Origin of the sequence: Sporosarcina sp. (assembly GCF_029257255.1) — a bacterium.
Classification (GTDB): Bacteria; Bacillota; Bacilli; order Bacillales_A; family Planococcaceae; genus Sporosarcina.
The window spans coordinates 1-95764 of the sequence record NZ_JARICI010000014.1; the positions used below are offsets into that span (position 1 = coordinate 1).

At 42.3% G+C, this 95764-nt stretch carries 84 protein-coding genes, 1 other RNA gene and 2 pseudogenes; 50 read left to right on the forward strand and 37 right to left on the reverse strand.

Going from position 1 to position 95764, the window contains the following annotated elements; genetic code table 11:
• The 14 genes from Q1J64_RS03380 to Q1J64_RS03445 all read right to left on the reverse strand — a co-directional run.
• Positions 1 to 210: Rpn family recombination-promoting nuclease/putative transposase (locus Q1J64_RS03380; protein WP_301107683.1), on the reverse strand; the 210-nt coding region annotated here is incomplete at its 3' end.
• 100 nt (positions 211 to 310) lie between these two features.
• Positions 311 to 671: a transfer-messenger RNA gene (ssrA, locus tag Q1J64_RS03385) on the reverse strand.
• Between the two features lie 93 nt (positions 672 to 764).
• Positions 765 to 1232 (reverse strand): SsrA-binding protein SmpB, encoded by a 468-nt coding sequence (gene smpB, locus Q1J64_RS03390; protein ID WP_301107684.1) that lies wholly within the window; start codon positions 1230 to 1232, stop codon positions 765 to 767.
• Between the two features lie 101 nt (positions 1233 to 1333).
• Entirely contained in the window at positions 1334 to 3676 is a 2343-nt protein-coding gene (gene rnr / locus Q1J64_RS03395; RefSeq protein ID WP_301107685.1) for a ribonuclease R, read from the reverse strand.
• A gap of 48 nt (positions 3677 to 3724) precedes the next feature.
• The gene (locus Q1J64_RS03400; RefSeq protein WP_301107686.1) at positions 3725 to 4471 is read right to left on the reverse strand and encodes an alpha/beta hydrolase; all 747 of its coding nucleotides are present in this window, start codon (positions 4469 to 4471) and stop codon (positions 3725 to 3727) included.
• 61 nt (positions 4472 to 4532) lie between these two features.
• On the reverse strand, positions 4533 to 4760 hold the full coding sequence (gene secG, locus Q1J64_RS03405) for a preprotein translocase subunit SecG (RefSeq protein WP_009498255.1): 228 nt from the start codon (positions 4758 to 4760) through the stop codon (positions 4533 to 4535).
• Between the two features lie 110 nt (positions 4761 to 4870).
• A complete protein-coding gene (gene eno / locus Q1J64_RS03410) occupies positions 4871 to 6166 on the reverse strand; it encodes a phosphopyruvate hydratase (protein WP_301107687.1) in 1296 nt (431 codons plus the stop codon).
• A gap of 12 nt (positions 6167 to 6178) precedes the next feature.
• On the reverse strand, positions 6179 to 7705 hold the full coding sequence (gene gpmI, locus Q1J64_RS03415) for a 2,3-bisphosphoglycerate-independent phosphoglycerate mutase (RefSeq protein ID WP_301107688.1): 1527 nt from the start codon (positions 7703 to 7705) through the stop codon (positions 6179 to 6181).
• The gene (gene tpiA / locus Q1J64_RS03420; RefSeq protein ID WP_301107689.1) at positions 7695 to 8459 is read right to left on the reverse strand and encodes a triose-phosphate isomerase; all 765 of its coding nucleotides are present in this window, start codon (positions 8457 to 8459) and stop codon (positions 7695 to 7697) included. The genes gpmI and tpiA overlap by 11 nt, the downstream gene beginning before the upstream one ends.
• Before the next feature lie 11 nt (positions 8460 to 8470).
• Positions 8471 to 9658, reverse strand: a complete 1188-nt coding sequence (locus tag Q1J64_RS03425) for a phosphoglycerate kinase (protein ID WP_301107690.1) — start codon at positions 9656 to 9658, stop codon at positions 8471 to 8473.
• Between the two features lie 385 nt (positions 9659 to 10043).
• The gene (gap, locus tag Q1J64_RS03430) at positions 10044 to 11051 is read right to left on the reverse strand and encodes a type I glyceraldehyde-3-phosphate dehydrogenase (RefSeq protein WP_301107691.1); all 1008 of its coding nucleotides are present in this window, start codon (positions 11049 to 11051) and stop codon (positions 10044 to 10046) included.
• Between the two features lie 67 nt (positions 11052 to 11118).
• Positions 11119 to 12144 (reverse strand): sugar-binding transcriptional regulator, encoded by a 1026-nt coding sequence (locus Q1J64_RS03435; protein ID WP_301107692.1) that lies wholly within the window; start codon positions 12142 to 12144, stop codon positions 11119 to 11121.
• 130 nt (positions 12145 to 12274) lie between these two features.
• Complete coding sequence (locus Q1J64_RS03440) at positions 12275 to 12505, reverse strand: glutaredoxin family protein (protein WP_301107693.1); 231 nt, start codon at positions 12503 to 12505, stop codon at positions 12275 to 12277.
• Positions 12506 to 12961: 456 nt separating this feature from the next.
• Positions 12962 to 13378, reverse strand: a complete 417-nt coding sequence (locus Q1J64_RS03445; RefSeq protein ID WP_301107694.1) for a helix-turn-helix domain-containing protein — start codon at positions 13376 to 13378, stop codon at positions 12962 to 12964.
• Between the two features lie 1069 nt (positions 13379 to 14447).
• Between Q1J64_RS03445 and Q1J64_RS03450 the strand changes: the two genes are divergently transcribed.
• The 16 genes from Q1J64_RS03450 (at position 14448) to Q1J64_RS03525 (ending at position 40092) form a co-directional block, all read left to right on the forward strand.
• Positions 14448 to 14897 (forward strand): transcriptional regulator, encoded by a 450-nt coding sequence (locus Q1J64_RS03450; protein WP_301107695.1) that lies wholly within the window; start codon positions 14448 to 14450, stop codon positions 14895 to 14897.
• An 813-nt stretch (positions 14898 to 15710) separates the two neighbouring features.
• Positions 15711 to 16403, forward strand: coding sequence for a hypothetical protein (locus tag Q1J64_RS03455; protein ID WP_301107696.1), 693 nt, complete (start codon positions 15711 to 15713; stop codon positions 16401 to 16403).
• Positions 16404 to 18179 carry a hypothetical protein gene (locus Q1J64_RS03460; RefSeq protein ID WP_301107697.1) on the forward strand — a complete coding sequence of 592 codons (1776 nt, stop codon included), beginning with the start codon at positions 16404 to 16406 and terminating at the stop codon, positions 18177 to 18179.
• A 121-nt stretch (positions 18180 to 18300) separates the two neighbouring features.
• Entirely contained in the window at positions 18301 to 19443 is a 1143-nt protein-coding gene (locus Q1J64_RS03465; protein WP_301107698.1) for a CAP and S-layer homology domain-containing protein, read from the forward strand.
• Positions 19444 to 19530: 87 nt separating this feature from the next.
• Complete coding sequence (locus tag Q1J64_RS03470; RefSeq protein WP_301107699.1) at positions 19531 to 20712, forward strand: S41 family peptidase; 1182 nt, start codon at positions 19531 to 19533, stop codon at positions 20710 to 20712.
• Between the two features lie 75 nt (positions 20713 to 20787).
• Positions 20788 to 22080 (forward strand): nucleotide sugar dehydrogenase, encoded by a 1293-nt coding sequence (locus Q1J64_RS03475; RefSeq protein WP_301107700.1) that lies wholly within the window; start codon positions 20788 to 20790, stop codon positions 22078 to 22080.
• Positions 22077 to 22787, forward strand: a complete 711-nt coding sequence (locus Q1J64_RS03480) for a WecB/TagA/CpsF family glycosyltransferase (protein WP_301107701.1) — start codon at positions 22077 to 22079, stop codon at positions 22785 to 22787. Before Q1J64_RS03475 ends, Q1J64_RS03480 begins: the two co-directional genes overlap by 4 nt.
• A gap of 440 nt (positions 22788 to 23227) precedes the next feature.
• Positions 23228 to 27154 (forward strand): S-layer homology domain-containing protein, encoded by a 3927-nt coding sequence (locus Q1J64_RS03485; RefSeq protein ID WP_301107702.1) that lies wholly within the window; start codon positions 23228 to 23230, stop codon positions 27152 to 27154.
• A 275-nt stretch (positions 27155 to 27429) separates the two neighbouring features.
• Positions 27430 to 28650 carry an ISL3 family transposase gene (locus tag Q1J64_RS03490; RefSeq protein WP_301107703.1) on the forward strand — a complete coding sequence of 407 codons (1221 nt, stop codon included), beginning with the start codon at positions 27430 to 27432 and terminating at the stop codon, positions 28648 to 28650.
• A gap of 847 nt (positions 28651 to 29497) precedes the next feature.
• Entirely contained in the window at positions 29498 to 31324 is a 1827-nt protein-coding gene (locus Q1J64_RS03495) for a CAP and S-layer homology domain-containing protein (protein ID WP_301107704.1), read from the forward strand.
• Positions 31325 to 31733: 409 nt separating this feature from the next.
• Entirely contained in the window at positions 31734 to 33272 is a 1539-nt protein-coding gene (locus Q1J64_RS03500; protein WP_301107705.1) for a YifB family Mg chelatase-like AAA ATPase, read from the forward strand.
• 2 nt (positions 33273 to 33274) lie between these two features.
• Positions 33275 to 33877 carry a transposase gene (locus Q1J64_RS03505; protein WP_301107706.1) on the forward strand — a complete coding sequence of 201 codons (603 nt, stop codon included), beginning with the start codon at positions 33275 to 33277 and terminating at the stop codon, positions 33875 to 33877.
• Positions 33878 to 33986: 109 nt separating this feature from the next.
• The gene (locus tag Q1J64_RS03510; RefSeq protein ID WP_301107707.1) at positions 33987 to 35021 is read left to right on the forward strand and encodes an S-layer homology domain-containing protein; all 1035 of its coding nucleotides are present in this window, start codon (positions 33987 to 33989) and stop codon (positions 35019 to 35021) included.
• A 660-nt stretch (positions 35022 to 35681) separates the two neighbouring features.
• Positions 35682 to 36983 carry an S-layer homology domain-containing protein gene (locus Q1J64_RS03515; RefSeq protein WP_301107708.1) on the forward strand — a complete coding sequence of 434 codons (1302 nt, stop codon included), beginning with the start codon at positions 35682 to 35684 and terminating at the stop codon, positions 36981 to 36983.
• Positions 36984 to 37285: 302 nt separating this feature from the next.
• Positions 37286 to 37702: a hypothetical protein gene (locus tag Q1J64_RS03520; protein ID WP_301107709.1), complete on the forward strand. Its 417-nt coding sequence runs from the start codon at positions 37286 to 37288 to the stop codon at positions 37700 to 37702.
• A gap of 1112 nt (positions 37703 to 38814) precedes the next feature.
• The gene (locus Q1J64_RS03525; RefSeq protein WP_301107710.1) at positions 38815 to 40092 is read left to right on the forward strand and encodes an S-layer homology domain-containing protein; all 1278 of its coding nucleotides are present in this window, start codon (positions 38815 to 38817) and stop codon (positions 40090 to 40092) included.
• Positions 40093 to 40627: 535 nt separating this feature from the next.
• Here the strand turns inward: Q1J64_RS03525 and Q1J64_RS03530 are convergent.
• From Q1J64_RS03530 to Q1J64_RS16650, 3 genes are all read right to left on the reverse strand, one after another.
• Complete coding sequence (locus Q1J64_RS03530) at positions 40628 to 42004, reverse strand: S41 family peptidase (RefSeq protein ID WP_301107711.1); 1377 nt, start codon at positions 42002 to 42004, stop codon at positions 40628 to 40630.
• 137 nt (positions 42005 to 42141) lie between these two features.
• Positions 42142 to 42834 (reverse strand): S-layer homology domain-containing protein, encoded by a 693-nt coding sequence (locus Q1J64_RS03535; protein ID WP_301107712.1) that lies wholly within the window; start codon positions 42832 to 42834, stop codon positions 42142 to 42144.
• Positions 42835 to 43097: 263 nt separating this feature from the next.
• Entirely contained in the window at positions 43098 to 43322 is a 225-nt protein-coding gene (locus Q1J64_RS16650) for a hypothetical protein (protein ID WP_367183391.1), read from the reverse strand.
• Between the two features lie 286 nt (positions 43323 to 43608).
• Between Q1J64_RS16650 and Q1J64_RS03540 the strand changes: the two genes are divergently transcribed.
• Positions 43609 to 44058 carry a hypothetical protein gene (locus tag Q1J64_RS03540; protein WP_301107713.1) on the forward strand — a complete coding sequence of 150 codons (450 nt, stop codon included), beginning with the start codon at positions 43609 to 43611 and terminating at the stop codon, positions 44056 to 44058.
• A gap of 391 nt (positions 44059 to 44449) precedes the next feature.
• Here Q1J64_RS03540 and Q1J64_RS03545 read toward each other — a convergent pair whose 3' ends face one another.
• Positions 44450 to 45127 (reverse strand): S-layer homology domain-containing protein, encoded by a 678-nt coding sequence (locus Q1J64_RS03545; protein ID WP_301107714.1) that lies wholly within the window; start codon positions 45125 to 45127, stop codon positions 44450 to 44452.
• A gap of 228 nt (positions 45128 to 45355) precedes the next feature.
• On the opposite strand from Q1J64_RS03545, the gene Q1J64_RS03550 reads away from it, so the two are divergent.
• The 3 genes from Q1J64_RS03550 to Q1J64_RS03560 all read left to right on the forward strand — a co-directional run bounded on the left by Q1J64_RS03550 (position 45356) and on the right by Q1J64_RS03560 (position 49816).
• The gene (locus Q1J64_RS03550; protein WP_301107715.1) at positions 45356 to 48649 is read left to right on the forward strand and encodes a hypothetical protein; all 3294 of its coding nucleotides are present in this window, start codon (positions 45356 to 45358) and stop codon (positions 48647 to 48649) included.
• A gap of 15 nt (positions 48650 to 48664) precedes the next feature.
• Entirely contained in the window at positions 48665 to 49285 is a 621-nt protein-coding gene (locus Q1J64_RS03555) for an Ig-like domain-containing domain (RefSeq protein WP_301107716.1), read from the forward strand.
• A gap of 285 nt (positions 49286 to 49570) precedes the next feature.
• Positions 49571 to 49816 carry a hypothetical protein gene (locus Q1J64_RS03560; protein WP_301107717.1) on the forward strand — a complete coding sequence of 82 codons (246 nt, stop codon included), beginning with the start codon at positions 49571 to 49573 and terminating at the stop codon, positions 49814 to 49816.
• Between the two features lie 309 nt (positions 49817 to 50125).
• On the opposite strand, the pseudogene Q1J64_RS03565 reads toward Q1J64_RS03560, so the two are convergent.
• Positions 50126 to 50397 (reverse strand): annotated as a pseudogene (locus Q1J64_RS03565) (IS4 family transposase); the annotation flags it as partial.
• A 27-nt stretch (positions 50398 to 50424) separates the two neighbouring features.
• On the opposite strand from Q1J64_RS03565, the gene Q1J64_RS03570 reads away from it, so the two are divergent.
• Positions 50425 to 50649 carry a hypothetical protein gene (locus Q1J64_RS03570; protein ID WP_301107718.1) on the forward strand — a complete coding sequence of 75 codons (225 nt, stop codon included), beginning with the start codon at positions 50425 to 50427 and terminating at the stop codon, positions 50647 to 50649.
• A 68-nt stretch (positions 50650 to 50717) separates the two neighbouring features.
• Here Q1J64_RS03570 and Q1J64_RS03575 read toward each other — a convergent pair whose 3' ends face one another.
• The 4 genes from Q1J64_RS03575 to Q1J64_RS03590 form a co-directional block, all read right to left on the reverse strand.
• The gene (locus Q1J64_RS03575) at positions 50718 to 51815 is read right to left on the reverse strand and encodes an Ig-like domain-containing protein (RefSeq protein ID WP_301107719.1); all 1098 of its coding nucleotides are present in this window, start codon (positions 51813 to 51815) and stop codon (positions 50718 to 50720) included.
• A gap of 230 nt (positions 51816 to 52045) precedes the next feature.
• Positions 52046 to 52330 carry a hypothetical protein gene (locus Q1J64_RS03580; RefSeq protein WP_301107720.1) on the reverse strand — a complete coding sequence of 95 codons (285 nt, stop codon included), beginning with the start codon at positions 52328 to 52330 and terminating at the stop codon, positions 52046 to 52048.
• Positions 52331 to 52977: 647 nt separating this feature from the next.
• Entirely contained in the window at positions 52978 to 53529 is a 552-nt protein-coding gene (locus Q1J64_RS03585; protein ID WP_301107721.1) for a DUF7713 domain-containing protein, read from the reverse strand.
• A 207-nt stretch (positions 53530 to 53736) separates the two neighbouring features.
• Complete coding sequence (locus Q1J64_RS03590) at positions 53737 to 54594, reverse strand: DMT family transporter (protein ID WP_301107722.1); 858 nt, start codon at positions 54592 to 54594, stop codon at positions 53737 to 53739.
• 574 nt (positions 54595 to 55168) lie between these two features.
• On the opposite strand from Q1J64_RS03590, the gene Q1J64_RS03595 reads away from it, so the two are divergent.
• From Q1J64_RS03595 to Q1J64_RS03615, 5 genes and pseudogenes are all read left to right on the forward strand, one after another.
• Positions 55169 to 55774 (forward strand): hypothetical protein, encoded by a 606-nt coding sequence (locus tag Q1J64_RS03595; protein WP_301107723.1) that lies wholly within the window; start codon positions 55169 to 55171, stop codon positions 55772 to 55774.
• 383 nt (positions 55775 to 56157) lie between these two features.
• Positions 56158 to 57195 carry a tripartite tricarboxylate transporter substrate binding protein gene (locus Q1J64_RS03600; protein WP_301107724.1) on the forward strand — a complete coding sequence of 346 codons (1038 nt, stop codon included), beginning with the start codon at positions 56158 to 56160 and terminating at the stop codon, positions 57193 to 57195.
• Between the two features lie 109 nt (positions 57196 to 57304).
• Positions 57305 to 57763 (forward strand): tripartite tricarboxylate transporter TctB family protein, encoded by a 459-nt coding sequence (locus tag Q1J64_RS03605; protein ID WP_301107725.1) that lies wholly within the window; start codon positions 57305 to 57307, stop codon positions 57761 to 57763.
• A gap of 19 nt (positions 57764 to 57782) precedes the next feature.
• The gene (locus Q1J64_RS03610) at positions 57783 to 59288 is read left to right on the forward strand and encodes a tripartite tricarboxylate transporter permease (protein ID WP_301107726.1); all 1506 of its coding nucleotides are present in this window, start codon (positions 57783 to 57785) and stop codon (positions 59286 to 59288) included.
• 42 nt (positions 59289 to 59330) lie between these two features.
• Positions 59331 to 59531 (forward strand): annotated as a pseudogene (locus Q1J64_RS03615) (methyl-accepting chemotaxis protein); the annotation flags it as partial.
• Positions 59532 to 59571: 40 nt separating this feature from the next.
• Here Q1J64_RS03615 and Q1J64_RS03620 read toward each other — a convergent pair.
• Entirely contained in the window at positions 59572 to 60255 is a 684-nt protein-coding gene (locus Q1J64_RS03620) for a response regulator (protein ID WP_301107727.1), read from the reverse strand.
• Positions 60256 to 61866, reverse strand: a complete 1611-nt coding sequence (locus tag Q1J64_RS03625; protein ID WP_301107728.1) for an ATP-binding protein — start codon at positions 61864 to 61866, stop codon at positions 60256 to 60258. It lies immediately after the preceding gene.
• A gap of 482 nt (positions 61867 to 62348) precedes the next feature.
• Here Q1J64_RS03625 and Q1J64_RS03630 point away from each other — a divergent pair, with 482 nt between their 5' ends.
• The 7 genes from Q1J64_RS03630 to Q1J64_RS03660 all read left to right on the forward strand — a co-directional run bounded on the left by Q1J64_RS03630 (position 62349) and on the right by Q1J64_RS03660 (position 68846).
• A complete protein-coding gene (locus Q1J64_RS03630; protein ID WP_301107729.1) occupies positions 62349 to 63326 on the forward strand; it encodes a LacI family DNA-binding transcriptional regulator in 978 nt (325 codons plus the stop codon).
• On the forward strand, positions 63326 to 64213 hold the full coding sequence (gene rbsK / locus Q1J64_RS03635; RefSeq protein WP_301107730.1) for a ribokinase: 888 nt from the start codon (positions 63326 to 63328) through the stop codon (positions 64211 to 64213). Before Q1J64_RS03630 ends, rbsK begins: the two co-directional genes overlap by 1 nt.
• Complete coding sequence (gene rbsD / locus Q1J64_RS03640; protein WP_301107731.1) at positions 64210 to 64599, forward strand: D-ribose pyranase; 390 nt, start codon at positions 64210 to 64212, stop codon at positions 64597 to 64599. The genes rbsK and rbsD overlap by 4 nt, the downstream gene beginning before the upstream one ends.
• A 16-nt stretch (positions 64600 to 64615) precedes the next feature.
• Positions 64616 to 66112, forward strand: coding sequence for a sugar ABC transporter ATP-binding protein (locus Q1J64_RS03645; RefSeq protein ID WP_301107732.1), 1497 nt, complete (start codon positions 64616 to 64618; stop codon positions 66110 to 66112).
• Between the two features lies 1 nt (position 66113).
• Positions 66114 to 67040 carry a ribose ABC transporter permease gene (gene rbsC, locus Q1J64_RS03650; RefSeq protein ID WP_301107763.1) on the forward strand — a complete coding sequence of 309 codons (927 nt, stop codon included), beginning with the start codon at positions 66114 to 66116 and terminating at the stop codon, positions 67038 to 67040.
• Between the two features lie 15 nt (positions 67041 to 67055).
• Positions 67056 to 67988 carry a ribose ABC transporter substrate-binding protein RbsB gene (gene rbsB / locus Q1J64_RS03655; RefSeq protein WP_301107733.1) on the forward strand — a complete coding sequence of 311 codons (933 nt, stop codon included), beginning with the start codon at positions 67056 to 67058 and terminating at the stop codon, positions 67986 to 67988.
• Positions 67989 to 68267: 279 nt separating this feature from the next.
• A complete protein-coding gene (locus Q1J64_RS03660; protein ID WP_301107734.1) occupies positions 68268 to 68846 on the forward strand; it encodes a transposase in 579 nt (192 codons plus the stop codon).
• Positions 68847 to 68974: 128 nt separating this feature from the next.
• Here Q1J64_RS03660 and Q1J64_RS03665 read toward each other — a convergent pair whose 3' ends face one another.
• On the reverse strand, positions 68975 to 69472 hold the full coding sequence (locus tag Q1J64_RS03665) for a sigma-70 family RNA polymerase sigma factor (protein ID WP_301107735.1): 498 nt from the start codon (positions 69470 to 69472) through the stop codon (positions 68975 to 68977).
• Positions 69473 to 70067: 595 nt separating this feature from the next.
• Here Q1J64_RS03665 and Q1J64_RS03670 point away from each other — a divergent pair.
• The 7 genes from Q1J64_RS03670 (at position 70068) to Q1J64_RS03700 (ending at position 76172) form a co-directional block, all read left to right on the forward strand.
• Positions 70068 to 70625 carry a competence protein ComK gene (locus Q1J64_RS03670; RefSeq protein WP_301107736.1) on the forward strand — a complete coding sequence of 186 codons (558 nt, stop codon included), beginning with the start codon at positions 70068 to 70070 and terminating at the stop codon, positions 70623 to 70625.
• 157 nt (positions 70626 to 70782) lie between these two features.
• The gene (locus Q1J64_RS03675) at positions 70783 to 71046 is read left to right on the forward strand and encodes an excalibur calcium-binding domain-containing protein (protein WP_483315946.1); all 264 of its coding nucleotides are present in this window, start codon (positions 70783 to 70785) and stop codon (positions 71044 to 71046) included.
• Between the two features lie 161 nt (positions 71047 to 71207).
• Positions 71208 to 72881 (forward strand): N-acetylglucosaminidase, encoded by a 1674-nt coding sequence (locus Q1J64_RS03680; RefSeq protein WP_301107737.1) that lies wholly within the window; start codon positions 71208 to 71210, stop codon positions 72879 to 72881.
• 24 nt (positions 72882 to 72905) lie between these two features.
• The gene (locus tag Q1J64_RS03685) at positions 72906 to 73265 is read left to right on the forward strand and encodes a hypothetical protein (RefSeq protein WP_301107738.1); all 360 of its coding nucleotides are present in this window, start codon (positions 72906 to 72908) and stop codon (positions 73263 to 73265) included.
• A gap of 34 nt (positions 73266 to 73299) precedes the next feature.
• Positions 73300 to 73482: a hypothetical protein gene (locus Q1J64_RS03690; protein WP_301107739.1), complete on the forward strand. Its 183-nt coding sequence runs from the start codon at positions 73300 to 73302 to the stop codon at positions 73480 to 73482.
• Positions 73483 to 73836: 354 nt separating this feature from the next.
• A complete protein-coding gene (locus Q1J64_RS03695) occupies positions 73837 to 75531 on the forward strand; it encodes a methyl-accepting chemotaxis protein (RefSeq protein ID WP_301107740.1) in 1695 nt (564 codons plus the stop codon).
• A gap of 215 nt (positions 75532 to 75746) precedes the next feature.
• A complete protein-coding gene (locus Q1J64_RS03700; protein ID WP_301107741.1) occupies positions 75747 to 76172 on the forward strand; it encodes a hypothetical protein in 426 nt (141 codons plus the stop codon).
• A gap of 64 nt (positions 76173 to 76236) precedes the next feature.
• Here Q1J64_RS03700 and Q1J64_RS03705 read toward each other — a convergent pair whose 3' ends face one another.
• The 8 genes from Q1J64_RS03705 to Q1J64_RS03740 form a co-directional block, all read right to left on the reverse strand.
• Positions 76237 to 76893: a hypothetical protein gene (locus Q1J64_RS03705; RefSeq protein WP_301107742.1), complete on the reverse strand. Its 657-nt coding sequence runs from the start codon at positions 76891 to 76893 to the stop codon at positions 76237 to 76239.
• Positions 76894 to 76899: 6 nt separating this feature from the next.
• Positions 76900 to 77259, reverse strand: coding sequence for a FixH family protein (locus Q1J64_RS03710; RefSeq protein WP_301107743.1), 360 nt, complete (start codon positions 77257 to 77259; stop codon positions 76900 to 76902).
• On the reverse strand, positions 77256 to 77924 hold the full coding sequence (locus tag Q1J64_RS03715) for an ABC transporter ATP-binding protein (protein ID WP_301107744.1): 669 nt from the start codon (positions 77922 to 77924) through the stop codon (positions 77256 to 77258). The genes Q1J64_RS03710 and Q1J64_RS03715 overlap by 4 nt, the downstream gene beginning before the upstream one ends.
• Positions 77917 to 78714, reverse strand: coding sequence for an ABC transporter permease subunit (locus Q1J64_RS03720; protein WP_301107745.1), 798 nt, complete (start codon positions 78712 to 78714; stop codon positions 77917 to 77919). The genes Q1J64_RS03715 and Q1J64_RS03720 overlap by 8 nt, the downstream gene beginning before the upstream one ends.
• Positions 78714 to 80018 (reverse strand): nitrous oxide reductase family maturation protein NosD, encoded by a 1305-nt coding sequence (gene nosD / locus Q1J64_RS03725; protein WP_301107746.1) that lies wholly within the window; start codon positions 80016 to 80018, stop codon positions 78714 to 78716. The genes Q1J64_RS03720 and nosD overlap by 1 nt, the downstream gene beginning before the upstream one ends.
• Complete coding sequence (locus Q1J64_RS03730; RefSeq protein ID WP_301107747.1) at positions 80015 to 80581, reverse strand: hypothetical protein; 567 nt, start codon at positions 80579 to 80581, stop codon at positions 80015 to 80017. The genes nosD and Q1J64_RS03730 overlap by 4 nt, the downstream gene beginning before the upstream one ends.
• 76 nt (positions 80582 to 80657) lie before the next feature.
• Complete coding sequence (gene nosZ, locus Q1J64_RS03735) at positions 80658 to 82529, reverse strand: Sec-dependent nitrous-oxide reductase (RefSeq protein ID WP_301107748.1); 1872 nt, start codon at positions 82527 to 82529, stop codon at positions 80658 to 80660.
• A gap of 18 nt (positions 82530 to 82547) precedes the next feature.
• Positions 82548 to 82976, reverse strand: a complete 429-nt coding sequence (locus Q1J64_RS03740; protein ID WP_301107749.1) for a c-type cytochrome — start codon at positions 82974 to 82976, stop codon at positions 82548 to 82550.
• Between the two features lie 514 nt (positions 82977 to 83490).
• On the opposite strand from Q1J64_RS03740, the gene Q1J64_RS03745 reads away from it, so the two are divergent.
• The 5 genes from Q1J64_RS03745 to Q1J64_RS03765 are packed head-to-tail and all read left to right on the forward strand — an operon-like array spanning position 83491 to position 87203.
• Positions 83491 to 84483: an ABC transporter substrate-binding protein gene (locus Q1J64_RS03745; RefSeq protein WP_301107750.1), complete on the forward strand. Its 993-nt coding sequence runs from the start codon at positions 83491 to 83493 to the stop codon at positions 84481 to 84483.
• Positions 84484 to 84501: 18 nt separating this feature from the next.
• Entirely contained in the window at positions 84502 to 85488 is a 987-nt protein-coding gene (locus tag Q1J64_RS03750; protein WP_301107751.1) for a FecCD family ABC transporter permease, read from the forward strand.
• Complete coding sequence (locus Q1J64_RS03755; RefSeq protein WP_301107752.1) at positions 85489 to 86268, forward strand: ABC transporter ATP-binding protein; 780 nt, start codon at positions 85489 to 85491, stop codon at positions 86266 to 86268.
• 18 nt (positions 86269 to 86286) lie between these two features.
• Positions 86287 to 86802: a HugZ family pyridoxamine 5'-phosphate oxidase gene (locus tag Q1J64_RS03760; RefSeq protein WP_301107753.1), complete on the forward strand. Its 516-nt coding sequence runs from the start codon at positions 86287 to 86289 to the stop codon at positions 86800 to 86802.
• Positions 86799 to 87203 carry a DinB family protein gene (locus tag Q1J64_RS03765; RefSeq protein WP_301107754.1) on the forward strand — a complete coding sequence of 135 codons (405 nt, stop codon included), beginning with the start codon at positions 86799 to 86801 and terminating at the stop codon, positions 87201 to 87203. Before Q1J64_RS03760 ends, Q1J64_RS03765 begins: the two co-directional genes overlap by 4 nt.
• 477 nt (positions 87204 to 87680) lie before the next feature.
• Here Q1J64_RS03765 and Q1J64_RS03770 read toward each other — a convergent pair whose 3' ends face one another.
• Together Q1J64_RS03770 and Q1J64_RS03775 are read right to left on the reverse strand one after the other, a co-directional pair.
• Positions 87681 to 88607 carry a glycine betaine ABC transporter substrate-binding protein gene (locus tag Q1J64_RS03770; protein WP_301107755.1) on the reverse strand — a complete coding sequence of 309 codons (927 nt, stop codon included), beginning with the start codon at positions 88605 to 88607 and terminating at the stop codon, positions 87681 to 87683.
• A gap of 483 nt (positions 88608 to 89090) precedes the next feature.
• Positions 89091 to 90014, reverse strand: a complete 924-nt coding sequence (locus Q1J64_RS03775; RefSeq protein WP_301107756.1) for an NAD(P)/FAD-dependent oxidoreductase — start codon at positions 90012 to 90014, stop codon at positions 89091 to 89093.
• Positions 90015 to 90135: 121 nt separating this feature from the next.
• Here Q1J64_RS03775 and Q1J64_RS03780 point away from each other — a divergent pair, with 121 nt between their 5' ends.
• Positions 90136 to 90273 (forward strand): hypothetical protein, encoded by a 138-nt coding sequence (locus Q1J64_RS03780; protein WP_301107757.1) that lies wholly within the window; start codon positions 90136 to 90138, stop codon positions 90271 to 90273.
• 76 nt (positions 90274 to 90349) lie between these two features.
• Here Q1J64_RS03780 and Q1J64_RS03785 read toward each other — a convergent pair whose 3' ends face one another.
• On the reverse strand, positions 90350 to 90907 hold the full coding sequence (locus Q1J64_RS03785; protein ID WP_301107758.1) for a GbsR/MarR family transcriptional regulator: 558 nt from the start codon (positions 90905 to 90907) through the stop codon (positions 90350 to 90352).
• Positions 90908 to 91114: 207 nt separating this feature from the next.
• Here Q1J64_RS03785 and Q1J64_RS03790 point away from each other — a divergent pair, with 207 nt between their 5' ends.
• From Q1J64_RS03790 to Q1J64_RS03805, 4 genes are all read left to right on the forward strand, one after another.
• Positions 91115 to 92365, forward strand: coding sequence for a quaternary amine ABC transporter ATP-binding protein (locus Q1J64_RS03790; protein WP_301107759.1), 1251 nt, complete (start codon positions 91115 to 91117; stop codon positions 92363 to 92365).
• Positions 92358 to 93203 (forward strand): ABC transporter permease, encoded by an 846-nt coding sequence (locus Q1J64_RS03795; RefSeq protein ID WP_301107760.1) that lies wholly within the window; start codon positions 92358 to 92360, stop codon positions 93201 to 93203. Before Q1J64_RS03790 ends, Q1J64_RS03795 begins: the two co-directional genes overlap by 8 nt.
• Positions 93204 to 93500: 297 nt before the next feature.
• On the forward strand, positions 93501 to 94709 hold the full coding sequence (locus tag Q1J64_RS03800) for an acyl-CoA dehydrogenase (protein ID WP_301107761.1): 1209 nt from the start codon (positions 93501 to 93503) through the stop codon (positions 94707 to 94709).
• Between the two features lie 12 nt (positions 94710 to 94721).
• Positions 94722 to 95492, forward strand: a complete 771-nt coding sequence (locus Q1J64_RS03805; RefSeq protein ID WP_301107762.1) for an SDR family oxidoreductase — start codon at positions 94722 to 94724, stop codon at positions 95490 to 95492.
• Positions 95493 to 95764 lie beyond the last annotated feature (272 nt).

Below are 95764 nucleotides of genomic sequence, written 5' to 3' on the forward strand. Positions count from 1 at the left end.
TCTGCCGCCAATGTCAGCACTGAAAAGCAAATCTGAGAAGTTTTCTTCAAGACTTGTGTTGATAAAACTGTCTTTTTCCGGTTGCAGTGTGGCAAGTTCAATAACCCGCATCACCGACGCCGGTAAATAGTTTGCAAGAAAGTCTTTGGCAACTTCGGTATTACCCATGCTTTCTTTAAAAAACTTATCATGCGGGTTTTGAATCTTCACAAGCGTCCTCCTCTCCTGAAATTCTTAAACTAAAAAGGATACCTGATCAGCCAGTTATACAGCTAAATCAAATATCCTTTAAGAAAACACCTTAAATCTCTTATGGAGACGGTGGGAGTCGAACCCACGTCCAAAGGCTCTGCTACTTCAGCGTCTACGCGTGTAGATTGACTACTTGGTTTCGCGCAAACATTATGCCATCAATCAGGGCTTCCTGTGCGCTATTCCGGGAATCTCTTCTGACACCCTCAGAATGCAGATGTCATCGTAGCTCACTAATAAGTGAACCTTACGCCTCCACATGAGCGATGGAAACGAAAGGTAGATTCAACAGCTTACGCTGCGAATGCTAGGTTGTTGTTTGTTTTGCCAGTTATTATTAACTGTCGTTTCTGACGGAGACGATCCCTCCGACGCGCAACTCAAGCCCAGACCACCCCTGTCGAATCCGTAACGTCCCCGAAGGAAAGTCCGGAACCCGTGTACATTCGTCACTTTCGAATGAAGGGTCGTACTTGAAACTTCTTATAGTATATAATAATTCCACCTATGAATCAATCTTGTTGCCTTGATTTGAATGCACGCTGCATGTCGCGCTTATGTTCTTTTTCTTTCAGGTCCTGTCGTTTGTCGTAAAGTTTCTTCCCTTTACCAACACCGATCAGTACTTTTGCAAAGCCGTCTTTGACATACATTTTCAGTGGCACGATTGAATAGCCGTCCTGCTTGATCTGCCCTATCAGATTACTGATCTGCTTTTTGTGCAGCAGCAGTTTTCGTGAACGGATCGGATCATGGTTATGGATATTCCCCTGATCATACGGACTGATGTGCATATTGGAAATCCATGCTTCGTTATTTCGGATGAGCACAAATGCGTCACGCAGTTGCACTTTCCCTTTGCGGACGGATTTAATCTCCGTACCTTTTAAGACAATACCTGCCTCAATCGTATCTTCGATTGCATAATCATGATTGGCTTTCTTATTAACGGCTAGTACTTTACCGGATCCTTTGGCCATGTTTCATTCCTCCCTATATGATCAATCTCGCAATTGCGTGATTGCATCTGAATTCAACAGAAGCTGAATTCAGATGAAGACTGGAGCCATGATCTCCAGTCTTATTTTTTCTTAGGTCTCTTTTTTGATTTCTTTGCGACGCCTTCATAGAACTTTCTTTTCGGCTTCTCGTACTTCTTATTGCGCTTATCTCCGCTCTTGCCTTGTCCGCCAGCACCTTGTTTTCTGCCCTGGCCATTGCCTTTTCCTTTGGCACCGGACTGAATCACTTTCGGCGTCTCTCGGCGTGATCTGCGGAAGTTCTGTTTCATGCCGACGATTTCGAAATCGACTGCCTGTTCTTCCGGTTTAACTGACACGACACGCACAGTCACTTCATCGCCTATACGGAACTGCTTGCCTGTCCGTTCGCCGATCATCATCATCTGACGGTCGTCGAAACGGTAATAGTCGTCGTTCATATTCTGAACGTGAACGAGACCTTCTACTGTATTCTCAAGCTCCACGAATATACCGAAGTTCGTTACAGAAGAAACGACACCTTCAAATTCTTCCCCGATTTTATCCATCATAAACTGCGCTTTCTTCAGCGCGTTCGTATCACGCTCTGCATCCACTGCACGGCGTTCGCGTTCAGACGTGTGCTGCGCAATCTCCGGCAGACGTGCTGACCAGTGTGCGACCGTTGCCTGTGACAGATCTTTTTCAAACAGATACGTCCGGATTAAACGGTGGACGATCAAGTCAGGATAGCGGCGGATCGGCGCTGTGAAATGCGTATAGAAATCCGTCGACAAACCGAAGTGTCCTAAACTTTCGTGATGGTATTTCGCCTGTTGCATTGATCGAAGCAACATCGTCGAAATGACCGACTGCTCAGGCAATCCTTCAATCGATTCCACGATTTCTTGCAATGCACGCGGATGAACTTGGTTTCCTGATCCTTTGACGACGATACCGAAAGTGGTCAGGAACTCAAAGAAACGCTGTAATTTCTCTTCTTTTGGGTCTTCGTGAATACGGTACAAAAACGGCACTTGCAGCCAGTGGAAATGCTCTGCGACAGTTTCATTGGCAATCAGCATGAATTCTTCAATCATTTTCTCAGAAACTGTACGTTCAATGATGACAACATCCGTCGGCCATCCTTCTTCATCGACTAAGATTTTAGATTCTTTGAAATCAAAATCAATCGCGCCGCGGTCCTGTCGTTTCTGACGGAAAATCGCTGCCAGCTTCGCCATACCGTTCAGCATCGGTACGATCTCTTCATACTTTTTCGATAATTCTTCATCCTGATGATCTACAATTTCATAGACATCTGTGTACGTCATACGATAATTCGAATTAATAACACTCGGATAAATTTCATGTTCGATCACTTTGCCGTTAAGATCCACTTTCATCTCGCATGTCAGTGTCAGGCGGTCTTCCCCAGGATTCAATGAACAAATCCCGTTCGATAGACGGTGTGGAAGCATCGGTATGACTCGGTCCGTTAAGTAGACACTCGTGCCGCGGTCTGCTGCTTCTGCGTCCATCGGAGAGTTTTCCGTTACATAATAACTGACGTCAGAAATATGGACAAACAGGCGGTAGCTTCCGTCTTCATCCTTCACAAGAGAGATAGCATCGTCCAAATCTTTCGCATCTGCGCCGTCAATGGTAACCGTCAGATCATCGCGCAAATCTCTGCGATTCGCGAAGTCCTCTTCCTGCACAGTCGTTGGCACACGCATGGCGTGATCGATAACTTCTTGCGGGAATTCAACCGTAATGCCGTGCTTGTGGATGATCGATAAGATATCGACGCCCGGATCGTTTTTATGCCCCAAAATCTGCGTGATCATTCCTATTGCGGATTTTGTATCGCTTGGCCATGCGGTGATTTCGACAATCACTTTCTGACCATCCACCGCTTCAAGGGAATGTCCTTTTTCGATGTATATATCCATCGGCAGTTTCTTATCGTCCGGCATAACAAACCCGTAGCCGTCATGTTGAGTGTACGTTCCGACAACCGTTGCTGTCTTGCGGTCCACAACTTTCGTGATGACTCCTTCGCGGCGGTCACCCTGTGAATTTCCCGATACGCGCACAAGCACAGTATCTCCGTTCATCGCACTGTTGACTTCATGCGGTGGAATGAAGACATCGTCACCTTCCACTCCTTCAGGCACGACAAATCCGAACCCTTTCGCATGTCCAATAAATTTCCCCCGCAGCAAATTCATTTGTTCGGGCAATCCATATCGGTTGGTTCTTGAACGTACGATTTTACCCATTTGCTCTAGCTGTACGAGCATTTTTACTAATTCCTTAAATTCTGCTGCCTGCTCCATTCCGAACTTTTCTTGAATTTCGTGAACGGTGAGCGGCTGATAGGATTCTTCCTTTAATAAGGACAGTATCCGTTCTTGTAACTCTTTTTCAAATGTATCCAAACAATCATCTCCTCCTTCTTTTCCTACTATTTGTATCTTCCCCTATTTTTACTCCTGCCAATCAAGTGATTCTAGAAATTGCAACACATTTTCATGCAGTTGTGCTTTTTCAGGGCCGAGCGTAATGACATGGCTCGATTCTTCATACCACTGCAGTTCTTTATCCGTTGATTCAGCTTCATCGTAAATGATCTGCGCTGAATTTGGATCAATCACTTCGTCATGTCTTGCCTGGACGACGAGCAGCGGCGTATAGATCTGGCTGACTTCTTTACGCACACCTTCTACCATTGTACGCAAATCATTCAGTCCAGGCATGGTTTTCGTTTTCAGCTCGTCCATTTCTTGCTCAATTTGCTCTACTTCCAAGCCTGCAAACTTTTTATAATCGCGGGCATATTTCAAAACACCCTGATACATCAAATCCGTCGTTTTCATTGTCATTGGTGCACACATGGTCACAACGCCTTTGAGCGGAAATTCCGCCGCCAATTTCAATGAAAACACGCCGCCAAGAGAGAGTCCCGCCACTGCAATTTCCCTATAGCCTGCATCTTGAAGCTGTTGATAAGCAGCTAAGACATCTTCCCACCATTGATCCGGGTTCGTCTGGATCAATTGTTCCGGCGGTACACCATGTCCTCTGTAATGAGGCGCCAATGAAGTATAGTCATGTTTTTCAAGGAATCGGCCAAGCATCCGAACATCCGCGGATGTACCGGTGAAGCCGTGCAGTAGAAGTACCGCTCGTTTGCCATGCTCAAAGAAAAACGGTTTAGGTTGCGCAATTCGCATGTCTTTCGATCCTTTCTACGAAAAGCGCCTGACCGTTCAAACGTGGTCAGGCGCTAGCTTGTTATATTTTCATGATCGCGATTGTTAAGACAAAAAATAATACAGACAGAACGATGGTTGTTCTTTGAAGAACCAGGTCCAATCCGCGTGCTTTTTGTTTACCGAAAAGTTGTTCTGCCCCTCCGGAGATGGCTCCTGACAGTCCTGCACTTTTACCGGATTGCAATAATACGACAACGATCAATGCTATAGCTACGACTACAAGCGATGCTGTTAAAACGGCATGCATGTTTTTCCACCTCCAAAAAATAGCAAGTCACAACAGTTCTATTTTAACAAAGCAATGCCACCGACACAACCTTTAGTTGCAAATTCTGTCGGTGACAGGTGCCGAAGCGATTATTTATTTAGATTATAGAACGTTTCTTTGCCCAAGTATTGAGCTGTTTCAAACAACTGATCTTCGATGCGAAGAAGCTGATTGTACTTTGCTACGCGGTCCGTGCGCGATGGTGCGCCTGTTTTAATCTGTCCTGCATTTGTTGCAACTGCAATATCCGCAATAGTTACGTCTTCAGACTCGCCTGAACGGTGAGAGATGACAGCTGTATAGCCTGCACGCTTCGCCATTTCAATTGCATCGAAAGTTTCTGTCAATGTACCAATCTGATTCACTTTGATCAGGATCGAGTTGCCGATTCCTTCTTTGATTCCGCGTGACAGCTTGTCTGTATTCGTAACGAACAAGTCGTCTCCTACAAGCTGTACTTTGCTGCCAAGACGATCTGTTAACAGCTTATGGCCGTCCCAGTCGTTTTCATCCAGACCGTCTTCAATAGACACAATCGGATATTTTTCGCAAAGTTCTTCGTACCAGGCAACCATTTCTTCCGACGTCTTACGTACGTCTTCGCCTGCCAAGTAGTAATTCTTTTGCTCTTTATCGTAGAACTCAGAAGATGCTACGTCCATTGCCAGCAATACTTCTTCGCCTGGTTTGTAACCTGCTTTTTCGATCGCTTCAAGGATTGTTGTCAACGCTTCTTCATTGGAAGCCAGGTTCGGAGCGAATCCGCCTTCGTCGCCAACTGCCGTATTCAAACCTTTTTCATGAAGTACAGATTTCAGGCTGTGGAAAATTTCCGCACCGATACGCACTGCATGACGGAATGATTCAGCGCCTACAGGCATGATCATGAATTCTTGGATATCCACGTTATTGTCCGCGTGCTCTCCGCCGTTTAGGATATTCATCATCGGTACCGGCAATTGCTTCGCGTTGAAGCCGCCTAAATACTGATAAAGAGGAACATCCAGGTAATCTGCTGCTGCGTGTGCAACGGCCATAGATACACCAAGGATTGCGTTCGCACCGAGTTTGCCTTTATTTGAAGTGCCGTCCAGTTCAATCAATGCGCGGTCGATGACCACTTGATCAAGCACCGAATACATATCTTCAAGTTCTGAAGAGATTACTTCATTGACATGGTCAACAGCTTTCAGTACACCTTTGCCGTTATAGCGATTTTGGTCGCCGTCACGCAGTTCAACCGCTTCATATTCACCAGTGGATGCACCGGATGGAACGATCGCACGTCCAAACGCACCGCTTTCCGTGAATACTTCTACTTCTACAGTTGGATTACCTCGTGAATCCAGTACTTCTCTAGCTTGAATGTGTGTAATGATTGGCATGAAGATCTCTCCTTAGAATAATGGTTTTCCGGTCATTTCAACCGGTTGAGGAATTCCTAGCATTTTCAACATGGTCGGAGCTAGGTCGGCAAGTATACCGTCCGTGCGCAACGTCAAGTCAGACTGTGTAACGATCACAGGCACTGGATTTGTCGTATGCGCCGTCATCGGCTGTCCGCCAATTGTGATGACTTCATCGGCATTTCCGTGGTCTGCCGTAATGATAGCAGAACCACCTTTAGCAAATAAAGCATCGATGATCCGGCCAAGACATTCGTCTACCGTTTCAATTGCTTTGACAGTCGGCTCGAGCATTCCACTGTGGCCGACCATATCCGGATTGGCAAAGTTCAGAATGATTGCGTCCTGACGCTCTTCTTCTATCTCTTTTACCAATGCAGACGTCACTTCGTAAGCACTCATTTCAGGCTTCAGATCATACGTCGCGACTTTCGGCGAATTAATGAGAATCCGGGTCTCCCCTTCAAACTCTTTTTCGCGTCCGCCACTCATGAAAAATGTGACATGCGGGTACTTTTCTGTTTCCGCAATGCGCAATTGGCGTTTGCCGCGGTCTTCCAGCACTTCGCCAATCGTTTTCGTCAGGTTCACGTTATGGTACACGATATCCCCGACTACCTCATCATTATAATGCGTAAAGCCGACAAAATGAAGGTCCGAAAGTTTTTTTACACCTTTATCGAAACAGTCGAATCCAGGCTGTGTTAATGCACGTGACAGCTGGATCGCACGGTCAGGACGGAAGTTGAAGAAAACGACTGCATCGCCGTTCTCAATCGTTGCCACCGGTTTACCGTCTTTCTGCACGACAAAGGGCTCTACGAACTCATCATGTACTTCTTCGGTATAAGAAGCTCTAACTCCTTCTTCTGCAGAATCTGCCTGTTTACCGATTCCGTAAACCATTGCGTCATACGTTTTCTGTACTCGGTCCCAGCGCTTATCGCGGTCCATCGCAAAATATCTTCCGGAAACCGTAGCGATTTCACCGACACCGATATTTTTCATTTCTTCTTCTGTGCGTTTTAAATAAGGAAGTGCGGTAGTTGGACCCACATCACGCCCGTCAAGGAATGCATGCAGATAAACACGTTCGACTCCGTGTTCCTTCGCCAGTTTCAGCAAAGCGAATAAATGCTCATAGTGACTGTGGACACCGCCGTCAGATAGCAGTCCCATCACATGCAGCGCAGACTGTTTCGTTTTCACATGCTCCATCGTCTCAAGAAGTGCGGCATTTTCGAAAAAGTCGCCTTCTCGAATGGACTTATTGATTCGCGTCAGACTCTGATAGACAATACGGCCAGCACCAATATTCAGGTGTCCGACTTCCGAGTTTCCCATTTGTCCTTCAGGCAGGCCGACCGCTTCGCCGCAAGCCGTCAGCGTAGCATGCGGGAAGTTCTTCCACAGCAAATCGAAATTGGGAATGTTGGAATGTGCTACAGCATTGCCGTATTTTTCATCCCGCAAACCGAATCCATCCAAGATAATGAGCGCGACTGGATTATTCGACATGAGTCCCCGCCTCCGCGAGCTTAATGAAAGCCTCTGGATCTAGACTCGCACCGCCGACAAGTGCGCCATCAATATGCTCTTTACTCAACAGTTCTTCGATATTTTCAGGCTTAACGCTGCCCCCGTACTGAATGCGGACTGCATCTGCCACGTCTTTCGAATAGATCGTTTCAATTTTATGACGGATCGCGCCACACACTTCATTGGCATCTTCAGCTGTCGCTGTTTTGCCTGTGCCGATCGCCCAGATAGGCTCGTACGCGATGACTGCCTGCTTCGCAAGATCAGCGGACAAATCAGCAAACGCTTTTTCCACTTGTTCCGAAACAACCGAAACAGTTTCCATCGATTCACGCTGTTCCAACGTTTCCCCTACACAAATCATCGGTACCAGGTGATGCTGGAATGCCGCATGGACTTTTTTATTCACCGTTTCATCGGTTTCATTGAAATACTGACGTCGCTCAGAGTGTCCAATAATCACGTATTGTACGCCAAGATCTTCAAGCATTGCCGGGCTCACTTCGCCCGTAAACGCTCCTTCGTCTGTATCGTGCATCGTTTGCGCTCCCACTTTGACAGCGCTTGTCTCAAAACGCTGCATGAGATCGCCTAAATAGATAGCAGGCGGGCAGATCACAGCTTCCACATGTTCAGAAGTTTTGATCCGATCTTTGATTTTATCCGCAAAATCCGCAGCTTCTATAGACGTCTTGTACATTTTCCAGTTGCCTGCAATAATTCGTTTTCTCAAAAGAATCCCTCCTATTCTTTATCTTCCAATACTGCAACTCCAGGTAACTCTTTACCTTCCATGAATTCGAGTGACGCGCCACCGCCAGTGGAAACATGATCCATCTTCTCAGCTACCTCGAATTTTTCAACCGCTGCCGCCGAGTCTCCTCCGCCGATTACCGTGTAAGCTGCCGTTTCTGCCATTGCATCCGCCACCGTTTTCGTACCGTTTGCGAAAGGCTCCATCTCGAATACACCCATTGGTCCGTTCCAAATAACAAATTTAGAGTTCTTAATAATTTCTTTATATGTTTCCGCTGTTTCAGGTCCAATATCCAGACCCATCCAGCCTTCCGAAATCGTATCGACTGAAACTGTTTTCTTCTGTGCATCTGCTGAAAAAGCGTCCGCCACAACAGCATCTGTCGGCAAGTATAAGTTGACGTTTTTCTCCTTCGCCTTTTCAATGAAAGACTTCGCCAAATCCACTTTGTCTTCCTCTACCAGTGAGCTGCCAGTTTCATAGCCCTGTGCCCGTGTAAACGTGTAGGAAAGTCCGCCGCCAATCAATAAATTATCTACTTTATCCAGCAAGTTATCGATGACACCAATTTTATCTTTTACTTTTGCTCCGCCAATAATCGCCGTGAAAGGACGTTCTGGATGAGACAGTGCTTTGCCTAGTACATCCAGTTCTTTCTCTAATAAGAAGCCGAGTACACCCGGAATATATTGTGCGATTCCTGCGGTTGAAGCGTGTGCGCGGTGAGCCGTACCGAACGCATCATTGACAAATACATCTGCAAGATCCGCAAATTGTTTTGCCAGTTCCGGATCATTTTTCTCTTCGCCTGCATGGAAACGGACGTTTTCGAGAAGCATGACATCGCCGTCTTTCATATCAGCAATTGCTTTCTCCACTTCTTCTCCTGTCGAAACATCAAGTTTACGAACTGGTTTGCCAAGGAGTTCTGACAGCTTCTCTCCTGCAGATGTCAGACGCATGTCCTCTTTCACTTCACCTTTAGGACGTCCTAAGTGGCTGGCCAAGATGACTTTTGCTCCGGCTTTCACCATATACTCAATCGTTGGAACTGCAGCACGGATCCGTGTATCATCCGTTACTTTTCCCTCTTCCATTGGTACGTTGAAATCCACACGGCAAAAGACGCGCTGACCGTTCAATTCGATATCTCTGATTGTTTTTTTCATCTTCATGGATGAAAGTCCTCCTCTGCATTTTACCTGATTGTGGTCATCCAGCTGCGACGGCTAGCTCCTCGGGTCACTTCAGACTTAAAGGAAAGGCAAAGTGCGCCTTTCTTTTAAGTCCTCCAGTGCCTGTCGGAGCTGGACAGCCGTCTCCGCTTTAGAAATATCCAGCTGCTAGCGCCAGCCTCTCGGATCACTTCGGTCTTAAAGATAAAGGTAAAGAGCCACCTTTATTTTAAGCCCTCCAGTGCCTGTCGAGGCTTACGGCGCTTTTCGCTTTTGTGTATATATAAAAGAGGAACGGGTTTCTCCGTTCCTCTCACCCATATTCATTATAATCATTCACCATTAGAATGGCTACGATTTATAAAAGATTGGGCTTAATTCAAGCTTACAATCCTTGTTTTTGCATGTGACGAGCTAAGTCGATACAACGTGCAGAGTAACCTGATTCATTGTCATACCAAGAAATAACTTTCACCATATTATTCTCCATCACCATAGTGGATAATGCATCGACAGTGGAAGATGCTGTATTGCCGTTATAGTCAATAGAAACTAGTGGCAATTCGCTGAAGTACAGATACCCTTTTAATTCATTTTCAGACGCTTTTTTCAGTGCATCGTTGACTTGCTCAACTGTCACGTCTTTATCCAGTTCCGCTACGAAATCGACAAGTGATACGTTTGGAGTCGGTACACGTACCGCCATTCCATCCAGTTTTCCTTTTAATTCAGGAATAACTTTTGTTACTGCAGAAGCTGCACCCGTAGAAGTCGGAATCATGGATTCAGCAGCAGCACGCGCACGACGGTAGTCGGAGTGCGGCAAATCCAAGATACGCTGATCGTTTGTGTACGAGTGAATGGTAGTCATCATTCCACGTTTGACACCAAATGTATCGTTCAATACTTTTACTACAGGCGCTAAACAGTTAGTTGTACAAGAAGCATTAGAAACGATATTGTCATTCGCTGCGTCATAAATTTCTTCATTGACACCCATTACAAGAGTTGTCATTGCACCTTGAGCTGGAGCAGAAAGGATAACTTTCTTCGCGCCTGCATCGATGTGCTTCTGCAATGCTTCCGTTGTACGGAATACACCAGTACAGTCTATTACGATATCTACGCCAAGATCGCCCCATGGCAAGTTCGCCGGGTCTTTTTCAGCAAACACTTTAACTTTCTTACCGTCTACTATAATTGCAGATTCATCTGATTTCACTTCTGCATTCAAAACACCGTGTACAGAATCGTACTTCAATAAGTGTGCAAGCATAGCAGCGTCTGTCAAATCATTGATTGCCACCACTTCTACGTCGTTCTGCAATAAAGTTTCACGAAGCACTACTCGCCCAATACGTCCGAATCCGTTAATCGCTAATTTCAATGTCATAATAAATCTCCTCCATTATAAGTAGTTACTCTATTGTTTGCCCGTTTAGGCAGATCATAACCATTTTTCACATAAGTGACAGCATTTTATTCGCTGCCCCTTCGTCCGTAATTAACATTGTCTGGGGCGGTGCACTTGCGAGATAAGACAATAAAGCTTCCGCCTTGCTCTCTCCGCCGGCAACTGCAAACAGTAAAGGAACTTCCTGCAGCTGTTCAACCTGAATGCCGACCGTTCGGATACGGTGAACAATCTCACCTTCCCGATTAAAGTAGAAACCAAATGCCTCTCCTTTAGCTTTACGATCGATCAGGATTTGTCTTTCATCTTCCGGAGAATTTCGAAGCAGCGCCATTTTCGACGCATCGCCCACTCCGTGAATGACACATTCTGTCTTGCTGTAAAGTTCCAGCATCTCTTTTGCCGCGGGCTCATGTTGAAACACTGCATGTGCTTCTTCGCTGAGCGTATCAGGATAATAAAATGCTTTGTACGATGCATGGCAGGCTTCCGCAAAAGAAGCGGAAATCATGTTTGCCTGCAGTCCAAGCTCTTCCCCAACACCGCCTCTTGCCGCAATGAATAATAGATCAGAGAGTTCTTCATTGTGCATGAATGCAGGGATGGCAGCTACGGTACTGCCGCCAGTCACAGCTACAATTTTATGGCCATTAATATGAGACCTGAATTGCTTCGCTGTGTGCATAGCCAGTAATTTCTTCGTAAGCTCAGAATCATCCGAGTCACCTTCAGCGATATAGACTTGCTTGATCGCCAGCTGTTCTTTTAATTTGGCTGCCAGCTGCCGTCTGCCTGATCTTTCTTCGATGGAGTCATGCAATACGAACAGTACTTCTGCTCCTTTAGGTGTAATCGATACACCATCTTTTGCAATCTCCACCAACTCTTGCTCTTTCATTGATTCAAGCATGGTTCGAATTTCTCGTTCAGAGTAGCCAGACATGGAACTTAATGGTCTCCTGCCGACAGGCCCTGATAGTTTAATGAGTTTCAGCAAGTGATACCGTTGTTCAATTAACGATGAAATTTCAGGTACTAAAGCAAGCTGGGCATCGATAAATGATAAACTCAATCACATCACTCTTTTCCGATGGGTCATTTGCGTTCCCTATACTAAAATAACGTCCCACCTAGATTAAAAAAATATTATACGTTGAGTATAACATCTTTATTTTTCGAAATCAAGGAAGGAAGCGTTTTCATTATTTGATTATTTCTAAAATGTCGATATAACCGATGTTTCCGTATTTTATGACTTCCCCATTTTGCTCTAGTACGGGGATCATTAGCATGTATTTTTCGTGGATTGCTTCGTCTTCTTCTATATTAATGGTCTGCCATTCGATTGGATGGTCTTCAGCTACTAGCTTTAGCATGAGTTCCGCTTCTTCGCACAGGCTGCAGTTGGGTCTTGTGTAGAATTTGAATTTCATTGGGTTCACCTCTTGGTTTGGTTGTAGTTAATACTATAGAAGGAATAGTGATGAATCAAGATGGAATGCTATGCTTGGTAAAGTTATTGGTTGTGGGTTGTGCAAAGTTAAAGATTAGTTAGTTTCGTGGATGAGAAGTTTAGATGAAGTCTTTTACAGTTTGCGTGATAAGGGATTGTGAGTGTTAAAAATACCGTTTCCCTGCGTTCCAGGCGGACGCGTTCCGGAGGGCCCGCGGTGAGCCAACTTGGTCGCTACGCTCCCCTAAGTTGTCATCACCTGTCGGGCTGATCCTCCCGGAGTCGCCGCCTTGCACTACAATCAACTAAGTATCCCGTATACTAACAGTTTTAAAAGTCAAAGCACTTTTTCCGGAGTGAGACCGCAGAAAAAGCATTCTTTCCATTATAGCGTTTTTCGGAGTTGTTTGCCACTGCTTGAGAACGCGGGGAAGATTCAATTTTGAAGCGCGTGTAATATGCTCCGTATTCCCGATAGAAGCATTTTTCTTTCTTCATCTTCCAGACGTGCCAGAGTAGCGATCAGGCCTTTCAGATCCGGCTCGTTTTCTATTAAATCTGCGTATTGTGGCAGAAAACTGTTTGCATAGTTGCTTGTATGATCGAGCGTGTACATATCCTTAAATGAGAGCACGGTTTTCAATGGACGGTCCAAAATGATGGCGAGGAACACTTCGTCCGAAATATTGTATAGCTTTTTCATCAGCGGCAGCTGCTCGACAGGAAATTCCCGCTGGTCGGATTCGTAACGTGAAATTGTTGCGGCATTCACACCGAGATCTTCCGCCATTTGCTTCTGTGTAATTTTCAAATATTCTTCCCGATATTCCCGTAATTGCGTACCAAAACTCATTTCTATCACCCGTTTTTCTCGCAATCGTATAAGAAAGTTCAGGTTGATTCTTGATAATTGCCAATAAAGCAACATGTCATGACAAATTGGCAAATAACGTACTTTTAGATGCTGTTGTGAGAAAATTGGAATATTATATGGAAAGGCGGCGGAAGCTATCGAAAGAATGAGATTGATCTTACATATTCCTCAATTGCAGTACCATTTACAATCAGATAGGACACTGTTCAATGAGGAGGCTCCGTTTCTTCATGTGCTTGAACGATGCGCGCGCCATATGACGCATGATGTGCAACGCGATGCCTATTATTTGAAAGACCTCTTCCTCTGTCAAATGGCTTTCCAGGCGGTAGCCATTTATTACACACGCAATCAGATTGTCCTCTTATACAACTCCTCATGTACCGACATCAGCGAAATGATCACAAGCCGATTGAACCAATTTAAGATCCCGTTTAAACCGCTACAAAAATCATTTTTGGTAAAATAAAAAGTCCTGATCTATCAGCATGGCGCGTGCTTGTTATAGGCTGTTCTATGCTGGTAAGCGGAAGGATATCGTTTCCCTGCGTTCCAGGCGGACGCGTTCGGGAGGGCCCGCGGTGAGCCAACTTGGTCGCAAGCTCCCGCAAGTCGTCTCACCTGTCGGGCTGATCCTCCCCGAGTCGCCGCCTTGCACTTAGGTACACTGGATGGTGTTTCAGGACGGTTTATGTAAACAGCAGTATAAGTATTCGTCATGAGTTTCAATTCATATTCTTCAAGCTGTTGCAAATTTTTTTAATAGGTTACTTCTCAAAACATGTGCTTGACCTACCAGCCAACTGATGAATTTAGTTAAAACAGCGAATTTCTAACTTTCTCCACCCCGGCGCCGAAGTGTTGCTAAACTGCAAGACAATTCCTGCAATACTTACTGGACAAGTTGCTAGGCAAAGAATTTAGTGCAACAATAAATTCTCTTGACATATTTGATGGAACTAGACACATATCATTCACAAAACCCTTCTAATTGTGATATATTATTAATAATCGGAATATTCATTAAATATATAAGGAGGGAGACAGTATGTTGCTTATCCAGCGAATCAAGCCATTTTTCACCAGTCAGGAAGAGTTCAACTTGCGCCTTGTATTCGCCTATCAGTATTTCTCAATCAAAAAAAATGACGAGGTATTCCAGTTTGTTCCGGCGGAAGGTAAAGAGATTATTATTAATACAAAAAGTTTACAAATTGAGAACTTAGGAGAGGTATTTGTCTTTCAGCGGGGGAGTCGATTTATCAGGATCCCACTTTATCAATTATTGCTAGTTTCCGATTTGCATATGCATTTGTCGACTATACTCGAAGGAGCGATGGAAGTGGAAGGCCATCTAAAAGAGGAAAGTATGCGGGAAGCAGAAGGATTGGTAGAGCAATTGGAGAGAGAAAATTGGGAACGCATGGTAGATTATGCGCTTGAAACGAAAAACCGGCTCTTGTTTAAGGAGTTGACGGAAGGACTGCGAATGATTTGATGACTATTGCCAATTAAAAAACACCTCTGTTGAACCGCATCCTGTATGCGTCAAAACCGAGGTGTTTTTATGTTGACTGAAATTGCAGCGACCATGTCCTCATAGTGTAAGGAAATGGAGCGCGACTACGAAAAGTCCAGATCCGCCTAAGCCGAGTGCAAAGTCCTGCCATGTAAACTCAATCGTCTTTTCAATGTTCATCGCCCATCACTCCTTTGTGTATTGTCGTGGGTGTCTGCCCATAATACTTGACATACCCGCGATATACCTATTGTAACCTATATTACGGATTATCAAACATTCAGACTATTAAATGAATAGTATGGACTAGGGGATTTTGGATAAATGGGTCTGGGGACTAAGGAGGGGGAAGTTAGTTTGGATGGTAGGTGGGGATTTAACGCAAAAATGTGCTCCCAACGCTACAATCCTATTTTCTAGTAGAGAGACTTAGAAGGTTCTTTGAAAATGATATGTAACTCATTTTTGAGCTTTCACTTTGGCAGGCTGTAATTTATCTTGGGATATTTTAAAATAATACCAGTAGTAAAGTTATCCAAGTACTTGCGAATAAATGTACATAAATGAAATCTCAGCTGCTCTTGTAAACCTATTTCAACCTCATCCGCGTCTGCATAAAAAGTAATACGTATTAATTTACAACTCCACCTCATCCCCGAAACCAAGTCAATCCTATCAAATTCCATTCCAAAACGAGACAATCGTTGCAAATTCACCATTTTTTGATAAAGTAAGAGAGATAGATTCTGAGAAAATTCGAACGAACAAGTTGGAGGCAAAGGAGAAGTACATATGTATTCTAACTACAGTTATTGGCGTTCATTAGTATATCCAGACCGGCTTGCTGGGGAATTAGGGCAAGGGGCGATGGCAGGGTTTAAGCGCCGCGTGTTTGGTGTGTTCATTTTAGGCATCATCTTGTTCGTGCTCCGCGATATGTGGGGAATGAACACGGAGACGATGACGTATATTCTGGCAAACGGTACAATCGATGACTACACGATCGGCCGCTATGCAGCATTAGTTGGATCGATTATTTGGTCCGTTATTTACATGGCGTTTCATTTCTGGGGCGTAGCATGGATTTTGAGTATGATCACAGGCATTTCGTTTAAACCATTGCTAAAACCGCAATTGGTGGTAGTCGGATTGCTATTAATAGAGAAACTCATCAACTTCGTAGTGTTTGCGCTAGCAGGTAAAGCGGCAAGCGTGTCGATTCTTTCATTCGGGCCGCTGGCGATGACGTTTCTGGAAAACTGGTACATTATCTTCTTCGTCAATCAGCTAACGATTTTCTCCGCGCTGGTTGTGGCAGTGCAGTACCGATTCATTCGCTTCTATGAAGTGGATGGCGAAGGAGTTCGCAAAAATGTAATTTGGCTGTTGATTGGATTACAGGTTCTGTTTGCACTCATTACAGCAGCAGTCGGCTTTGTTCCGATTGAAAAAGTGCTGAATTTACTTATGATTGGGGGACTATAAATGATGAAATCACGTAATCTCATCGTGGCGGTCCTCATGACAGCTTTTATTGCACTCAACAGTTATCTTGTATTCTCTGAGAAAAGCGTCATTCCGAAATCATTCTACGTCAACGGCTATGAGCGGCTGGCGGTGGATGATTACACGAAAGAGCTTGATAAGGAAGGCTTCATTGCGCCGAAAGATTTGCATACAGTGTATTTGAAGGATGATCAGACGATTGACTCGTGGCTTGTGAATGAAGGAGAGACTGTTGATTTTGGGACAGAGCTCGCTTCCTTGAAAACAGACCATATTGACGAACAACGCAGCCAATTGAACGCGGAACGTACGGCTTTGCAAAATCAGGTGTCTACGATCCGTCAGACGATCAGTGATCTTGAGTATGAGCAGAAGAGCAGCAACGGTTCACGCGGCAACAGCGATTCTTATGATTCGAATGATGATAAAAAAGTACAAGTGAATATTGACGTAGGCGTTGATGTTGTAGGAGAAGGCACTTTTGCGCAGGCGATTGCGGATGCAGAACGTGACCTGGCTTCTGTGCAGCGTCAGATTGAGACATTGGATTCGAAGATTGATCAGCTACCGACGGACGCCGCGATGAAGAGTCCGGTGAACGGCTATGTCGTGAAAATTAACCGTGACAGTGTCTCGCCTTCGATTGATATCTATAGTACGGACCAGACGATTGTGACGTATGTGTTGCATAATGAATGGCAGGATATTGAGCCGGGAAGTTTTGTGACGATCCAGCATGAAGCGATTCGCACGCCGTTCGTTCCGAAAGAAGTGCCTGAAGAAACACCGGTAAGCAGTACGGAAGGTAACGCGGTAGCGGCTATGTCAGCTGACGGTACGCCTCCTATAATTGAGGAAATCGAATTTAACGACGGTTTGAATCATGATGGTGACAGTTCGAAAACAGGTGGAAGTGACGCAGATCTACAGGATTTTGATAAGGACACAGATTCTGAAAATACGGATATCGGAGATCCTAATATGGATGTCAATAGTGATGATAATCCAGACGGCACGCTTGATAATCCGGATGACTCAATAGATAATTCAACTGATGAATTCGAGGAGCCAAACAGCACGATTGAAGAACCGGATAATGAAACAGTTGATCCAAATGATATAGAGAATGAACTTCCACTTGAAGACGGCATCATTGAAATGCCTGATAGTCAACCTGAGATTACTAAAGAAGAGAAAAGACTTGCGGATATCAAGGAACGCATTAAACCTGATTATCCGAAAGAAATTTCAACACTTAGCGGTACAGTCGTTTCTGTTTCTAAAGTGCCGGCTCAGGATGATAAGTGGCTGAAAGCTTATAAGGCTCTTGGCAATACACAGAAAGAAAATCCGTTGGCGTATTACGAAGTACGCATTGCGCCGTACGATGAGCAGCTGGAATTGCCATTCGGCACGAACGTCAACACGTTCATTCAGACCAATGAAGCAAACCAGGCGACGAGTATTAAAAATAGCTGGCTGGTCGACAAGCATAATGATACAGCGAAAGTCTGGACGCTCGACAGCAATGGTCGCGCAGTGCAGACTGTGGTAGAAACGCCGTTTACATGGCTTGATCGTTCGATTCTAGTGAGTGGAGTTGAGGCCGGTTCAGTCGCTTTGCATAACGAAACTCTGGACGACAGTCTGGACCACCAATCTGTCTTCCACCCGTTACCTTTGTATCTTCCTGATTGGAACAAGTGGAAAGGCACACATTGGAAGAACTACGTGCGCTATTTAATCAAACACTGAAAACTGCCCCTGCGGCAGTTTTTTTATGTATTCCCAAGCTCCGTCTGGAAAATGCTTTCTGCGGAAAACTCTGCAAATCACCTGGACATTCCAGTATACTGTTAAAAAGGAGGCGGAATCTATGAAACTTTCAACTACTCAGAAACTTTTCCTTGGCACGACTGCAGTGACATTCGTTGCGGCTGCTGCATATTCACCGTCCGCGTCAGCGACGGCATTTACCGATGTACCGGAAGATCATTACGCATATGAGGCGATTACCTATATGGCGGCAAATAAGATCATTAACGGCTATCCCGACAATACATACCGTTTGAATCAGCCTGTAACGCGCGCGCAAGCCGCTAAAATGATCGCACTGGCTATTAATGCAAAAGCCAGTGACGGTTTCCAGCCGAAATTCACGGATGTCAAACTAACACATGGATCGTATGACTATATCCGCGCGTTGACTGAGAAAGGCTTGTTTATCAATCAAGCGGAATTTAATCCTAATGGTCCGCTTACCCGTGGACAGATGGCAAAACTTCTGGTTCTTGGATACCGGATTATTACAGATGACAATGACTTTATTCGTTTTTCAGATGTCACGAAAGCGTACGGGGCCTATGCGTACATCATCGCTATTGCGGAATTGAATATCACCACTACGCGTCCTGGAGGTAACTTTAATCCAAATGAACCTGTCACGCGTGCGCAGATGGCGGCGTTCCTTTACCGGACGATTGAGTTTGATAAGAAACGCAAGAATGGCTTCATCACATACGACCATGAAAAGAAAATGTACGTTGATCATAAAGTGCCCATAAAGCCGCCGGCACCTGAACCGGAAAAACCGGTTCCGCCAAAGCCTAAACCGGAACCACCGGCAGTTCCGCAGCCGTCACTTGCAGATCAGACTATTAAAAATGTAAATAAATCGCGGACAGCAGCTAAAGTGAAGCCGCTGCAGACGGATGAGGCACTGAATAAAATCGCAACAGCCAAGGCAGTAGATATGGCAAAGTATGAAAATCTTTCTCACACATCAACTACATACGGAAATGTGGAACAGATGTTGGCGAAGTTTAATTACAAATGGAAGGCTTACGGGGAAAATATTGCCGTAGGTTATAAGACAGCTGATGGTGTGACGAAGGCATGGCTCGAATCAGCCGGCCACGCAGAAAATCTATTAAGTCCGGTATTCACTCATATGGGGGCGGGGACAGCGACGGATAAGAACGGCACAGTGTATTGGGTGAACCTGTTTTCGAAAAAATAAATCGAGACCTCTCCGCTTAAACACGGACGTTTGGGGTATAGTGGGAAGATACATATCACGTACAGACAGCGAAGGGGAGGAAGAGCAATGAAAAAAATCATCATCGTCGCAGTAACGGTTATCGCTTGTCTTTGTATGGCGCCTGTTACCGAAGCAGCTACACTTGACGAAGTAAAGGAACTCGTTGCACTCTATTATTATGGTGAAAAACCTGCTACGATTCAGAAAGCCCGCACGATCGATGAAATTATTAGACAGCTCGATGAATACTCCGTCTACATGACGCCTGCAGAATACAAGGAGTATTTAGAGCAGTACGCAAGCGCGGGAACGGTCAGACAAGTTGCTTCTACAGTTCCGCCGGTAGACAACGGCAAAAATGTTCAGTCACATATGATGTACGGGAATACCGGCTATTTAAAGATTAAGACGTTTTCAGCTCACCTACTGGAAGATGTCACAGACCATTGGGGTAAGCTGAAAGCGCAAGGTGCACAGAAATTGGTTGTTGATTTGCGTTTTAATGGAGGCGGCTATGTCGAAAGTGCGGAACAGCTGTTAGGCTTCTTTCCGAAAGTAAAGGATGCCTATAAATTAAAAACAAGAACAGGCATAGAATCTGCCCAGGCTATTCCCGCCAAGAATAAATTCCCTGATAAAACATACGTACTTGTGAATCGTTTTTCTGCATCAGCATCTGAAATTGTTGCAGTCAGTGTAATGGATCAGAAAGCCGCTGTTGTGGTAGGGGAGAAGACCAAGGGCAAAGGCAGTGTCCAATCGTTATTTGAATTGGAAAACGGAGGCGCTCTGAAGCTTACGACAGGTCACTATACCGGCCCTAAGGGGACACCAGTGCACCATAAGGGTGTGGAGCCTTCAGTTCAAATGAGACCGGGCACAGAGCTGACAGGGTTACATAAGCGTTTGATCACCGACGAACTGACATCGAAAAGTTATAGACAGCTTAAAGGGCCTTCCAATGTGTCAAAACAAAAAGTATTCAATGTGCGCTTCACACAGCCAATGGACTTCGGCTCAGCAAAAAGTTTTGATAAAATGGAACTTATTAAATTTGGCGGCGTCTCAATACCTGTAACGAAAAAACAAGTAAATGATAAAACGATGATGATTCATCCTGTTAAGCTTATGCAGCCGGATGCAGAGTATATGCTGGTCATTCATCCTGGCATTCAGAGTGTCAAAGGACCGAGCGTAAAATATGGAACGTTTACAACCTATAAAGTACAACCGGCGAAAACAAAATAAAATTAGCCTGAAGCTAAATAACTTGATATAGTATATAGATGTCAATATATAAACAGGAAGAGAAGGTAAACTATTATGCAAAAGAAATTATGCGTTGTAGGACTCGGCTACATTGGCCTCCCCACTGCTGTAATGTTTGCGAACAGCGGACTGCAGGTACATGGTGTCGATAAGAACGAACGGGCAGTCAACATGATCAATAATAAACAGCTTCATATAGAAGAGAACGGTCTGCAGCAACGTTTGGAACAGGCAGTTGACGAAGGACACTTCACAGCCTCACTGACACCGGTCGAAGCAGATGTGTTCATCATTGCAGTACCGTCGCCGATCAATCCGGATAACACGGCCAATCTGGAATTTATTCGTCAGGCTACGGCATCCATCGTTCCTTATGTAAAAAAAGGAGCACTCGTAATTTTAGAATCCACAGTCCCACCGAAGACAGTGGAAAACATTATGCTTCCTGAACTGCGTAAGACCGATCTCATTTTAGGAGAAGAACTATTTGTTTCGCATTCGCCTGAACGTGTCATCCCGGGTAAGATTTTTGAAGAACTCGTTAATAATGATCGGATTGTAGGCGGTATTAATCCGAAGTCAGCTGAAATGACAAAGGAACTGTACCAGTCTTTCGTACAAGGAACTATCCACTTAACAGATGCAACAACAGCAGAACTCGTTAAGGTGATGGAAAACACCTATCGTGATGTCAATATCGCATTTGCCAATGAACTTGCTAAAATTGCAGAAGGAATCGACGTAGATATTTGGGAAGCCATCAAGTTTGCAAACTTCCATCCACGTGTCAACATCCACACGCCAGGACCTGGTGTAGGCGGACACTGTATCGCGGTTGATCCATGGTTCCTAGTAGAACTGGCACCGGAGAAAGCAGATATTATCAAAAAGGCACGGGTGACAAATGACGGCATGCCGATGTACACGGCAGAGAGAGCGCAGAAGCTGCTGTCACAGTTTGGTATTGAGAATGGCAAAGTGGCGGTACTCGGACTGGCATTCAAAGGTAACGTCGATGATATGCGTGAAAGTCCCTCAACGAAAGTAATTGAGTCACTGCAGCAACTAGGCATAGAAGTAACATCCTTTGATCCGCATATCAAGGAACTTCAGCATCCGACACAGACAGCGACAATCGAAGAAGCAATCGAAAATGCTGACTTGCTTCTATTAACTACCGATCATGATGAGTTTAAACAGCTGAACCCGACTGGACTGCCAACAAAACAGCCAAGACCGATTATGCTCGATACGAAAAACGCACTGAATCCTGATAAGTGGGAACAGGCAGAATATCCATTCTTTAAACTTGGAGACGGCAAAAAAGAAGGAAAGCTGCAGAAATGAAAGAAGAAATATTGGGTGTTGCCGTTAACACAGAAAACTACGATGAATTAATTCCCAAAGTATTCGCCAATATAGAAGAAGGCAAAAAATCACTGGTAGTTGCCATCAACCCGGAGAAGCTGATGAAAGCAAAAGAAGATGCGGAACTGAAAGCTCTGCTCAACAGAGCCGAATTCCAAATCCCTGATGGCATAGGCGTAATCCTCGCATCGAAACTCAGTAAAGGTGAAATTAAATCAAGAGTAACTGGAATTGATATGATGGACCGTATCGTCAAGGAAGCGGCGGTAAGAGGTAAAAGGATTTTCCTCTACGGTGCGAAACCTGGAGTGGCGGATGCGGCGGCAGCGAAATTGCAGGAACTTCATCCGGCTATCAAAATTGCGGGCGTGCAGCACGGTTATGAAAAAGATATGCAAGTAGTGCTGGATGCTATTAATCACGCACAGCCGGATATTCTTTTCGTAGCAATGGGATCGCCAAAACAAGAACAATGGATTGAGAAACATCGTGATCAACTGCATCCGATACTTTATCAGGGAGTGGGTGGATCATTCGATGTGCTGGCGGGCAACATTAAACGTGCCCCGGCTGCATTTCAAAAAGCCGGAGCCGAGTGGCTATACCGTTTACTGCTTGAACCGAGCCGGATCAAACGCCAGATGAACTTGCCAAAGTTTCTAATTGAAGTATATAAGAAAAAATAAAGTTCAATATTAAAAATAATCTACTAATCGCATCTTGAAATCTAGTAAACTTAATGATAAAATACGGAAGTGTAAGGATAGTTTTCTCTTAGTATATAGCAAATGCCACGCGAAGCGTTACGGTTGGTTGACCGCACAAAAAAGGCTTGAACAGTTCCCATCTGTTCAAGTCTTTTTTTGTCTTCTTTTCCAAAGAAGACAAAATACCCTATTTCAAAAATTCATTACCAAATACTTGCATCTTCAGAAAATATCAGTAGAATAGAAGTTGCGGCAAAAAAGGTTTTGTCGAGGTTTGCTGTAAAACTAGCAAACTTTTTGAAATTTGATTGACATTCAGAACAGTATTATCTATAATTTACTGTGTAATGCCTACTACTTTCATACATAGGTAGTAAATCGGCACAAAACAGAGATACCTAAGAGGAGGAAATTATTCAATGGCTAACCAACCAACGAAATATCGCAAGTTTGTAGTAGGGGCTGCTTCAGCTGCACTAGTAGCATCAGCAGTAGCACCAGTTGCATTCGCGGCAGATAACAAATTCACGGACATGAAAGGCTACGATCAGCACACACAGGAGCAAGTAGCAGCACTAGTAGACAGAGGCATCATCAATGGCGTTTCTGATACGAAATTCGATCCGGGTGCAAGCATCACTCGCGGTCAAGTAGTTAAATTACTAGGACGTTACCTAGTAGAGTCTGGTAAAGCAAGCTACCCGGCAGACTGGAATAAAAAGAAGCGTTTCTCAGACCTTCCTGTTTCATTCCCTGACAACGACCTTTTGAAAAACGCAGCAGTAGTTTATGACGCTGGCGTATTCAAAGGAAATGAAGGTGTATTGAACTCAGCAGGTAAGATCACTCGTGAGAACATGGCACTAGTACTAGACCGTGCTGCTAAAGCAATGGGCGATAAAACGTTAGTAGAATTAGCTGGCGGAAAATCAGACTCTGTATCTGATATTGCAAATGCTAAGACTGAAGCACAAGAAGCAATCAAAGCTTTGAATGCTTTGGAAATTTCTACAGTTAACGAATTCAAGCCGAAGAACAACGTTCAACGTGTTCATTTCGCTACATTCCTTCATAACACTATGGTTGTTCTTGGAGACAAGTTCCCATCTAAGCCTGAAGTACCTGGAGTTACGGATGTAAAGGTTGAGTCGGTAACGGCGATTACTGCTACAGATGTTACGGTTGGAATTAAAGAAGCAGATACTGATTTAGAAGATCAAACAGTAACTGTTAAAGATGGTGCTGGTAATACTTATGAAGTAAATCCGACTACTGTCAAAAAAGGTGCTACTTCAGCAACATTCACATTCAAGACTCCATTAACAGTTAATGCAACAGATGCTTGGACAGTTAACGGTGTGAACTATGTAGCAGAGTTTGCAGTTACTAAAGTTGAGACTATTGATTTGAAAGGTAAGTACATCAATGTTCAATTCAGTAAAAAAGTAACTTCACTAGACCCATCAGAAATCACAGTTCGCGCAACTGCATCTCAACAAGCTTACGGCGTAGAAAGTGTTCGTCTGTCAGCTGATGGTATGTCTGCACAAGTAACATTGCTTGGTGATGCTTCTACAACAAATATCTTAACTCCAGGTAGAGAGTATACTTTATCAGTTACTCAAGGCGGAAAAGTTGTTTCTGCTAACTTCCAAGTTCCCAACTTTAGTGAAGCTGTTGCTGTAACAGGTTACAATAAAGCAGCTCGTACATTAACATTTAACGGCGCTGCAACACTAGTGGTTCCAGAATCAATCGCGATTGATTTCGAATCTTTAGTTGGTCAGGACGTGAACGTTTGGTCTGATAAAGATGGAAAAATCACACGTATTGAAGCTGTTGAATTAACAACTAAATACGATGCTGTAAAGATTGAAAAGCGAACTACAGGTACATTTGTAAAACTACTTAGTGAAGATAAAGAATACCGAATCGCTGACCGCGATGTTAACCAAGTTGTGTTGACTAGCGCTGGTTATGTAAAGGTATCTGAGTTAACAGATGGTCAAACATATGCATCAGCTAAAGTTGTACTAGATGCTCAAAGTCAAGTACGCAATATTGTAGTAGTTGATACATTCGCTGCACCGATTGTTGTTAAATCAGTAGAAGGTAATGTAGTAAAAGGAAATGCTTCAGAGTATAATCTTAAAGATTACACACTTGTAAAGAATGGCAAAACTATCACTGTAGCTGATCTTAAAGCGGATGATGTAGTTTACTACAACAACGGTTATAAGTATGCAGAAGTTTACAATGGCACGGTAACAGGTGAAATTACGAATATTTATTCTAATGCATTTAAAGTTAACGGTAAAAACTATCCTATCGCTGGTAAATATGTAGTAGGAAATGTTTATGCTGATCTTGACAAAGACGCATTGGAAGCATTCCAGGCCTCTAAAAAGCCTGTTACTTTGCATGTTGACCGTACAGGTACTTTACGTGTAGTAACAGGTGATGTGGCAGAAGTTCAAAAATTCACTACTTATGATTATGCATTGACTAACTCTGATACGTTCAAAGAAACTGTTAACACATTGGGTTATGTCAAGACAATTAATGATAAAGGTGAAACAAAAGAAGCTAAAATTAATGCATCTAAATTACAGACTGTTGTACACGGTGGTCAAGTTTATACAGTAGGTAAAGATCCACATGCAGTTGGAACTTTAGCATCTGCAATTAATTCTACTGATAATGTAGCAGTAACAGGTTTCAAAATTAATGGAGACGGAGAATTATTCTATACTACGAAAGCAGCAGCTACAGGAGTAGTAACGGATCATAAAATCTCTAGTTATGACTTCGATGATACAACGCCAGGTGTTGATGACGGATCGGAAGTAATTCTTAAAGATACTGTGATTTCATTGACACGTGATAAAGATGGTAATGTAATTGGTATTAATCATGCCCCAGCTACCAAAGAAGTTGTGGCAACAGCTTTGAAAGATATGACAGTTAAAACACTTCCAACTGCTGCAAATGGAAGTAAACAAGTGAAGTCAAGCACTCCTGTATTTATCGTAGATGGAGATGATGTTAAAGCATCAACTTGGGGTGAGGTAACTAAGTCAGCAACTGAAATTTCAAAGTATGATTTCTATTACAATAATGCAGACGTAGCTTATGTTGTAGTGGATAAAGCTGATGTCAAGACATCTCCTGAAACCAAAACTGCTGAGATGGTTGTTCAAGAAATCAACTGGAATAAAGATAATTCTTTATATGTAGCTGATATTAAATTAGCATCTACAACTGAAGGTGGAGTTGCTAAATCTTACGTATTGAGTAAAGCTAACATTACTGCAGCAGGCGTAACTGAAGGCGACATCGTAACAGTAACGCTTAATAAAGAAAATGATGAAGTAGTTACAATCGCTAAGGAAAATGCAGCAGTTGCTAAATCAATCGACACTACTAATGAAAAATCAGTTGATGGAAACACAATCACATTTGCTGACGATACGAAAGTTAAAGTACCAGCAACTGGCTTAACAGTTTATGAAGTTATCAAAGATGAGCTTGGTCAAGTAATTGAAGTTAAAAACGTTGGAATCTCTGGTCTTCAGAATATTAAGTCGGACAACGCATTAATGGTTTCTTACCTTGAAGGTAATACGGCTTATGCTGATACGATTGTTATTACGAAGAATCAAGATAAGACAGCTACTCCAGGAAATCCGGGAGGAACTGGCCAATCGCAGTATCTATCAGTAGCAGATGTTACTGAAGGTGCAACTACAACGTTAACACTAACTGCTACAGGTACAATTTTCACACCTAATGCAGAAGACTTTATCGATGTTAGTGGTCTACCAACTGGTTATACAGTAGGGACAGTTACACGTGTTTCTAACACACAAGCTACAATTGCTATCACTGGTTCAGCTGACTTTGATGCTGATGTTGCTTCAACAGTCACTGTTTATAACGGTGGATTGAATGGTGTAACAACTAACCAATCTACAACTGCTAAATTTATTGCTGTAGATGAAGTTGTAACAGCAACTACAAACACTCCTGCTGATAATAAGTTTACTTTGACAAATAACTTCAATCATACAGCAGCTATTGGCGATGTAGATTTAGATCCAGTAACTAGTGGTGTACAATCAACAGTAGTTATTAATGGCATCACTTATACTGTTGCAGAATCAAGTGGCGTATATACAGTAACAGCTACAAGTGGTACTGCTACAAATTCAGAAGCTGCTAAAACTTCTGCTATTAAAATTGCAGTAGCTAAATCAGCTGATAAGACATTAACACTTAATATTCCAGCTGTAACAGCAGCAGACCCTGCTTCTGGAGTAACAGCAGGAATTACAGTAACTAACTAATTTAAAAGTTAAAAACAATTACCAGGTCGCCACACAATTCAGATACGATTCTGACAAGTGAGTGAGGAACGACGGAGAGAGTCTTCTGATCGAGAAATCGGTCGGGAGGCTTTTTTCCTTTTCTCCGTATTTACTTCACTTTCAGCTATATATTATGGTTCTATAATATTTGTTGGGGTATCCAAACAATTTGCATAAAAAATGCACGTGATCACCGATTTCTTTTATACTTGAATTGTCTATAAACAAGTAAAAGTGAAAGGTGATACGTGCATATGAATTTTACCATGAATATTCCAGGATTAAAAGATGTACTCATTGAAAAAGTGGAGGAACAGGGGGACCGCACGATTCTACATATCTCTCTTCCTAAAAAGCGTCATCGGTGTCCAAGTTGCGGGTCTTTCACAGAGAAAGTACATGATTATCGCCTGCAGAAAATTAAGCATTTAAAGTGGTTCGAGCGATTAACCTGTCTCTTTTACAAGCGCCGCCGTTATGCATGTGCTTGTGGAAAACGCTTTTCTGAGAAGGCTTCATTTATTGAAAAATATCAGCGCTATTCAAAAGAGTGGAATCAAGTAGCCCAAATCCGATCCATCAAGGCAAAAACTTTTAAAGAAGCAGGAGAAACATTAGGAACTTCCAGTTCAACGATCATTCGGCGTTTTCAGCGGGTTGCGAGAGAACAAATGGTCCAGGGAGTGAGACTGCCAAAAGCCATTGCGATTGATGAATATAAAGGCGATACAGATGCAGGGAAGTTTCAGCTCATTATCGCGGATGCCAAGACGCGTGAGCCGCTTGATATTTTACCGAATCGTAAAAAAGAAACAATTGTCGACTATCTGCGCCAACATGGTGATGAGGTAGAGTTGGTTGTCATGGATATGAATCACAGTTTCAAAGCCGCTGTGAAGAAAGCCTTGGGACGACCAGTGATCGTGGCTGACCGTTTCCATTACTGCCGTTATGTTTATTGGGCGCTCGATGCAGTTCGAAGAGACGTACAAAAGGAATGGCATCCATATGATCGGAAAAAGTGTAAACGAATGCGTCACGTTTTGTATAAGCGTGCAGAGAAACTGACAGATCGGGAGCGCTGGTATCGTGATCGGTATCTAAGCATGTCAGAAGAGCTGCGGAAAGCATATGAACTAAAGGAAGCCTACTGCGAGTGGTTTGATCAGGCGAAGAAGACAGAAGATGTTGCAGAAGTGAAAAGAAGGCTGGAAGCCTTTTATCAACAGGTAGAAAGCAGTCAGATTCCTGCTTTTCAGAAAGCCATGAAGACCTTTAAGAATTGGCAGGTAGAGATTCTTAACAGCTTTATTTTTCCCTACTCAAATGGCTTTTTGGAAGGCATTAATAATAAAACAAAAGTGATGAAGCGCAATGCCTATGGCTATCGCCGCTTCGATCACTTTCGGGCTAAAATCTTATTAAATATCAAGTATCAAGTATCAAGAAATCGGGGTTCACTTAGGGTGACGTGATAGAATAGTTGTCACCCCAACATTTGACGTTGAACCATTATTATAATCCTGAATACCAATCATCAAAGCCCTACTTCTACAAACAGAGGTAGGGCTATTTCTATTGGACGGTTAATCTATGAAGAATCAGTATGGAAAGAAAACAGAGCAGTTGACATGGTCGATGGTGAAGGAGGAAGTCTGAGAGAAGAAACAACAACCTGCCAAACGGGTGAAAAGTACAGGTACCAGGTCCCCGCACAATTCAGATACAATTCTGACAAGTGAGTGAGGAACGACGGAGAGAGTCTTCTGATCGAGAAATCGGTCGGGAGGCTCTTTTCTGTTTTTTAGAAATGAAATGCAGCTAGCAAGTTAAGGGCAGGTACCAGGTCCTCACACAATTCAGATACAATTCTGATGAATGAGTGAGGAACGAAGGAGAGGGTCTTCTGATCGAGAAATTGGTCGGGAGGCTCTTTTCTGTTTTTTTAGAAATGAAATGCAGCTATCAAATTGAGCTAGCAAGCCTAGGTTGATATTTTTAATTATAGGAATAAACGTTTCTCCTAATATTTGTTTTGTTGTTTAATCGAGTTTAATGAGTGAAGAGAGAAATATGATTATCGTGACAGTTATTGAATAATTTATTGATTTGTTGTTACTTATGTAGTATACGTATAATGAATAAAAGTATATGATTGAAAGAGATTAAATGGAATCGTCTTTTGATTAATAGACAGGGACGGCGTTCATAGGAGAGGATGAAAAGACAAACCTCTTTGTTTAGTCAGAAGAGATCGCGATTGAAAAACGGAAATAATCCTATTGAATGAAGTTTGATAACTAGGAATTGGGAGTGTGAATAATGAAAAGGTTTGTGTTTGTTCCAGTAGTTACTGTATTACTGTACTCTTTGCTGTCCGTGCAAATTGTTTTTGCAAATAATGAAGAAAAGGTTATAAAATTACCAGAACTCAATAATACGATGAACCAGGTACAAGATGATGCAATGTGGAAAATGAATGAGTATCGATCGAAGGTAGGATTACCTCTTTTCGATAAAAATATCCTTCTTCAAAGAGCAAGCCAATCACATGCGAATTATCTTTATTTAAATAAGGAACTCGGTCATGGTCAAAATGAAAATGGAATTGGCTATACTGGGGTAAGACCAGGGGACAGAGGCAGATACTTTGGGTATAAAGGGTACAGTTATGCTGAAGGAATTACTTTCGGTGCGCAAACAGGCATCGATGGGATTAATTCATTGTTTGACGCCCCTTATCATCGAATTCCAATTATAAGTCCTATCTATACAGAAACGGGAACCGGATATAATCCCAATGGACACTTAGTGGTGAATTATGCGGACAAAGCAATGACTCCAGTTGTCGCAAAAGAACATGAAGTGGTGACGTATCCATATCCAAACCAAAAAAATACTAAAACGAGCTGGCTGGCTCTGGAAACTCCGAATCCGCTTCGTTTTTGGAACATCTCCAATTCATCATTTGCAACAGTGGGCTACCCAATTAGTTATCTTTACTTTGGTAAAGGCGATTTGGTCGTAGAAAAAGCTGTACTTAAGGATGCATCAGGAAAAGTGATCCCTTCTTATAATGTCACACCAGAGTTGGATCCAAACCATAACTTGCTTTTTATCATTCCAAAAGAAGAGTTGGAACTGCGTCAAACTTATAATGTAACAGTAGATGCATATGCGAACGTTAAAGGACTTCAAGAAGATATTTCTAGAGAATGGTCATTTACCACAATGGAAGAAGTAGACGTTACAGATGTATATTTCATCGCCTATGAAGACGATAGTAATTTAGTAGTAGAATTTAATAATGACAAAGACTTCGATTATCAAATAGAGTTAGAAAAAGATGGGAAAGTATTTCTTACAAGTAACAGAGAGAAAGAAATAATAGATGGATATACTTATCAGCATGTCTATCAAACTATTCATTATCCTATTACCAATGGAGAATACACACTCAAAGTAACAATCCCAACATTACTAAAAGAATTGATCCTTCCAATTAACATCCAAAAAGATGCGGATAAATTTTACGGTCAGGCGGGTGAGTGGAAAGTAAAATTTGACAGACAAGGTAAAAGTACAAAAAAGGTAAATCTTTTATTTAAGGATGTCAAAGAAGGTATGGGACATTATGATGGTATCAAGTATATGGTGGACCATAATATTGTCAGCGGATTTGATGGATACTTTTCACCATGGAAATCTGCAAGCCGTGGGCACATTGCAAAAATGATTGTCAATGCACGGGGCTTAGAACTCGTCAGCGGGACGGAAATGGAATCAATTATCAGCATCTATGCGGACGTATCGAAAGACCATTCATTCGCACCTTACATTGCAACCGCAACAAAGGCAGGAATCTTTAATGGGAGTGCGATTCCAGGAAGCAATAAGAGACAATTTGGCACATCTAAATATACTAATCGCGAGCAGATGGCAAGTGTATTAGTACGAGCATATGGCTTAGATTCGTTAGAGATGGATCACGTGTCCATCAATCTTAAAAATGTATCAAGAGATCATCAGCCAAACGTTCAAGTATTGGCAAACCTTGGAATTACTGATCAGTTGAAAGATTTTGGACCTAAGAAAGAAATTTCCCGTGCGGCTCTCTCAACATTTTTATATCGAGTCATGGAAATGTGAGAAACGACGCGGTTGCGCTACAAAAACCAAATACTACTAAGATGATTCTCTTTGATAGTGAAACATAGATGAGTCCTTTGATCGAGTAATCGATCGAGGGCTTTTTAAGTTTTGACATTCGAGAGCGGATCCTATTTTGTTGGAAAATATAGTAATTATAAGAAACTATTTTCTTTATTATTAAAAGGTAGTTAGTAAAATTCGGGATTTTAAATTTAACTTTTTTGGCTATCATGATAATATATCTAAAAATAAGTTTTAATCCGCTATAAGACTGAAAAACCATTTTAAAAACCATCATTTACCGGTATATAAAGATAGTTCACAAGTCAAAATTCATTTTTACTGTTTTGACGTTCCCATTGTATCTTCTTATGATGAATGTACCATAAGAATCGGATGTGATTACATGTCTTCATCGGTAATGAGTGTAGGCTTACAGGGTCTTAAAGGAGAACGGATTCGTGTAGAGGCTGATGTACGCGTGGATAAAGAGCAGTGTGTCATCATAGGGTTACCTGATCTGAGTATTAAAGAGTCAAAGGAGCGAGTGTTGAGTTGTCTGCATCAAATGAATTTTGATTTGTCGATGAAAAAGGTCACGATTCACCTCTCGCCTGCAGATATGCGGAAAAGCGGCACGGGATTCGACGGAGCGATGCTGCTGGCAGTTTATCAAGAGCTGTCGGACGAGCCGTTGCTGCTCACGGATGATATATGTATTATTGCTTCACTTTCACTGCATGGTGAATTGGTGCCGTTTCACGGGATATTGCCAGCAATTCAACAGGCGCTGAAGCTCGGGTTTAAATGCATTTATCTTCCGCCGGTTGATGTTTCGTTTCTTCACTATACAAAAGGAGTGGAATTGATTCCGTTGCCGACTGTGAAAACATTGATTGACCATCTTCGCGGCCAGACATCCTTACTGATTGAATCTTCTTTGAGCCCACTAATTGAGGAAGCAGGGTCACAGGAGGAGATGCCAGAAATAGAATTTTCCACTATTCGCGGTCAGCAGCAGGCAAAACGTGCATTGGAGATTGCAGCGGCTGGAGGTCATCATACGCTGCTGGTTGGTCCGCCAGGTTGCGGGAAGAGTATGCTTGCAAGTGCATTTTCTTCAATTCTGCCTGATATGACTCAAGAAGACGCGCTTGAAGTTTACAGTCTCTTTCATCTTGCCCGGGAGAAGCAAGGACTGTCGTTGCGGCCACCGTATCGCCAGCCGCATCATTCCTCTTCTGCCATTTCATTGATTGGAGGTGGAACGTATCCTAAGCCCGGAGAAATCTCTTTGGCACACCACGGCATTCTGTTTTTGGACGAGCTGGGCGAGTTTTCCCGTAAGACGCTTGATATGCTGCGGCAGCCTATGGAAAGGGGCGAGGTGACGATCAGCCGGGTGAAGCAAACGGTCAGCTATCCTTCTTCTTTTCTATTCATTGCAGCGACGAATCCCTGCCCGTGTGGATATTTTGGTTCTCATGAACGCTATTGTACCTGCTCACCAAAACAAGTCCGCAACTATCAGCTGAAAGTGTCTGGACCGATTCTTGACCGCCTGGACTTTGTGCTGTCACTGAAAAGCAGCGGCCTGCAGGAAAATGCATCATTGGAAACTTCTGCCGATATTAAAGAAAGAGTGCGCGGAGCAAGATTGTTACAGAAGGAACGCTATGGCAGGCACTTTCTAAACGGCTCTGTTTCTTTTCAGCTGTTGGATAGCCTGGCAGAGATGTCTTCGGATCAGAGGAAATTGGTCAGCAATGTATGTTTTTCACAGAAGTGGAGCAACCGAACGCAGGTAAAGTTAATCCGCATTGCAAGAACGCTTTCAGATCTGCAGGGAAGCAGAGAAATGACTGATTCAGCTATTGCTGAAGCAATCAGCTGGAAGCGGATGCCGACCGGGCTTCAGGAACAAGTTTTTTCAGGAGGTGAATGAAATTGCCGAGAAGAAAGCGTGATTGGCGGCCGAATGTATACTACCACGTTGTTATGCGTGGCAATAATCGACATTATATATTTAAGACGGATGAGGATATGTATCACTTAATACGTATCATCAGCCAGGCTTTACAAGATTTCCGCTTTTCCGTCGCAGCATTTTGTATCATGTCTAATCATTATCATCTTCTTATTCAATCAGAAGATGAACTGGCAAGAATTATGCGGCAGATCAACCGAAGATACAGTGATTACTATTGCAAACGCTATCGCTATGTCGGAACTATCTATCAGCAGCGCTATTTTTCCAAATCAGCTGAAGATCCACACAGCCTTCTCTATATCAGCCGCTACATCCACAGAAATCCTATTGAAACAAATACCCCTATGGTAACAGACCTTGCTGACTATTACTTCAGTTCATTTCCCGTATATGCCCAAAAGCGCCCAGCAACAGATTTACCTTTTCTTAAAACAGGTATGCTTCCTGAGCTACTTCCTCCGCCAATGGAGAAGTCAGCAGATGCCTATGTGAAATTTTGTATGGATGAGCAAGTTGATGGGATTTTTGGGGATGAATTTTGTGGCAGGCAGTTGGAATAGATGCCGAATTGTACGGGGACCTGGTACTCCATTCAAATTAGGGTAGACAAATAATATTTTTCAAGTAGTATGAACAGTATGTATGAACTATAAAAGGAGAGAAACTAATATGAGGAAAATACTATTACTACTTTATTCAGCAGTAATTACTATCGCACTAGTAGTTACATCATCCATACCTGTTTCTGCTGTTGAGCGTTCACAAGACAATGTATTTAGTGATGTAACAGAATACAATTTTTATTATGATATCATCAATAATATGGCCAGTAAAGGTATCATTAATGGCTATCAAGATGGAACGTTTAAGCCGCACGTAAAAATTACACGTAAACATGCGGCAGCATTGATTAGTCGGTTACAAGGAGATTCGTTGCCAACTACCTATGAATTCTATGAATTTAAAGATATGCCGAAAAGTAATCCAAGCTTTGATGATGTGAAAAAGTTACAGCAAGCTGGTTTATTTATGCCAGACAGTAGGGGAAACTTTAATCCGAATAAAGCATTAACAAGAGCAGAAATGGCAAGAATTTTAGTGGTTGCTTTCGATTTAAAAGTGAAAGCGAAATACGACTTTAAAGATGTACCTCCAAGCCATCCTTATAAGGATGATATTCGGGCTTTGTATTCCAATGGTGTAACAACTGGAGATAAAGGTAATTTTAAGCCGGAAGAAGATCTATCTAGGGAACACTATGCTGTATTTATGCACAGAGCGATGAACTTAGATATTAACCATATAGCCAGACCCATTTGGATAAATCCGGTTAGTTACCATGATATCCCGGCCGAAGATGTACCAAGACCACCGGGATATGTGGCGAAAGTACATGAGAAAAATAATAAGGAACAACTTTATAAGCTAGTAAATGCCATGTTAAAAGAAAAGAAATTGGGTGGATATGTTACAGGAATGGGTTTACGCGGAACAATGGGTGTTGATGACGATAATCAACAGTTTTTTGAAAATAGGGCAAAGATGATAAACGTAACTTCAGAAGAATTTGTTAAGATACTAGACTGGACCATTAAAACAGGGGAAATATATGATGGCACATTATTCTTTATTTATTACGATTATATTAGTGGAGGATTTAAAATGGCGGGTGCTAACAATATAAAGGAAGTTACAGGTAAATAGTTCGGCCAATTGAGTGGGGAATTTGAGCTGTTTAGCGGAACTAGTACAAGATCCAGCACAATTAAAAAACTAGCATGAGTCTTCTGATCGAGAAATCGGTCAGGAGTCTTTTTTTCATTTGTTACTAAATACCGAATACACCAGGTCCTCTCGCAATTAAATATACTATCTAAAAAAAACGAAAAGAAGGAAAATTTGAATACAAAGTAGTTTATAAAATTACTATTTTAGTTAGAGCACAGCTTTTACAACGTCGGTACCTTCATTAAAACAGGTTACGAATTCTCATTCTTCGAAACGAACAAAACCGGAGTGCGGTCGGTAATATGTTAAAAGCTCACAAATCAGGAATGTCGCTCGACGATTTCATAGCAGATGCTAACAATGCTATAGAATCTGGAAAAGTCGTATTTGCAAGAGACCACTCTTACGGAATATCCATCAAATACGGAACTTACAACGCGAAGCCATTTCCAATCATCCTGATGATACACTGAATGCAGGCACCGCGTTCCCACACAATTAGGACCTGGTGTTTGATTTGACGACAGTATAAGGCAATAGTTTCTGAATAGGAGCCGTTCCAGTTGTTGATTTTTTGAAAAAAGGAGTTCTTATTACCCATATCTGTGGTATGATAAGTAAAAAGGAGTGAGTTTTATGTATAAGCGATTATTACTATCCATGATTACTTTGTTTGCACTAGCTCTGCTTATTGTCCCAACAGTAAATGCGGCATCGTTTAAGGATGTACCCTACAACCATAGTAATTATGGGAACATCAATTATTTAGTTGACTTGCAGATTATTAAAGGATATGAGGACGGAACATTCGGCCCTAATAATCCGGTAACTAACCGGCAGGCTGCTGTGATGTTGGTGCGTGCGCTGGGATTGACTGAAGGGGCAACGGTTCATCCGGGGTATCAGGACGTACCTGAAAAAGATGGAGCGTACAGGGAAATAGCGATTGCCGCAAATGCTGGACTATTTCCTGTAGGCGGGCACTTTAATCCCGGCAGTTATATTACCCGGGAATCAATGGCACGGGCTTTGACGAATGCATTTGATCTGAAAGGAAATAAAAAAACAGACTTTACGGATGTAACTGCTTCATATTGGGCATACGCATACATAGACAGTTTAGCGGCAAATCAGATTACTACAGGCTTCAGTGACGGTTCTTTTAAGCCGAAGCAGTCTGTAACACGTTCACATTTCGCATCATTCTTAGTCCGCGCAATAGACCCGTCCAAGAGACCGGGAGAAGTCAATAAGCCGCTTGTCTGGTCAGGCAACTGGGAAAGAACTATACACAATGAAAAGGGATATCTTACAATTGAAAGTGTTCGTAATAACTCCTTTGAATTTTCTTTGACTGCTAGCAGTGGAACAAGAGCAGGTTTTATCGAAGGAAAAGCATTGATTTCCGGTAATAAAGCGAAATTCTCTACGACTGAATACGGTGAGTTGTGTAAGCTGGAGATGACACTTTCAGAACAAAAATTACAGATTACACAAAGTCCGGGCTGTTCTATTCATGGTGGGGCAGGAGTATCATTCGGCGGCGAATATCTAAATGATACTGAAATTTCGAAATTCCCGCCAAAAGACCTGAGCTCTCTTGAAATTGTATCGTCTGATTTAGATATGAAAATAAAGAGACTAACTGGTGAAGATTATGCCGTAATTGTAGAAAGTATGCACATTGTAAGCGGTGATTATAACATAGGTGATATCTGGGGGAAGCAAGGGTTTTTACGTGGCATGTATTGGGATGTAAACAGCGTAATCGGATGGAACCCGAAAGGCCATTTATATGTGGCAACTGTTGTAGGGGATATGAGAATTAAGTTTTATACTGATGATCCGTCATACAAGAATTCTATCCCTGGTTTTATCCAGGATTGGTATGAAAGTTTTGAAGATTATTCGATAGAAAATGTGTATAAACATCTTTAATCAAGATGTATGTAAAACACCACCTGGCTGCCAAACAATTTAAATTCAATTCTTAAAACGGAGCTTGGGACGAAATAAAGGGCCTTTTGATCGGGAAATTGATCAAGAGGCTCTTTTTCTGTTTGTTAAATTATGTTCGTGCTGATACCAAGTACTAAGTGAATTATTACTGATAGCTACGGCTATATACTTACCAATATAAATGCGGATACGCTGAAAATATGATACGATAACCCCTATTACAATGATAGAAAGGATTGATTAATTTGGGTAAATTCAGGATTCTTAGTATGGTCTTATTTATGAGTATACTCTTAATTGGCTGTGCTTCTGATAATCAAAAATATGAAGAGAAAAATGATGAATTGGAGGAAGGTTCGACTGAGCAGGTGACACCAGAATCGAAAGACGAGAAGGAAAAATCAAATGAAAAAGATGAGAAGAAATCAGATGAATCAGGAACGACAGAGTTATCTGTGGAAAAAGAAACAGCTGATGAAATTGCTAAAGATGATAATGTAGAGGATGCAATTATTCAGCTGGAAACGGTTGGAGAGAATGAATATGTGAATGCACATATAAAATTTAAGGAAGTTGTCAAAGGCGAGGAAACAGCAGAAGAATACGCTGATCAACTCAAAGAACAATATCCTGATCGTATAGTCGATATTATTTTAAGCAGGAACGGTGATGTGTTGTATCAAGGAGTATTTGAATAAAAATCAAAAAATAATAGATTCCTGTGAAGTGCAAAATCCGCACGCTATTCCGACTAATTAAAGAGGAGAGTCTTCTGATCGAGAAATCGGTCGGGGGATTCTTTTTTTTCTACGTAACTTCTTCATTTATAATGACAGAGAAAAAATGAACAATAAGATTGGGGGCGATTTCTCAGCAAAGTGATATACAGTCAGAACGAACATACAAATATTTCTTTCATGGAATTTGATAGAATTTGACCGCAAGTGGAGTAGTTACGTTATACGCAGTAATAATTAGCAAACAGTTTTCGTTTAATCAGCAGCCCACCATTCACTTGAATGATGGGCTCAATAGGTTAAAGAAAAAGAGAGTCTATGCCAAACCGTTTCATTAAGCTAACATGACATAGGCACCGTAAAGAGTTTCTTGATCTGTTATAAAAACCTTAATATCAGACGGCAGCATCAATAATTGACAATACATAAAACCGATGGACGCCAAGTTAACATAGGCGTAGTTTTGTGCTGTTATCCATTGTAATAATCCTAATAGTAGTTCAGAAGAATTTATAGAGTTTATGTATGAAGCAAATATTTTCAATAGATAGAGTGCTGTAAAAAAACATATGAAAACTATGTTGTGAATTAAAATAGTAGGCACAGAAATATTTCTACATTATTTATGAATATGCTGGTTCTAAAGAATGTACCATGTTCCGATATAATGGATTGAAAACCAGTAGAAAATTAAGAGAAGGGTACTTGGCAGTCGATTGTCAAGTACCCTTTTTTATACTATTTTATAATTAAATATTCAAGGCTAACCAACCATATTACTAGTATTACCGCTAAAGATAAATTTAAACTTGATTCGTGAAACTGTGAAGAATGTCATTGAAATGTATTCTTTTTATACTTTCTGTAATATTGACGAATAAGCTCCATACTTTATGTAATTACTTTACGTAATTTGAAAAACAATGAAGTATAATAATTCTACCTATCAAATATCAGGACTTTACACCTCGAGCGTCTAGTAATTTAGAATCTAAAAAGTGCTTTATCCTCTATAAGTAATTACTCATGTACTTTATACTAGTAAGAAATATAAGTATAAAGGAGAGTTATGAATGAAAAAAATGTTTTTATCAGTTTTATTACTATTTACGTTTTCCATACAAAGTATGAACGTTGCTGACGCTTCTTCACCTACAGACTGGTGGTCAGAAAATGAAGCAGAATTAAGTCCTTATGTATATTCTTATTTATTAGATCATGCAGGATTTTCCGCCTATATATATGCTGACACTAAAGCTGATCTCAGCATGCAAGTTAATGGGGAATTTACTGTAAAAGAAAAGTACAAAAACTTCATTGTAGGAGAATATGATGAACGATCAACAAATATTCTCGTTACAAGTGATGGACTTGTTGTATCTTATTCACCTAAAGTTTCAGCGGGAGCAATTTTTCCGGAAAATAAATCAACAAAGAATCTGCACTTTCGTGAACTTCAGCGAGCCGTCAAACAATTTGTCGGACCTACTATTGAAAAGGCAAGTTACATTAACTTTTCAAGTTTAGACAGCAACAAAGCATTAAGCATGTATCGTTATTGGAGTGAGTTGACTATACCCTATCAAACCAGTATTCAATCTGTTGTTTTAAATGATTTATATACTGATGGATTTGAAGATTATGAATTCACATCCATTTCCTTGTTGCCAGCAGTCTTCGAGTCTGGAAAGACGCACAATGTTGAATGGAAGGGTAATAGCGGCAGGGGCAATTTCTATATTGATGGAATTGAGCTATTAACAAAGCGAACTAGCCAAATGAGTATTTTTTATACAAGCAATGAAAATATACGAGTAGATGAAATAGAAAATATTCAGTTTTACAATTTATCTAATCGTTTTACTCCAGTGATCAGCGATATGAAAACTAGTCACGGAGCACATAGTGAAGTAATTTGGGCAATTAAAAAAGGCTTGATTCGCGGTTATGAAGGTGGATCATTCAAGCCTGAAAGTACATTAACAGAAGGACAATTTGTTTCAGTTCTGTCCAAATACTTCAACTTAAATACGTCATTGGATAAGAATTCAACTGTTTTTAATCTTGAAGGCGCTTATATTGCTTTGAAAAAGTATAACTTTCCTTTGAACGGTTATAAAAATAAAGATGCTCGCAGTAATCCGATTTCAAGAGGGACTGTTGCACAAGTCCTGTCTATGAGCCAAGGAGGACCAAAAGATCTTAACGGTGCTTATAATTTCCTAGCAGAGCATCAATTAACTAATGCAACATCACTGTCATCCTATAATGCTTCATCCAGTCTGAAAAGATCGCATATATCATCTTTCTTTAAACGGATGGACTCAGCAAAACTAACTGAACTTAAATAAGAAGTTCTGATGTATTCTGGCGAGTATTGTCTGCATCTAAATGAATCATATTATGAGATACCTAAATTTATAGTATTGATTCAAATCAGATTATATCGTCCATGATCCAGGTGATAGTCTATATGTATGAACGTTCAAATGAGCAGTATTCTATTCATGTGAATCAAGTGGCTGTGATAAGTGGAATGGATTTTGAGATGGATGATAATACGTTAGTCAGTTGTTCATTGAAAAGGATATCAACAATAAATAGGAGAAGTATCTTAGCATTTTACAGTAGAATCTTGTGAAGAGGCCTAATTTATTTTTACGTGCAGATGTATATATGAAAAATGATATGCAGTAGCTCATTATTTCTCGTAATAACTGTACGGTGGTGATTTGGCAGGTATGTACTATTACGCACAGTAGAATTGCTCTAGTCTGACATCTTTATTATAAACTGCAAGACAAAGAATGCTGGAGCATCCGTAAATACTAGTTTTATAAGCAAACAATCCAGCCGGAGAATATCCCGGCTGGATTGTTTAGTATATTAATTTCTAACAGTTACGTTTACATAAACACCCTGTTTCAATGGCTTTGACTGCAAGTTTTTCCAAGTGGGATGTATAACTAAAGTATAGGAAGCCCCGGGTTTTAAAGATTGTACTGGCTTTACTGTAATTGTTGACTGGTTTGTTCTTTCTACTGTAATTGCTTGTGCTTTTCCACCTAATTCAATAAGCTGTACAGCATCTTTTACCAAATCTGACTGCATCGGCATATTCATTTCTACACGAAAAGTCTTGGTGACTGGTACATTTTCCAATGCAGGCAATTTCTTATAGCCTGGTAATCGATTAATGAGCTGCTGTTTATGTGCAGCTTGAAGTTCTTCTCCTTCATCTGTCACCACGTCAGGAGCTACGCCCACTTGGTCGATTGTTCTTGCCCCGGGAGTAAGAAAGCGGGCAATGGTCATTTTCAACACGCTGTCATCTGAAAGTTGGTACATAGTTTGCATTGTGCCTTTTCCATAAGTAGTTTGACCAAACAGCGTAGCAGCTTTGCGTTCTTTCACAGAGCCGGCTACCATTTCTGATGCGCTAGCGCTGTAGCCATTAACGAGCAATGCAACAGGTGCTTGAAATTGGTGTGGCTGTTTGATGACTGGGAAGGTTTCCGTCTTATCCCGTGACCTCAGTTGAAATGCCTGCTTCATTTGAGGAAATAAACCCATCACTTGCTGGGCAGCTCCGACATACCCGCCACCATTATCGCGTAAATCTAAGATCCAGCTGTCAGCATTGGGCATTTGCTGAATAGCCTTTTGTATATTCAGTGCTGCATCGTTCGAAAAGCTATGCAGACGAATATAGCCTATATTGCCACCGAGCATCCTACTTTCCACGTTCACAAGCTGTATTTCTTGCCGCTTCAATACTTTTTTGAATGTATCTGCGGAAGGGCGTACGAGTGTTAAAGTAACTGACGTATCAGCCGGCCCGCTAATAAAAGGAATGGCGGCTTGCACAGATTTTCCTGCGAGTGAATCACCATTCGCATGCGTAATGATATCACCTGCTAAAATTCCCGCCTGCTCAGCAGGTGCACCCGGCACAACTGAGAGAATCTGAACTCCCAGCTCATGCTCTTCCAATACTACGCCGATACCGACAATGCGTTGCTCAATGCCATTCATAAATTGTTCGAATTCATTTTTTGTCATATAGACTGTGTAAGGATCCAATTCTTTTAGAATTTCGGAGACCTCTGGTTTATTCAGCACGTCTTCCGGAACTGAATCTACGTAATCAGTAGTGATCAGCTGACGGACTTCTTTTAGTACATCAGGATTGGCAAAAGTAGGTGCCGGTAATAAGAATAGAGCTAATGATAGAAATAGCAATGCGTGTAATTTATTTTTCATAGCACAGTCTCCTAAAGACAATTTTGATTTAAGAGTGGAACAAAAAATATTTAGTAAAAACAATCGTAGTCTGCTGTCAGGCTAAGATTGTCAACGTAATTTCACTAATACTATGATGTTAGTTTCCTAGTAAAATCTTATTTAATTGAATCAATTACAAAATCAGGTTCTTCGGAGGGTTCAGGTATTACAGGTGTATCTGGTGACTTAACTTTTTCACTTCTGGTGACAAATGATGCAAGCTGGCTGCGGGTAACCAATTCGCCTGGAGAGTATGTTGTCGGTGTAGTGCCTGTTGTGATATTAAGAATCCGCAATGATTCAACATAAGGGGCGAACCATTGCTTACTCGACACATCTGTAAATGGCGACATTGCATTTTTATCGGCTTCTTCAAAATTAAATCCTTTGATAATCATTTTTGACATATGGGCTCTTGTCATGGATTGATTCGGTTTAAAAGTCTGATCTTCATAGCCACTGATTACCCCGGCTTCTACTAAAGCAGCAATATGTCCATAGTATTGGTGAGCAGTTGAAATATCTATAAATCCCGGATTTTTCACTTTTTGAGTATCCAGCTGTAAAACGTTTGCTATGATTTTTGCTGCCTGTCCGCGTGTCACGTTTGCTGCAGGGCGGAAGGTGCCGTCTGGATAACCGCTGATATATCCTCTTGAAGATAAACTGATAACGGCCTCGTAATATGCTCTGTGTTTTGGTACATCTGTAAATTCGATGCTTTTGCTTTGTACGTATCCAATAGACGATACGGATATAACGCTGACTATAAGTACAACAACGAGTGATTTAATTAATTTACTTTTCATGTTCGTATACTCCTTTTCTATTTATCCATAGTTAATAATATCATAGAATCTTTGCCTCTCAACAAAATATTGGTGTTATTTACCAAATTGATTGGGGGCGATAGAATTTTTGCGTGAAGTGATTAATAGTTAATTAGAAATTATAAGGCAGATACAGAATATCTTGTTACTATCCAACTGGAATCATAAGTACAACTGGATCGACATTTCGTGATAATGTGCAATTGTCCTTTCAAACTGTGAAGAAGCTTATAATGAGGACTTCACACAGAACTGTGTCTGAATTGTGTGGCACACAGGCACCACCCACTACAGGCACCACCCACTAGCGTCTGCAGGTCTGACAGCGTTCTCGCAATGCGGATTAATTTCACTTGTGTTCGGTTGCTCCACTTTTCCGCAAAGCACACCTCGCTGATCAAAGACCGCTGAATCATAGACATGCCAGCAAGCTTATCCAATAGCTGAAATGGAACGGTTCCGTTCATCCTTTTAGTTCATTTCCAATCTACGCTGGACAGCAGCCGTCTGCTGATTTTGCTTTCCCCGCTACCGATACACTTCCCACAGTTTTTCCTCCACCCATGAAGAAAACTATAAAGGCATATGTCGAAAATTGTCTGGCTGAATTAAAGGAAGGTACGTTGTAGAACGTTGAGGTATTTAGTAGTCTTACTAGAATTGTTTCTGAATTGTGGGGGACTTGGTGCCTGTATTTCCTTCCCAAACATGTTACACTAACACCTATCACAAATTCAGAAAGGATTGATTCGGATGGGGAAACTAAAGATTCTAAGTATGGGCCTATTTCTGAGCATACTGTTAATAGGCTGTTCGGCTAATGATCAAAAAGATGAGGGAACAAATGATAAACCTGCAGACGATTCGACAGAGCAGGTGAAACCAGAGAAGCAGGATGATGCAGACAAACCAGATGAAGAAGCAGAGCAGTCAGATGCATCAGGAACGACAGAGCTATCTGTAGAAAAAGAGACAGCGGATGAAATTTCTAAAGACGAAAATGTAGAAGATGCGATTATTCAGCTGGAGACGGTTGGAGAGAATAAATATGTCAATGCACATATTAAATTCAAAGAATTTGTAAAAGGTGAGGAAACAGCTAAAGGGTATGCTGATCAGCTAAAAGAGAAATATCCCGAACGTACGGTGGATATAATTTTGAGCAGAGATGGCGATGTGTTGTATCAAGACACGTTTAAATAAGTGCTAGGCTATTTAGTAGGTTTTTTCTAAGTATTGATGCCTGAGCATTATGAAATGTTTATAATGCTCAAATAGTGTGTTAGGATATTGAAAGATGGAGAGAGTCCTTTGATCGAGAAATCGGTCAAGGGGCTTTTCTCTTGCTTTAGAAAAGTTGGCACTTGATATAGTATTGTAATTTGTAAATGTAGATTTCTGAAAAAACTTATCTGGTAAAGTTAATGTTTCGAAATAAGATGTTGTATACATTCCATGTCGGTGGTTGTAAATCACGCCGTTGAACATGGTACGGTGAGCAGTTACTAGAAAAATGAGTTAAATTAAATAAAAACACAAAAACCGCCTTGGTCCAAGAACCAAGGCGGTTTGATTATATTATTTGAGAATCAAACTACTCAATCGAATCTACAACGAAATCCGGATCAGTTGGTACTGAAGGTGATGAAATAGCACTTTCACTTCTAGTTACAAATGCAGCTAATTGGCTGCGTGTCACGAACTGGCTTGGTGAAAATGTTGTTGGTGTTGTACCTGTTGTAATATTGTTTATACGTAAAGACTCCACATAAGGAGCAAACCAATGTTTTTTGGTAACGTCGGTAAATGGTGAAGATACGTTTTGACTCGCTTCCTTAAAACCGAACCCTTTAATAATCATTTTAGACATATGAGCTCTTGTCATCTGTTCTCCTGGTTTAAATGTCTGATCTTCAAAACCGGAAATTACACCCGCTTCAACTAAAGCGGCAATATAGCCGTAATACTGATGTGCCGTAGAAATGTCTTTAAATCCTGGATTTTTCACGTTTTTCACATCAAGTTTTAAGACATTTGCTATAATTTTTGTTGCTTGGCCACGTGTTACATTTGCACCCGGTTTAAACGTACCATCTGGAAATCCACTGATGTAACCACGGGAAGCTAAACTGTTTACCGCATCATAGTAAGGTTTACTTTGAGGAACATCTGTAAATTGGACATTTTTACTCTGTGCGCTTCCTATTGAAGAAGTGGACATAACGCCAATAAACAGAATAGCGGTGATAGATTTTAATAACTTGCTTTTCATACTCGTAAAACACCCTTTCTACTTTTCTACTCCTATATTAGCATATACTAAAGACGGGATGTATGTAGGAATAACTTATTTTTCTATATGGGTAATTTAGCTAAATAAATGCATCACGCTGCCGATATAACTAGGGGGACTGAAATGGGTTATATTGTGATATTTGGAATTATAGAAAGTTTCTCATGAAAAAGTCTACTTATTTTGTACAGAAAAGGAGAGAAACAGATGAAATCAGCGGGCAGTCAAAAGCAATGGTGGAAAACAATCCTTTATCCACTTTTAGCGGCAATTATCATTTTCTCAACGACTATGCCAGGTTTGGCAATGGCGATTGGCGGCGGAGAGACACAAGTCAATATTACGACCAAGGTAGGACTAGGACCAGATCCTAAAATTATTACAGAGCAAAAGATTAAAGATGCTTCAACAGGTATAGAAGTTGAATTAAAACTGACAGATGAAAAATGGGCGAGTGACGTATTATCAAAGAAACAGCTTATATTGGATGGCATGAGTGCTGATATAGAAACTTCCGTTTGGAATAAGTATAAAAAAGACATCTATATTAAAGAGAAGGACGGTGACATAGAGGATAGCACTCGAGAAACCTTAACGTTGGTTCTACCGAATAATCCAACTACAGAATATAAAATATCAGGCAACCAAAAAATCACTATCAATCTCTCTCCTAGCCTGATTGAGAATTGGCCTGGAACAGTACAATCTGCAGAATTTATCATTCATGCAACACCTCGCATTTCACTGGGGGGGAGCATTACGAATGGTACTACTTTAGAAGATCTGCAAAAAGGCGGAAAAATGATTGAAATTTCTTTGTTAAATGCAACTTGGGATGAAGCGAAAATATCTCAAATTACCTATTTTAATGAATTTTTAAAAAGTTTTACAGATGGAAGTGGACAGTGGGATGTCGCCGATAAATTAAAGAACACTGACCCGAACAAAGTCGTTTCTTATTCGGACGATATGCGAACTTTAAAACTTAAACTACCAGCTTATTCTGATATTAGTCATGTTGGGAAGGCTTTTTTTCAATTAAATAAAAGTAGTTTAAATCCAGACACTACATTCTATATTATTGATAAAGTGAATATTAACGGTTATGTAGATATGGTAGGCGGTGAAGAATTAACTGATCATAATATTGATGGTACCGATATAAAGTTTGGTATAAGTAACGTTGGAACACCTTCACTAGTTGTCGACCCTATAGATACCACTTTCAGAGAAGATCAGTTAAAAGCGGATCAAAACACGCTTAAGTTAACGTTGAATAACGCGAAGTGGGATATTGGGACACCTCAAAAGAAGTTAGTATTAATCGACTCCCTTTCGACGAAGGATCAGCCTGAAGAGTGGGAGAAAGTAAAGAAAGCTTTAATTACAACAATTAATGAATCAGGTAATTGGGGGGTTAGCCCAGTAGATAACAAAAGTACGTTAACAATTACCTATCCGGCGATAGAAAGTTCTTACTCACTGACAAAAGATCAAGTGATTACATTGAAAGTACCACATCAAATTCTAGAGAGTGATGTAAACCTAGCGGATGCGAAGTTTACAGTTGCAGCACAACCTAAAATGTTGATTTCTGGAACCGCAACATCCATGACGCCAATTGATTTCTCGAAGGGCGGCAAAACCATCATCTTAACATTGGTGAAAGCGGAGTGGAAAGGTAACATTGCTACAAATACTACGGCAAGAGAAAGTTTACTAGATGCATTCACTTGGCCAAACGCAGAAGTGGGTAATGCTGTAAAAGCGCGAGGTAGTGTAAAACGCACAAATGATAAAACAGTAGTAATCACTTTACCTAGCATATCGGAGAAAGTTTTGAATAAGATTCAGTTTACTCCTAGTACTTCACAATTAGAAGTTGTTCCAAGTGGTGCAGGAGCTCTTGTCGTCAATCCACTTGATGCTATCCTAATAGAAAGTGTCAATACAGATATACCGACAGTGTCCGGTACGATAAAAGACAATACTAATGAATTTGATATTGTAACAGGTGGTAAAGTAGTCACGTTAACATTGAAAAATGATGCGTGGGCAAAGAATCTTAATCCTGCCGCAATTACTATCACCGGAAACGGAAAAACTATTAATCTTTCAGGTGCGACCGTTGAGCGCAAAAGTGACACAGTAATCAATTTGAAATTGCCGGCACAAACTAGTTTTGGGCTTGCAGAAGACACTGCGTTTAAAATAGATATTCCGGCAAGTTTGCTTACTGCATCAATTAATTCTATTCCTGTTCCATCTGCATTCACAGTGGCAGCTGTAAAAGCGGACTTTTCAGGAACAGCCAGTAAGGGCATTGATGCTCAAGAAGTGCAAAAAGGTGGAAAAACCATTGTCATTACGCTGAAAAATGCGGAATTTAAGCCGGATGCAAAACCAACATTTAATCAGATCTTTGGAACCGGCAACGTATGGTCTTCAATTGGCGTTATTCCAGACGCTACGATCAGTAAAAATAAAATGACTATTAAATTGCCTGCTTTGCCTAACTATAGTCCAACCGCTACAAATCAGTATGATGTTAAAGTGCCTAACTCGATCATTAAAGATGCACCTGGCATAGGTGAGAAAAAAGCTGGTGAGCTATCACTCGGTGCGATAGTCAGTGCAACAATAAGTGGAACTTTAACCGAAAAGAATATTCAAAAAGGTGGAAGTAGTATCCGGTTAACACTGAACTCACCTAAATGGGATCCGGCTATTACGACAACTAAAGCGAAAAAGTCTGCTTTATTAAAAGGCTTTTCTGTTACAGACCAAACAAAAGAATGGTCACTTGCTGTATCTTCGATTGTAGATAAAGGGACTTTCAGTATTTCGGGAAGTACGCTAACGATTTTAATACCTGCTACACCAAACTATGCAATTGTTCGTGACCAAAAAGTGAATGTTACGATACCGAAAAGTGTTTTAGTGGATTATAAGTATGATATACCGGCGAGCATGCTCACGGTGAAAGTACCAGAGATGTATGATAGTACGTTGACTTCGTTTTCGAATGAATTAAGCAATTTGACTAATATGATTAACACGCACGGCCTTGACGCGATTCGTGTGAAAGTTCCTGAGAAACACATTCACTCCATTACAATGAATACTACTGAAATCAATAAGAAAAAGATTTCTACAATTGAGATTGAAACAAGCAATAAAGTGCAAAGCATCCAAGCTACTTTATCACCAGGAAACGGTGAATTGGTGAAAAATGCCGATGGTTCGAATGTATTCACTTTTGTATATGATGAAGTATATGAAAACAGTACGTTGGAAATAGTAGCGAAGGTTTATGGTGAAACGAAGCCTGAAAAGGTGTATAAAAAAATTGCAAAAGGTAAAAAGGTAGAAACTGAAATCCCGAAAAATCCGCTTGATGGTTCATACTCACTTTATACGATATTAACGGATAAATCCTTACTCACTAATATCTTGAAGTATTATACATTGGATGATTTGAAAATCGGGATATCGAATTAAGGATGGTGACTTATAGTGAAATTGCATCAAAAATTCGCATTAACTTGGATGCTGGCATTGACTTTACTTATTGCGCTTGTCCCTACTGCATTCGCACAGACTTTTCCTTCTGAACCGATAGAAAATCTGACAAAATCATGGAAGGTCAAGTTCAGTCAGCCGGTGGACCCGAATTCCGTAACAGCGAACAATATTTATATTTTAGATGGAAGTAAAAAAATTTCAACCAGCCTAAAACTATTAAACGGGGGATCTGTAGTGGAAATTACTCCTCTAACACCGTATGAACCGGGTAAATCGTATAAGCTGGAGGTAGCAGGCACGATGAAGTCTGCGACAGGCGGAATTATCCATTCTAAGACTACGAAGCTCTTTGATGTTTTGGATAACAAAGCTGCTATTCAATCCATTTGGCATACATCGGAAACAGTTTTGAATCAGGATATTACTAATTTTAGAATTGTGACAAGGTCAGATGTTCACACTGTCAAAGTGAACGGGGTCGAATTGCCATTGACAGGCTGGAATGAATTTTCTCGTGGCTTTAACAATGTAAAGCCAGGTGCTTCCGTAACCATTAAGGCGTATGATAGCAATAAAAAAACTTTAGAAACAAAAATGTATAAGGTTGAATAACAGGTAATCGAACGGACTGAATGTCATTGAGTAATGATATGTAGTACAATTGCAGCCTTGATAAGCTAAGGCGATACACAGAAAATAAGTAAGCTTTTTAAATGAGTTGCTATTGTGTTTGGTAGAGAATCCCCTAACCGACAGCTAGTTGGTTAGGGGATTTCTTTTAAATTGCTGCCATTCAATAAGTAAATATAATCAGCTACAAGTATGATGATTAGTTCAATTGGTGCGTGAAAGAATGGACGAACAAATCATAACTATGGGATCGTATGGAAGTTTAAAGTGTCGGGGCCAATCCTTGATCGCCTTGATTTTGTGTTGTCTTTGAAAAGCAGCGGTCTGCAGGAAGACATGTCCTCGGAAACTTCTGATTCTATTAAAGAAAGAGTACGTCAGGCGAGACTTCTACAGACGGAACGGTACGGCAAGCGCTTTCTGAACGGAACGGTTCCATTTCAGCTACTGGACAAACTTACTGGCATGTTTCTGCTACACTGGTCGCTGATTAGCGATCACATTATGGATTAGGGATTTATATAATGCCAACGGGGTGATTTTAAGAGAGAATATAAAGATGGATTTCACAATAATAAAATAGAGTAATCCATAGTTTCTAGATAGAATATGAAAAAAATGGGTTTTAATTGTAATATTCTTGCATTTGGTGTATTTTTTCTTATATCTTAACTAGTTTACACATGGCATCACTAGCGTCGCATATATAAGTTCGGAATGTTTCGTCTGCTTTTTTTCTGCCAACAAGTAAAAAAAGACAGGAAGATTTCATTTTTTTTATCTTATCTTTTGACTACTGTCACAGACACTAACAGAGTAATATTACGGTACGCTTTTTCCTTCGATTTTGCGAAGCCAGATATGTTGTAGACTTCCATAAGGATGCTTTATTGTCGACTAATCTGTATGTAGGTTCGCGTAAAATTGGGAGGCTGTTGAGCCAAGACATTCAGGAATTCGACGATCATCACGATGTATACTTGACTATACACACCTTTCTGACGTTGGGCGTAGCACTTTTTGTTATTTAAATGTTGTTTCATGATGAATAATTCAACATCCCAGCGAGACTTGTACAATTCCGTGATTTTATCCATCTTTTCGTAGAAGCGCAGCTGACTTTGAAACAAGGAAGCTACTTCACGGTCTATGATTACGAAGCCAACTACAGAGTGCTGGTTGAGAGTACGACGAAAACGATCAAAGTAAAAGGTGGCACGTTCCGCAATGTCATCATTTTTCGATACCCGAACGGAGCTAGAGAATATTTGGCGAAGGGCATTGTTATTATTAAGAGTACGGACAGTAAAGGAACAGCTTATACTGAGTTGGTTTCTGTAAAATAAGGGAAATGACCATAAAAGCCCCTGCTGTTGATTGACAGCAGGGGCTTGTTTTGATTCTTGAGTTATTTTTACTTAATCCAGAAGCTCATTTTAACAGAGTTCTTTAACTTTTTTCCATCCTGGCTGGAAATATCATTTCCGATATACAGAGTATACAAGCTGTTTGTTTTATAGGCCTGCAATGGTGTTACGATGATAGCTTGCTTATTAGCATCATATGCCATTGCAGTTTCAATTAAGTTATTATTTGCATCGTATACAACGATAGATAGCTCAGACAATGTCTTCTCGTCCAGCTTTTGATTGAACTTGATGACCCATTCTTTTGTTGTGAGTTTTTCTTCGCGTTCTTCTTTGATTTCAGCTTCATGATCGTTTTTAATCTTGTCCATGATGGAAGTCTGGATGCGCCCTAAGTCTTCAAGGGATGCAGCGAGTTTCATTTTCAGTTCTGCGATCCGGCCGGCACGCTCTTTAATCATAGCTGCGTCTGCTCCGGCTTCTGCCAGACGGTTAAGTTGTAATTCGACAGCGGCAAGACGTTTTTCTAACTCGCCAAACTTACCGACGTAATCATTGTATTCTTCTACTGCTTCTTCTAATTCTTCAGCTAAATCTTCTTCCGCTTCAGCTTGATCTTCTGCTTCGTCGTCGTTTAGCATGCCTTCCTCAGAAGAACCATTGGTTTCATCAGACTTTTCAGCGTCTTCATTTTCTGACTTGTTAAATTCTGTACTGGCAGCAGGTTTTTCATCGATAGCTGTTTTAGGTGTAGTCTGCCCGGCTTCGCTATTTAACTGGCGCTGCTGTTTCTTTTCCTGATCATCTGATGAATCATCATCATCATCTTCATCTTCATCTAATTTAGCAAACTTGTGGTTATATTTATTGATTTTCTGTTCTATTTTTAGTAGCTGTTTATCGATTGACTTGAATTCTTTCTGAATCGCTTTTTCTTTTTTAGCCTGTTCTTTCTTTAAAGCTTCTTCTTTTTTGAGCTGTTCTTTTTTCTGATCTTTATTCAATACTTGCTCATTCTGCTGATCTGCAGTAATGACTGGCTGCTGATCAGCCGGCTGTATTTCTGCGGCCAATGATGATTGACTGAAGATCATACTTGTAGTAAATAGAGCGGTAAAAATACCTAATTTATGTTGTAGACGCATGTCTGTTCCTCCTGTATTATGATCTATTACTCTCTTAAATCATACTCCTGCTTACTAGGAATATGCAAAAGAAAAAAGGATGACTTTTTAAGGTTAAAATAAATAATTCTCACAGTGAATAGTACATTCTTCCTTATTTACCTAGAGAGGATTACGAGTCCTGCAGATTGTTTGTGTATAAAGATTTCACAAGGGTGGATTGCTATTGCTTAGATTAATTCGTTGGTTTTCTAATGACTGAATACGTATTTGTGCTGATCTACTTGTCTGTAATTCATCCTTTTGGCTAAAGAGAATACGTCGTTCTTCTTCATACTGTTTTTTAATCTCTGTGCGTAATAATCATTCCCGCCAGACAAGTCTGCTATTTTTCCATTCAGCACGGAAAGTTTTTTATTGAAATCATCCAGTGCTTCCTCATATTGGCGGTTCGTATAATTGCCAATGGGATTCATCCTACTGATCTCTAATATCTTTTTATCAATAATGGATTGATTATTATGCCTTTCATACAAATAAGCGTCCTCCATTAATATATTTTCATAAGAACGATACTTCAACTGCGCTTTTCGGTCTGCCAGGAGATATTCTTGCTCTTTCTGAATCTTCACAAGATCTTTTGTTACACAAGAGGTGGAAGCGAAAATGATTACGGAAAAAATACCTTTGGATGAGTATTTGTGCAGGGGGATGGAGTTGATGACTGTTCCATCTTGAGCAGTTATAGAATACGAAAAGCTCTGCAGGTTATGCAGAGCTTTTTGATTGTGAATGGTACCAGATACACACACAATTAAACATGGGCATTCTCTGTATCGTAGTGGTATGCATATAGTAAGAAAAGTCCGGGTGCAGTAAACAACCAGTCGATACTGCTGACATCGCATGAAGTATAGTCGGCCAGTCTTACGATAGTTTTGGCATAGGAGAAACTCCACTGTTAAATGCCGTCCAGTAGAGGAGAGTTGCTTTTTTATTCATGTAGAATAATCATCGCCTCACTAGCAACTGCCGCTGATGCGAAGAACATTCCTTAATTGAATCATATGTCTAACTAACTGGATATAACAGAAGGCCGCTGCGATGGATGAAGCTGTTTGCGCATTTCTAAGCCGTTCTCATCTTCAGTTTGGCAAGGCGAACGAGTATTATGTATACCATCTTATCCATCATACTCCTCCGCCAACTCCTTCATTTCGATTTTCACCTGAAAGCCTTCAAATGCCATCAGGAGGCCGCCGACTTCTTCCCAGTTATATGGTTTACCGTCTATAATGACGAGCGGTGCTTCGCTGTCGGTTTCATTATAGGAAAGCACGCCTTTTAAGTGATGCTCTTTGACAGCAGTGTACGGCTGGCCGTTTGAATACTTTCCTGTTTTAAGATAAGTCTTCAATAGGCCTCTCTTGGTCTTTGCTTTCAACTTATCGAACAGTATGTGCTGATCGGCATCTAACTCTCCGTCCACTGCAAATTCATAGCCGTGCTCCCATCGTTCGCGGGCTGTCAGCAGAATTGCCGTTCCCATGAGCAGACGTTCCACTTCGAAAATACGCTGAGTATCATTTGTATCAGCAACGGAAAATGTATTAGGCAGCTCGGGCAGGTCTACGTCAAGTTTCTCCGCCATTATGGCATTATAGCAATCCATGCAAAGTGGCTGTCCGTCGTACTGTACGTGCACCGCATCGATGCCGCAAATCGTACATTTCATGTAAATCACTCCGTTTTTTATGTTCATTTTATCACAACCGTTACTTTAATTTAATCATTCTCTCAAACTGGTTTTCCAGAAAGAATTGATATGTTTGCGTCCTGCATACTGCAAAGTCGATAATGAATTTTTTTAAATAATTGTGTAGAGACTTGTTTGAAATAGAATTTTAGAAACAGTGCTTATACTCATCAGAATCATCCAGTGTCAGGTCAAAGCAGGCTTCTTATTCTTCAAAAACATATAAAAAGAAGCACCGAAAATAATGAAATAGCCCAAGATGCTGTAAAGATCAGGCACTTGGCCAAGGAAAGAGAGGCCGAGCAGAGCGGTGAAGACGACCGTGAAGTAGTTGAATACTGAAATGTCCTTGGCGGGCGCAAATTTGTACGCGAGTGTGATACCGAACTGGCCGATGGTCGCAAATACCCCGCCGAGCAGTAAATACACTGTCTGCTGCATTGTCATCGGCTCATAGTTGTAGATGACGAACGGCAAAAGCACAACCGTCGTGAATCCTGAAAAGTAGAAGACGACTGTATAAAACTGCTCCCGGTCGCCCAGTGCACGAAGCGCAGTATAGGCGGCGCCGGCAAAGACAGCGGACATTATTCCTGCTGCGTAGGGTACGATATCGAGCGAAAATGAAGGCTTGATAATAAACAGCGTACCGAGAAACGCAGCGATGATGCTGTATATCTGGTACGGTTTCACAGTTTCCTTTAAAAAAATGGCTGCAAATATGATCGTGAAAAATGGACTCATTTTATTGAGCATATCTGCGTCTGCCATGACGAGATGATCGATTGCATAAAACAGCAGAATAATTCCGATCATGCCGAGTGTCGACCGCAGCAGCAGGAGCGGCTGGTTTTCCCGTTTGCCAAAGAAACGTTCTTTGAAATGGAGTACGAAAAAGAAGGATATAATCATCGACACGCCGTTCCGGAATATCGTTTTTTGTAGCGTTGGCACGTCGCCAGATAATTTAACGAACAGCGTCATGATAGAGAAGCCGAACGCAGAGAGTAAGATGAGTAAAATCCCTTTATTTTGATTAGTCATAGTTGTCACCTGTCCTTATTGTGTCCGGTATGTATGATAGCATGAAGTGAAGAGTTTTTGTACCATCTTACATAGCGTTAAGAGAAACCCTTCGAACGGACACTTACTATTGCTCAAACAGTAGATGTCAATGTCTTGAACTTACTCCATCCTGTGTTATTTGAAATTAGAAGCAAACATGTAATATTCAGGGTTTTCAACTCATAACCAATTTGAGAAGCAGTTGAACGGGCTTGTGTTTGGGAGATAAATGAAAATCTTCATTGATTTTGGGGCTTATTCCTTCGCATCCATCCTGCTAGCTATGCATCAGGAAGAAGTTCTAGAAGTCTATAGCCTGTATCATTTGGCTGAGCGAGCTTTAAAGATTAGCTACAGGATCCTCGAACAACCAGAATAGGTAACATCCATTCACAAAATATGGCGATATAAATCGAAATGGAATAAAATTCATTTTCACTCACTATATCGATTGAAAGTTCATTTTATAAGTTTACGAAAGCCTAATTCAATGTATTGCCGCCCAATAAGGAAAGGGAATTCAATATTTTATAAGGTGCTTTGTGCCATTGTATTGCTGTTTACAACAATCGCACCTGCAAACGTTATGGCGAGTTTGCAGACTCAAAATGATTACAGTATTACGGTCTTCCCGGGAGCAGAGGGCAGAACACTTACAAATGCTGAAGTGTACATGCGTACAGCTAATCGCGGATGGATAAATTTTAATCAAGTAATGGAAAATGGAAACATTCAACTGAAAACTAATACGGAAGGTTTGCCTTCTACTTCTAAGGTATTGTTGAATATCCGTTATGTAGAGAATGAAAAACAGTATCAACTGATTGAAGAAGTGATACTGACAAAAGAACAAAATCAGTTTACGATACCAAATTCGGAATCACTATACGTTCTTACTGAAAACAACTGCTCGGAAATTAAACGAACTGTCGCATTCGCTACTGTGCTAGTACCGTCATACACTTCTCCAATAACAGTCGATCCGAACAAAGACCTATCAGAAAATCAAGAATTGAAATTAGTAGCAAAGGTATCTGAAGGACAGTCTTCATCGCTTTCTAAGCCTGTTACGGTGAAATACAGCCCGGATGTTCCGGAAATTAAGGATCCTCTTTCGAAACGGCCGGAAATGACCGTAAAATCATGGCTTTTCGTCTGATAAAAATCGAATCCTTCCCTCAGCTTCCTTGATGAATTTTTTCATCGTGCAGCGCTGCTGATGACGATACAGACTTCACGCCGTTGTCGGAATAGCGTGCGAACTAGATGGTGCGCAGGCACCCCTCGAACTATTGAAATGAAAGGAAAGAAAGACTTCTGATCGATACAAATCAGAAGTCTTTCTTTCTTTTTTTAGTTCGGTTGTCAGAATTGTGTCTGAATTGTGTGGCACACAGGCACCACCAGGGTATTTCGACAAAAACTTTATGAACAATAAAGAATCAAAGAACAGTAAATTCTTTACCGCCTAAATATTGTGTACGATTCATTTGTGATTATACTGAATATTGTACCAACACAATTACAGGGGGGGAATTAAATATGAAGCAAAAAAAGAATTTATTTTTAATTATTATGCTGTTGACTTTGGGAGCGATTTTAACAGCGTGTTCCAGTGGCGACGGGAAAGAAGCAGAAAAGCCTGCTGTTGGTGGAAGTGATGCTGCGGCAGGCGACTGGAAACCGACGAAGCCAATCGAGTTCATTGCTCCATCTGGTGCTGGCGGTGGGTGGGATACAACAGCTCGTGCCTCTTCAAAAGTTTTGGAAGAAGAGAAAATAGTTGAACAGCGTTTTGCGGTAGTGAATAAGCCGGGTGGCGGAGGAGCGATTGGCTGGTCTTATATTGACAGCAAAGATACGGACGACCATCTGTTATTTGCAACATCGCCGCCGATTATGTTCGTTCCGTTGAATAATCAGTCGGACCTCGGTCATCAGGATTTTACCCCGATTGCAGCACTTACTGCAGATTACGGTGCGTTTCTTGTGAAAGCGGATTCGCCATTTGACACAATGAATGATCTTGTGGAAGCGATGAAAAAAGATCCGACTTCCATTTCAGTAGTGGGTACTTCTTCTCCGGGCAGTATGGATCACATGCAGTTCGTCAAAGCGGTCCATGCAGCAGGTGTTGATGCGAAGTCAGTCAAGTACGTATCCTCTCAAGATTCAGCTGGCATGACCATGCTGCTCGGCGGTCAGGTGGAAGTGTACTCTACAGATGTTGGTGAGGCAGTGGAGCAATACAGAGCAGGCAATGTAAAAGTTCTTGCCGTGACTGCTGAAGAGCGGATTGAAGGAGATGTGGTTTCAGAGTTCCCAACATTAAAAGAACAAGATATCGATGATTCATTCGTTATTTGGCGCGGTATTATGGGACCGAAAAACATGAGTAAAGAAGCAGCAGCCTTCTATGAAAACGCTTTAAAGGAAATGTCTGAAACGGAAGCCTGGAAAGCTGAACTTGAGCGTTACGGATGGGATGGTAACTGGATGGGCAGCGAAGAATTCAAATCGTTTCTGGATAAAGACTATGAATCTATAAAATCTTTGATGGAAGAAATGGGACTCAGATAAGACAAGAACGATTAGATGAAGGATGGTCTTTCTCCATCCTTCATTTTTTAAATGAAGGCTTATACAACCTCCATGACGAAAAACTTCGCGTATAAAAAGGAGTGTATTTATGTTACGGACAATGGATCGGAAAGTATCTTTGATCATTATGGCTTTGGCAATATTCTATTTGATTTTGAGCTATCGTTTACCAAAGTTAGCCTTTACTAAAGTGGATGCAGATGTACTGCCTTTAGGATTGGGATATCTTTTGTTAGGGCTGGCGGTTATTCTATTCATTCAAAACAAACCTGAGACGGAAGAGCAAAAGGAAAGGCGAAAGATAAAAAAGGAAGATCTCAACCTGTTGCTTGTGACGCTGGCTGCTCTTATTTTATATGTCTTTTGTTTAGAATTTTTAGGCTTTGTCATTACCACTATCGTGTTTCTTTCACTAACGATGAGAATGTACGGGTACATGAACTGGATGCGTAATATAATCGTGTCCTTCGTTTTTACTTTCGTTCTCTATCTTTCATTTAACTACTTATTGAAAATTTTTCTTCCGCAGGGAATTTTGCCATTTTAAAAAGAGAGGAAGTTAACAGATGAGTACAATCGACAGCATACTATATGGTTTTGAAGTAGCTCTTACTTGGCAGAATATCATGTTTGTCTTTATAGGAGTGCTGGCTGGTACTGTAATCGGCATGTTGCCCGGATTAGGTCCAATCAGTGCGATTGCAGTAATGATTCCATTAAGCTATGGCATGCCGGCTTCTTCGGCATTAATTTTAATGGCTGGTGTGTATTATGGAGCTATATTCGGAGGATCCACTTCATCCGTTTTGCTGAATGCACCGGGGATTGCATCAACAGTCGCCACTACGTTTGATGGCTATCCGCTCGCCAGGCAGGGAAAGGCGGGAAAGGCATTGGCCACAGCTGCAGTGGCCTCCTTTATCGGAGGTACGTTTGCAACAATCGGTCTTATGCTGGTTGCCCCGCAGTTATCCAAGGTGGCTCTGTCATTTGGCCCTTCTGAATATTTCGCACTGATGTTGCTGGGCTTGACTGCAATTGCTTCCCTGTCAGAGGGTTCCACTGTAAAGGCCTTTATTTCCGCTACTGTCGGAATTATGGTTGCCACAATTGGAATTGACAGTCAGACGGGTACACAGCGGTTTACATTTGGAGCAACTAAACTACTAGACGGCATTGACTTCTTGGTCATTGCACTTGGTCTCTTTGCACTTGCCGAAGTCACCACGCTCATTATTAGCCGTAAGGAAAGCTTGTTCCAAAAAGGCAGCAATATTGGCAGTTTGAAGATTACAAAGGAAGAAGTTAAGGAAATGGCAGCTCCAGTTGGAAGACAATCGGTAATGGGTTTTTTCATTGGAGTTTTACCAGGTGCCGGAGCCACTATTGCTTCCTTCCTTGCCTACATCACTGAGAAAAAACTCTCGAAAAATCCCGATTCCTTTGGTAAAGGAAATATCGTCGGGGTGGCAGCTCCTGAATCAGCGAATAACGCGGCGGCAGGCGGATCATTCGTTCCATTGCTAACATTGGGTATTCCAGGATCAGGAACAACAGCCATTATGCTGGGGGCTTTGCTTGTAGTCGGTGTCCAGCCGGGACCTATGCTATTAACGGATCATCCCGATGTTTTCTGGGGTGTCATTGCGAGTATGTATATTGGGAATATCATGCTCCTTGTTTTGAACTTACCGTTAATTCCGTATTTAGCCAGAATTCTTTATATTCCAAAAGGGATGCTTATATCTTTAATATTGATTTTCTGTCTGGTCGGTGTTTATGGCGTCAACTTCAGCCAATTTGACTTATATGTCTTGATTATTTTTGGAGTAATCGGTTATTTAATGCGTATCCTTTCATTCCCGGCCGCTCCCTTTATATTGGCTTTCATCCTTGGTGGGATGATGGAGCAGTCGTTTCGACAGGCGTTGACTATTTCCAATGGCAATCTCAGCATTTTTGTCGAGCGTCCTGTATCTCTGGCGCTGTTGCTGGTCGCATTAGCATCTTTGTTTGTTCCTCTCATTCTTGGGAAACTTACAAAACGTAAAAATGGTGCCAACGCTGCTTGATTTAGAATGGTGGAGGGGAGACAGATGCCGCTTTCCGTTTCAATGAAGCTTAGACTTGGTTTAGTTCTTGCTCAAATAGTCACAGATAACATCAAAGATATTTCTGAACAGACTAATATGCTCGCGCTGAATGCAGCGATTGAAGCTTCACGTGCAGGTGAAAGTGGAAATGGGTTTGCTGTTGTTGCCGAGGAGGTTGGAAGGCTAGCGGGACAAACTAAAACAGAACAGGCGGCAGGAAATACATCGCCTGTTCTGTTTCATTGTTCAACATCTAAATGGACTACACCTTGCGATAGAGGCGTTCCGGTCTACCAACTTGGCCGTATGCTAACTCCGCTGAAATGTCACCTAAAGACACCATGTATTCTAAGTAGCGGCGTGTCGTGGTCCGGCTCAGTCCGATTTGCTTTCCGAAGTTTTCGGCAGTTATTCCATCCAGGCTGAATGCAGATATTTTCTCTTGCACTTTCTGAAGAGTCAGTGGGTCGATGCCTTTGGGAATAATATGTTCTTGTTCACTGTTCTCGCGTACGCCTTGCAACAGCAGGTCAACACTTTCTTGCGTGATAGTATCCGTTGTAATAAGCTGCCGTCTATATTCAGCGTACTTTCGCAATGTTGTCTCAAAACGGTCATATAAGAAGGGCTTAATGATATAATCGATGACACCTCCCCGGATGGCTTCTTGAACGGTCTCTACCTCCTGTGCTGCCGTGATCAGAATGATATCTACTTCTCTGAAATACTTGCGCAAATGCCAAAGAACGTCCAGCCCATTACCATCTGGGAAATAAACGTCCAGAAGAACTAGGTCCGGTTGCAGCTTCGGTAATTCTTGCATTGCTTCTTTCACAGTGGAAGTTATCCCGCATACTTCAAAGCCATCTACTTTCTCAGTATATTTTTTATTTATATTGGCTACGCGAAAATCATCTTCTATAATCAGCACTCGAATCGTGTCCATTTAAACTCCTCCTTTTGGAATGACCACCAGGAAAGCGAGACCTCCCAGTTCACTTTCTGAAATAGTGATATAGCCATTCAAGTATTGCAGGGCCTGATCTACCAGGAATAACCCATGCCCCCGGTCCGTCCCCTGTTTTGTACTGAAACCTCTAGTAAACAGCAAGTCTTGATCTTCCTCAGAAAGTCCATTTCCTGAATCTTCAATCTCAAAAATAAAATCATTACCCAAATCGGTCATGAACAGATGAACTTCCCTTTGTGAAGAGCCGGAATCAAGAATCGCTTCAAACGCATTATCTAACAGGTTACCAAGAATTGTTACCAACTTTTCTCTTTGTATATGAGAGGGAAGATCCCTCAGGCTACTGTCCTTGTCTATAACGAAATCGACTTGTAGCTCATGTGCACGATTATACTTACCGAGCAGGATGGCACTGATCAACTTGTCTGGTACAGCCTCAAGCAGAAATTGGATGAGATCCTGATAGTTATTAGCTTCTTTGTTAATGATTTTCAATGCTTCCTGGTAGGATTCTAATTGAATCAGACCTGAAATAGTGTATAGTTTATTTGCGTATTCATGAGTTTGAGAGCGCAGTACGCCGGCATATTGCTGCACTTGTGATAGCTCTCTCGACAATTGCTCGATATACGTTTTCTTCTGGAAACTGGCAACGACTCCGGTAATTTTTCCGTTTGCTCGAATAGGTACCCGACTGACGATAATTGGATTATTATTAATAATAATTTCTTGGTTGTAATGATTTTTGCCGTCCCGTAAAACATCCAATAATTTAGTCTCGGGCAATAAATCCAGAATATGACTCTGTGCAATATAACTACTAGTATTAATATTCAATATTTTGTAAGCGGCTTCATTTATGGTCGAGATATACCCCTGATCATTGATTGCAATGATACCCTCATGTACGGATTCCAGAATCGCACTCCGTTCCTGAAAGAGTCTTCCTATTTGTTTAGGTTCAAGACCGAATATCGCCCGTTTTACTTCTTTCGAAATTAGAAATGCACCAATGATGGAAACCCCGAGTAACAGGATGACAAACAAAATGATCTGGTTTTCATATTGCTGAGCAGTTTCGTGCACTGCAGTGTTTAAGATCCCTACAGAGACAAGTCCCACAATCTCTCCATTGTTATCGAAGATTGGGACTTTCCCTCGAATAGAGGGTCCGAGCGTTCCTTCAGATTTAGATATGTAGGAGGTTCCTTCGTTCAGGGCAATGTAATTGTCCCCGCCTACCATCTTCTTTCCTATCTTATCTTCATTCGGATGAGAATAGCGTATGCTCTCTTTGTTCCCAACTACGATAAATTCGGCACCTGATTTCAGGCGAATCTCATCTGCCAGAGGCTGGATGATTTCAGCAGGATTCTGTTCATTAAACGCCGACTTTATTGAAGGAATGGAAGCAACTGCCTCCGCTACATTCAATGCACTTTTTCCAATCTGGGCCTCTACTGACTTGGTTAAAATAGAGTTGAATGAAGTACCTAACACCGTAACCACTATGAGAAAAAGGCCCATGATTAATAATACTAACTTTGTTTGCAAAGTGAAATTATTTATGTGGTTCCATAATCGCATTCTTCACACCTGTTTTTCCATTTGATTTTAAATAAGTCATACTGCTCATGACAATGCAAAAGTGTCCCACGTTCTGTTGTTAACTTCTATTATGTCGTTAAATATCCAAATTTGCAATATAATCCCCACTTTTTTAACCGTTGCTATGTGTGGTGCGGTACTTTCTGTCCGTCTTTGTCAATAGTGGATTTTTCTATAACTGCAGACTGATTGAGAAGAGGTTTTCAAAAATGCTGGCGAAGGACAGTGGATTTGCCCCTGGTTTAAAATAGGGAGATTTTGATGTTTATTGACAGAATAGTGTCCGAATTGTGTGGCACACAGGCACCTTCAGGACCATGTGCTCAAATAAACATAATGAAGTGTTCATTTTTGATCCCACCTATTGACAACAAAAAATCTTATCTGTTAAACTGTGTGTAACCGGTACCACAAAGTGATGTGGTACCGGTTACACATGTGTAGAATTGAAGGTGAAATAGTTGGCGAATATACGAGATGTTGCTCAGAAGGCAGGAGTTTCAGTTGCGACTGTTTCACGCTATTTAAATAATAAGGGATATATTAGTGAAGAGGCAAAACGGGTGATATCAGCTGCTATACAAGAGCTGGATTATCGTCCAAGTCTGGTTGCCCGGTCGTTGAATACTAAGCAGGCTATGTTCATCGGATTGATTGTACCGGATATTGTGAATCCGTTCTTTCCCGAATTGGCGCGTGCTGTGGAAGACGTGGCGCTGGCATATGACTATACAATAGTACTTTGTAATTCAGATGAAAAGATTGAGAAAGAAATTCATTATCTTAATACGCTTCAGCAAAAGTATGTCTCGGGATTCATCGTGGCCGCGAGTCAGGCAGATGCGTCGCATTATACGAATTTAAATGTACCGATTGTCGCGATTGACCGACGGATACATCCTTCCATACCGATTGTAGCAACGGATAACCGGGAAGGTGCCAGGATGGGCACGGAGCATTTATTGCAAAATGGCTGCCGCCGCCTTCTTTGTATGAAGGGTCCAGCAGGTTTAGGTCCGGCAGACGATCGGTTCTCAGGATTTATGGATGCGGTAGAAGGAAAAGATATAGAAATCGAGATTGTGGAATGTCCTTTTCAATTTGAAGCTTCAGAAGAGGTGGCACGGACTGTTCTCCGGCAGCGTTCAATTGACGGGATTTTCGCGAGCAGTGATATATCTGCAGCGGGAGCGATGAAAGCAGCCTATTCGCTGGGTATAACGGTTCCTGATCAGCTACAGATTGTGGGGTATGACGGAACGAAGCTTTCCAGTCAGTTGACACCGAGTTTGACGACGGTTGCACAGGACTTATACAGAATTGGTGCGCTGGCTTCCAGGATGGTCATTAAATTGATTGAGGGGCAGGAGCTCGAAGAACACGAAATCCAGATTCCAGCGGAGCTTGTTATTCGAGAAACGACAAGGAGTGGAGCATGATGATAACGGTGATTGGCAGTGCCAATATGGACCTGGTTGTAGGGACGGATAATTTTCCTGCGCAGGGCGAGACGGTACTGGGAGATATTTTTGATACAGTTCCGGGCGGGAAAGGTGCAAACCAGGCAGTTGCAGCAGCCAGGCTTGGAAGCAGTGTACATATGATCAGCTGTGTAGGGGATGATATGTTTGGAAAGAGTATCGTGGAGAATCTGAAGAATAATCAGGTCGATTGCACTGGCGTTGGCGTGGTGGATGGCGCTTCCGGTATCGCGAATATATTGCTGTCTGAAGGCGATAACCGGATCATTGTGGTGCCGGGTGCGAACTCATTGCTGACGCCTGCTCATATCGATGCGATGGAAGACGTCATCAAGAAAAGCAGAGTGGTCATGTTTCAGTTGGAAATTCCGATTCCCACCGTTCTATATGCGTTGGAGAAGTGCCGCGAGTTTAATGTGCCCGTTTTATTGAATCCGGCACCTGCCCGGGGGTTCTCTATGGATATGATGCCGTTCTGTGCATATTTGACGCCCAATGAAACGGAATGTGAACAAATTTTCGGTGTCGATATGGTGCAGGCGCTGGAGCAGTATCCAAATCGCCTGATTGTCACGCTCGGCAGTGAAGGGGCGCGTTATTTTGACGGCGAACGCCATATAGTTGTGGATGGATTCAAGACGACAGCGGTAGATACGACTGGAGCCGGTGATACGTTTAACGGTGCGTTTGCCCATGGCATTGCAACCGGAATGGATCTGGAGCAGGCGGTTCGTTATGGAAATGCTGCAGCTTCCCTGTCTGTAGAAAAGTTTGGCGCACAGGGTGGAATGCCAGCGGATCAAGAAGTCATAGAACGTCTGAAGGAAGGAAGCTCGGCACGATGAAGAAAAACGGCATGATCAATCGTGAAATTGCGGCGGTGCTTGCCCGGATGGGACATACCGACCAATTAACCATTGCGGACTGCGGTCTGCCAGTACCGGAAGGCGTACCTTGTATCGACTTATCCTATACACTCGGCAAGCCGGGATTCACGGAGATTTTATTCGAAGTATTGAAAGACTTTGAAGTGGAGAAAATGATAATAGCTGAAGAAATAAAAGTGAAGAACCCTGACATATATGAAGAAATGAAACGTTCGGGAAAACGGATGGAAGAGGTTTCCCATGAAGCGTTAAAAGAATTGACCAAACAGTCCAAGGCCATTATTCGTACAGGAGAAGCGACACCTTACGCGAATTGTATCTTGCAGTCAGGCGTCATATTCTGAAAGTGGGTGAGCAGAGATGATTGCGATGAATGGAATTTCAAAGAGTTTTAATGGAAATAAAGTGTTGGAAGATGTGCAATTTGAAGTGAAACCAGGCGAAATTCATGCGCTCATGGGTGAGAATGGCGCAGGGAAGTCTACATTAATGAAGATTTTGACAGGCATTTATTCTCGGGATTCTGGTGAAGTGTGGGTCAAAGGTGAAAAAGTGGAATTCAAGAACGCGAAGGAAGCGGAGGCTGCCGGCATCGCGGTCATTCATCAGGAGCTGAACATTTTACCGGATTTGACTGTGGCGGAGAATTTCTATTTGGGCAATGAGCAGACGTTCGGGAAGAGTGGGATCCTGAAAACGAAAGAAATGAACCGGCAGGCAGAAGAGATTTTATCTAAATTAGGTTTAGATGTAGATGTTCGTACCGTCACTCGTGAGCTTTCTGTCGGGAAGCAGCAGATTATTGAAATTGCGAAGGCTGTTTCATCCAAGGCAGAAGTGATTATTATGGATGAGCCGACTGCTGCCTTAACGGACCGGGAAATCGAGACGCTGTTTGCTACGGTGCGTTCATTGCAGGCGAAAGGTGTATCTTTCGTTTATATTTCGCATCGGATGGAAGAGATTTTTGCAATGTGTGATAGGATTACGATTTTGCGCGACGGTCAATATATCGGTGTGAAGAAAATTAAAGAAACCACATTTGAAGAGATTGTGCAGATGATGGTTGGACGGGAACTTGGAGAACGGTTTCCGAAGCGTAAGCACGAAATCGGCGAAGTCAAAATGAAAGTCGATGGCTTGGCGCGTGATGGCTTTTTTGAAGGAGTTTCCTTTGAAGTGCGTAAAGGTGAAATTGTAGGGATTGCAGGATTGATGGGTGCTGGCAGAACAGAAGTCATTGAATCGATTTTCGGTTACAAGAAACTGACTGCAGGTCATATTTTCATTGATGGAAAGCAGGTTTCCATATCCAATCCATTACAGGCGAAAAAGCTGGGGATTGGATACGTCACGGAAGACCGGAAATCAGAAGGTTTGATTTTAGATTTCTCTGTTCGGGACAATATGAGTCTGACGAATTTTGACCGTATTTCGAAGTCGGCGATTATCCGAAAGGGAAAAGAGAATGCGCTGTATGAATTGATGTCCAAACGACTTCGAGTGCGCACATCGGGTCCTGAACAGCCCGTAAAATCATTGAGTGGCGGAAATCAGCAAAAAGTCGTCATATCAAAATGGTTGGGGATCGAACCGGATATTTTGTTTTTAGATGAACCGACGCGAGGGGTCGACGTCGGTGCGAAAAAAGAGATATACAATATTATCAATGAATTAGCTGAACGAGGAGTGGCAATTGTTATGATTTCGTCTGAATTGCCGGAAGTCATCGGTATGGCAGATCGGGTATTGGTCATGCATGAAGGGCATTTGATGGCCAATTTGCCGAAAGAGGATATGACCCAGGAACGTATTATGCATTTTGCAACAGGAGGTGACAAAGTTGTCCAAGCCTAATATGAAGTCGTCGTTGCAAAAATTAGGTCCAGTGATTGGATTGCTTTTAATTGTCGTTATCATTTCTATTATGAGTCCAAGCTTTTTGACGTTGAATAACTTATTCAATGTGCTACGTCAAGTATCCATTAACGCGTTAATTGCGTTCGGGATGACGTTTGTTATTTTGACAGGCGGTATTGATTTATCGGTCGGTTCTATTCTGGCGTTAACGGGCGCGGTGACAGCGGGTATGATGTCCAGCGGTATGGATCCGCTGCTCGCGATGCTGCTCGGCGTATTACTCGGGGTTGTACTTGGTGCAATCAACGGATTGATTATTGCTAAAGGGAAAGTCGCTCCATTTATCGCAACGCTTGCGACGATGACGATTTTTCGGGGGCTGACACTTGTTTATACGGAAGGCCGTCCCATTTCAGGACTTGGTGATTCTGCGATCTTTACGTTGCTTGGAAAGGGATACTTTTTCGGTATACCGGTTCCGGTCATTACGATGTCGATTACCTTCGCGGTACTGTATTTCATTTTGAAGAAAACAACATTTGGACGCCGCGTGTATGCAGTGGGTGGTAACGAGGAAGCATCCCGTTTATCTGGTATCAATGTGGATCGAATTAAGATTTACGTGTATTCATTGGCCGGTGGTTTGACTGCGGTCGCTTCGTTGATTTTGACATCACGTTTGAATTCAGCGCAGCCGACTGCGGGTAATATGTTTGAACTCGACGCCATTGCCGCTGTTGTTCTAGGCGGAACTAGCTTGACTGGCGGCCGGGGATGGATTGTCGGAACCTTAGTCGGTGCGTTGATTATCGGCGTGTTGAACAATGGACTGAATTTGATTGGCGTATCCTCTTTCTTCCAACAGGTCGTAAAGGGTGCAGTAATATTAATAGCGGTTCTCTTGGATCGTAAAAAAACAGCATAAGGAGATGTGAGAACAATGAAGAAGATGAAATGGGCGTTACTTATGGTTGTTGTATTGGTGCTAGCGGCTTGTTCTACCGAGCAGCCGGGTTCGGGGTCCTCGTCAGATGATAAAGGGGATGCAGGGAAAGACGGAGATAAGCAATTTAAAATCGGCCTTTCGGTTTCCACTTTGAATAACCCGTTTTTCGTTACGTTAAGTGAAGGAGCGAAAGAGCAAGCGAAAGAAACAGGCGCGGACCTTATCGTTGTTGACGCACAGGATGACGCGTCTAAACAGGCAAGTGACGTAGAGGATTTGATTCAGCAAGGTGTCGATTTATTGATCATTAACCCGACAGATTCAGAGGCAGTTGTATCTGCAGTGGAATCTGCAAACAATGCGAATATCCCAGTGATTACAGTTGACCGCAGTGCAGAAGGTGGAGAAGTCGTTTCCCATATCGCCTCTGATAATAAAGCAGGCGGTGTATTGGCTGGAGAATATTTACTTGAGTTACTGGGCGACAATGCAAAAGTAGCTGAGCTAGAAGGAATCGCAGGATCATCTGCAGCACGTGACCGCGGACAAGGCTTTAACGATGCAGTCGATGGAAAAGTGGACGTGGTTGCAAAACAAACAGCGAACTTCAACCGTGCAGAAGGTTTGACGGTAATGGAAAATATCCTTCAGGCTAATCCTGACATTCAAGGCGTATTTGCTCACAATGATGAAATGGCGCTCGGTGCGTTGGAAGCGATCCAGTCTGCAGGAAAAGATCTTGTGGTCATCGGGTTTGACGCAACAGATGACGCGGTGAAATCAGTAAAAGACGGAAAGTTGGCAGCAACCATTGCACAGAAACCGGAAGAAATCGGTAAGAAAGCAATGGAAGCAGCAATTGCCACGTTGAATGGCGAAGATATAGAGGCGAATATTCCAGTTGATTTGGAATTGATTAAAGAGTAAATGAAAAACCTGTACCCGTTTTGTTTTGGGTGCAGGTTTTTTTGTGTGGGGGTGCTTTTTTTGGGGGTGCCTGTGTGCCACGCAATTCGGAAACTATTCAGACAACTCAATTTGGTTGAAAACTCATTTTTACTCTCTAAATGGTCTTGAAAATTGATTTTAATGACTGCGTGAAAGCATACCTATCAGATTTCTTCCTGCCTAAAATTCATTTTTCCTGTTTTGACAGGTTTCCGCTTTCTCTTTATGATGGGTCCAATATGGAGGAGGGGAGAGTTTTTGGTAAGAAAAAGAAACTGGCGGCCGAATGCCTATTACCACGTGATTATGCGAGGTAACAACCGAGAGAGTATTTTTAAGACACCGGAAGATATGTATCATATGCTCCGGATTATCAGTCATGCCCACGAGAAGTTCCACTTTTCTATGGCTGCTTTTTGCATCATGACGAACCACTATCATTTTCTGATTAAGTCGGAAGATGAATTGTCGCGGATTATGAGTCATATCAATCGAAGATACAGTGATTATTATTCGAGGCGCTACAACCACGTGGGAAGGATTTATCAGCAACGGTATCACCCCATTTTGATCGAGAGTCCCCAAGGCGCTCTAGCCGTCAGCCGTTATATTCACCGAAATCCCATTAAAACAAAGCTACCTATGGTCAATGACCTCGCCGATTACCCATTCAGCTCCTTCCCCGTATACGCCAGCCGGCAAACTAATAAGTGGAGGTTTCTAGACACAAAAACATTGCTGTCGTATATGCATCCGCCGTCAGAAGGAACGATTCAAGAATACGCCGACTATTGCTTGGCAAAGTTAGCAAAAGATGAAGAAAAAGTACGAAGCTGATTGTCTGAATAGTGTTTGAGTTGTGTGGCGCACAGGCACCAAAGAATGAAGCCTTCTGATCATCTAAGATCAGAAGGCTTTTCATCTATTGTTAGAATTGTGTCTGAATTGTGTGGCACACAGGCACCTTAAAATTCTTCCCGGCCCATTTCGGTCAGTCGCTCCCGCAATTTCTTCAGCAAACGTTCTCGCCGTTTCTTGACGCCCGCTTTCGAAATGCCAAAGAATTCAGCACAGAATGTTTGCGATCTTTTTTCTGTGTAGATCATCGATAGTAACTGCCGTTCCTCCAAATTCAGTGTATTTAACACGATATTCAGCGCTGGAAACACATCTTCTTCCATTGAATAGCCCTCTATCAATGCTAATGTTTGATCGTCGACCGGTGCATAGCGTTCGTTTAAGCGATTTTCCTTTTTCATCTCATCAAGCATAGCGCCGTAAATTGATCGATAAGCGAAAGGTGTGAAGTTCCCTTTGCTTTGGTCAAATCTGCTCCATGCCTGCCATAATGCAATACGCCCTGCCTGACGAAAATCTTCGAAATCACGGTAAATATGTAATTTTCGAATGATTGCTGAAATCATTGGCTCATACTGCTCTGATACATCGTCAAAGTTCTCCATTAATGCGACCTCTTCAGGCCGTGCACGACACATTGTATTCCCTGGGTGTCTTCATCATAGAGAGGGCAGATGAAAAATACGAAAGTCAGTATGTTAATTTTGGCGTGTGTGAATCTGTTGGGGGAATGACGAGAGTAAGTATTCTGTAATAGTAGAAGTTTAGAAATTGTACTATTGCTTAAGATATATTTATAGGGCTTATTTACCGACCAAATCTGTTCTAATTATGAAAAAAAAGAAAATTCTTGTATTTAGAAAATATTTTACCAAATAGATAGACTATTTAATTTAGTTAGGATATGATAGGTAAAATAGAAGGTTTAAAGTCGCAGTTTGAATTTTGTGAAATAATGAAAAAGAAATAGTAAAGGTGTCCGAAGTCGATCATAATGTGTGTTCATTTGTGGTCGGCTTTTCTTAATTATGTCCGTAAAGGAGGTGAGGGACATTGTATGTGAGCACAGAAAAAATCCCCGAGTGTTGAAAGTCGTCGCAGACTCACTCGGGGAAAGAAGACTGGAGTACACCAATCTTGTATTAGTATACTCCTTTTTAACAAAAATCGAAAGCCTTTGAGACAAAAGGAGGAAATCAAATGAAAATATCAAAAGAATTTATTGTTACAAAAGGCACGGCTGTTATCTATCCAGAATATACGGAGGAAGGGGTTTTGCAATCTGTCGCGATGGAAGGCAATGTTTTGAAACGTGTAAATCAAAAGCCGACTGAAGTAATAGATAGAAATCTTCGCTATTATGGTTCCAGCTTGCGAGGCGCAAAAGACAGCACAAAAGTCATTTTAGGTGATGTGTTTATGTCGCCTGTCGTAATAAATGAGCTGCTGAACATCTTTTTCTTTCCAAGCAAGTCACCGCATAAACCGGATTGTATCTGGTTCGCACTCTATCATATCCGAAGCTACATAGAGATTGACGCAAAACGGACGTGTGTTACGTTTATTAATGGAGCTAAATTCAAGGTGGATGTGAGCTACTATTCATTCAACAGCCGTTACCAAACGGCCTGCAAATATAAAAACTTGATAGATGGAAGAACGAATCAATTGATGATAAATGAGATGAATCACTCGGCTACCTATCTAATTATGAAGGACAGGTCGAATCGAAACTTTGGTGTGAAAGAAGAGGAGTAATAAGTGCGGATAAGCGTATGGGATACTTGGATAGTCACTAGTAAATTATATGTAAAAAACTATTTACTTACACTGGATAATATTGTATATTTAGAACAATCAACTAGAGCAACACATCATCTTAGATACGTCTAAATACATTCCGAGGAGACTATTTATGAAAAAGATCGTAAAATCTATGTTCATTTCCGCGTTCGCTATCACTCTTTTAGTAGCGCCTATTCAATCAACAGAAGCTGCCGCGGCTAAATATCAGAATTGTAAGGAGCTGAACAAGGCATATCCTGGCGGTGTCGCTAAGAATGCAAAAGTTCAAAATAAAGGCGGCAAAACAAAGTACAAGCCAACTGTATCGCCAAGTCTTTACAATCTTCATACAGGAATGGATCGCGATAAAGATGGGATTGCTTGTGAACGATAGAAGGAAAGTTGAACTCTTTAATCAGTGAAATGACTGGTTAAAGAGTTTTTTTATAACACTAAATTAAAGACTAGTAGGAAGTTATTTAAGAGAATTTTCCACTAACTCTATTATAATGTCTAAAAACCTGTATAATCGACAGCAAAAGGAGGTAACTGACTGTGAAATTTTTAAAACCACTTATCGCGACTAGTTTGGCAGCGCTCGTAGTAATGATCAGCTTCTCGCTGAATGCCGGAGCTGCGACAGTATGGCCACATGTTGACAATGTGGAGCCTACTAAGACATGGAAGATTTCATTTAATAAGCCTGTGGATCGGAAGACTGTTACTAATAAATCTATCTATATTACGGATTCGAAGGGTATTAAGCTTTCAAATGTAATTACCTTCAGTAATTCAGATGAAACGGTACAAATCTTGCCGCCGTCAGGAAATTATCGTGCGGGAGAGACGTACACGATACATATTACGCCCGCTGTCGAAAATCGTGATGGCAAAGCGCTGAAAGAAGGCGTGACGAAAACATTTACGATTGAGAAGGTTACATATGATTTGGCTAATGTGCAGACTGACGGGACGGTTTCGATTGTGCGGAAGTTTACTAGTTTTGAAGAAGCAGCCAGTCAGATGACGCAAAATCAGGCGGTATTGAAATCTGGAATGATTGTACATATGCCGTCCGGTTTAGTTTCTACGAAGTCCGCGAATGGAAGTTCACTGACGATTCTTCATTCGGACAAGCTGTTAAAAAAGGAAGTTACGTATGTTGCGGCTGATACAGAGCTTCTGTATGTGAATTCAACTGATGCGTATGTAGAAGTAGAGCTGGCGGGGGTTAATTATTATATTACGCATGATAACAGCCGCTTGCTTCCTGGTCAGACAGTCAAAAAGCGTTCGTATTATTATACAGCGAACGGCTCGCTCTTCCACTCGATTTATTCGCATAACGCGGGGAGTACAGGCGTTTATGAAGTCGGATTGGCACCACGATTCATGCAAGACGGCGTGCACTATTACAGTACGGACGGCAGCCGTTTTACAAATGCAGCTGGGCAGCAAGTCGGCACGGCGCATCAATATTTCCAATACTTGCCGATGCGTAGCAAAACGCAATATACGGCGGAAGAACTAGACGCTTATATTTTGGCAAGACTGCGACAATTGGAGCAGAATTCTTCAACTGCTATCTACAAAGATGCTTCTGTCAAAAGTAAATTGATTGGATTGGGTGCCGAATTAAAAAGAGTCGAGAAAGAATATCATGTCAATGCGCTGCATATTCTCGCACTTGCGCAGAATGAAAGTCAGTACGGCATGAGTGCCTATGCGCAGAAGTATAATAATATATTCGGGTTATATGTGACAGACGATAATCCTAGTAAAAAGGAATTTACAACGGTCAATCACAACATTGAAGAATTAGTCAACGTGTTTTTGAATCGAAACTACCTGCCGCCAACAGGTGGATATGCAAACGGGACAAACTTTGGCAATAAAGCAGTTGGCGTGAATGTGAAATATGCTTCCGATCCGTATTGGGGAGCAAAAAATGCGGGACATATGTACAGGATTGATCGGATGATGGGTGGCAGGGAGCTCGCCAATCAAGCTAAGATCGGTTTAACGAATATAAATGAAATTTCCTTGAAATTCCGTCGAGATCCAAGTACGAGTCAGCAATATGCGTACAGTTATCCTAAATCCGGCATGCCTATGATTATTCTGGATGATCAATTAAAAGAAGCGCCATGGATTAAAGTGCGTTCAGATTATGTGCCGTATGATGAGTTGTTTGTACATGGGAGCTATGTAGGCCGTTTAGAATGGTAAAGTGAAAACGAGGAGACAGAAGCAATGTCCAATGAAGAGATAGTAATAGAGATTGATAAAGTCACCTCAGGTAAAAATAATGTGATTTCATTTGAACGCAAAGGGAAGCAGATTGATCAGCCGCCTCTACGGTTAAAGGCTAATTCTGTTTCTTCGAAATACAAGTATCATCACCATTTTGACCAGGCAGATTTAGCGCGGCTGCAGAATCAGTATCCATCAATTTATCCGAATCGTTACGAATCAGGTATTGACGACTGGGCAGCTGTGATGAAAACGGCTTTCCGTAAACTGATTGAGTCGGGACAGTTGGATCGGGCGTATAGGCTAGACGGACGTGATGTAGAAGTGAAATATGTCTGGATCACTGAAAATAAACACTAACGGAGTGGTCATTGGACGTCAGAAATGATGTTCAATGACAGCTCTTTTTGCCAAATCGCCACTTTCCACATTGGAAAAACCGATAGAGCTGAATCGTTTCGAAGATTTATCCTCTTACGTGAAAGAAAGTACAGAACAATTTAAAGACGGTATGCAGCTACATTATACTGTTGAAAGTGAAAATGGTTTCAATGAAAGTATTCATACTGCCGCATAAGAGCAGGCGCTGACTCGGCAAGTGAAAGAAATTGCATCAGACTGAAACAGGGTGTATTGGCTTCATTCGTCATTACCAATTAATATCCGCTAAAGGATACCTTTAAAAGCTCTAAAACGGCTTTTGCGGTATCCTTTTTTTAATGAAGTCAATTGCATACCGGATCTGCTAGATTGAACTAGTTTAATATGAAAATACATTGAGTATTTATTCGCTCCATTCTGAATACATTTAATTAGTTCTAAAGTATCTATATGTAGTGACGAGTGGTGTCTTTATGTGTATAATTATTTTATTCCTAACTGATTTATTTGAACTAATCTACAGCGTTAGGCAAGAAAGAGGGATACATCGATGAAGGCGAAAATTCGTTTTAAAAGTGTGAAAAGCAGACTATTGGCGGCTTTTACAGTCGTTATTTTATTAGTGGCTGGATTAGGTACTTATACCGTGATGTCATTAAAAACGGTAAACAATAAAACAAAACAGATTATAGAGCATGACACTCAATTAATGGCAATTGAACTGAGGTTATCGTCTAATATGACCGGCCGCATGTCTGCTGTTCGAGCCTATCTCCTGTGGGGGGATGAGTCCTATAAGGATAGTTTTACCTACATGGCAGATCAGGTTTCGGAACTTCAAGAAGAAGCAAAAGCTATAGGGGTTTCAGAGGAATTTAACGAGCTTTCAGAACGGACGCTGATATGGAGCAAGAAAATTACTCATGATGTTCTGAACGTATATGAAAGCGGTCAGAAGCGTGCTGCTATTCAGAATTTAGATAAATTATCTCTTGAAAGCAGAGAGTTGATAGAAGAATATAATCGTGTGGCAACAAACCGTGAAATAGAAACCGGGAAAAATGGAGCGAAAGTGATTGAAACCGGTAAAACGGCACTTTTGTGGACGATCGTTGTCACGCTATTGGTGGCAGTCATCAGTATAATAGCTGCGCTTATCACATCGAATGTTGTGACTAAGCCTATTCATCACGTGATGACACGAATGAAAATAATTGCGAATGGTGATTTGAGTCAAGAGCCTCTGGAAGTCAGGTCGCATGATGAAGTAGGTCAACTGGCAGAATCAATGAATGACATGAGCGCGAATATCCGGACAATGCTGAACGAAATTGACGGAGTATCCAGTTCTGTGTCAGGACACAGCGAAGAACTCACTCAATCTTCATCCGAAGTAAATACTGCCACGGCTCAAATTGCAGCGACGATGCAGGAACTGACTTCAGGTATTGAAAGTGAAGCGAATACAGCGAGCGAACTTGCGGTGTATATGGAGGAGTTTACAGCCAAGGTAGAAGAGGCGAACCAGAAAGGTGAAGCGGTTAAGCATTCATCAGAAAACGTTCTGTCACAAACAACAACAGGGGCAGAGTTGATGAAAACATCGTCTGAACAAATGAAGAAGATTGATGGCATTGTTCAAGATGCAGTGGTGAAAATTAAAGGATTGGATTTACAGACTCAGGAAATATCCAAACTGGTCGTGGTCATCAAAGATATCGCCGATCAGACCAATTTATTGGCATTGAATGCGGCAATTGAAGCAGCACGGGCAGGCGAGCACGGCAAAGGATTTGCGGTTGTCGCTGATGAAGTTAGAAATCTGGCGGAACAAGTGGCGGTATCGGTTAAAGACATCACCGACATTGTCGGCAATATTCAACTGGAATCAGGTAGTGTGGCGTCATCACTGGAGAGCGGTTATGCAGAAGTAGAAAAAGGAACAGTTCAGCTGCAGACGACGAGTCAGACATTTGCGGAGATCAGTGACTCGGTGAATGAAGTCGGAGAATTTATTACCGTTATGTCGACAAATCTTTCGGAAATATCAAATGGCAGTGAGAAAATGAGTAAGTCGATCGAAGAGATTGCAGCCATTGCTGAAGAATCTGCGGCTGGCGTGGAACAAACATCCGCTGCTTCGCAACAGACCAGCAGCTCGATGGAAGAAGTCGCCGGAAGTTCCGCTCAATTAGCGCATCTGGCAGAGGATTTAAGTAAACTGGTTCGGAAGTTTACGTTATAAAGAAGAGCAAATGTTCATAGAGTATGAAATGGCCCTGTTAACTATTATAGTTGCAGGGCTTTTTTGAATGAACGGATAGTTTGGTGCGGTGGCGGATAGTTTGTACAATAGGATCCTACTTGTTCTTGATTTTATTAAGAAGAAGAGAGATAAAATAAGTAACTAACTTCATCCTGAAACGTCTATAATGATGGAAAGAAGGGAGACACCCATTCATGAAAATAATAAAAATTTTATTGACCCTAGTTATTGTGCTTGCAGCGGTCGGATACGGCATCTTCTATTTCGGCAGTAAACTCGCTGCAGATGAAGTGATGGGGCAAGTGGAAGCGGAGCTGGAAAGCACTGGCCAGCTGGATGCGATCAAGCAAGAAGTGAAAAATGATCCCGAACTGCAGTCGTTTATTGCAGAGGGAAGCACGATAGATGACCGGAATCTGCCGTTTAAAACCAAAGATCAGGCAGTACGCGTATTGATTAAAAAGTTCAGCGTCAGTGAACTGGCAGAACTACAGGGGAAAATGAAGAGTGGCATGACATCGGATGAAAAGCAGGCGCTGCTTGCAAAGTATGAAAGTAGATTATCGGAAGACGAGTTGCTGGCATTGAAAGTTCTGGCTTATAAAGAATTTGGAAATTGAATTGTGAAAGGTCCTTGGCGATTTTACCTGCCTGGGACCTTTTTATGTTTCCTTAAAATGCTGTTTATTTAATATAAAACTTGAGCTCCATACCCGACACCTGATCTTCATACAGGTCGTCATACATAGCATTACTCTCGTACGAAATTTCCTGTTCGCTTGCTCCGTCATGTGTAGAACGGACATCTTTTTCAACTTCTGCCATGACGCGCTGCTTCAGCAAATATTCCTGCATATACGGGAAGATTTCAATGTCGAACTGATTTTCCCCGAAGTCACTGACTAGTTTCTTAATATCAGGATTGGTGGAAATTTGTTCGTGAATATCTTCAACGGCTTCTTCTGTTTCTTCTGGCGGCACGAAGTAGTTTTTCTCTTTTGCCAATAATGCCATCGCATGAACTTCAATCAATGACTGCAGCTGCACATTGACATTATCGTATTGTGCCGCCTGCGAATCCCAATAGTTATTGGTTTTTTCTATCTCGTTGCTATTCTTTACATCTTCACTGCGGTTTCGTTCAATAAAAATTTTCTGCATAAGCGCATAAAATTCCATTTCATTTTTTGTGAAAGTTTTGCCTTCTATTTCAATCACCTTGTCACTGTCAACTGACTCTTTTTCTGTAGCGACAGGTTCGTCTTTCTTTTTTTGCTGATCATCGGAGCAACCCGTCAGCAATAATAGAATGGTTAATGACAGGTAGAACCACTTTCTCATAATTCATCATCTCTCTTTGACATCGAATGTAATGAGTTCTTCTGCTTTATCGTCAGCGGACTCGGCTTTCACATCTGCAATCCACTCGCCGCCCATGGGAAGTTCCACTTCACCTGAGTATGTGCCGTCGCCGTTTTCTATCAAATTCGCCTGCAGATGACCGTGATCCATCTTTGCCATCTCTAGATCCGCAGTCACCGTCAGCCCATTGACCGCTTCTCCATCTTTCGTAATCGACACAGTCATCTCAGATGGTGTGCCATGCTCATAGATAGGCGTCTGTTCTAATTGGATTGACAAATTTGCAGAACCGCATCCTGTGAGTAACAGTAAAATTATAGCCAATAAAAAGCCGTGCTTTTTCAATTCTGTCCCTCCTTCATATGCTCATTGATAAATTCATCCACTGTATACTTTGTGAGTGTACCGTCTTCTAAAAATGCGACATGCGTACATATTTGCTTGATTTCCGATAAGTGATGCGAAGCCATCAAGATTGTTTTATCTTTCAGCGCCGAAATAATTTGGAGTATTTCTTCGCGTCCAATCGGATCGAGTCCGCTCGTAGGCTCATCTAAAATAATGATATCTGTATCATAATATAGAATGAGTGCGAGCCCAAGCCGCTGAAGCATTCCCTTAGAATATGTTCCGATTGAATCATGCCGCGCTTCATACAAGGATACAGAATGAAGAATTCTTTCCATTTCCTCCGTATCTGGTTTCTTATCTGCCAATGAAGCGAAGAAGCGCATATTCTCCATACCGGTCAGGTGTGGATAGAGCTGGAATTTCTCAGGCAGATAGGCGACATTCTTTTTCCAATCCTGCTTTTTATTCGAAATACCGCCGAGTGATATGGTTCCCTGTTTTATTGGAAGCAGACCGAGCAGCAGTTTGATGAGTGTGGATTTTCCGGCACCGTTACGCCCGACAAGTGCACAGCGCTCGTTTTGTTCTATATGCAGATGAACATCCTGCAGTACTTCTTTCCGGAAATAAGCGTAGTTGAGCGCATCGATATTAATCATTGTATGTCCCTCCATTTCTGAAAGCTGCAGTCAGCAAGAACAGGATGACCGGCCAAAGAACCGCATTCAGCAACAGGAACACATTCATATCCATGAAGACGAATTTCTCCATGATCCGGGACATCTGATCCAATGAAAACAGGCCGAAACTGGTTTCCAGATAGAATCGCATCGTGTGCACTGGATCCAGGAAATAGAGCCAGGAGAAAAACCGGATATTTGCTGTTGTAACGATCGGCAGGAAATAAAGGAACATCAGATCATATAAAAACACGATGAAAAACCACACCAGAATATTCGCACCGACAAGCTGCATTTTCGTACTTGCTGCAGTTCCAAGCAAGATTCCGAGCTGATTGAAAATCAGCAGGAAAATAGCCATCACCAGTATGAAATACAGGAAGCTTAAGACGTGAAACTCTAGAAAAAACTTCATGAAAATCGCCAGGATCAGATAAGAGCTCAGGAACAATCCAATGAGTACGAGCTGAATTGACAGCGACTTTTTAAAGAGGAAAGACCAGTGAGATTCTTTCTTCGTCAGTAATATCATCGACGTCTTCAGTTCTTTCTCCTGAAAAATGGAGAAAGAGGAAAGGAACATTGCAAATAACGGAAGCAAATAAATATTCATATCGAATACCGATAAAAGCATCGCCTCAAACCCAAGATCAGCAGGGAAGTTACGGGCTTCAGCAATCAGGAACAGTGAAGCGAGAATCAGCACGATCATGCCAAGCCAAAGTCCTTTTCCGCGAGTCTGTTCTAAAAATTCTTTCCATATATACATCAGTGCTTCACCATCCTTTTCCTGAAATAAAATGTTCCCCCGATCAGCGCTGCGGCAATAAGTCCTGCAATCGCTGTTAATCCGCGTCCCTGATATGTCTGCATCATCGGATATTTATCAAAGGCCATTACTTTTTGAGAAGCGAGCAGACCATTCAGCTTCTCATAAATTAGAACAGCAGGGCTTGACAGGAACATATACGTCAGCTCATTTTCTTCCACCAACTTGTCGAGAGCAGAAGTGTATTCAATCGGATCATCCCCGACGCCGTCGTTGTCCAAATCAATCAAAGGTGTGTCCCAGTGGTTCCCGACACCATTCTTGAACCATTCATTATTCGATTCGCCGCCAACTGTCAACGCATCGATGCGGTTTTTCCGGAAATGGTTCTTAAAGAATACATGTGCGGTGGAAGACGTCCACAGTTCGATGCCGATCTGATTTTGGAAAAAGTCGTTTCCTTCTATTGTATTACTTGTTGACTGCTCGAGGTAAAGTCCGCGTTGATTTAAATGAAATTCGTTGTTCAGCACATGGACATCGCGGCTTGTTTGGACGATCAGGCCAAATGAACGCGAACCCTGATTGAATGAAAACTTATTGTCTTCGAGTAAAATATGGTCAGAGTGCATGATTGCCGCACCTCCTGTGTTGCCGATGAAGCTGTTATTCTTGAATTCATTGAAATTGGAATACATATAATGCAGGCCGTATCGCGTTTCGGTCATCGTATTGCCCGTAATGACATTATTATTTGAGTACTCCACGAAAATACCGTCCCGAGTTTTTTCAAAACGGCTGTCCTGAATGGTGTTATTACTGGACCGTGCGATCTGCACACCGTTTCCCTGATTACCGAGAGATTCTACACCATGGCCGATGACATGACTGTTTTTGATTAGCGTATCAGTAGTTTTATTCAAATAAATACCGTGATAGCTGTCTGAAATCGTCAAGTTTTGAAGCGTCGTACCGTTTGCCATGACGCGAATTCCTGCATATTCTTCTTCGGAGCTCCGACTCATTCCGCTGCCTTCGATCTGCAGCTGGTCCAGTACAGTACTTTCACTTCTTATCTCAATGACATTGCCGGTATGGTCACCTTTGATGACGGTTTTACTTGAACCTTTTAAGGTCAAGGGTTTGCTGATGACGACATTGCCTTCATACTCTTTGCCTTCTAGCTGAAGTGTGCCATCCGCGGGCGTTGCATTGATTAACTCCTGCAGCGAGTTTGCTGAAGCGGCTGCCGGCAGCATTACAACTGTGAAAATACCGAGAAATATAAGGGAAAGCTGCTTCATTTTCTCACCCTGTCATTCCACAGACAGTAAACCATTAACAGAAAAGCAATCGCGAGCATATAGCCGCCCCAGGTAAAATAACTGGTCGTAATAAAGTTTGCAATGACGTTATCACCGATGATCGGAGGAACGAAAGGTGCGAGCTCGATTGGTGCTTTCGGATCCAAATTAGTTCCAAAATCTTTCAGCCATCTTTTCATATCCCACAGCCCTGCAGCTCCTCCGATTGCAAAGATACCCAACAGTACATATAGAAAGATCTTTCTTCGAAGCAATGCAACTAAGAGGGTAAGTACAGCTAAGCCTAGCACGAGATATGGCATTACTTTCAGTTCGGGGAAAGATTCGTTACTGAATTCTTTCATTCCGATATAGTGATTCAATCCGTTTACGATGTCAATGTCACCTGCAAGTGTTGTAGGATAGACGATAATATCAAGACCTTCAGGATATTGAGGGGCATAGAATTTCATTCCCCACCAGGGTACCAGCATTGTGAAGGCGATAATAAGGGAGCACGCAAGCAATATAATCATTGATTGTTTGGTAAGTCGTTGTTTCATGGTGCACCTCCTGAATCTTAAAAATGTGAAGAAAGGAAATGCCTCTCTTCACATTTTAAGTGCGGTATAACTCTTCTTACTTCGGTTCGACGAGCAGGTAACCGCTCATTTCCTGATGGAGTGCGGAACAGAAGTTTGTACAGTAGATAGGGTAGACGCCTGCTTTATCTGCAGTGAATTCCAGTGTGTTCGTCTGTCCCGGCTGTACCTCAAAGTTTAGATTATAGTCGTTGATTCCAAAACCATGTGTAATATCTTGATCCAAGTCAATGTTGGTCATATGGAAGAATACTTTGTCTCCCTGTTTAACGCTGACAGCATCCTGACGCTCTGCACTGGCATCGAAAATGAATTTCGAACGCATGGCGATTCCGTAAATGTGAACTTCATTGCCTTTACGTTCAATTCTTGCATCTTCCTGCTTCCAGACAGAGTTCTCACGGTCTTCATCTTTTTCATAAACTTTAATCGGATTGATCTTATCGCGGTGGATGATTTGCGCATAGTGCGGCTCAGGATCCACTGGAACAGCCATAATATGTTCCATTTTCTCACCGGAAATATCGATTAGATCCATTGATTCCGGATGTGAAGGTCCGACTGACAAGAAGTTATCCTTGGCAATTTTATTGAGCGCAACGAGCCATTTTCCGTCTGGTGATACAGTGTCACCTTCAGTTGCTGACGCGTGACCGGGGGAGAAGTAAGAAGGTGTACGGTCAATTACTTCGCCTGATTCAATATTCCATTTGACTACTTCAGATGAAATGAACATAGTATTGAATGCATTTCCACGGTCGTCAAACTGCGTATGCAAAGGTCCGAGTGCTCCTGGAGGATCCACTTCTTTTTCCATGACATCTTCATAGCCTAAAACTGGAATGCCGAAAGTCTCTTCTTTAAAGTTTTCTTTTTCAATTGCTTCGAATGCTTTCTCGAATGAAAATACAGTCATCATTGGAGCCAATTTACCGGCTGCAATGAAACGTGTACCATCAGGAGTTACGTCCACGCCGTGTGGTGACTTAGCAACAGGAACTGCGAAAATGGCACCTTTTACATCGCGCGGGTCAATCATAGTAGTCCCTTTGATGTCGTTTCCTGCACCTGCTTTCACCGCTTCCTCAAGCTTTTTCCAGTTCATCATGACGATATAGTCGCGGTCATGCTGAGATGCATTGATTTCCTGGTTTGTTGTTGCAAATTCTGTGTTGTACGTTGTCATGACAATCCAGTCACTGGACATCTTTTTACCTGCGTCAGAAAGGTCATAAGACCAAGGTGGCAGGACAACCTGGTATGCCAGATCAAATTTCTTCTTTTCGCGGTCGAAAGTCGTCATGGATACGACACCTTTGTATTCTTCTTCGTATTTATCAAGTGGAGCATATTCGTCACCGAGCGGACGTGCGAATCTTGTCGGCAATGCAATGTACTCTGTGTTTTCCGTTACGAATACCCCTGCGTGCGGACCACCCATATTCGGCAGTGACATAATGTCCGTTGTATGGAAGTTACTCAAATCGACTGCAGCGACCCGGTTATTCCCTACGTCGTTGGCGAACAGGAATTCACCGTCATAATCACCGGCGGTTTCTGAAATAGCAGGGTGGTGGAAATCTCCCCATGTGTAGCCGCCCAGCATTTCTTTCGTTTTATCATCATATCCGTAACCTGTAGCGGGATCTGGTGTAAACACCGGAACGGTACGGATTTTTCTCATCGATGGAACACCGTAGACAAATAGTTGTCCGGAGTGGCCCCCGGAAGCCATCATATAATACTCGTCCAATTCTCCGTAGGGAACGAATACTTTCTCTGCTTTGGACTTATTGGAAGAAGCATTTTCTTCCCCTTTGTTTAAATCGGCAAAGAAGACAAATGCGATGAGAAGACCCAGGGCGATTCCTAAAACGCCTGATATAATACGTGCTGTTGTTCTGTTCATAAACTTCACCTCATTTCATTATTTTTCAGATGTTTTTTTCAAAAACTCGACAATTTGTTCCCGATCTTCGTCAGATAACGGATTTTCGGCAATGACTCCTGACATAACAGCGCTCGTCGGCTGTTGCAGGAATTCATCCAGTTCAATGCCATGCTTGTCTTTCACATTGGCATAAGCATCGGATAAATCCGGACCTGTAGTTCCGCCTGTAATCCCGGCGTCGTTCACGGCGTGGCAGCCGATACAGCTGTTTGTTGTCAGCGGTTCAGCGCCTGAGGGAACAGAAGCTTCATCTTCCGATTCTGGTGTTTCTTCATTGGACTCAGCTGAATTGTTTTCCGTTGTCTGCTGAGTGGCCGGAGTTTTATCACTATCGTGAAAAAATAGATACCCCGCGCCAAAGGCAACTAAAAAAGCTACGGCAAAAATTAATAAATTAGATCTCATATATGTGAACCCTCCTTAAAAGAATGTTCAATCATCCACAAAAGGAAATGATTGTATAACCAGAGTTTAACAGAATTTCTTACGTAAATGTAAAGAAATTGTGTGAAAATTATAGAAATCAAAAGATATAGGGAATTCCCCCATGAGTATGTGAGTTTTATGTGAACTTTTGAATATTCATCCTTTACCGACGAAAGATGACAAATTATAAAAGGAAATATCCATTAATGAGTAATTAAATGGTAAAATAGTAGATAAAAAGCTCTTTTAATTTATTCTGAGTGGTGCTAGTCCTTTAAGCCTTACTCAATTATAATATTTTATTTTAAAATAAAGTTTTTTGTTATGAAAAACACTTCGTAATATTCTTAGTAATTAATAGATGAAAAGATTCTAAATGTAAAGGACTGTTGACAACTCAAGATGAGAATGGTTATCATTGTTGGTGAGATTGAAAATCATTCTCAATAAAAGCGTTAGGAATAGCGATAATACATATTCAGGGGGAACTGCATTGAAGAAGATTTGGATAGGTTTATTAATTGGGGTGCTGTCAGTTATGACGGCTTGTTCAGCAGATACGAAAGAGGATACATCTGAAAAAGTAAAAAACGAAACAGAGATTGATACAGAAGTGAAAGATGCGGAACGCCAGCCTGCTGAAGAAGGAGACGATGTCGATGAGAAGGAATTGGAAGAGTTGATCGAACAGTTTCCTGAAATGGTTCCGGAACGTTTGATTACGACATCTGTTCCGTTGGCAGAAATGCTGCAAATGCTGGATGTGACGCCGGTTGGAGTGCCTACTTCGACGAATCCACTGCCAACAGAGTTTGATGCGATTGAGCGGATCGGTTCGCCGATGCAACCTGATTTGGAAGTTGTTACGAAGCTTGAGCCTGATGCGATTTTAGGTGCAGAATCACTTCGTACGACGCTTGATAAGGCGCTTGAGGGTGTAGACTTGCCTGCTGCTTATCTGCCGACGGATTCATTTGAAGACTTGAAGTTGAGTTTTAAGGCATTGGGCACGTATTTCGGTAAAGAAGATCAAATGCATGAAGTGCTTGATCAGCTGGTTGCGAAAGAGCATGAACTGGTGAAACAGGGTGAAGGTAAGGAACTACCGACTGTGATGCTGATGATCGGAACATCGGATTCATTCATGGTGATGAATGATAAATCATATGTTGGAAGTCTGATTGAACGTTTAGGTGCTGAGAATATTGCCACTTCAGTGCTGAAAGCAAAAGATACGTATTCACCGATTAACATGGAAGAAGTCGTAGTGGCGGATCCGGATATCATTTTGGTGCTGGCTTCTGGAGATCACGGGGCGTCTGAAGATATGTTCAAAAAAGAAGTTGAGAAGAATGAAACGTGGAAACAGCTGTCTGCCTATAAAAACGACAATGTCCACATTTTAGACTATGAAGTATTCGGTGTGACGTCGATTAAAAATGCGGAGAAAGCATTGACGGAGATTTCTACTTATTTTTATGAGTAACAGAAGGGATTAATAGCAATGACGAACTCTCGGAGCGGATTTACGGTAGGTGTTACGTTTGCGCTGGCGGTGATTGCAGGTATTGTGGCAATCGGCTTAGGTAGTGTGACAGTTGCAGTTCCTGAAATTTTACAGACATTATTCAAATCCGCAGAGAGTGCGGTAAACGATACGATCATCTTGAATATCCGCCTGCCGCGCGTGTTGCTGGCGATGGTGATTGGTGCGAATATCGCGGTATCAGGTGCGATTTTGCAGGCAGTGATGGGCAATCCGCTCGCGGACCCGGGATTGACGGGTGTGACTAGTGGAGCCGCCGTTTGTGTACTGGCGATTATGCTGGCGATGCCGGAGTACACGCAGTTTATTCCGCTGGCGGCTTTCATTGGCGGGATGTTTGCTGCTACAGCTGTTTATGCACTGGCATGGCGGCGCAGCGGGATGTCGCCGATTACGATTATTCTCGCAGGTGTTGCGGTGAACGCATTGTGCGGGGGAGTGGTCGGCTATTTGTCGATTATGTACAGTGACCGCCTTCCTTCTGCTGTTCAGTGGATGAACGGTAGTTTGGCTGCAAAAGGGAATGCCACTTTGGCAATGGTGCTCCCGTATTCGATTATCGGATGGATTTTATCGTTCTTCGCTATAAGGAAAGCAAACGTGATCCGGATGGGTGATCAGGTGGCAATGAATTTAGGAGAGAACGTCAACCGGATTCGTATTATGCTGTCGATTCTGGCGGTGTTTCTCGCAGCTGTTTCTGTGGCGGCGATTGGGATGATTGGTTTTGTTGGATTAATTGTGCCGCATATGGCGCGGTTCCTCGTTGGTTCAAATTATAAGTTTTTACTGCCAATGAGTATGGCGCTTGGTGCATTGGTGTTATTGCTTGCCGATACAGGCGGGCGCACGCTGTTTGCACCGATGGACATTCCAGCAGGTATTTTGATGGCGGTCATTGGCGGCCCGTACTTCCTGTATTTAATGAGAAGGAGTGTGTTGTAAATGTTTACAGTCGATTCGATATCCATTCGCTACGAACAGAAAACCATTATCCGCGACTTTTCATTTCAGGTGCAGGAAGGGGAAGTCGTATCGATTATCGGTCCGAACGGTTCGGGTAAGTCTACATTATTGAAAGCCGTGTCACGTCAGCTTCCTTATTTTGCAGGGAAAGTAGAACTTGATGGTGTGAATTTGAAATCGATGAGTGCAAAACAGATTGCACGCAAAATGTGCATGCTTAGCCAGAAAAATCAGGCACCTGCGGATATGACGGTGTTTGATCTCGTATCGTACGGACGTTACCCACATAAGAAATGGTTTGAGAAACTGCGTGCGGATGATCATGAAATTATCGAATGGGCGATTGAGAAGACGCATTTGACGGAATATAAGGAGCGCACGGTCGCATCGTTGTCGGGGGGAGAATCGCAGCGAGCCTGGATTGCGATGGCACTTGCGCAGCGGCCGAAAATTTTATTACTGGATGAACCGACGACGTATCTCGATATTTCGCATCAGCATGAAGTGTTGGAATTGGTGCGTGAACTCAATCGTGATATGGGCATGACGGTGATGATGGTACTGCATGATTTGAATCAGGCGTCCTACTACAGCGACCGAGTTGTTGTGGTGCAAGGCGGCGAAAAGGCGATGTACGGAACCCCTGGCCAAGTGATGACGACGGATATGATCCGGCAGGTGTACCGAATGAATTCGGAAGTGCAATTTAGTGCGGCGGAACAAAAGCCTCGGATTCATTTGCTTCATACGGCACGATAAAATAGAGGAGGAATAAATATGACAAAAGAAATTGATTTGCAGAAGCATAAAGAAGGCTATTTGAAGTTTGTGGAAGAGCACAAGAATATGGTGCTGAATATGATCAATGAAGAGGGGCGTCCGTTTGCGAGCTGTGCGCCGTTCGTCAAGAAAGACGGTAAGTTTTACATTTACATCAGCCAAGTTGCCGAGCATTACCGCCATCTGGAAAATAGCGAGTGGATTGACGCAATGATTATTGCGGATGAATCTGCAACACCGAATCCGTTCGGAACTGAGCGTGCACGCTGGGGCTGTCAGCCGAAAAATATCGGCAATGACGGACATGAGGAAATTTTTGACCTGTTCAATGAACGCTTTAATCCGAAGTTATTGGAAGTATTGCGCGGCCTGGACTTTTCATTATTCGAATTAACGCCTGTGCAAGGGCGCTATGTAGTAGGATTTGGTCTGGCATTTGATGTGGATATCGACGGGGAAGTTTTCAATCATGTCGTGGTGGATAAGAAGAATAAACCGGGTGTGACGGCATGAGTTTCGAAACGGCAGTGCCGGTTTGGAATGCGCTTCGCGAACGATTTACGAAGATGGCGGGCGGCTTGACGGAGCAGGAATTGAAGTTAAGTATTGGAGAAACTTCTATTGAATCACTGCTGTATCATACGGCAGAAGTGGAGTATATGTTTGCAGACTGGTATCTTGGTAAGGCGATGCCTGCTGAATTGCCGAAAGCGGGTTCTCTCGAAGAACTTCTTGCGCTGCTCGATGCTTCGGATGCGAATTTGAAGGAGGCGCTTGCAGAGCTGACGGAAGAACAGTGGCATACGCCGGTTGAATCGAAAATGGGTGCGTCGACTCCTTTGGAAGTGGTCGGCAGATTGATGTACCATGCGGGAATTCATGCAGGGCAGATTGCTTTGATTCGGAAGCAATAATGAAAGTGGAGCTGTTTGGCTGGTCATTGCAGGATGACTGGCTGGATGGCTTTTTTTTGTGTTGTTGCATTTGTGGTAGTTTGTGAAACTTTTGGGGTGGCTATGATCGCGGGCGGAGTGGTTATGAGCGAGTTTGCGGTGGGAATGAGCACATGCCGGGTGAGTATGAGCGCCTGCGGGGTAGGTATGATCACTTGGCGACGTGGTATGAGCGGTTGTGGGGGGGCTAATGAGCGAGCAGGTTGTTTTCTAACTATGATTGGTTCGTTCGTAGCGTCGTTTGGTTCGAGTGAACGCTAGTTTGGAGCGCTGCTTGCAGAATAACGTGCGGTGGTGGGAATGATTGGCTCGTTTGCACTGCGTTTTGGTGCGGTGCAGCCGTACTTTGGCGCGTCAGCCAGCTCCCTCTGCTGCAAATGAAAAAAGCTGTGCCGGAAGTCAAATTGACCTCTGGCACAGCTTCAAATTTCATTAGAATTATTCTTTCAAATCTTCAATTGAATCAATATCCATATAAGTCGGTACTACTAGACCGATTTTGACGTCTTCCATACTTACGCCTATATCATCCACTTTGTCACCGAACTTCTCCATGTATGTTGCGTGTGTGATTGGCAACCATCCTGCCAGCAATACGTCTGCACTGCCGTCAGCAACTGCTGTATACATAGGACCCGCTTCAACTTGTGACATTTCTACTTTATAGCCCAAGTCTTCCAATACAAGAGCGATCATGTTTGTGCTTGCAACTGTACTGTCCCAAGCTACATAGACGAATTTGATTTTGTCTCCGTCGACTTTTTCTACTCCTTCAGTCCACTCAGAAACTTTGTCTTCATTCGCATCGATCCAGTTTTGTGCTGCAACTTTTGGATCTTCGCCGTCGATGATCTCGACCATGATTTCAGCCATATCGTCCTCTGTCCAGTGGAAGTTGCTTAGAACTTGATACGCTTCCGGAAGATCTTCTTCTAATCCTAGACGTCCGATTGTGTGGATTTCTTCGGCACCGCCGTATGAACCTTCTGGATCGTCAAGATATTTCAGGTCGTACTTTGCGAATTTCCAGTGTGGAGACCAGCCTGTTATGATGATTGGTTCTTCTTTGTCATACGCTTTTTTCAGTGCTGCTGTCATCGCTGCTCCTGAACCTGTAGTAACGTCCCACTTTTCAAGATCGTAGTCTTCAAGTGCGCGCTCTGTTGCTTCCATGATGCCTGCACCTGGGTCAATCCCAGTAATTTTGTAGTCTACTGCTTTACCGATAGATTCTGTTGACGCTGCTTTATCTCCGTCACCATCAGTTTTTGATGTATCTTCGTCTTTGTCGCCGCCACAAGCTGCAAGACCGACTGCTAATAATGCAACTGAGCTGAATCCTAAAACTTTCTTTTTGAATGACACGGTATAGTTCCTCCTTGTTTTGGTTGCAAGTGGATGAACGAGTGTGCGTTCAACGTTTTATGTAAGTACAACCTGTTTAATTGGTCGCTGTATTAGCGAACATTAATTAGTATAACTGTAATATGATTGTAATACAACCGTTTTACCTTTATTGTTTGTTCGTACAGTTTTTTCTGTACGAATGAATTGGGCTTTGAATCACTATGTAGGCAGTGTGGAATGTAAATCAAAGATGTGCTCTTAACGCTGCGCTTTTACTTGCAAAAGCAGTACTTCGCAACGGCTTACGCTTCAGCCGGTACGCTTTCCGGAGGGCGTGGCTTAAGGCATCTTCATTTTTCCAGGGTCTCAAGGCGCACGCTGATCCTCTCGGAGTCGACCGGCTTACGCTTCAATTCTCAGGTGATATTTAGCTCATTCACTAAAAACCTCATGGCTAACTTATCTTTGTGAAAAAAATAAGCCAAAATAGAGTAATACCTATTAATCCACCCGATCAAAGAATTCATTGGTTAAGTCGCCATTAATCCCGATAGCCGCTGCGCTGCCTGATCCTGCTGCTACGATTAGCTGGGAGGGGACGATGTTGGCGGAGTCTCCTGCTGCGTAAACGTTCCAGACGGTTGTTCGGCCATATTCGTCTGTGAGGATGCCACCGTATTGGTTGGGTTCGCAGCCTAGGTCTTCGGCGAAGTGGTTGGGGTGGCTCCAGAGGGGAGAGGAGAATGCGGCGGTTCGGTCTATGAGTGTGCCGTCTTCTAACCGGATGCTCTTTAGCTGGCCGTTTTCTCCTTCAAGACCGGAGATGATGTCGTCTACGATTTGAATGTTTTTAGCGTTTAGTTTCTTGCGTTCTTCCCCGGTGAGCTGACCTTCGCCGTTTGTAAATACAATGAGATCATGGCTCCAAGTGTAGACTTCGGCTGCCAGTTTGAAGACGTTTTTATCTGCAATAACAGCGAGCGGCTGATCTCGAAATTCCCAGCCGTCGCAGTAAGGACAGCTAAAAATAGATGTTCCGTAGAAACGTTCGATTCCGGGAATGTTCGGCTGTTCGTCCTGCAAGCCGACTGCCAATAAAATTTTAAGGGTGCGAATGATCTTTCCGCTGGCTGTCATTAATTCATAATGTGTTTGATCGAGACGTTCAATAGATACAATGCGTTCGTTGTGAAATTCGACGGACGGGTAGTTTGCGATTTCTTCATGTCCTAATCGTCTTAATTCGGCAGGTTGTATGCCATCCCTTGTTAAAAATCCATGTGCTTCCCGTGTGACACGATTTCGTGCATGATTGTTGTCGAAGATGATGACTCTGCGCCTAGCTCGTCCCAGAACCAGTGCGGCGCTCAATCCGGCAGGTCCACCGCCAATAATCGCACATTCATAGAGCATATTGTCACTCATTCCTTTTTATTGTCATTATAGTTCTATAACTTCCCGGTTTTTGCGATCACAAACAAACCAGCAGGTTATTTTCTGCTAAAAGACTTTAGTTTATACATTTACCGAGATATCGCCAGTCAAATTGGCGAAAGTTGAAGACAGATTGGTTCCATTTGTTGAAGAAATGGATAACTATGAAATTGAACTAGCTTTGAAAGTGTTGGCGAAAGACACAATTCAACAAGGGCAAAGAGGAGATTGTGTGCCGGAGATGGATTGAAGTGAGTGGGAATCGTTGACATATCGTCGAGAGATTTTTCTTTATGGAAAATAAAAAACCGCGAAAGCCTAAGCTCTTACGGTCGTCGATCTTCTTGCCGATTCTCTTTTCTCGGTACCAAATCAAAAATGTCATGATCTTCAAATGCATCGACTAGCTGATCGAGCCATTCAAAATAGTCCTGCATATAGCGTAGTTTTTCTATGTCTGTTTCGACTGTCTCCTTGAATTCTTCTGTTATTGAAGGGTCATTCAGCAGCTTATTCAAATCATTAAGCGACTTGCGGACTGCTGTTTCATGCAGGGAGATGGACTGGCGCCACTTGATCGAGAACAGGTCGATGAAGCTTTGGTACCAGTCATCCTTTACTTTATATAAGTCTTTGCGGACGCCCCGTTTCCACGCGCGTTCGACAAGCTTTAAATCGGATAGCGAGCGGACAGATGTGCTCATGCTGGTTTTGCTCATGCCGAGTTTTTCTGTCATTTCATCAAGTGTCAACGGTTCGTCATTGAAGAACATCGTGCCGAATTGTCTGCCTGCTGAAGGTGTTAAACCGTATAAATGTATATTTTGAGCGATCGTTTCAATGATTCGTTCACGGGATTTTTCGAGCTGCTCTTTACCTTCCATAGAGGGTACCTCCATTATCATAGTGGGGAAACACCTCCCCGAGTGCTAATATAGCTTATTATATTTGCGGGAAAAAAGCAATGGAAAGGCAAAAGTTTAAACAGTTTTTACTGTACGTACAATTAATTAAGATAAAACTGTTGTGTTACAAAACTATTACGTCTATAATAGTAACGTTAACTTTAACGAAACCAGGGAGTTGTACATATGAACGAAAATGAAATGATAAAGAAAATTGAAGTGCATGGCACGACGAAGATTTTCGGAAAGAATAGTAGGCGAGCTTCTCACATGCTGAAAGAAGGCAAGTCGAAACAGGAAATATTGAAAGCGACAGGTGCAACAGTCGGCGTGAAGAACGCTACTTTTGATGTTTATGACGGAGAAATTTTTGTCATCATGGGCTTGTCGGGGAGCGGAAAGTCGACGCTTGTCCGCATGCTTAATCGCCTTATTGATCCAACAATGGGGAAGATTCTGATCGACGGGAAAGATATTGTCGAAATGAATAAAGAGCAACTGCGTGAAGTTCGACGGAAGAAAATCGGCATGGTATTCCAGAACTTTGCATTATTCCCGCATAAGACGATTCAGGAAAATACGGAATACGGCTTGGAAATCCAAGGCATTGCGAAAGCAACCCGTCAAGAGAAAGCGAAAGAGTCATTACGTCTTGTAGGGCTTGCGGGATACGAAGAGCAATATCCGAATCAGTTGAGTGGCGGCATGCAGCAGCGTGTGGGACTGGCCCGTGCGCTTGCGAATGATCCGGACGTTCTGCTGATGGACGAGGCGTTCAGTGCGCTCGATCCTTTGATTCGAAAAGATATGCAGGATGAATTGTTGCAGTTGCATCATGATATGGGGAAGACGATTATTTTCATTACGCACGATCTTGATGAAGCATTGCGTATCGGTGACCGTATTGCGCTGATGAAAGACGGCGATATCGTACAGATCGGGACGCCGGAAGAGATTCTCATGAGTCCATCCAATGAATATGTTGAGCGTTTCGTAGAAGATGTCGATTTATCGAAGGTGCTGACAGCAGGACATATTATGAAGAAAGCGGATACAGTACAGGTGGACCGGGGTGCACGTGTTGCATTGCGTCTCATGAAGAAATTAAGCATTTCATCTATTTATGTAGTCGATAAAGGAAGTCGTCTGCTCGGGGCAGTTACGGCGCAAGATGCTGTTGCTGCCACGGAAGAAGGTAAGACTCTGGAAGATGTACTCATTCGAGATATTACGAAAGTGTCAAATGATACAGTGCTGACTGACCTGTTTGACGCAGTTTCGACTGCAACGGTTCCGGTGGCGGTCGTGGATGAACGCGATCATCTGCAGGGCATTATTATCCGCGGTGCGTTAATTGGCGCGCTTGCAGGGGACGGACAGTTTATCAATAATGATCCTGTACCGGCAGAAACGGAAGAGGTGAGCACACATGAGTAAGTTACCAAGATTACCATTTGCAGACTGGATTGACGTGGGAGTAGACTGGCTCGTTGTGACGTTCGGTACTTTGTTTGACGGCATTTCTGATTTCTTAAAGGGAATTGTCGAAGGATTGGTTACGGGGATGGACTTCGTTCCGTCGATATTATTGGCAATTATTTTCGCAGTAATTGCGTATGTATTGTCGACGCGCGGTATCGCGTTGTTTACATTGATTGGATTATTGTTTATTGATTACTTGGGTTATTGGTACCCGATGTTGCAAATGCTTGCGCTCGTGCTGGCATCTGTCGCAATCGCATTGATTATCGGGATACCTTTAGGGATTTTAGGTTCACAGTCACCGACTTCGAAGAGAATTATCAATCCGATACTTGATTTGATGCAGACAATGCCGGCGTTCGTTTACTTGCTGCCTGCAATCTTCTTCTTTAATATCGGAGTCGTACCGGGAGTTGTCGCGTCCGTTATCTTCTCGATGCCGCCAACAATCCGATTGACAATGCTTGGTATTGAGCAGGTGCCGAAAGATTTAATTGAAGCAACAGAAGCATTCGGTTCAAAAACTTCTCAGCGATTGCTGAAAGTACAGATTCCATTAGCAAAATCAACAATCATGGCGGGTGTAAACCAGAGTATCATGCTTTCATTATCGATGGTGGTGATCGCTTCAATGGTTGGTGCGCCGGGACTCGGTGAGGAAGTGTACCGTTCCGTGACGCAGCTGAAGACGGGTAAAGGTTTTGAAACAGGGTTGTCGATCGTTATTGTAGCGATTATCCTGGACCGCATTACACAGTACGCAGGTACGCGTAAGAGGAAAATAGTGAAATAAAGACGGGACTGCTCCGGAAATCATGTTTTTGATTTTCTGGGCAGTCTTTTTTGTGTGGATGATCATAAAAAGTTGAGAAGCGCTCGTACAGCATGGCTGAGTGATCATAGCAGCAACAAACTCGATCATACAGCATGGCTGAGTGATCATGGCAGCAACAAACTCGATCATACAGTCTGCCTGCGCGCTCATAAGGAAAGCAAATCATACTTGCAAGCTCCCATGGAATCTAGTATAGTAAGTGTAATATTCTGAACATACCAACTGGTTAGTATAAGAGAAGGGGAGTCATAGATCATGAACTTTTCATATTCAGAGAAAGTAGAAAAACTGCAGGCACAGGTCAAGGAGTTTATGGAGGAATATATTTATCCGAATGAAAGTGTATTCCGCAAGCAGCAGGAAGAGCAGGAAGATCGCTGGAATAAAGTACCGCCAATTATAGAGGAATTGAAATCTAAGGCAAAAGAGAAGGGACTTTGGAATTTATTCCTTCCTGACGACAGTGGTGGAGCAGGACTGACAAATCTTGAGTACGCGCCGCTTTGTGAAATTATGGGACGGTCATTTATGGCACCGGAAATCTTCAATTGCAATGCGCCGGATACCGGCAATATGGAAGTGCTGGCGCGTTATGGCACGGATGAGCAGAAAAAGCAGTGGCTGGAACCTTTATTGGAAGGGGAAATCCGTTCCGCGTTCGCGATGACGGAGAAGGATGTCGCTTCAAGTGACGCGACGAATATCGAATCGAGCATAGTACGCGACGGCGATGAGTATATTCTGAACGGTCGCAAGTGGTGGACGTCAGGTGCTGGAGACCCGCGCTGTAAAATTATGATTTTCATGGGGAAGAGTGATCCGGATGCTGCGAAACATGAACAGCAGTCTATGATTCTGGTGCCCATGGATGCGGAAGGCGTAACGGTTGAGCGCATGTTGCCGGTTTTCGGCTATGATGACGCGCCACATGGCCACGCAGAAATTTTATTTGAAAATGTTCGGGTACCGGCTGAGAATATGCTGTGGGGTGAAGGGAAAGGATTTGCAATTGCGCAGGGACGCCTTGGGCCTGGTCGTATTCACCACTGCATGCGACTGATCGGAGCGGCGGAACGTTCATTGGAATTAATGTGCAAACGGGTGCAGGAGCGCGAAGCATTCGGTAAGAAAATTGCGGAACAGGGTGTTGTGCAGCAGTGGATTGCGGAATCACGAATGGATATTGAGCAAGCTCGTCTGCTGACATTAAAAGCAGCATACATGATGGATACTGTCGGCAATAAAGTAGCGAAAGCAGAAATTGCGATGATCAAAGTAGTCGCGCCAAATATGGCATTGCGAGTGATCGACCGCGCAATTCAGGCATTTGGCGGAGCGGGTGTCAGCGAAGACTTCCCGTTGGCCTATATGTATGCAGGATCCAGAACGCTGCGAATTGCGGATGGGCCGGATGAAGTTCACGCAAGACAAATTGCGAGACTCGAATTAAAAAAATATCGGTAAAGAGGTGAGACGATGAGTATTTTACATATGTTTTCATTGGAAGGAAAGACTGCGATCGTCACTGGTGGAGGGCGTGGACTCGGTGCGCAGATTGCAGAAGCATATGCCGAAGCGGGAGCAAATGTCGTCATCTGCTCAAGAAATGCAGAAGCCTGTCAGGAAATGAGTGAAAAAATCAAGAGTATGGGAGTCGGATCACTCGCGGTAACATGCGACGTGACGAAACCTGTAGACGTGCAGAATGTGGTCTCTCAGACAGTTGGACGGTTCGGCACAGTCGACATCCTCGTCAATAATAGCGGAGCGAGCTGGTCGGCACCAACAGAAGATATGCCGCTTGAAGCATGGAATAAGGTACTGGACGTCAACGTAACCGGCACATTTTTAATGAGCCAGGCAGCAGCGAAGGTCATGATCAAACAGAGAAGCGGCAAAATCATTAATATCGCCTCTATCGCAGGCTTTGGCGGAACCCCGCCGTTCATGCAGACCATCGGCTACAACACAAGCAAAGGCGCCATCATGACAATGACCAAGGACATGGCAGTCAAATGGGGCCCTCATCAAATAAACATCAACGCCATAGCACCGGGCTTCTTCCCAACAAAAATGTCCAAAGTATTAATTGAACACGGCGAAAAAATGATCATGCAAAGCACCCCCCTTGGCAGACTAGGCAATGACTCCGATCTAAAAGGAGCAGCATTATTTCTAGCCTCCAGCGCTTCGAATTATATTACTGGAGATGTTTTGAAAGTAGACGGCGGTGCACATGCTTTTTGATTTTTGTACTATATAGATGAAATTTTAGCAGAGGAATCATTATTACAGATTACTGGATTAGCAATATTATATTCAAATTAATAGGTTTTAATCTGTGAGTAATGTTATTAAAGTAATCAATACTTGAGTTGCTTGGAGAGCAAGGCGGCGACTCCCTCTTGGAAATACGATAGTGACAAGGTTTATCGCGTTCTGAGTAAGACCAAAAAATATTTTTTTCGGATGTATCTGTAGTATGTGTTCCCTAAATATACATGACTTTACGTATTATG

Excerpts from the sequence above, each read along its gene's own strand:
- smpB (WP_301107684.1), bottom strand. The coding sequence starts at position 1,232 with ATGGCCAAAGGATCCGGTAAAGTACTAGCCGTTAATAAGAAAGCCAAT.
- Q1J64_RS03400 (WP_301107686.1), bottom strand. The coding sequence starts at position 4,471 with ATGCGAATTGCGCAACCTAAACCGTTTTTCTTTGAGCATGGCAAACGA.
- secG (WP_009498255.1), bottom strand. The coding sequence starts at position 4,760 with ATGCATGCCGTTTTAACAGCATCGCTTGTAGTCGTAGCTATAGCATTG.
- eno (WP_301107687.1), bottom strand. The coding sequence starts at position 6,166 with ATGCCAATCATTACACACATTCAAGCTAGAGAAGTACTGGATTCACGA.
- gpmI (WP_301107688.1), bottom strand. The coding sequence starts at position 7,705 with ATGTCGAATAATCCAGTCGCGCTCATTATCTTGGATGGATTCGGTTTG.
- Q1J64_RS03425 (WP_301107690.1), bottom strand. The coding sequence starts at position 9,658 with ATGAAGATGAAAAAAACAATCAGAGATATCGAATTGAACGGTCAGCGC.
- gap (WP_301107691.1), bottom strand. The coding sequence starts at position 11,051 with ATGACATTGAAATTAGCGATTAACGGATTCGGACGTATTGGGCGAGTA.
- Q1J64_RS03440 (WP_301107693.1), bottom strand. The coding sequence starts at position 12,505 with ATGAAATTCAAATTCTACACAAGACCCAACTGCAGCCTGTGCGAAGAA.
- Q1J64_RS03445 (WP_301107694.1), bottom strand. The coding sequence starts at position 13,378 with ATGAGTTTTGGTACGCAATTACGGGAATATCGGGAAGAATATTTGAAA.
- Q1J64_RS03450 (WP_301107695.1), top strand. The coding sequence starts at position 14,448 with ATGTTGCTTATCCAGCGAATCAAGCCATTTTTCACCAGTCAGGAAGAG.
- Q1J64_RS03455 (WP_301107696.1), top strand. The coding sequence starts at position 15,711 with ATGTATTCTAACTACAGTTATTGGCGTTCATTAGTATATCCAGACCGG.
- Q1J64_RS03460 (WP_301107697.1), top strand. The coding sequence starts at position 16,404 with ATGATGAAATCACGTAATCTCATCGTGGCGGTCCTCATGACAGCTTTT.
- Q1J64_RS03465 (WP_301107698.1), top strand. The coding sequence starts at position 18,301 with ATGAAACTTTCAACTACTCAGAAACTTTTCCTTGGCACGACTGCAGTG.
- Q1J64_RS03470 (WP_301107699.1), top strand. The coding sequence starts at position 19,531 with ATGAAAAAAATCATCATCGTCGCAGTAACGGTTATCGCTTGTCTTTGT.
- Q1J64_RS03475 (WP_301107700.1), top strand. The coding sequence starts at position 20,788 with ATGCAAAAGAAATTATGCGTTGTAGGACTCGGCTACATTGGCCTCCCC.
- Q1J64_RS03480 (WP_301107701.1), top strand. The coding sequence starts at position 22,077 with ATGAAAGAAGAAATATTGGGTGTTGCCGTTAACACAGAAAACTACGAT.
- Q1J64_RS03485 (WP_301107702.1), top strand. The coding sequence starts at position 23,228 with ATGGCTAACCAACCAACGAAATATCGCAAGTTTGTAGTAGGGGCTGCT.
- Q1J64_RS03490 (WP_301107703.1), top strand. The coding sequence starts at position 27,430 with ATGAATTTTACCATGAATATTCCAGGATTAAAAGATGTACTCATTGAA.
- Q1J64_RS03495 (WP_301107704.1), top strand. The coding sequence starts at position 29,498 with ATGAAAAGGTTTGTGTTTGTTCCAGTAGTTACTGTATTACTGTACTCT.
- Q1J64_RS03500 (WP_301107705.1), top strand. The coding sequence starts at position 31,734 with ATGTCTTCATCGGTAATGAGTGTAGGCTTACAGGGTCTTAAAGGAGAA.
- Q1J64_RS03510 (WP_301107707.1), top strand. The coding sequence starts at position 33,987 with ATGAGGAAAATACTATTACTACTTTATTCAGCAGTAATTACTATCGCA.
- Q1J64_RS03515 (WP_301107708.1), top strand. The coding sequence starts at position 35,682 with ATGTATAAGCGATTATTACTATCCATGATTACTTTGTTTGCACTAGCT.
- Q1J64_RS03520 (WP_301107709.1), top strand. The coding sequence starts at position 37,286 with ATGAGTATACTCTTAATTGGCTGTGCTTCTGATAATCAAAAATATGAA.
- Q1J64_RS03525 (WP_301107710.1), top strand. The coding sequence starts at position 38,815 with ATGAAAAAAATGTTTTTATCAGTTTTATTACTATTTACGTTTTCCATA.
- Q1J64_RS03530 (WP_301107711.1), bottom strand. The coding sequence starts at position 42,004 with ATGAAAAATAAATTACACGCATTGCTATTTCTATCATTAGCTCTATTC.
- Q1J64_RS03535 (WP_301107712.1), bottom strand. The coding sequence starts at position 42,834 with ATGAAAAGTAAATTAATTAAATCACTCGTTGTTGTACTTATAGTCAGC.
- Q1J64_RS16650 (WP_367183391.1), bottom strand. The coding sequence starts at position 43,322 with ATGAACGGAACCGTTCCATTTCAGCTATTGGATAAGCTTGCTGGCATG.
- Q1J64_RS03540 (WP_301107713.1), top strand. The coding sequence starts at position 43,609 with ATGGGGAAACTAAAGATTCTAAGTATGGGCCTATTTCTGAGCATACTG.
- Q1J64_RS03545 (WP_301107714.1), bottom strand. The coding sequence starts at position 45,127 with ATGAAAAGCAAGTTATTAAAATCTATCACCGCTATTCTGTTTATTGGC.
- Q1J64_RS03550 (WP_301107715.1), top strand. The coding sequence starts at position 45,356 with ATGAAATCAGCGGGCAGTCAAAAGCAATGGTGGAAAACAATCCTTTAT.
- Q1J64_RS03575 (WP_301107719.1), bottom strand. The coding sequence starts at position 51,815 with ATGCGTCTACAACATAAATTAGGTATTTTTACCGCTCTATTTACTACA.
- Q1J64_RS03585 (WP_301107721.1), bottom strand. The coding sequence starts at position 53,529 with ATGAAATGTACGATTTGCGGCATCGATGCGGTGCACGTACAGTACGAC.
- Q1J64_RS03590 (WP_301107722.1), bottom strand. The coding sequence starts at position 54,594 with ATGACTAATCAAAATAAAGGGATTTTACTCATCTTACTCTCTGCGTTC.
- Q1J64_RS03600 (WP_301107724.1), top strand. The coding sequence starts at position 56,158 with ATGAAGCAAAAAAAGAATTTATTTTTAATTATTATGCTGTTGACTTTG.
- Q1J64_RS03605 (WP_301107725.1), top strand. The coding sequence starts at position 57,305 with ATGTTACGGACAATGGATCGGAAAGTATCTTTGATCATTATGGCTTTG.
- Q1J64_RS03610 (WP_301107726.1), top strand. The coding sequence starts at position 57,783 with ATGAGTACAATCGACAGCATACTATATGGTTTTGAAGTAGCTCTTACT.
- Q1J64_RS03620 (WP_301107727.1), bottom strand. The coding sequence starts at position 60,255 with ATGGACACGATTCGAGTGCTGATTATAGAAGATGATTTTCGCGTAGCC.
- Q1J64_RS03625 (WP_301107728.1), bottom strand. The coding sequence starts at position 61,866 with ATGCGATTATGGAACCACATAAATAATTTCACTTTGCAAACAAAGTTA.
- rbsK (WP_301107730.1), top strand. The coding sequence starts at position 63,326 with ATGATAACGGTGATTGGCAGTGCCAATATGGACCTGGTTGTAGGGACG.
- rbsD (WP_301107731.1), top strand. The coding sequence starts at position 64,210 with ATGAAGAAAAACGGCATGATCAATCGTGAAATTGCGGCGGTGCTTGCC.
- Q1J64_RS03645 (WP_301107732.1), top strand. The coding sequence starts at position 64,616 with ATGATTGCGATGAATGGAATTTCAAAGAGTTTTAATGGAAATAAAGTG.
- rbsC (WP_301107763.1), top strand. The coding sequence starts at position 66,114 with ATGAAGTCGTCGTTGCAAAAATTAGGTCCAGTGATTGGATTGCTTTTA.
- rbsB (WP_301107733.1), top strand. The coding sequence starts at position 67,056 with ATGAAGAAGATGAAATGGGCGTTACTTATGGTTGTTGTATTGGTGCTA.
- Q1J64_RS03665 (WP_301107735.1), bottom strand. The coding sequence starts at position 69,472 with ATGGAGAACTTTGACGATGTATCAGAGCAGTATGAGCCAATGATTTCA.
- Q1J64_RS03670 (WP_301107736.1), top strand. The coding sequence starts at position 70,068 with ATGAAAATATCAAAAGAATTTATTGTTACAAAAGGCACGGCTGTTATC.
- Q1J64_RS03675 (WP_483315946.1), top strand. The coding sequence starts at position 70,783 with ATGAAAAAGATCGTAAAATCTATGTTCATTTCCGCGTTCGCTATCACT.
- Q1J64_RS03685 (WP_301107738.1), top strand. The coding sequence starts at position 72,906 with ATGTCCAATGAAGAGATAGTAATAGAGATTGATAAAGTCACCTCAGGT.
- Q1J64_RS03690 (WP_301107739.1), top strand. The coding sequence starts at position 73,300 with ATGACAGCTCTTTTTGCCAAATCGCCACTTTCCACATTGGAAAAACCG.
- Q1J64_RS03695 (WP_301107740.1), top strand. The coding sequence starts at position 73,837 with ATGAAGGCGAAAATTCGTTTTAAAAGTGTGAAAAGCAGACTATTGGCG.
- Q1J64_RS03700 (WP_301107741.1), top strand. The coding sequence starts at position 75,747 with ATGAAAATAATAAAAATTTTATTGACCCTAGTTATTGTGCTTGCAGCG.
- Q1J64_RS03705 (WP_301107742.1), bottom strand. The coding sequence starts at position 76,893 with ATGAGAAAGTGGTTCTACCTGTCATTAACCATTCTATTATTGCTGACG.
- Q1J64_RS03715 (WP_301107744.1), bottom strand. The coding sequence starts at position 77,924 with ATGATTAATATCGATGCGCTCAACTACGCTTATTTCCGGAAAGAAGTA.
- Q1J64_RS03720 (WP_301107745.1), bottom strand. The coding sequence starts at position 78,714 with ATGTATATATGGAAAGAATTTTTAGAACAGACTCGCGGAAAAGGACTT.
- nosD (WP_301107746.1), bottom strand. The coding sequence starts at position 80,018 with ATGAAGCAGCTTTCCCTTATATTTCTCGGTATTTTCACAGTTGTAATG.
- Q1J64_RS03730 (WP_301107747.1), bottom strand. The coding sequence starts at position 80,581 with ATGAAACAACGACTTACCAAACAATCAATGATTATATTGCTTGCGTGC.
- nosZ (WP_301107748.1), bottom strand. The coding sequence starts at position 82,529 with ATGAACAGAACAACAGCACGTATTATATCAGGCGTTTTAGGAATCGCC.
- Q1J64_RS03740 (WP_301107749.1), bottom strand. The coding sequence starts at position 82,976 with ATGAGATCTAATTTATTAATTTTTGCCGTAGCTTTTTTAGTTGCCTTT.
- Q1J64_RS03750 (WP_301107751.1), top strand. The coding sequence starts at position 84,502 with ATGACGAACTCTCGGAGCGGATTTACGGTAGGTGTTACGTTTGCGCTG.
- Q1J64_RS03755 (WP_301107752.1), top strand. The coding sequence starts at position 85,489 with ATGTTTACAGTCGATTCGATATCCATTCGCTACGAACAGAAAACCATT.
- Q1J64_RS03760 (WP_301107753.1), top strand. The coding sequence starts at position 86,287 with ATGACAAAAGAAATTGATTTGCAGAAGCATAAAGAAGGCTATTTGAAG.
- Q1J64_RS03765 (WP_301107754.1), top strand. The coding sequence starts at position 86,799 with ATGAGTTTCGAAACGGCAGTGCCGGTTTGGAATGCGCTTCGCGAACGA.
- Q1J64_RS03775 (WP_301107756.1), bottom strand. The coding sequence starts at position 90,014 with ATGAGTGACAATATGCTCTATGAATGTGCGATTATTGGCGGTGGACCT.
- Q1J64_RS03785 (WP_301107758.1), bottom strand. The coding sequence starts at position 90,907 with ATGGAAGGTAAAGAGCAGCTCGAAAAATCCCGTGAACGAATCATTGAA.
- Q1J64_RS03790 (WP_301107759.1), top strand. The coding sequence starts at position 91,115 with ATGAACGAAAATGAAATGATAAAGAAAATTGAAGTGCATGGCACGACG.
- Q1J64_RS03795 (WP_301107760.1), top strand. The coding sequence starts at position 92,358 with ATGAGTAAGTTACCAAGATTACCATTTGCAGACTGGATTGACGTGGGA.
- Q1J64_RS03800 (WP_301107761.1), top strand. The coding sequence starts at position 93,501 with ATGAACTTTTCATATTCAGAGAAAGTAGAAAAACTGCAGGCACAGGTC.
- Q1J64_RS03805 (WP_301107762.1), top strand. The coding sequence starts at position 94,722 with ATGAGTATTTTACATATGTTTTCATTGGAAGGAAAGACTGCGATCGTC.